The organism is Kribbella sp. NPDC050281, from assembly GCF_040655855.1.
Taxonomy (GTDB): Bacteria; Actinomycetota; Actinomycetes; order Propionibacteriales; family Kribbellaceae; genus Kribbella.
In genome coordinates this window covers 1-112386 of record NZ_JBFAKS010000016.1, presented here as the reverse complement: position 1 = coordinate 112386, position 112386 = coordinate 1, and the positions used below count along the sequence as shown (strand labels likewise).

Annotated in this window: 116 protein-coding genes and 1 pseudogene (1 of these 117 only partly in view); 92 read left to right on the top strand and 25 right to left on the bottom strand. The window is 67.8% G+C overall.

Features of this window, described 5'->3' with window-relative positions; translation table 11 throughout:
• From AB0I34_RS19365 to AB0I34_RS19185, 37 genes are all read left to right on the top strand, one after another.
• A protein-coding gene (locus AB0I34_RS19365) for a hypothetical protein (RefSeq protein ID WP_360446687.1) crosses the window boundary here: on the top strand, window positions 1-137 show its end. 364 nt of this gene lie to the left of the window's left edge; the window shows 137 of its 501 coding nt (coding positions 365-501); its start codon lies beyond the left edge, outside the window; its stop codon occupies window positions 135-137.
• A complete protein-coding gene (locus tag AB0I34_RS19360; protein WP_360446685.1) occupies window positions 137-910 on the top strand; it encodes a hypothetical protein in 774 nt (257 codons plus the stop codon). Before AB0I34_RS19365 ends, AB0I34_RS19360 begins: the two co-directional genes overlap by 1 nt.
• A 264-nt stretch (window positions 911-1174) precedes the next feature.
• The gene (gene rpoB, locus AB0I34_RS19355) at window positions 1175-4660 is read left to right on the top strand and encodes a DNA-directed RNA polymerase subunit beta (RefSeq protein WP_360446684.1); all 3486 of its coding nucleotides are present in this window, start codon (window positions 1175-1177) and stop codon (window positions 4658-4660) included.
• A gap of 68 nt (window positions 4661-4728) precedes the next feature.
• Window positions 4729-8589, top strand: coding sequence for a DNA-directed RNA polymerase subunit beta' (locus tag AB0I34_RS19350; protein WP_360446682.1), 3861 nt, complete (start codon window positions 4729-4731; stop codon window positions 8587-8589).
• Window positions 8590-8664: 75 nt separating this feature from the next.
• A complete protein-coding gene (locus AB0I34_RS19345) occupies window positions 8665-9075 on the top strand; it encodes a DUF1801 domain-containing protein (RefSeq protein WP_360446680.1) in 411 nt (136 codons plus the stop codon).
• A 31-nt stretch (window positions 9076-9106) separates the two neighbouring features.
• Window positions 9107-10369 carry a nuclear transport factor 2 family protein gene (locus AB0I34_RS19340; protein ID WP_360446678.1) on the top strand — a complete coding sequence of 421 codons (1263 nt, stop codon included), beginning with the start codon at window positions 9107-9109 and terminating at the stop codon, window positions 10367-10369.
• Window positions 10362-11123: a maleylpyruvate isomerase N-terminal domain-containing protein gene (locus tag AB0I34_RS19335; protein ID WP_360446676.1), complete on the top strand. Its 762-nt coding sequence runs from the start codon at window positions 10362-10364 to the stop codon at window positions 11121-11123. The genes AB0I34_RS19340 and AB0I34_RS19335 overlap by 8 nt, the downstream gene beginning before the upstream one ends.
• 277 nt (window positions 11124-11400) lie before the next feature.
• A complete protein-coding gene (rpsL, locus tag AB0I34_RS19330; protein ID WP_012923692.1) occupies window positions 11401-11775 on the top strand; it encodes a 30S ribosomal protein S12 in 375 nt (124 codons plus the stop codon).
• Window positions 11775-12245 carry a 30S ribosomal protein S7 gene (gene rpsG, locus AB0I34_RS19325; RefSeq protein WP_131361025.1) on the top strand — a complete coding sequence of 157 codons (471 nt, stop codon included), beginning with the start codon at window positions 11775-11777 and terminating at the stop codon, window positions 12243-12245. The genes rpsL and rpsG overlap by 1 nt, the downstream gene beginning before the upstream one ends.
• A 71-nt stretch (window positions 12246-12316) precedes the next feature.
• Window positions 12317-14428 carry an elongation factor G gene (gene fusA / locus AB0I34_RS19320; RefSeq protein WP_360446674.1) on the top strand — a complete coding sequence of 704 codons (2112 nt, stop codon included), beginning with the start codon at window positions 12317-12319 and terminating at the stop codon, window positions 14426-14428.
• A gap of 74 nt (window positions 14429-14502) precedes the next feature.
• Window positions 14503-15696 (top strand): elongation factor Tu, encoded by a 1194-nt coding sequence (gene tuf / locus AB0I34_RS19315; RefSeq protein WP_360446672.1) that lies wholly within the window; start codon window positions 14503-14505, stop codon window positions 15694-15696.
• 358 nt (window positions 15697-16054) lie between these two features.
• Window positions 16055-16363: a 30S ribosomal protein S10 gene (rpsJ, locus tag AB0I34_RS19310; protein WP_012923688.1), complete on the top strand. Its 309-nt coding sequence runs from the start codon at window positions 16055-16057 to the stop codon at window positions 16361-16363.
• Window positions 16364-16379: 16 nt separating this feature from the next.
• Window positions 16380-17054, top strand: coding sequence for a 50S ribosomal protein L3 (rplC, locus tag AB0I34_RS19305; RefSeq protein ID WP_360446670.1), 675 nt, complete (start codon window positions 16380-16382; stop codon window positions 17052-17054).
• Window positions 17051-17746, top strand: a complete 696-nt coding sequence (rplD, locus tag AB0I34_RS19300; protein WP_360446668.1) for a 50S ribosomal protein L4 — start codon at window positions 17051-17053, stop codon at window positions 17744-17746. The genes rplC and rplD overlap by 4 nt, the downstream gene beginning before the upstream one ends.
• The gene (gene rplW / locus AB0I34_RS19295; RefSeq protein WP_131512847.1) at window positions 17743-18048 is read left to right on the top strand and encodes a 50S ribosomal protein L23; all 306 of its coding nucleotides are present in this window, start codon (window positions 17743-17745) and stop codon (window positions 18046-18048) included. The genes rplD and rplW overlap by 4 nt, the downstream gene beginning before the upstream one ends.
• A complete protein-coding gene (gene rplB / locus AB0I34_RS19290; RefSeq protein ID WP_131361014.1) occupies window positions 18048-18881 on the top strand; it encodes a 50S ribosomal protein L2 in 834 nt (277 codons plus the stop codon). Before rplW ends, rplB begins: the two co-directional genes overlap by 1 nt.
• A gap of 15 nt (window positions 18882-18896) precedes the next feature.
• On the top strand, window positions 18897-19178 hold the full coding sequence (gene rpsS / locus AB0I34_RS19285; protein ID WP_131361012.1) for a 30S ribosomal protein S19: 282 nt from the start codon (window positions 18897-18899) through the stop codon (window positions 19176-19178).
• A gap of 49 nt (window positions 19179-19227) precedes the next feature.
• The gene (gene rplV / locus AB0I34_RS19280; protein WP_360446666.1) at window positions 19228-19797 is read left to right on the top strand and encodes a 50S ribosomal protein L22; all 570 of its coding nucleotides are present in this window, start codon (window positions 19228-19230) and stop codon (window positions 19795-19797) included.
• A gap of 1 nt (window position 19798) precedes the next feature.
• Window positions 19799-20647 carry a 30S ribosomal protein S3 gene (gene rpsC / locus AB0I34_RS19275; protein WP_131361009.1) on the top strand — a complete coding sequence of 283 codons (849 nt, stop codon included), beginning with the start codon at window positions 19799-19801 and terminating at the stop codon, window positions 20645-20647.
• A gap of 3 nt (window positions 20648-20650) precedes the next feature.
• Window positions 20651-21070 (top strand): 50S ribosomal protein L16, encoded by a 420-nt coding sequence (gene rplP / locus AB0I34_RS19270; protein ID WP_131361007.1) that lies wholly within the window; start codon window positions 20651-20653, stop codon window positions 21068-21070.
• Window positions 21070-21366, top strand: coding sequence for a 50S ribosomal protein L29 (gene rpmC, locus AB0I34_RS19265; protein WP_360446663.1), 297 nt, complete (start codon window positions 21070-21072; stop codon window positions 21364-21366). Before rplP ends, rpmC begins: the two co-directional genes overlap by 1 nt.
• Window positions 21363-21659 carry a 30S ribosomal protein S17 gene (rpsQ, locus tag AB0I34_RS19260; protein WP_131361003.1) on the top strand — a complete coding sequence of 99 codons (297 nt, stop codon included), beginning with the start codon at window positions 21363-21365 and terminating at the stop codon, window positions 21657-21659. Before rpmC ends, rpsQ begins: the two co-directional genes overlap by 4 nt.
• An 89-nt stretch (window positions 21660-21748) precedes the next feature.
• Window positions 21749-22117 (top strand): 50S ribosomal protein L14, encoded by a 369-nt coding sequence (rplN, locus tag AB0I34_RS19255; RefSeq protein WP_012923677.1) that lies wholly within the window; start codon window positions 21749-21751, stop codon window positions 22115-22117.
• A 1-nt stretch (window position 22118) separates the two neighbouring features.
• Window positions 22119-22505, top strand: a complete 387-nt coding sequence (rplX, locus tag AB0I34_RS19250) for a 50S ribosomal protein L24 (RefSeq protein ID WP_131361001.1) — start codon at window positions 22119-22121, stop codon at window positions 22503-22505.
• Window positions 22505-23077 (top strand): 50S ribosomal protein L5, encoded by a 573-nt coding sequence (gene rplE, locus AB0I34_RS19245; protein ID WP_131360999.1) that lies wholly within the window; start codon window positions 22505-22507, stop codon window positions 23075-23077. The genes rplX and rplE overlap by 1 nt, the downstream gene beginning before the upstream one ends.
• Window position 23078: 1 nt before the next feature.
• Window positions 23079-23264 carry a type Z 30S ribosomal protein S14 gene (locus tag AB0I34_RS19240; protein ID WP_012923674.1) on the top strand — a complete coding sequence of 62 codons (186 nt, stop codon included), beginning with the start codon at window positions 23079-23081 and terminating at the stop codon, window positions 23262-23264.
• A 91-nt stretch (window positions 23265-23355) separates the two neighbouring features.
• Complete coding sequence (gene rpsH, locus AB0I34_RS19235) at window positions 23356-23763, top strand: 30S ribosomal protein S8 (RefSeq protein ID WP_131512855.1); 408 nt, start codon at window positions 23356-23358, stop codon at window positions 23761-23763.
• A gap of 27 nt (window positions 23764-23790) precedes the next feature.
• A complete protein-coding gene (gene rplF / locus AB0I34_RS19230; protein WP_131360995.1) occupies window positions 23791-24333 on the top strand; it encodes a 50S ribosomal protein L6 in 543 nt (180 codons plus the stop codon).
• 2 nt (window positions 24334-24335) lie between these two features.
• Entirely contained in the window at window positions 24336-24719 is a 384-nt protein-coding gene (gene rplR / locus AB0I34_RS19225) for a 50S ribosomal protein L18 (RefSeq protein WP_131360993.1), read from the top strand.
• Window positions 24720-24755: 36 nt separating this feature from the next.
• Window positions 24756-25355: a 30S ribosomal protein S5 gene (gene rpsE / locus AB0I34_RS19220; protein WP_360446659.1), complete on the top strand. Its 600-nt coding sequence runs from the start codon at window positions 24756-24758 to the stop codon at window positions 25353-25355.
• Window positions 25355-25537, top strand: a complete 183-nt coding sequence (rpmD, locus tag AB0I34_RS19215; RefSeq protein WP_012923669.1) for a 50S ribosomal protein L30 — start codon at window positions 25355-25357, stop codon at window positions 25535-25537. The genes rpsE and rpmD overlap by 1 nt, the downstream gene beginning before the upstream one ends.
• A 1-nt stretch (window position 25538) precedes the next feature.
• Complete coding sequence (gene rplO / locus AB0I34_RS19210; protein WP_131512858.1) at window positions 25539-25979, top strand: 50S ribosomal protein L15; 441 nt, start codon at window positions 25539-25541, stop codon at window positions 25977-25979.
• A gap of 135 nt (window positions 25980-26114) precedes the next feature.
• Window positions 26115-27416, top strand: coding sequence for a preprotein translocase subunit SecY (gene secY, locus AB0I34_RS19205; protein ID WP_360446656.1), 1302 nt, complete (start codon window positions 26115-26117; stop codon window positions 27414-27416).
• The gene (locus tag AB0I34_RS19200; RefSeq protein ID WP_131360987.1) at window positions 27416-27988 is read left to right on the top strand and encodes an adenylate kinase; all 573 of its coding nucleotides are present in this window, start codon (window positions 27416-27418) and stop codon (window positions 27986-27988) included. The genes secY and AB0I34_RS19200 overlap by 1 nt, the downstream gene beginning before the upstream one ends.
• Window positions 27989-27998: 10 nt before the next feature.
• On the top strand, window positions 27999-28823 hold the full coding sequence (map, locus tag AB0I34_RS19195; RefSeq protein ID WP_360446654.1) for a type I methionyl aminopeptidase: 825 nt from the start codon (window positions 27999-28001) through the stop codon (window positions 28821-28823).
• A gap of 68 nt (window positions 28824-28891) precedes the next feature.
• Entirely contained in the window at window positions 28892-29335 is a 444-nt protein-coding gene (locus AB0I34_RS19190; protein ID WP_131512861.1) for a DUF1707 domain-containing protein, read from the top strand.
• A complete protein-coding gene (locus AB0I34_RS19185) occupies window positions 29332-30144 on the top strand; it encodes a hypothetical protein (protein WP_360446652.1) in 813 nt (270 codons plus the stop codon). Before AB0I34_RS19190 ends, AB0I34_RS19185 begins: the two co-directional genes overlap by 4 nt.
• Here AB0I34_RS19185 and AB0I34_RS19180 read toward each other — a convergent pair.
• Complete coding sequence (locus tag AB0I34_RS19180) at window positions 30128-30994, bottom strand: NAD(P)-binding domain-containing protein (RefSeq protein WP_360446650.1); 867 nt, start codon at window positions 30992-30994, stop codon at window positions 30128-30130. The genes AB0I34_RS19185 and AB0I34_RS19180 overlap by 17 nt on opposite strands.
• 77 nt (window positions 30995-31071) lie before the next feature.
• Between AB0I34_RS19180 and AB0I34_RS19175 the strand changes: the two genes are divergently transcribed.
• The 13 genes from AB0I34_RS19175 to AB0I34_RS19115 all read left to right on the top strand — a co-directional run bounded on the left by AB0I34_RS19175 (window position 31072) and on the right by AB0I34_RS19115 (window position 39834).
• Window positions 31072-31401, top strand: a complete 330-nt coding sequence (locus tag AB0I34_RS19175; protein ID WP_360446648.1) for a helix-turn-helix domain-containing protein — start codon at window positions 31072-31074, stop codon at window positions 31399-31401.
• 176 nt (window positions 31402-31577) lie between these two features.
• Complete coding sequence (infA, locus tag AB0I34_RS19170) at window positions 31578-31799, top strand: translation initiation factor IF-1 (protein WP_012923661.1); 222 nt, start codon at window positions 31578-31580, stop codon at window positions 31797-31799.
• A gap of 35 nt (window positions 31800-31834) precedes the next feature.
• The gene (gene rpmJ / locus AB0I34_RS19165) at window positions 31835-31948 is read left to right on the top strand and encodes a 50S ribosomal protein L36 (RefSeq protein ID WP_008361054.1); all 114 of its coding nucleotides are present in this window, start codon (window positions 31835-31837) and stop codon (window positions 31946-31948) included.
• A 187-nt stretch (window positions 31949-32135) separates the two neighbouring features.
• A complete protein-coding gene (rpsM, locus tag AB0I34_RS19160) occupies window positions 32136-32507 on the top strand; it encodes a 30S ribosomal protein S13 (RefSeq protein WP_131360979.1) in 372 nt (123 codons plus the stop codon).
• 41 nt (window positions 32508-32548) lie between these two features.
• Window positions 32549-32956 carry a 30S ribosomal protein S11 gene (gene rpsK / locus AB0I34_RS19155; protein ID WP_012923659.1) on the top strand — a complete coding sequence of 136 codons (408 nt, stop codon included), beginning with the start codon at window positions 32549-32551 and terminating at the stop codon, window positions 32954-32956.
• A gap of 22 nt (window positions 32957-32978) precedes the next feature.
• On the top strand, window positions 32979-33587 hold the full coding sequence (gene rpsD, locus AB0I34_RS19150) for a 30S ribosomal protein S4 (RefSeq protein ID WP_131360977.1): 609 nt from the start codon (window positions 32979-32981) through the stop codon (window positions 33585-33587).
• A gap of 104 nt (window positions 33588-33691) precedes the next feature.
• Entirely contained in the window at window positions 33692-34717 is a 1026-nt protein-coding gene (locus AB0I34_RS19145) for a DNA-directed RNA polymerase subunit alpha (protein ID WP_131360975.1), read from the top strand.
• Between the two features lie 57 nt (window positions 34718-34774).
• Entirely contained in the window at window positions 34775-35317 is a 543-nt protein-coding gene (gene rplQ, locus AB0I34_RS19140; protein ID WP_360446645.1) for a 50S ribosomal protein L17, read from the top strand.
• Window positions 35318-35381: 64 nt separating this feature from the next.
• Entirely contained in the window at window positions 35382-36194 is an 813-nt protein-coding gene (gene truA / locus AB0I34_RS19135) for a tRNA pseudouridine(38-40) synthase TruA (RefSeq protein ID WP_360446643.1), read from the top strand.
• The gene (locus tag AB0I34_RS19130) at window positions 36187-36801 is read left to right on the top strand and encodes a methyltransferase (RefSeq protein WP_360446641.1); all 615 of its coding nucleotides are present in this window, start codon (window positions 36187-36189) and stop codon (window positions 36799-36801) included. Before truA ends, AB0I34_RS19130 begins: the two co-directional genes overlap by 8 nt.
• A gap of 16 nt (window positions 36802-36817) precedes the next feature.
• On the top strand, window positions 36818-37339 hold the full coding sequence (locus AB0I34_RS19125) for a SigE family RNA polymerase sigma factor (RefSeq protein ID WP_360446639.1): 522 nt from the start codon (window positions 36818-36820) through the stop codon (window positions 37337-37339).
• Window positions 37332-38105, top strand: a complete 774-nt coding sequence (locus AB0I34_RS19120) for a hypothetical protein (protein WP_360446637.1) — start codon at window positions 37332-37334, stop codon at window positions 38103-38105. The genes AB0I34_RS19125 and AB0I34_RS19120 overlap by 8 nt, the downstream gene beginning before the upstream one ends.
• Before the next feature lie 46 nt (window positions 38106-38151).
• Window positions 38152-39834, top strand: coding sequence for an ATP-binding cassette domain-containing protein (locus AB0I34_RS19115; protein WP_360446635.1), 1683 nt, complete (start codon window positions 38152-38154; stop codon window positions 39832-39834).
• On the opposite strand, the gene AB0I34_RS19110 is transcribed toward AB0I34_RS19115, so the two are convergent.
• Window positions 39831-40781, bottom strand: coding sequence for a hypothetical protein (locus AB0I34_RS19110; protein ID WP_360446633.1), 951 nt, complete (start codon window positions 40779-40781; stop codon window positions 39831-39833). The two genes, AB0I34_RS19115 and AB0I34_RS19110, sit on opposite strands and share 4 nt — an antisense overlap.
• A gap of 29 nt (window positions 40782-40810) precedes the next feature.
• Window positions 40811-41359 (bottom strand): TetR/AcrR family transcriptional regulator, encoded by a 549-nt coding sequence (locus tag AB0I34_RS19105; protein ID WP_360446631.1) that lies wholly within the window; start codon window positions 41357-41359, stop codon window positions 40811-40813.
• Window positions 41360-41477: 118 nt separating this feature from the next.
• Between AB0I34_RS19105 and AB0I34_RS19100 the strand changes: the two genes are divergently transcribed.
• On the top strand, window positions 41478-41933 hold the full coding sequence (locus AB0I34_RS19100; protein ID WP_360446629.1) for a nuclear transport factor 2 family protein: 456 nt from the start codon (window positions 41478-41480) through the stop codon (window positions 41931-41933).
• A 77-nt stretch (window positions 41934-42010) separates the two neighbouring features.
• Here the strand turns inward: AB0I34_RS19100 and AB0I34_RS19095 are convergent, their stop codons facing one another.
• Both AB0I34_RS19095 and AB0I34_RS19090 read right to left on the bottom strand, forming a co-directional pair.
• Window positions 42011-42469: a DoxX family protein gene (locus tag AB0I34_RS19095; RefSeq protein ID WP_360446627.1), complete on the bottom strand. Its 459-nt coding sequence runs from the start codon at window positions 42467-42469 to the stop codon at window positions 42011-42013.
• 244 nt (window positions 42470-42713) lie between these two features.
• A pseudogene (locus tag AB0I34_RS19090) lies at window positions 42714-43435 on the bottom strand (SDR family NAD(P)-dependent oxidoreductase).
• 112 nt (window positions 43436-43547) lie between these two features.
• Here AB0I34_RS19090 and AB0I34_RS19085 point away from each other — a divergent pair.
• The 3 genes from AB0I34_RS19085 (at window position 43548) to AB0I34_RS19075 (ending at window position 46174) form a co-directional block, all read left to right on the top strand.
• A complete protein-coding gene (locus AB0I34_RS19085; protein ID WP_360446625.1) occupies window positions 43548-44177 on the top strand; it encodes a GNAT family N-acetyltransferase in 630 nt (209 codons plus the stop codon).
• Between the two features lie 112 nt (window positions 44178-44289).
• Window positions 44290-44898: an SLATT domain-containing protein gene (locus tag AB0I34_RS19080; protein WP_360446624.1), complete on the top strand. Its 609-nt coding sequence runs from the start codon at window positions 44290-44292 to the stop codon at window positions 44896-44898.
• Window positions 44885-46174 carry a nucleotidyltransferase gene (locus tag AB0I34_RS19075; RefSeq protein ID WP_360446623.1) on the top strand — a complete coding sequence of 430 codons (1290 nt, stop codon included), beginning with the start codon at window positions 44885-44887 and terminating at the stop codon, window positions 46172-46174. The genes AB0I34_RS19080 and AB0I34_RS19075 overlap by 14 nt, the downstream gene beginning before the upstream one ends.
• Window positions 46175-46657: 483 nt before the next feature.
• On the opposite strand, the gene AB0I34_RS19070 is transcribed toward AB0I34_RS19075, so the two are convergent.
• Complete coding sequence (locus AB0I34_RS19070; protein WP_238162916.1) at window positions 46658-47944, bottom strand: citrate synthase; 1287 nt, start codon at window positions 47942-47944, stop codon at window positions 46658-46660.
• Between the two features lie 277 nt (window positions 47945-48221).
• Here AB0I34_RS19070 and rplM point away from each other — a divergent pair, with 277 nt between their 5' ends.
• The 3 genes from rplM to glmM are packed head-to-tail and all read left to right on the top strand — an operon-like array spanning window position 48222 to window position 50576.
• Window positions 48222-48665, top strand: a complete 444-nt coding sequence (rplM, locus tag AB0I34_RS19065) for a 50S ribosomal protein L13 (protein ID WP_360446622.1) — start codon at window positions 48222-48224, stop codon at window positions 48663-48665.
• 44 nt (window positions 48666-48709) lie between these two features.
• Window positions 48710-49222, top strand: coding sequence for a 30S ribosomal protein S9 (gene rpsI, locus AB0I34_RS19060; protein ID WP_360446799.1), 513 nt, complete (start codon window positions 48710-48712; stop codon window positions 49220-49222).
• A gap of 7 nt (window positions 49223-49229) precedes the next feature.
• Complete coding sequence (gene glmM, locus AB0I34_RS19055) at window positions 49230-50576, top strand: phosphoglucosamine mutase (protein ID WP_360446621.1); 1347 nt, start codon at window positions 49230-49232, stop codon at window positions 50574-50576.
• Window positions 50577-50629: 53 nt separating this feature from the next.
• Here the strand turns inward: glmM and AB0I34_RS19050 are convergent, their stop codons facing one another.
• The 5 genes from AB0I34_RS19050 to AB0I34_RS19030 are packed head-to-tail and all read right to left on the bottom strand — an operon-like array spanning window position 50630 to window position 55544.
• Window positions 50630-51721: a Gfo/Idh/MocA family oxidoreductase gene (locus tag AB0I34_RS19050; protein ID WP_360446620.1), complete on the bottom strand. Its 1092-nt coding sequence runs from the start codon at window positions 51719-51721 to the stop codon at window positions 50630-50632.
• Entirely contained in the window at window positions 51714-52490 is a 777-nt protein-coding gene (locus AB0I34_RS19045) for a ThuA domain-containing protein (protein WP_360446619.1), read from the bottom strand. Before AB0I34_RS19045 ends, AB0I34_RS19050 begins: the two co-directional genes overlap by 8 nt.
• A 27-nt stretch (window positions 52491-52517) precedes the next feature.
• Entirely contained in the window at window positions 52518-53333 is an 816-nt protein-coding gene (locus AB0I34_RS19040; RefSeq protein ID WP_360446618.1) for a carbohydrate ABC transporter permease, read from the bottom strand.
• 13 nt (window positions 53334-53346) lie between these two features.
• A complete protein-coding gene (locus AB0I34_RS19035; protein ID WP_360446617.1) occupies window positions 53347-54306 on the bottom strand; it encodes a sugar ABC transporter permease in 960 nt (319 codons plus the stop codon).
• 5 nt (window positions 54307-54311) lie between these two features.
• Window positions 54312-55544, bottom strand: a complete 1233-nt coding sequence (locus AB0I34_RS19030; RefSeq protein WP_360446616.1) for an ABC transporter substrate-binding protein — start codon at window positions 55542-55544, stop codon at window positions 54312-54314.
• 154 nt (window positions 55545-55698) lie between these two features.
• On the opposite strand from AB0I34_RS19030, the gene AB0I34_RS19025 reads away from it, so the two are divergent.
• Window positions 55699-56715 carry a LacI family DNA-binding transcriptional regulator gene (locus AB0I34_RS19025; RefSeq protein ID WP_360446615.1) on the top strand — a complete coding sequence of 339 codons (1017 nt, stop codon included), beginning with the start codon at window positions 55699-55701 and terminating at the stop codon, window positions 56713-56715.
• Here AB0I34_RS19025 and AB0I34_RS19020 read toward each other — a convergent pair.
• Complete coding sequence (locus tag AB0I34_RS19020) at window positions 56687-57547, bottom strand: substrate-binding domain-containing protein (protein WP_360446614.1); 861 nt, start codon at window positions 57545-57547, stop codon at window positions 56687-56689. The genes AB0I34_RS19025 and AB0I34_RS19020 overlap by 29 nt on opposite strands.
• An 81-nt stretch (window positions 57548-57628) precedes the next feature.
• On the opposite strand from AB0I34_RS19020, the gene AB0I34_RS19015 reads away from it, so the two are divergent.
• The 6 genes from AB0I34_RS19015 to AB0I34_RS18990 all read left to right on the top strand — a co-directional run bounded on the left by AB0I34_RS19015 (window position 57629) and on the right by AB0I34_RS18990 (window position 64453).
• Window positions 57629-58837: an ROK family transcriptional regulator gene (locus AB0I34_RS19015; RefSeq protein WP_360446613.1), complete on the top strand. Its 1209-nt coding sequence runs from the start codon at window positions 57629-57631 to the stop codon at window positions 58835-58837.
• A 240-nt stretch (window positions 58838-59077) separates the two neighbouring features.
• On the top strand, window positions 59078-60727 hold the full coding sequence (locus AB0I34_RS19010; protein ID WP_360446612.1) for an ABC transporter substrate-binding protein: 1650 nt from the start codon (window positions 59078-59080) through the stop codon (window positions 60725-60727).
• A gap of 18 nt (window positions 60728-60745) precedes the next feature.
• A complete protein-coding gene (locus AB0I34_RS19005; RefSeq protein ID WP_360446611.1) occupies window positions 60746-61735 on the top strand; it encodes an ABC transporter permease in 990 nt (329 codons plus the stop codon).
• Between the two features lie 32 nt (window positions 61736-61767).
• A complete protein-coding gene (locus AB0I34_RS19000; protein ID WP_360446610.1) occupies window positions 61768-62712 on the top strand; it encodes an ABC transporter permease in 945 nt (314 codons plus the stop codon).
• On the top strand, window positions 62709-63620 hold the full coding sequence (locus AB0I34_RS18995; protein WP_360446609.1) for an ABC transporter ATP-binding protein: 912 nt from the start codon (window positions 62709-62711) through the stop codon (window positions 63618-63620). The genes AB0I34_RS19000 and AB0I34_RS18995 overlap by 4 nt, the downstream gene beginning before the upstream one ends.
• Window positions 63617-64453: an ATP-binding cassette domain-containing protein gene (locus AB0I34_RS18990; protein WP_360446608.1), complete on the top strand. Its 837-nt coding sequence runs from the start codon at window positions 63617-63619 to the stop codon at window positions 64451-64453. The genes AB0I34_RS18995 and AB0I34_RS18990 overlap by 4 nt, the downstream gene beginning before the upstream one ends.
• On the opposite strand, the gene ilvY is transcribed toward AB0I34_RS18990, so the two are convergent.
• Window positions 64425-65258 carry an HTH-type transcriptional activator IlvY gene (gene ilvY / locus AB0I34_RS18985; RefSeq protein ID WP_360446607.1) on the bottom strand — a complete coding sequence of 278 codons (834 nt, stop codon included), beginning with the start codon at window positions 65256-65258 and terminating at the stop codon, window positions 64425-64427. The genes AB0I34_RS18990 and ilvY overlap by 29 nt on opposite strands.
• Before the next feature lie 75 nt (window positions 65259-65333).
• Here ilvY and AB0I34_RS18980 point away from each other — a divergent pair, with 75 nt between their 5' ends.
• The 6 genes from AB0I34_RS18980 to murQ all read left to right on the top strand — a co-directional run bounded on the left by AB0I34_RS18980 (window position 65334) and on the right by murQ (window position 74488).
• On the top strand, window positions 65334-66788 hold the full coding sequence (locus AB0I34_RS18980; RefSeq protein WP_360446606.1) for a ketol-acid reductoisomerase: 1455 nt from the start codon (window positions 65334-65336) through the stop codon (window positions 66786-66788).
• Between the two features lie 226 nt (window positions 66789-67014).
• Entirely contained in the window at window positions 67015-69555 is a 2541-nt protein-coding gene (locus AB0I34_RS18975; RefSeq protein WP_360446605.1) for a glycoside hydrolase family 3 N-terminal domain-containing protein, read from the top strand.
• 24 nt (window positions 69556-69579) lie between these two features.
• Window positions 69580-70863: a DUF1343 domain-containing protein gene (locus AB0I34_RS18970; protein ID WP_360446604.1), complete on the top strand. Its 1284-nt coding sequence runs from the start codon at window positions 69580-69582 to the stop codon at window positions 70861-70863.
• 35 nt (window positions 70864-70898) lie between these two features.
• Window positions 70899-72584 (top strand): serine hydrolase domain-containing protein, encoded by a 1686-nt coding sequence (locus AB0I34_RS18965; protein ID WP_360446603.1) that lies wholly within the window; start codon window positions 70899-70901, stop codon window positions 72582-72584.
• A 36-nt stretch (window positions 72585-72620) separates the two neighbouring features.
• The gene (locus AB0I34_RS18960) at window positions 72621-73508 is read left to right on the top strand and encodes a MurR/RpiR family transcriptional regulator (RefSeq protein WP_131360913.1); all 888 of its coding nucleotides are present in this window, start codon (window positions 72621-72623) and stop codon (window positions 73506-73508) included.
• A gap of 68 nt (window positions 73509-73576) precedes the next feature.
• Window positions 73577-74488 carry an N-acetylmuramic acid 6-phosphate etherase gene (gene murQ, locus AB0I34_RS18955; RefSeq protein ID WP_360446602.1) on the top strand — a complete coding sequence of 304 codons (912 nt, stop codon included), beginning with the start codon at window positions 73577-73579 and terminating at the stop codon, window positions 74486-74488.
• Between the two features lie 18 nt (window positions 74489-74506).
• Here murQ and AB0I34_RS18950 read toward each other — a convergent pair whose 3' ends face one another.
• A complete protein-coding gene (locus AB0I34_RS18950; RefSeq protein ID WP_360446601.1) occupies window positions 74507-75667 on the bottom strand; it encodes a PrsW family intramembrane metalloprotease in 1161 nt (386 codons plus the stop codon).
• Entirely contained in the window at window positions 75664-76296 is a 633-nt protein-coding gene (locus AB0I34_RS18945; protein WP_360446600.1) for a hypothetical protein, read from the bottom strand. Before AB0I34_RS18945 ends, AB0I34_RS18950 begins: the two co-directional genes overlap by 4 nt.
• 358 nt (window positions 76297-76654) lie before the next feature.
• On the opposite strand from AB0I34_RS18945, the gene AB0I34_RS18940 reads away from it, so the two are divergent.
• A complete protein-coding gene (locus tag AB0I34_RS18940; protein WP_360446599.1) occupies window positions 76655-78055 on the top strand; it encodes an AMP-binding protein in 1401 nt (466 codons plus the stop codon).
• Here the strand turns inward: AB0I34_RS18940 and AB0I34_RS18935 are convergent.
• The gene (locus AB0I34_RS18935; protein WP_360446598.1) at window positions 77986-78585 is read right to left on the bottom strand and encodes a 4'-phosphopantetheinyl transferase superfamily protein; all 600 of its coding nucleotides are present in this window, start codon (window positions 78583-78585) and stop codon (window positions 77986-77988) included. The two genes, AB0I34_RS18940 and AB0I34_RS18935, sit on opposite strands and share 70 nt — an antisense overlap.
• 17 nt (window positions 78586-78602) lie before the next feature.
• Between AB0I34_RS18935 and AB0I34_RS18930 the strand changes: the two genes are divergently transcribed.
• Genes AB0I34_RS18930 through AB0I34_RS18875 form a run of 12 tightly spaced genes read left to right on the top strand, consistent with a single transcriptional unit; the run spans window position 78603 to window position 89451 of the window.
• Window positions 78603-78857: an acyl carrier protein gene (locus AB0I34_RS18930; RefSeq protein WP_360446597.1), complete on the top strand. Its 255-nt coding sequence runs from the start codon at window positions 78603-78605 to the stop codon at window positions 78855-78857.
• Complete coding sequence (locus tag AB0I34_RS18925; protein WP_360446596.1) at window positions 78857-79087, top strand: acyl carrier protein; 231 nt, start codon at window positions 78857-78859, stop codon at window positions 79085-79087. The genes AB0I34_RS18930 and AB0I34_RS18925 overlap by 1 nt, the downstream gene beginning before the upstream one ends.
• Entirely contained in the window at window positions 79080-80084 is a 1005-nt protein-coding gene (locus tag AB0I34_RS18920; protein ID WP_360446595.1) for a beta-ketoacyl synthase N-terminal-like domain-containing protein, read from the top strand. Before AB0I34_RS18925 ends, AB0I34_RS18920 begins: the two co-directional genes overlap by 8 nt.
• On the top strand, window positions 80081-80563 hold the full coding sequence (locus AB0I34_RS18915) for a hypothetical protein (RefSeq protein WP_360446594.1): 483 nt from the start codon (window positions 80081-80083) through the stop codon (window positions 80561-80563). Before AB0I34_RS18920 ends, AB0I34_RS18915 begins: the two co-directional genes overlap by 4 nt.
• Entirely contained in the window at window positions 80560-82155 is a 1596-nt protein-coding gene (locus AB0I34_RS18910; protein ID WP_360446593.1) for a class I adenylate-forming enzyme family protein, read from the top strand. Before AB0I34_RS18915 ends, AB0I34_RS18910 begins: the two co-directional genes overlap by 4 nt.
• Window positions 82152-83432, top strand: coding sequence for a beta-ketoacyl-[acyl-carrier-protein] synthase family protein (locus AB0I34_RS18905; protein ID WP_360446592.1), 1281 nt, complete (start codon window positions 82152-82154; stop codon window positions 83430-83432). Before AB0I34_RS18910 ends, AB0I34_RS18905 begins: the two co-directional genes overlap by 4 nt.
• On the top strand, window positions 83432-84505 hold the full coding sequence (hppD, locus tag AB0I34_RS18900) for a 4-hydroxyphenylpyruvate dioxygenase (RefSeq protein WP_360446591.1): 1074 nt from the start codon (window positions 83432-83434) through the stop codon (window positions 84503-84505). The genes AB0I34_RS18905 and hppD overlap by 1 nt, the downstream gene beginning before the upstream one ends.
• Entirely contained in the window at window positions 84502-85407 is a 906-nt protein-coding gene (locus AB0I34_RS18895; protein WP_360446590.1) for a phytanoyl-CoA dioxygenase family protein, read from the top strand. The genes hppD and AB0I34_RS18895 overlap by 4 nt, the downstream gene beginning before the upstream one ends.
• Before the next feature lie 11 nt (window positions 85408-85418).
• The gene (locus AB0I34_RS18890) at window positions 85419-86204 is read left to right on the top strand and encodes a DUF3050 domain-containing protein (protein WP_360446589.1); all 786 of its coding nucleotides are present in this window, start codon (window positions 85419-85421) and stop codon (window positions 86202-86204) included.
• 3 nt (window positions 86205-86207) lie between these two features.
• Window positions 86208-87152 carry a thiamine pyrophosphate-dependent dehydrogenase E1 component subunit alpha gene (locus AB0I34_RS18885; protein WP_360446588.1) on the top strand — a complete coding sequence of 315 codons (945 nt, stop codon included), beginning with the start codon at window positions 86208-86210 and terminating at the stop codon, window positions 87150-87152.
• Window positions 87152-88126 carry a transketolase C-terminal domain-containing protein gene (locus AB0I34_RS18880; protein ID WP_360446587.1) on the top strand — a complete coding sequence of 325 codons (975 nt, stop codon included), beginning with the start codon at window positions 87152-87154 and terminating at the stop codon, window positions 88124-88126. The genes AB0I34_RS18885 and AB0I34_RS18880 overlap by 1 nt, the downstream gene beginning before the upstream one ends.
• Window positions 88123-89451, top strand: coding sequence for a hypothetical protein (locus AB0I34_RS18875; RefSeq protein ID WP_360446586.1), 1329 nt, complete (start codon window positions 88123-88125; stop codon window positions 89449-89451). The genes AB0I34_RS18880 and AB0I34_RS18875 overlap by 4 nt, the downstream gene beginning before the upstream one ends.
• Here AB0I34_RS18875 and AB0I34_RS18870 read toward each other — a convergent pair.
• The 6 genes from AB0I34_RS18870 to AB0I34_RS18845 form a co-directional block, all read right to left on the bottom strand.
• The gene (locus AB0I34_RS18870) at window positions 89423-90604 is read right to left on the bottom strand and encodes an MFS transporter (protein ID WP_360446585.1); all 1182 of its coding nucleotides are present in this window, start codon (window positions 90602-90604) and stop codon (window positions 89423-89425) included. The two genes, AB0I34_RS18875 and AB0I34_RS18870, sit on opposite strands and share 29 nt — an antisense overlap.
• Window positions 90605-90670: 66 nt before the next feature.
• Window positions 90671-91936 (bottom strand): PLP-dependent aminotransferase family protein, encoded by a 1266-nt coding sequence (locus AB0I34_RS18865; protein WP_360446584.1) that lies wholly within the window; start codon window positions 91934-91936, stop codon window positions 90671-90673.
• Window positions 91918-93012: an alpha-hydroxy acid oxidase gene (locus tag AB0I34_RS18860; RefSeq protein WP_360446583.1), complete on the bottom strand. Its 1095-nt coding sequence runs from the start codon at window positions 93010-93012 to the stop codon at window positions 91918-91920. Before AB0I34_RS18860 ends, AB0I34_RS18865 begins: the two co-directional genes overlap by 19 nt.
• Window positions 93009-93935, bottom strand: a complete 927-nt coding sequence (locus AB0I34_RS18855; RefSeq protein ID WP_360446582.1) for an alpha/beta hydrolase — start codon at window positions 93933-93935, stop codon at window positions 93009-93011. Before AB0I34_RS18855 ends, AB0I34_RS18860 begins: the two co-directional genes overlap by 4 nt.
• Window positions 93936-93940: 5 nt before the next feature.
• The gene (locus AB0I34_RS18850; protein ID WP_360446581.1) at window positions 93941-95152 is read right to left on the bottom strand and encodes a cytochrome P450; all 1212 of its coding nucleotides are present in this window, start codon (window positions 95150-95152) and stop codon (window positions 93941-93943) included.
• A 3-nt stretch (window positions 95153-95155) separates the two neighbouring features.
• Entirely contained in the window at window positions 95156-96436 is a 1281-nt protein-coding gene (locus AB0I34_RS18845) for an SGNH/GDSL hydrolase family protein (protein WP_360446580.1), read from the bottom strand.
• A 292-nt stretch (window positions 96437-96728) separates the two neighbouring features.
• Between AB0I34_RS18845 and AB0I34_RS18840 the strand changes: the two genes are divergently transcribed.
• The 3 genes from AB0I34_RS18840 to AB0I34_RS18830 are packed head-to-tail and all read left to right on the top strand — an operon-like array spanning window position 96729 to window position 100161.
• A complete protein-coding gene (locus AB0I34_RS18840; protein WP_360446579.1) occupies window positions 96729-98276 on the top strand; it encodes an AMP-binding protein in 1548 nt (515 codons plus the stop codon).
• On the top strand, window positions 98273-99493 hold the full coding sequence (locus AB0I34_RS18835; RefSeq protein WP_360446578.1) for an MFS transporter: 1221 nt from the start codon (window positions 98273-98275) through the stop codon (window positions 99491-99493). Before AB0I34_RS18840 ends, AB0I34_RS18835 begins: the two co-directional genes overlap by 4 nt.
• Window positions 99490-100161, top strand: a complete 672-nt coding sequence (locus AB0I34_RS18830; protein ID WP_360446577.1) for an SGNH/GDSL hydrolase family protein — start codon at window positions 99490-99492, stop codon at window positions 100159-100161. The genes AB0I34_RS18835 and AB0I34_RS18830 overlap by 4 nt, the downstream gene beginning before the upstream one ends.
• Here AB0I34_RS18830 and coaA read toward each other — a convergent pair.
• Window positions 100158-101111 (bottom strand): type I pantothenate kinase, encoded by a 954-nt coding sequence (gene coaA, locus AB0I34_RS18825; protein ID WP_360446576.1) that lies wholly within the window; start codon window positions 101109-101111, stop codon window positions 100158-100160. The genes AB0I34_RS18830 and coaA overlap by 4 nt on opposite strands.
• Window positions 101112-101324: 213 nt before the next feature.
• On the opposite strand from coaA, the gene AB0I34_RS18820 reads away from it, so the two are divergent.
• The 4 genes from AB0I34_RS18820 (at window position 101325) to AB0I34_RS18805 (ending at window position 106120) form a co-directional block, all read left to right on the top strand.
• Window positions 101325-103280 (top strand): alpha-glucuronidase, encoded by a 1956-nt coding sequence (locus tag AB0I34_RS18820; protein ID WP_360446575.1) that lies wholly within the window; start codon window positions 101325-101327, stop codon window positions 103278-103280.
• Between the two features lie 72 nt (window positions 103281-103352).
• Window positions 103353-104357, top strand: a complete 1005-nt coding sequence (locus AB0I34_RS18815) for a LacI family DNA-binding transcriptional regulator (RefSeq protein WP_360446574.1) — start codon at window positions 103353-103355, stop codon at window positions 104355-104357.
• Window positions 104358-104367: 10 nt separating this feature from the next.
• Window positions 104368-104718 (top strand): holo-ACP synthase, encoded by a 351-nt coding sequence (locus AB0I34_RS18810; protein WP_131360863.1) that lies wholly within the window; start codon window positions 104368-104370, stop codon window positions 104716-104718.
• 4 nt (window positions 104719-104722) lie between these two features.
• The gene (locus AB0I34_RS18805; RefSeq protein WP_360446573.1) at window positions 104723-106120 is read left to right on the top strand and encodes an NAD(P)H-hydrate dehydratase; all 1398 of its coding nucleotides are present in this window, start codon (window positions 104723-104725) and stop codon (window positions 106118-106120) included.
• Between the two features lie 142 nt (window positions 106121-106262).
• On the opposite strand, the gene AB0I34_RS18800 is transcribed toward AB0I34_RS18805, so the two are convergent.
• Complete coding sequence (locus AB0I34_RS18800) at window positions 106263-106907, bottom strand: DUF6000 family protein (protein WP_360446797.1); 645 nt, start codon at window positions 106905-106907, stop codon at window positions 106263-106265.
• Between the two features lie 167 nt (window positions 106908-107074).
• Here AB0I34_RS18800 and AB0I34_RS18795 point away from each other — a divergent pair, with 167 nt between their 5' ends.
• Window positions 107075-110050 carry a PIG-L family deacetylase gene (locus tag AB0I34_RS18795; RefSeq protein WP_360446572.1) on the top strand — a complete coding sequence of 992 codons (2976 nt, stop codon included), beginning with the start codon at window positions 107075-107077 and terminating at the stop codon, window positions 110048-110050.
• Here the strand turns inward: AB0I34_RS18795 and AB0I34_RS18790 are convergent.
• Window positions 110034-110801: an META domain-containing protein gene (locus AB0I34_RS18790; RefSeq protein ID WP_360446571.1), complete on the bottom strand. Its 768-nt coding sequence runs from the start codon at window positions 110799-110801 to the stop codon at window positions 110034-110036. The two genes, AB0I34_RS18795 and AB0I34_RS18790, sit on opposite strands and share 17 nt — an antisense overlap.
• 279 nt (window positions 110802-111080) lie before the next feature.
• Between AB0I34_RS18790 and AB0I34_RS18785 the strand changes: the two genes are divergently transcribed.
• Window positions 111081-112262: a hypothetical protein gene (locus tag AB0I34_RS18785; protein WP_360446570.1), complete on the top strand. Its 1182-nt coding sequence runs from the start codon at window positions 111081-111083 to the stop codon at window positions 112260-112262.
• Window positions 112263-112386 lie beyond the last annotated feature (124 nt).

Below are 112386 nucleotides of genomic sequence, written 5' to 3'. Positions count from 1 at the left end.
AGGTGCTGGTGATCGTGAACGCGGTCGTCACCAACACCGCCTCCACCCAGGGAGTGGAGCGCCGCTACCGGATCAAGCTGGACATGGTGCGCGACAGCGACCACTGGCTGACCGCCGACCTCCAGGTGGTGGGCTGATGCCGGACCGTTCCCGCAACCGCCCCCGGATCGCGGGCCAGCGCCGTACCCCGGGTACGACGCCCGCCGCGGACGACCTGACAACGAACGACAGCGCAGCGGTCGCCGAGGGTGTGAGCCCCGCCACATCGGATCAGCCCGAGGTGACCGTCCGGGTCGTCGATGACGGCGAATTGGCTACCTGGAGTGACGACGAGGCCTTCAAGCTGTCCGTCCTGGACCCGGAAACGGGCGAGTCGGCCGAGCAGCACGGCCACCGGGTCGTCCAGGATCAGGTGGCCACCGGCAAGCGCGGCCTGGGCGTGGTGCTGTCCGTGGTGCTTGCGGTGGTCGTCGTACTCGTGCTGACCGTCGGGGCGGTGCTCGGGATCAAGGCGTGGCAAGGCAAGCAGGCCGAGGACGCCCGGGACCAGGCCGCCGCGGCCGGCCGGAAAGCGGCCGAGACCGCGCTCAGCTACGACTACCGCGACCTGGACAAGAGCTTCGCCGCGGCCCGGTCGACCATGACCCCGGACTTCGCCGCCAAGTTCGACGAGACCGCGAAGGTGGCCGGTGAGTTGGCCACCAAGACCAAGGCGACGGTCAAGGCCGACGTCCGCGAGGTCGGGGTCCGGGACGGGAACGCCGACCGGGTCACGCTGATCATCTTCGTGAACCAGACCACCACCAGCACGATCACGAAGGGTAGTCCCCGGGTCGACCTCAACCGGACGAGGTTCACGATGGTCCGAAAGGACGGCCGATGGCTGGTCCAGGAGATCGCCGGACTGTAGTCTCTTTGTGACTCCGCACCAGGAGGGCGCCGGAGGTCTCGCGGGTGATCTACTCGCTGGAGACACCGGGTCGGTCCTTGACGGAAAGGGTGGTCCGACGGCATAGTGTTGGACCCCATTGGACAGGCTTGCCTGGAACATGTAACCTTGTGCTTTGCGCTGCCTTTAACCTCCACCCTGGTTCGGGTCTCGACTTGACTAGGGCGGTTCGGCGTGCGCTCCCAGCACCGAAGTGATTTCTGCGAGCCCGTGGAAGGACGCCCCTTGGTCGCCTCGCGCAACCCCCAGTCCGACAGCATTTCCGACGTTTCCGGCTCACCACGCCGCATCTCCTTCGCAAAGATCTCCGAACCTCTCGAGGTTCCGGATCTGCTTGCGCTGCAGGTGGACAGTTTCGACTGGCTGGTCGGCAACGAAACGTGGCAGGCCCGTGTGGCCGCCGCCGAGGCCGAGGGACGGACCGAACTGTCCGGCCCCTCCGGCCTGGAAGAGATTTTCGAGGAGATCTCCCCGATCGAGGACTTCAGCGGCACCATGTCGCTGTCGTTCCGCGACCACCGCTTCGAGCCTCCGAAGAACACGGTGGACGAGTGCAAGGAGCGGGACGTCACGTACTCCGCTCCGCTGTTCGTCACCGCCGAGTTCATGAACAACGAGACCGGCGAGATCAAGAGCCAGACCGTCTTCATGGGTGACTTCCCGCTGATGACGCGCAAGGGCACCTTCGTCATCAACGGCACCGAGCGGGTCGTCGTGTCCCAGCTCGTCCGCTCGCCCGGTGTGTACTTCGAGCGCACCCCGGACAAGACGTCGGACAAGGACATCTTCACCGCCAAGATCATCCCGTCGCGCGGCGCGTGGCTGGAGTTCGAGGTCGACAAGCGCGACATGGTCGGTGTCCGGCTGGACCGCAAGCGCAAGCAGAACGTCACCGTGCTGCTGAAGGCGCTCGGCTGGACCGACGCACAGATCCTGGAGGAGTTCGGCGACTACGAGTCGATCCGGCTCACCCTGGAGAAGGACCACACCTCCGGGCAGGACGACGCGCTGCTGGACATCTACCGCAAGCTGCGGCCGGGTGAGCCGCCGACGCGGGAGGCCGCCCAGGCGCTGCTGGACAACTACTACTTCAACGGCAAGCGCTACGACCTGGCCAAGGTCGGCCGGTACAAGATCAACAAGAAGCTCGGCCGGGACGAGACGCACGACACCGCGGTGCTGACGATCAACGACATCGTCGCCACGATCAAGTACCTGGTGGCGCTGCACGAGGGCAAGACCGAGCTGCCCGCCCCGACCGGCGAGATCGTGGTCGAGGAAGACGACATCGACCACTTCGGCAACCGGCGGCTGCGTACCGTCGGCGAGCTGATCCAGAACCAGCTGCGCACCGGCCTGGCCCGGATGGAGCGCGTGGTCCGGGAGCGGATGACGACCCAGGACGTCGAGGCGATCACGCCGCAGACCCTGATCAACATCCGTCCGGTGGTCGCGGCGCTGAAGGAGTTCTTCGGCACCTCCCAGCTGTCGCAGTTCATGGACCAGACCAACCCGATCGCGGGCCTGACCCACAAGCGCCGGCTGAACGCACTCGGCCCGGGTGGTCTGAGCCGCGAGCGGGCCGGCTTCGAGGTCCGCGACGTACACCCGTCCCACTACGGCCGGATGTGCCCGATCGAGACTCCGGAAGGCCCGAACATCGGTCTGATCGGCTCGCTCGCGTCGTACGGCCGGGTGAACCCGTTCGGCTTCGTCGAGACGCCGTACCGCAAGGTCGTGTCCGGTCAGGTCACCGACCAGGTGGACTACCTGACCGCGGACGAGGAGGACCGGTTCGTCATCGCGCAGGCGAACGCCGCGCTGACCGACGACGACCGGCTCGCCGAGGACCGCGTGCTGGTTCGCCGGCGGCACGGTGAGGTCGAGCTCGCCCTGGTCGAGGACGTGGACTACATGGACGTCTCGCCGCGCCAGATGGTGTCGGTGGCGACCGCGATGATCCCGTTCCTCGAGCACGACGACGCCAACCGGGCGCTGATGGGCTCCAACATGCAGCGCCAGGCCGTGCCGCTGATCACCGCCGACGCTCCGCTGGTCGGCACCGGTATGGAGTACCGCGGTGCGGTCGACGCCGGTGACGTGGTCGTGGCCGACAAGGCCGGTGTGGTCAAGGAGGTCTCGGCCGACCTGATCGAGATCGCCGCCGACGACGGCACGTACCAGACCTACCGGCTGGCGAAGTTCCGCCGGTCGAACCAGGGCACCTGCATCAACCAGCGCCCGCTGGTCGACGCGGGGCAGCGTGTCGAGGTGAACTCCCCGCTCGCCGACGGTCCGTGCACCGACGAGGGCGAGATGGCGCTCGGCCGGAACATGCTGGTCGCGTTCATGCCGTGGGAGGGTCACAACTACGAGGACGCGATCATCCTGTCCCAGCGCGTCGTGCAGCAGGACCTGCTGACCTCGATCCACATCGAGGAGCACGAGGTCGACGCTCGCGACACCAAGCTGGGCCCGGAGGAGATCACCCGGGACATCCCGAACGTCTCCGACGAGATGCTGGCCGACCTGGACGAGCGGGGCATCATCCGGATCGGCGCCGAGGTCACCACCGGTGACATCCTGGTCGGCAAGGTCACCCCCAAGGGCGAGACCGAGCTGACCCCGGAGGAGCGGCTGCTGCGCGCGATCTTCGGCGAGAAGGCCCGTGAGGTCCGCGACACCTCGCTGAAGGTGCCGCACGGCGAGGAGGGCACCGTCATCGGTGTCCGCGTCTTCGACCGTGACAACGGCGACGAGCTGCCGCCGGGCGTCAACCAGCTGGTCCGGGTGTACGTCGCCCAGAAGCGGAAGATCTCGGTCGGCGACAAGCTGGCCGGCCGTCACGGCAACAAGGGCGTCATCTCCAAGATCCTGCCGGTCGAGGACATGCCGTTCCTCGAGGACGGCACCCAGGTCGACATCATCCTGAACCCGCTGGGCGTGCCCGGCCGGATGAACGTCGGTCAGGTGCTCGAGACCCACCTCGGCTGGATCGCCAGCCGCGGCTGGGAGATCGACCCGGAGAACCAGGAGGAGTGGGCGCAGCGGCTGATCAAGATCGGCGCCGGCTCGGCTGCTCCGATGACGAACGTCGCCACCCCGGTGTTCGACGGCGCCAAGGAGGAGGAGGTCACCGGCCTGCTCAGCTCGACGCTGCCGAACCGTGACGGCGTCCGGATGGTCGACGGATCGGGCAAGGCCCGGCTGTTCGACGGCCGTTCGGGTGAGCCGTTCCCGGAGCCGGTCGGTGTCGGCTACATGTACATGCTGAAGCTGCACCACCTGGTCGACGACAAGATCCACGCACGGTCGACCGGTCCGTACTCGATGATCACCCAGCAGCCGCTGGGCGGTAAGGCGCAGTTCGGTGGTCAGCGGTTCGGCGAGATGGAGGTGTGGGCCCTGGAGGCCTACGGTGCCGCCTTCGCGCTGCAGGAACTGCTGACGATCAAGTCCGACGATGTCGTCGGGCGGGTCAAGGTGTACGAGGCGATCGTCAAGGGCGAGAACATTCCGGAGCCGGGTATCCCGGAGTCCTTCAAGGTTCTGGTCAAGGAAATGCAGTCCCTGTGTCTGAACGTGGAGGTGCTCTCGTCCGACGGAAGCCGGGTCGAGATGCGCGACAGCGAAGAGGACGTCTTCCGCGCTGCGGAGGAACTGGGAATCGATCTGTCCCGGCGTGAGCCGAACAGTGTCGAAGAGGTCTGAGCGGGTTGCCGCTTGAGATCAACAACCAACTCACTCAGACCGCTTCAACAATCGGGAGATAACACATCGTGCTCGACGTGAACTTCTTCGACGAGCTTCGGATCGGCCTGGCCACCGCGGATGAGATCCGTCAGTGGTCGCACGGCGAGGTCAAGAAGCCCGAGACGATCAACTACCGGACGCTCAAGCCCGAGCGTGACGGCCTTTTCTGCGAGAAGATCTTCGGTCCCACCCGGGACTGGGAGTGCTACTGCGGCAAGTACAAGCGCGTTCGCTTCAAGGGCATCATCTGCGAGCGGTGTGGCGTCGAGGTCACCCGCTCCAAGGTGCGCCGTGAGCGGATGGGCCACATCGAGCTGGCCGCGCCGGTCACCCACATCTGGTACTTCAAGGGTGTCCCGTCGCGACTCGGCTACCTGCTCGACCTCGCCCCGAAGGACCTGGAGAAGGTCATCTACTTCGCGGCGTACATGATCACCGACGTCGACGACGAGGCGCGGCACCGCGACCTGTCGTCGTTGGAGGGCCGGACCGACGTCGAGCGCAAGCAGCTCGAGAACCGGCGCGACAACGACATCGAGACGCGGATGAAGAAGCTCGAGGAGGACCTGGCGCAGCTCGAGGCCGAGGGCGCCAAGGCCGACGTACGCCGCAAGGTCAAGGAAGGCGCCGAGCGTGAGGTCAAGCAGCTGCGCGACCGTGCGCAGCGCGAGATCGACCGCCTCGACGAGGTCTGGACCCGGTTCAAGAACCTGAAGGTCCAGGACCTGGAGGGCGACGAGATCCTCTACCGCGCCATGAAGGAGCGGTTCGGCAAGTACTTCGAGGGCGCCATGGGTGCCGCCGCGATCCAGCGCCGGCTGGAGACCTTCGACCTGAAGGCCGAGGCGGACAACCTGCGCGAGACGATCAAGACCGGTAAGGGCCAGCGCAAGACCCGCGCCCTGAAGCGGCTCAAGGTCGTGACCGCGTTCCTGGCCACCAACAACAGCCCGATGGGCATGGTGCTCGACTGCGTGCCGGTGATCCCGCCGGACCTGCGGCCGATGGTCCAGCTCGACGGTGGCCGGTTCGCCACCTCGGACCTGAACGACCTGTACCGCCGGGTGATCAACCGGAACAACCGGCTCAAGCGACTGCTCGACCTGGGCGCGCCGGAGATCATCGTCAACAACGAGAAGCGGATGCTGCAGGAGGCCGTCGACGCACTGTTCGACAACGGCCGTCGTGGCCGTCCGGTCACCGGCCCGGGCAACCGGCCGCTGAAGTCGCTGTCCGACATGCTCAAGGGCAAGCAGGGTCGCTTCCGTCAGAACCTGCTCGGCAAGCGGGTCGACTACTCGGGCCGTTCGGTCATCGTCGTCGGTCCGCAGCTGAAGCTGCACCAGTGCGGTCTGCCGAAGGCCATGGCGCTGGAGCTGTTCAAGCCGTTCGTCATGAAGCGGCTGGTCGACCTCAACCACGCGCAGAACATCAAGTCCGCCAAGCGGATGGTCGAGCGCCAGCGCGCCCAGGTCTGGGACGTGCTGGAAGAGGTCATCACCGAGCACCCGGTCCTGCTGAACCGTGCGCCTACGCTGCACCGGCTCGGCATCCAGGCGTTCGAGCCGCAGCTGATCGAGGGCAAGGCGATCCAGATCCACCCGCTCGTCTGCTCCGCGTTCAACGCGGACTTCGACGGTGACCAGATGGCGGTGCACCTGCCGCTGTCGGCCGAGGCCCAGGCCGAGGCGCGGATCCTGATGCTGTCGACCAACAACATCCTGAAGCCGGCCGACGGCCGTCCGGTCACGATGCCGACGCAGGACATGATCATCGGCATCTACTTCCTGACCATGCTGAAGGAAGGCGCCCTGGGTGAGGGCCGGGCGTTCAGCTCGGTGGCCGAGGCGCTGATGGCGTTCGACCGCAACGAGCTGTCGCTGCAGGCCAAGATCACGCTGCGTCTGGACGAGTCCGGCGTACCTGCCGGTGCGACCGAGCGGGCCGAGGGCGGGTTCTCCCTGGAGACCACGCTGGGCCGGGCGCTGTTCAACGAGGCGCTGCCGACGGACTACCCGTTCGTCGACGTCGAGGTCGGCAAGAAGCAGCTGGGCGGGATCGTCAACGACCTGGCCGAGCGGTACTCCAAGGTCGAGGTCGCCAACGCCCTCGACGCGCTGAAGGATCTCGGTTTCCGCTGGGCCACCCGGTCCGGTGTGACCGTGTCGATCGACGACTTCAGCACGCCGCCGTCCAAGCCGGAGATCATGGCCCGGTACGAGTCGCAGGCCGAGAAGGTCCAGAAGCAGTTCGAGCGGGGTCTGATCACCTCGTCCGAGCGGCGCCAGGAGCTGATCGAGATCTGGACCGGCGCCAACGCCGAGGTCGGCAAGGCGATGGAGGAGAACTTCGAGAAGGCCAACCCGATCTGGATGATGGTCCACTCGGGTGCCCGAGGCAACATGATGCAGATCCGGCAGATCGCCGGTATGCGTGGGCTGGTGGCCAACCCGAAGGGTGAGATCATCGCCCGGCCGATCAAGTCCAACTTCCGTGAGGGCCTGTCGGTGGTCGAGTACTTCATCGCCACCCACGGTGCGCGGAAGGGTCTGGCCGACACCGCGCTGCGGACCGCCGACTCGGGGTACCTGACCCGTCGTCTGGTGGACGTCTCGCAGGACGTGATCATCCGCGAGGAGGACTGCGGCACCGAGCGGGGCCTGCCGAAGAAGATCGGCGAGCCCGGTCCGGACGGCAAGGTCGTGCACGCCGAGAACGTCGAGACCAGCGCGTACGCACGGACGCTGGCCACCGACGTGTCCGACGCGAGCGGCAAGGTCGTGCTGACGGCCGGCAGCGATCTGGGCGACGTCTCGATCGCGAAGCTGGTCGAGGCCGGGATCGAGGAGGTCAAGGTCCGCTCCGTGCTGACCTGTGACGCCAAGACCGGTACCTGCGCGAAGTGCTACGGCCGTTCGCTGGCGACCGGCAAGCCGGTCGACATCGGCGAGGCGGTCGGCATCATCGCGGCCCAGTCCATCGGTGAGCCGGGGACGCAGCTGACGATGCGGACCTTCCACACCGGTGGTGTCGCGGGTGATGACATCACCCACGGTCTGCCGCGTGTGGTCGAGCTCTTCGAGGCCCGCCAGCCCAAGGGCAAGGCGCCGATCTCGGAGGCCGCGGGCCGGATCTCGATCGAGGACACCGACAAGACCCGGAAGCTGGTGCTCACCCCGGACGACGGTTCCGAGGAGGTCGCCTACCCGGTGTCGAAGCGTGGCCGCCTGCTGATCGAAGAGGGTCAGCACGTCGAGGTCGGTCAGCAGCTGACGCAGGGTACGCCGGACCCGCAGGAGGTTCTGCGGATCCTGGGTGTCCGCAAGGCGCAGGAGCACCTGGTGGACGAGGTCCAGGAGGTGTACCGGTCGCAGGGTGTGGCCATCCACGACAAGCACATCGAGATCATCGTCCGGCAGATGCTGCGCCGGGTCACGGTGATCGAGTCGGGCGACGCCCAGCTGCTGCCGGGTGAGCTCGCGGACCGGATCATGTTCGAGGCGGAGAACCGCCGCGTGGTCGCCGAGGGCGGTACGCCGGCCTCGGGTCGTCCGGTGCTGATGGGTATCACCAAGGCCTCGCTGGCCACCGAGTCGTGGCTGTCGGCCGCCTCCTTCCAGGAGACGACCCGCGTCCTCACCGAGGCCGCGATCCACGGCAAGTCCGACTCGCTGGTCGGTCTGAAGGAGAACGTCATCATCGGAAAGCTGATCCCGGCCGGTACGGGCATGGACCGGTACCGCAACATCCGGGTGGAGCCCACCGAGGAGGCGAAGGCCGCGATGTACTCGATGGTCGGCTACGAGTCGTACGACTACGACTTCGGCCCGTCCACCGGTCAGTCGGTCCCGCTCGACGACTTCGACCTCGGTTCCTACCAGAACTGAGCCGAGTCAATCCCGCCGAGGGCGGCACTCCCACCAGGGGGTGCCGCCCTCGCGGCGTTCCGGCCAGGATGAACCATGGCCGAGAACAAGACCCGGAAGACGGACGCGTCCGTCGACGACTACCTGGCCGGCATCGCCGGAGTCCGGGGCGACGACGCCCGCGAGCTCAACGCACTGATCACCAGGGCGACCGGTCTGGAGCCGGCCCTGTGGGGACCGTCGATCGTCGGTTTCGGCGACCGCCACCTGGTCTACGAGAGCGGTCGCGAGCTGGACTGGTTCGACGTCGGATTCGCGGTCCGGAAACAAGCACTGACGCTTTATCTGACCGCGGGTTTCGACGGGTACGACGAATTGCTCACCCGCCTCGGGCCGCATACGACCAGCGCCGGATGCCTGTACGTCAAACGCTTGGCAGACGTGGATTCCGGCGTTCTGACCGAGTTGGTACGCCGGTCTGCACAAGACACTCGGGGGCGGGGCTGAAAGTGTCCGGGTGATAGGCCAAGATTGGTCCATGACGGATCTCCCGGCCTATCTGCGGCCTTTCGTCCTGGGGGTACTGGACGGGCCCGACGTGCGGGTGGACAGGCTTGGAGAGATCGACATCTACCGTCCGGCCGGGACTGCCCGGACGGGCGCGATGCTGTTCGTGCACGGGGGACCGGGACCAGCCGAGCTCGTGGCCACACCACGGGACTGGCCGGTCTACAAGGGCTATGCGACCGCTGTCGCCAGGCGAGGCCTGGTGGCCGCAGTCGTCGACCACAGCCTGATTCGCGGCTTCGACCAGTTGGTCACCGCCGCGGACGAGGTGGAGGCTGCGATCGGCGTACTGCGTTCTGATCCACGGGTCGACCCCGATCGGGTCGGGTTGTGGTTCTTCTCCGGTGCGGGCCTGCTGGCCGGGGAGTGGCTGGACAGCCGCCCCGACTGGCTGCGCTGCATCGCCCTGACCTACCCCCTGCTCGCCACCCCGCCCGGTGTCGACGACCTGGTCACCGCCGCCGAAGTGATCGGGAAACACAAGGATCTGCCGGTGCTGCTGACCCGAGCCGGACGCGAGCGTGAGGAACTCGCCGGTCCGGTCGCGGAGTTCGTCTCCGCAGGTGGCAGCGCGCTGGACATCATCGACGTACCGAAAGGGCACCACGGGTTCGACATGCTCGACCACACCGAAGAATCACGCGCCGCCGTCACCAAGGCCCTGGACTGGGCGATCGCCCACCTGGGCGAGGACCCGGACGGCGTGACCACGGCATCCACCTCACCGACGACCACCACCAAGACCAGGGCCAAGAGCGCCCCGGCATCACGAAAGACCGCTGCGCGTACGCCGGCCGCGGCTGAACCGCTGATGGATCTCCCGACTCCGGCTGCGCCTGCCAGTCAGCCGGCGCCGACCGCTCCGGTTCCGACGCTCGATCCTCTTCCGACCACTCCCGCCGTTCCGGTGGACACTCCGGCCGCCCGGGTGGTGGGGCGCGAGCACGCGGCGTACGCGGCGCACGACCTGGAGGCGTTCCTGGCGACGTACTCGCCGACCGCCCGGATCCACCTCGCCGACAGCACCGAGCTGAAGGGCCGCCGGTTCCTGCGCGAGTACTACGGGTCACGGTTCGCTGCCGGACGGTGCAAGACCGAGGTCGTGCAGAAGCTGATGCTGGGCGATTGGGTCGTCGAGCATGTGCTGGCCTACGACACCGGCGAAGGGGTCCCGATGATCGCGTTGTACCGGGTCTCCGAGGGGCTGATCACCGACGTCGAGTTCCGTGCCTGACGGACCGATCGACTATCTGGCCGAGTTCGAGCGGACGGCCGCGGAATTCGCGGCCGTCCTCGACCAGGCCGACCCGGCGTCCGAGGTGCCCGCCTGCCCGGGCTGGACGCTGGCCGACCTGGCCCTGCACATCGGTTCCGGCCAGCGCTGGGCAGCGTCGATCCTGCTCAGCGGCACCTCCCAGAGGGTCCCGGAGGTCCTGCGTACGACGATCTCCTGGAGCGACTGGTATGCCGGTACGACCGCGGCGCTGGCCGCCGCGATCCGGGCCGTCGATCCGGACGAGCCGTGCTGGAACTTCGCGCCGGTCGCGCAGTACGCGGGGTTCTGGTCCCGGCGGCGCACGCATGAGACAGCCATCCACCTCGTGGACGCGGTCCAGGCCGGCGTCTCCGCCGGAGGGCGGGCCACCAGTGGTCTGGCCGTCGTACCTGCGGCCCTGGCGGCCGACGGGGTGGACGAAGTGTTCGGGGTCTTCCTGCCTCGGATGCTGGCCCGGCGGGTCGCCCCGGCGGTCACCCGGCGGATCGGCGTACGGGCGACCGACACGGGCGACGAGTGGACGCTGACGCCTGTGTCAGAAGGGGATCCGCCCCAGGTGGAGCGAGGTGCGGCAGCCGGTGAGGCGGTCGTCTCCGGCACTGCCGCGGAGCTGGATCTGTGCCTCTGGAAGCGGTTGCCGGGGAGCGTTCTGACGGTCGAGGGGGACCAGGCGGTGGCATCCGCTTTCCTGGCCGGCCGGGCCACTCCGTAGACCCTGTAAACTGGACGAGCGGACCAGCCTCAGGCCCGTGCGGTCAGTCATTTTGACCGTGCTTGAGGCAGCCGCTAGTCTTAACGATCGTGCCCGGGTCATCCTGGGCCGTCATGCGTGCCCCTGGTCGAACGGGTTGCGCGCGTGGCACGGGACTCCTGCCGACAGTCTGGAAGATTACGGCTTCGGTACGCCCGTGCGCACGCGACACACCCGACCGCGGGGGTCAGCAAAAGCAGAGCAGAAGAAAGCCGGACGACAGAAAGAGACCTACGCGGTGCCCACCATTCAGCAGCTGGTCCGCAAGGGCCGCCAGGACAAGGTGTCCAAGAACAAGACGCCCGCCCTGAAGGGTTCCCCTCAGCGTCGCGGTGTGTGCACGCGCGTCTACACGACCACGCCGAAGAAGCCGAACTCGGCCCTTCGCAAGGTCGCGCGTGTCCGCCTGACCAGCGGCATCGAGGTCACCGCGTACATCCCCGGCGTCGGCCACAACCTGCAGGAGCACTCGATCGTGCTCGTGCGTGGCGGTCGTGTGAAGGACCTGCCGGGTGTCCGGTACAAGATCATCCGCGGTTCGCTCGACACCCAGGGTGTGAAGAACCGCAAGCAGGCGCGCAGCCGTTACGGCGCGAAGAAGGAGAAGAGCTAATGCCGCGCAAGGGCCCCGCCCCGAAGCGTCCGGTCATCATCGACCCGGTCTACAGTTCGCCGCTCGTCACCCAGTTGATCTCCAAGATCCTGGTCGACGGCAAGAAGCAGATCGCGCAGAGCATCGTCTACACCGCGCTCGAGGGCACCCGGACCAAGACCGGCACCGACCCGGTGATCACGCTGAAGCGTGCGCTGGACAACGTGAAGCCGAGCATCGAGGTGAAGAGCCGGCGCGTCGGTGGTGCGACCTACCAGGTGCCGATCGAGGTCAAGCCGGGCCGGTCCACCACGCTGGCGCTGCGCTGGCTGACGACGTACTCCCGGGCGCGTCGCGAGAAGACCATGTCCGAGCGCCTGATGAACGAGATCCTGGACGCCTCCAACGGCCTGGGAGCCTCGGTCAAGCGCCGCGAGGACACGCACAAGATGGCCGAAGCCAACAAGGCTTTCGCCCACTACCGCTGGTGATCCGGGGTCCGATCCGGACCCCAGCGCTCACCCTTTGACAGCAGTACAGAATCGAGAGGTAGACCACCGAGGTGGCCGTACAAATCACCACCGACCTGGCCAAGGTCCGCAACATCGGGATCATGGCTCACATCGACGCCGGCAAGACGACGACGACCGAGCGGATCCTCTTCTACACCGGTATCACCTACAAGATCGGTGAGGTCCACGACGGCGCCGCCACGATGGACTGGATGGAGCAGGAGCAGGAGCGCGGCATCACGATCACGTCCGCCGCGACGACCTGCACCTGGAAAGACCACACCATCAACATCATCGACACCCCCGGGCACGTCGACTTCACCGTCGAGGTGGAGCGCTCGCTGCGCGTCCTGGACGGTGCCGTCGCGGTGTTCGACGGCGTTGCCGGCGTCGAGCCGCAGTCCGAGACCGTGTGGCGTCAGGCCGACCGGTACGGCGTACCGCGGATGTGCTTCGTCAACAAGCTCGACCGGACCGGCGCGGAGTTCATGCGCTGCGTCGACATGATCGTCGACCGGCTGGCCGCGGTGCCGCTGGTGCTGCAGCTGCCGATCGGTGCCGAGTCCGACTTCATCGGCGTCGTCGACCTGATCGGGATGCGTGCGCTGACCTGGCGCGGCGAGACGACGATGGGTGAGGACTACACGGTCGAGGAGATCCCGGCCAGCCACACCGAGATCGCCGCCGAGTGGCGCGACAAGCTGATCGAGACGCTGGCCGAGGCCGACGACGAGATCATGGAGATGTACCTCGAGGGCGAAGCGCCCACCGAGGAGCAGATCATGGCCGGCATCCGGCGCGCGACGATCGCGAGCAAGCTGACCCCGGTGCTGACCGGCACCGCGTTCAAGAACAAGGGCGTGCAGCCCCTGCTCGACGCGATCAACGCGTTCCTGCCGAGCCCGCTCGACGTTCCGGCCATCGAGGGCCACGACGTCAAGGACAGCGAGCAGGTCGTCCTGCGCAAGCCGGACGACAGCGAGCCGTTCTCGGCGCTGGCGTTCAAGATCGCGGCCGACCCGCACCTGGGCAAGCTGACCTTCATCCGGGTGTACTCGGGCAAGCTCGAGACCGGCACCCAGGTCCTGAACCCCACCAAGGGGCGCAAGGAGCGGATCGGCAAGATCTACCGGATGCACGCGAACAAGCGTGAGGAGATCGCGTCGATCGGCGCCGGCCACATCGTCGCCGTGATGGGTCTGAAGGACACCACCACCGGTGAGACGCTGGCCGACCCGGGCAAGCCGGTCGTGCTGGAGTCGATGCAGTTCCCGGCCCCGGTCATCTCGGTCGCCATCGAGCCGAAGTCGAAGGGCGACCAGGAGAAGCTGGGCGTCGCGATCCAGCGGCTGGCCGAGGAGGACCCGACCTTCCAGGTCCGGACCGACGAGGACACCGGCCAGACGATCATCGCCGGTATGGGCGAGCTGCACCTCGAGGTGCTGGTCGACCGGATGAAGCGCGAGTTCCGCGTCGAGGCCAACGTCGGCAAGCCGCAGGTCGCCTACCGCGAGACGATCAAGAAGAAGGTCGAGAAGGTCGACTACACGCACAAGAAGCAGACCGGTGGTTCGGGTCAGTTCGCGCGCGTGATCATCAACATCGAGCCGACCTCGGTCGAGGCCGGCGGCGAAGGCGGCTACGAGTTCGTCAACTCCGTCACCGGTGGCCGGATCCCGCGGGAGTACATCCCGTCGGTGGACGAGGGCGCGCAGGAAGCGATGGAGTTCGGCGTACTGGCCGGCTACCCGATGGTGGACGTCAAGGTCACGCTGACCGACGGTGCCTACCACGATGTCGACTCCTCCGAGCTCGCGTTCAAGATCGCCGGTTCGATGGCCTTCAAGGACGCTGCCCGGCGGGCGACCCCGGTCATCCTCGAGCCGATGTTCTCGGTCGAGGTCACCACCCCTGAGGACTACATGGGTGAAGTGATCGGCGACCTCAACTCCCGCCGTGGCCAGATCCAGTCGATGGACGAGGGTCCCGGTGGCAGCCGGGTCGTCAAGGCCCTGGTGCCGCTGTCGGAGATGTTCGGGTATGTCGGTGACCTGCGTTCCAAGACGCAGGGCCGCGCGTCGTACTCGATGCAGTTCGATTCCTACGCCGAGGTTCCGAAGAACGTGGCGGAAGAGATCATCAAGAAGGCCCGGGGCGAGTAGTCTCTCGCTCCTGACCACCACACCCCAAGCGCGTCGGCGTACGGCGTAGTCAACATTTAACTAGGAGGGCCCCAGTGGCGAAGGCGAAGTTCGAGCGGACTAAGCCGCACGTCAACATCGGCACCATCGGTCACATCGACCACGGTAAGACCACTCTTACCGCGGCGATCACCAAGGTGCTGCACGACAAGTACCCGACGCTCAACGAGGCATCGGCCTTCGATCAGATCGACAAGGCGCCCGAAGAGCGTCAGCGCGGTATCACCATCTCGATCGCGCACGTCGAGTACCAGACCGAGGCCCGGCACTACGCCCACGTCGACTGCCCGGGTCACGCGGACTACATCAAGAACATGATCACCGGCGCGGCTCAGATGGACGGCGCGATCCTGGTCGTCGCCGCCACCGACGGCCCGATGCCGCAGACGCGTGAGCACGTTCTGCTCGCCCGCCAGGTCGGCGTGCCGGCCATGGTCGTGGCGCTGAACAAGTGCGACATGGTCGACGACGAGGAGATCCTGGAGCTCGTCGAGCTCGAGGTCCGCGAGCTGCTCTCGGAGCAGGAGTTCGACGGCGACAACGCGCCGATCGTCCGCGTCGCCGCTCACCCGGCGCTCCAGGGCGACGCCAAGTGGGGCGAGTCGATCATCGAGCTGATGAACGCGGTGGACTCCTACATCCCGCAGCCGGTGCGTGAGATCGACAAGCCGTTCCTGATGCCGGTGGAGGACGTCTTCACCATCACGGGTCGCGGTACGGTCATCACCGGCCGGATCGAGCGCGGTGTCGTCAAGATCAACGAGACCGTCGACATCGTCGGCATCCGTCCGGAGAAGCAGACCACCACGGTCACCGGTATCGAGATGTTCCGCAAGCTGCTGGACGAGGGCCAGGCCGGTGAGAACGTCGGTCTGCTGCTTCGTGGCACCAAGCGCGAGGACGTCGAGCGCGGCATGGTCGTCATCAAGCCGGGCACCACGACCCCGCACACCAACTTCGACGCGTCGGTCTACATCCTGTCGAAGGAGGAGGGCGGCCGTCACACGCCGTTCTTCCAGAACTACCGGCCCCAGTTCTACTTCCGCACCACGGACGTCACCGGCGTCGTCACGCTGCCCGAGGGCACCGAGATGGTCATGCCGGGCGACAACACCGACATGTCGGTCGAGCTGATCCAGCCGATCGCCATGGAAGAGGGTCTGAAGTTCGCGATCCGCGAAGGTGGCCGCACCGTCGGCGCCGGCCGGGTCACCAAGATCATCAAGTGATCTCACGAGGTCCGCGAGGGCTCGCATCCTGAGCCCCGCGGACCTCTGCTTTGCGCCTCGATCCGGCGCTCAGGTGGGCCGGATCGGGCGTGAAGCCACCCGATTGGCGTTTCGGCGCCGATCTCTGGCACAATATTCAGGTTGCTCAGGCGAGGCCGCCGGGGCGCGCCCCAGACCATGCGTCTGGCGAGTGCGCCGGACCGGAGACCATGCCGAGGTTCCGGTCCGAGACCGGGCCCCGATCACCATTCCAGGTCGATGAAGCGGTGAGTCACGTGCGTGCCGCGCACGCGACACACCCGACCGCGGGGGTCGGAGCAACACAGACGTTGACGATAGAGAAGGACGAAGCGAAGCGATGGCGGGACAGAAGATCCGCATCCGGCTGAAGGCCTACGACCACGAGGTCATCGACAGCTCGGCACGCAAGATTGTCGACACGGTGACGCGTACTGGTGCGAAGGTTGCTGGCCCGGTGCCGTTGCCGACGGAAAAGAACGTGTTCTGCGTCATCCGCTCGCCGCACAAGTACAAGGACAGCCGCGAGCACTTCGAGATGCGCACCCACAAGCGGCTCATCGACATCATCGACCCCACGCCGAAGACCGTCGACTCGCTGATGCGGCTCGACCTGCCGGCCGGTGTCGACATCGAGATCAAGCTCTGAGGGACGCGAACAACCAATGAGCACTTCTACCAAGAACACGCGCGGTCTGCTGGGCACCAAGCTCGGCATGACCCAGACCTGGGACGAGAACAACCGTGTCGTCCCCGTCACCGTGATCCAGGCCGGCCCGTGCGTCGTGACCGAGGTTCGCACCTCGGACAGCCACGGGTACGACGGCGTCCAGATCGCCTTCGGCGACATCGACCCCCGCAAGGTCACCAGCCCGATGCGCGGCCACTTCGACAAGGCCGGCGTGACGCCGCGGCGCCACCTGCTGGAGCTGCGCACCGCCGACGCCAGCGAGTACACGCTGGGTCAGGAGATCAAGGCCGAGGCCTTCGAGGCCGGTGAGCGGGTCGACGTGTCCGCCACCAGCAAGGGCAAGGGCTTCGCCGGTGTGATGAAGCGGCACGGCTTCCACGGCCTCCGCGCCACCCACGGTGTCCACAAGAAGCACCGCTCGCCGGGTTCCATCGGCGGCTGCGCCACCCCGGGCCGGGTCTTCAAGGGCCTGCGGATGGCGGGCCGGATGGGCGCCGAGCAGGTCACCACGCAGAACATCACCGTGCACGCGATCGACACCGACCGCGGCCTGATCCTGCTGAAGGGTGCGGTGCCCGGTCCCAAGGGCGGCCTCGTGCTGATCCGCAACGCCGCTAAGGGCGCAGCTGTGAAAGGAGCCCAGAAATGAGCTCGGTCGACGTCGTCGTCGTGAAGGGCGACAAGGTCAGTAAGAAGGGCTCCGCCGAGCTTCCGGCCGAGCTGTTCGACGTCCAGGTCAACATCCCGCTGATCCACCAGGTCGTGGTGGCCCAGCTGGCCGCGGCCCGCCAGGGCACGGCCAAGGCCAAGACCCGCGGCGAGGTCTCCGGCGGTGGCACCAAGCCGTACCGGCAGAAGGGCACCGGTCGCGCCCGCCAGGGTTCGATCCGCGCGCCGCAGTTCACCGGCGGTGGCGTCGTCCACGGCCCGGTGCCGCGCGACTACAGCCAGCGGACCCCGAAGAAGATGATCGCCGCCGCGCTCCGCGGTGCGCTCTCGGACCGGGCCCGTGACGGCCGCGTGCACGTGGTCGAGAAGTTCGTCGACGGTGACAAGCCGTCCACCAAGGCCGCGCTGAACGTGCTGGCCGCGGCGACCGAGCCGGGCAAGGTCCTGGTCGTGGTCGAGCGGGCCGACGAGCTCACCTGGCTGAGCCTGCGCAACGTCCAGCACGTGCACCTGATCGCGGCCGACCAGCTGAACGCGTACGACGTGCTGTGCAGCGACGCGGTCGTGTTCACCCAGGGTGCCCTCGACGCTTTCGTCGCCGGCGCGCCCCAGGGCAAGTCCGTCAAGGCCGTCGCCACGTCGACCGAGGCCGAGCAGGAGGTTGAGGCATGAGCCACGGAGTCAACAAGGATCCGCGGGACGTGCTGCTGCGGCCGGTCGTGAGCGAGAAGAGCTACGGCCTGCTGGACGAGCAGAAGTACACGTTCGAGGTGGACCCGAACGCCAACAAGACCGAGATCAAGCTCGCGGTCGAGAAGGTGTTCAAGGTCAAGGTCAGCGACGTCAACACCATCAACCGCAAGGGCAAGCGCCGCCGGACCCGTGCCGGCTGGGGCAAGCGCCCGGACACCAAGCGAGCGATTGTGACCCTCAAGGGTGACGACCGCATCGACATCTTCGGAGGCCAGTCGTAATGGGTATCCGCAAATACAAGCCGACAACGCCGGGCCGCCGTGGCTCGAGCGTGGCCGACTTCGTCGAGCTCACCCGTTCGACCCCCGAGAAGTCGCTGCTGCGTCCGCTGCCCAAGAAGGGCGGCCGGAACAACACCGGCAAGATCACCACCCGGCACCACGGTGGCGGTCACAAGCGGGCGTACCGGCTGATCGACTTCAAGCGGTACGACAAGGACGGCGTGCCGGCCAAGGTCGCCGAGATCGAGTACGACCCGAACCGCACCGCGCGGATCGCGCTGCTGCACTACGTCGACGGCGAGAAGCGCTACATCCTCGCCCCGTCGAACCTGAAGCAGGGCACGATCGTCGAGAACGGCCCGGCCGCCGATATCAAGATCGGCAACAACCTGCCGCTGCGCAACATCCCGGTCGGCTCCACGGTGCACGCCGTCGAGCTGCGCCCGGGCGGCGGCGCCAAGATGGGCCGCTCGGCCGGTGCCAGCATCCAGCTGGTCGCGAAGGAAGGCCGGATGGCCACCCTGCGGATGCCGTCCGGCGAGGTCCGGATGGTCGACGTACGCTGCCGCGCCACCCTCGGTGAGGTCGGCAACGGCGAGCAGTCGAACATCAACTGGGGCAAGGCGGGCCGGATGCGCTGGAAGGGCAAGCGCCCGACCGTCCGCGGTGTCGCGATGAACCCGGTCGACCACCCGCACGGTGGTGGTGAGGGCAAGACCTCGGGTGGACGCCACCCGGTGTCCCCGTGGGGCAAGCCCGAGGGGCGTACCCGCACCCGCAAGGAAAGCGACCGCATGATCGTCCGGCGCCGCAAGGCCGGCAAGAAGCGCTGATAGGAGCCGGCCAGAATGCCACGCAGCTTGAAGAAGGGCCCGTTCGTCGACCACCACCTGATGAAGAAGGTGGAGGTGCAGAACGAGAAGGGCACCAAGAACGTCATCAAGACCTGGTCCCGCCGATCGATGATCGTGCCGGACATGATCGGCCACACGCTGGCGGTGCACGACGGCCGCAAGCACGTGCCGGTGTTCGTGACGGACGCGATGGTCGGGCACAAGCTCGGCGAGTTCGCCCCGACCCGCACGTTCAAGGGTCACGAGAAGGACGACCGGAAGTCACGGCGTCGCTGACCTCGGTCAGTGATGAAGCGATAGCAACCTACGGAGAGATTCGAACATCATGAGCGTTCAAGAGCGTAGGGCCGTCAGTGCCCGTCGCGAGGGCCTGCTGGGCGACGAGCCCGGGGCCTTCGCGGTCGCGCGCTTCGTCCGCGTGACGCCGATGAAGGCGCGCCGCGTGGTCGATCTGGTGCGCGGTCTGGGCGTCGACGACGCACTCGCCACTCTGAAGTTCGCCCCGCAGGCCGCTGCCGCGACCGTGTACAAGGTCGTCGACAGCGCCGCGGCGAACGCCGAGGGCACCGAGCACCTGAGCCGGGCCGACCTGGTCGTGGCGAAGGCCTATGTGGACGAGGGCCCGACGCTGAAGCGTCACCGCCCGCGTGCCCAGGGCCGGGCCACCCGGATCGACAAGCGGACCAGCCACATCACTGTGGTCGTGGCGCCGCGGGTCGAGGAAGAGCCGGCCGAGAAGCCGGCGAAGAAGTCTGCCAAGAAGGCGGACACGGCCAAGAAGGCTCCGGCCAAGAAGGCCGCCGCCGACAAGGCCGAGGCCGCCGACAAGCCGGCCAAGAAGGCGACCGCCAAGAAGACGGCTGCCAAGAAGACCGCTGAGAAGAAGGAGTCCTGACGTGGGCCAGAAGGTTAACCCGCACGGGTTCCGTCTCGGCATCAGCACCGATCACAAGAGCCGTTGGTACGCCGACAAGCTGTACAAGGACTACGTGGGCGAGGACGTCAAGATCCGCCGCCTGCTGAGCAAGGGCATGGAGCGCGCCGGCATCTCCCGCGTGGAGATCGAGCGCACCCGTGACCGGGTCCGGGTCGACATCCACACCGCCCGTCCGGGCATCGTCATCGGTCGCCGTGGCGCCGAGGCGGACCGGATCCGGGGCAGCCTGGAGGAGCTCACCGGCAAGCAGGTGCAGCTGAACATCCTCGAGGTGAAGAACTCCGAGGTCGACGCCCAGCTGGTCGCGCAGGGCGTTGCCGAGCAGCTGTCCGGCCGCGTGGCGTTCCGCCGTGCGATGCGCAAGGCGATGCAGACCACCATGCGTGGCGGCGCCCTGGGCATCCGGATCCAGTGCTCCGGCCGCCTCGGTGGCGCGGAGATGTCGCGGTCGGAGTTCTACCGTGAGGGCCGGGTGCCACTGCACACGCTCCGCGCGGACATCGACTACGGCTTCTACGAGGCCCGTACGACCTTCGGCCGGATCGGCGTGAAGGTCTGGATCTACAAGGGTGACGTGGCCGGCTCCCGGGCCGAGCGCGAGGCGCAGGCCGCGGCCCGTGCCGCCACTCAGCAGCGCCGCCCGGCCCGTCGCGACGACCGTGGTGGCCGTGGTGGCCGCCGCGACGACCGTCGGGACGACCGTGGTGACCGCGGTGGCCGTGGTGGCGACCGCGCCGAGGCCCCGCGGGCCGAGGCGACCGCCCCCGCTGCCGACAAGCCCGCTGAGACGACCGGAACGGAGAGCTGAACCATGCTCATCCCCCGCAAGGTCAAGCACCGCAAGCAGCACCACCCGAAGCGCTCCGGCGCTGCCAAGGGTGGTACGACGCTGGCCTTCGGTGACTTCGGCATCCAGGCGCTGGAGAACCACTACGTCACCAACCGGCAGATCGAGGCCGCGCGTATCGCGATGACCCGGCACATCAAGCGTGGCGGCAAGGTGTGGATCAACATCTACCCCGACCGCCCGCTGACCAAGAAGCCGGCCGAGACCCGGATGGGTTCCGGTAAGGGTTCGCCGGAGTGGTGGATCGCCAACGTCAAGGCCGGCCGGGTCCTGTTCGAGCTGTCCGGCGTACCGGAGGACATCGCTCGCGAGGCCCTGCGTCGCGCGATCCACAAGTTGCCGATGAAGTGCCGCTTCATCGCCCGAGAGGCAGGTGAGAACTGATGGCTATCCAGACTGCCGCCGAGCTGCGGAACCTGGGCCGGGACGAGCTGATGAGCAAGCTCGGCGAAGCCAAGGAGGAGCTGTTCAACCTCCGGTTCCAGGCTGCCACGGGCCAGCTGGAGTCCCACGGCCGGCTGCGCGCCGTCCGCAAGGACATCGCCCGCATCTACACGGTGCTGACCGAGCGGGCGCTCGGCATCACCGACGAGGTCGACGCCCCGGTCGCTGAGGCCGAGGCCGAGGCTGACGTCGAGGAGACCGCGGACGACAGCGAGAAGGCTGGGAGCAAGGCATGACCGAGAACGCGAAGGACGAGACCGTGAGCACGACCACCCAGACGCGAGGCCGCCGCAAGACCCGTGAGGGCCTGGTGCTGAGCGACAAGATGGACAAGACCGTCGTGGTCCAGGTCGAGGACCGGGTCAAGCACGCGCTGTACGGCAAGGTCATCCGTCGCACCAGCAAGCTGAAGGCGCACGACGAGCAGAACGCCGCCGGTACCGGCGACCGCGTCCTCCTGATGGAGACCCGGCCGCTGTCGGCGACCAAGCGCTGGCGCGTCGTGGAGATCCTCGAGAAGGCCAAGTAGTTGCCCGCACGTCGGGCGACCCATCGAATTTATTCGTTCCGCAAGGCTCACGTGAGTGAGAACCAGCGAGACAACCAGGAGATCAACAGATGATCCAGCAGGAGTCGCGACTGAAGGTCGCCGACAACACGGGTGCGAAGGAGATCCTTTGCATCCGGGTGCTCGGTGGCTCCGGTCGGCGCTACGCCGGTGTCGGTGACACGATCGTCGCCACCGTCAAGGACGCGATCCCGGGCGGCGGTGTGAAGAAGGGTGACGTCGTCAAGGCGGTCGTCGTGCGGACCGTGAAGGAGCGCCGGCGTCCGGACGGCTCCTACATCCGCTTCGACGAGAACGCCGCGGTGATCCTCAAGGCCGACGGCGAGCCCCGCGGTACCCGCATCTTCGGGCCGGTCGGCCGGGAGCTGCGGGAGAAGCGCTTCATGAAGATCATCTCGCTCGCCCCGGAGGTGCTCTGAGATGGCGCAGAGGAAACTGCACGTGAAGAAGGGTGATCTCGTCCGCGTGATCGCCGGCAAGTCCAAGGGCCTCGAGGGCAAGATCATCCAGGTCCTGCCCGACGCCGAGAAGGTCATCGTCGAGGGCGTGAACCGGGTCAAGAAGCACACCAAGGTGCAGCAGGCCCAGCGCGGCGGCACCACGGGTGGCATCGTCACCCAGGAAGCCCCGATCCACGTCTCGAACGTGATGCTCGTCGTCGAGGTCGAGAAGGACGGCAAGAAGCAGAAGGTGACCACCCGCGTCGGCTACAACCGCGTCGAGGTGCAGAAGCGGCGCCCCGACGGCTCGACGTACACCGGTTTCCGGAGCGTCCGGGTCGCGCGGCGTACCGGCGAGGAGATCTGATGACCACCGCAGTGACCGAAACCAGGGTCCAGCCGCGGCTGAAGACGAAGTACCGCGAGGAGATCGTAGGCAAGCTGCAGGAGCAGTTCCAGTTCGAGAACGTCATGCAGGTGCCCGGCCTCACCAAGATCGTGGTGAACATGGGCGTCGGCGAGGCGGCTCGCGACTCGAAGCTGATCGAGGGCGCGGTGAAGGACCTGGCCGCGATCACCGGGCAGAAGCCGCAGGTGACCAAGGCCCGCAAGTCGATCGCGCAGTTCAAGCTGCGTGAGGGCATGCCGATCGGTGCGCACGTGACGCTGCGCGGCGACCGGATGTGGGAGTTCCTGGACCGGCTGCTGGCGCTCGCGCTGCCCCGGATCCGTGACTTCCGCGGTCTGTCGCCGAAGCAGTTCGACGGCACCGGGAACTACACCTTCGGCCTGACCGAGCAGGTGATGTTCCACGAGATCAACCAGGACCGCATCGACCGGGTCCGGGGCATGGACATCACCGTGGTGACCACCGCGAAGAACGACGACGAGGGCCGGGCCCTGCTTCGGCAGCTCGGTTTCCCGTTCAAGGAGAACTGACGTGGCGAAGACAGCACTCAAGGTCAAGCAGGCCCGGAAGCCGAAGTTCGCGGTGCGCGGTTACACCCGCTGCCAGCGCTGCGGCCGGCCGAAGGCGGTCTTCCGCAAGTTCGGCCTGTGCCGGATCTGCCTGCGGGAGATGGCGCACCGGGGCGAGCTGCCCGGTGTGACCAAGTCCAGCTGGTGACCGTCTCCACCCCCGATCTTTTCTCCACTCACCATCTAGTCACCGTAGGTCGCCGGCCGGCGAAACCACGGCGGGAAAGAGGCCCCAGGCCATGACGATGACCGACCCGATCGCAGACATGCTGACGCGTCTGCGCAACGCCAACCAGGCGTACCACGAGTCGACCTCGATGCCGTACAGCAAGATCAAGCAGGGCATCGCCGACATCCTCCAGCAGGAGGGCTACATCTCCTCCTACAAGGTGGAGGAGCCCAAGGAGGGCGCCGTCGGCAAGACCCTGGTCGTCGACCTCAAGTTCGGCCCGAGCCGGGAGCGCTCCATCGCGGGCGTCCGCCGGATCAGCAAGCCGGGTCTGCGGGTCTACGCGAAGTCGACCAGCCTGCCCAAGGTCCTCGGTGGCCTGGGCGTCGCGATCATCTCGACGTCCCAGGGACTGCTGACCGACCGACAGGCCAAGAACAAGGGCGTTGGCGGGGAAGTCCTCGCCTACGTCTGGTGACGAAGAACCGGAAGGAGGACCACAGAAATGTCTCGCATCGGTAAGCTCCCGGTCTCGGTCCCGTCCGGCGTCGACGTCACGATCGACGGCCAGACGGTCACCGTGAAGGGTCCCAAGGGTCAGCTCTCGCACGTTGTGGCTGAGCCCATCGCGGTCAACCGGGACGAGGACGGCGCCATCGCCGTGACCCGCCCGGACGACCAGCGCAAGAGCAAGGAACTGCACGGCCTGTCCCGCACCCTGATCGCCAACCTGGTGACCGGAGTGACGGAGGGCTACGAGAAGAAGCTCGAGATCGTCGGCGTGGGGTACCGCGTCATCTCCAAGGGCCCGGCCCAGCTGGAGTTCTCGCTCGGGTACAGCCACACCATCACGGTGGACGCGCCGGAAGGCATCACGTTCACGGTGGAGGCGCCGACCCGTTTCTCGGTGCAGGGAATCGACAAGCAGTCCGTCGGCGAGGTTGCCGCCAACATCCGCAAGCTGCGCAAGCCCGAGCCGTACAAGGGCAAGGGTGTGCGGTACGCCGGCGAGCAGGTGCGCCGCAAGGTCGGAAAGGCTGGTAAGTAACCATGGCGATCGGACTGCGTCCGCACAAGCACTCCGCCAAGAAGACGGCGTCGCGACTGCGTCGCCAGATCCGGGTCCGGAAGAAGATCAACGGCACGGCCGACCGGCCGCGGCTGGTGGTCACCAAGTCGTCGAGGCACCTGTTCGTACAGGTCATCGACGACGTGGCCGGCAAGACGCTGGCGTCCGCCTCCACCATGGAGGCCGACCTGCGTGGCGCGGAGGCGAACAAGACCGACAAGGCCAAGACCGTCGGCGGCCTGATCGCCGACCGGGCCAAGGCAGCCGGCATCGACTCGGTCGTGTTCGACCGGGCCGGGAACAAGTACCACGGCCGCATCGCGGCCCTGGCCGACGCCGCCCGTGAGGGCGGGCTCGGCTTCTGACATGGCGACACAAAACACAGGAAGAGGTAGTTCGAAATGAGCGGAGGCCAGCAGCGTCGCGGAGGCGGCGCCGGTGGTGAGCGCCGTGGTCGCGACGGTGGTCGCGGTCAGGCAGCTGACAAGACCGCCTACATCGAGCGCGTGGTAGCCATCAACCGTGTCGCCAAGGTCGTGAAGGGTGGTCGTCGCTTCAGCTTCACCGCCCTCGTGGTCGTCGGCGACGGTGAAGGCACCGTCGGTGTGGGTTACGGCAAGGCCAAGGAGGTGCCCGCGGCGATCGCCAAGGGTGTCGAGGAGGCCAAGAAGGCGTTCTTCAAGGTGCCGCGGATCCAGGGCACCATCCCGCACCCGGTCCAGGGCGAGAAGGCCGCAGGCGTTGTCATGCTGCGTCCGGCCGCTCCCGGTACCGGTGTGATCGCGGGTGGCTCGGCACGCGCCGTACTGGAGTGCGCCGGGATCCACGACATCCTCAGCAAGTCGCTGGGCTCGTCCAACGCCATCAACGTCGTGCACGCGACGGTGGCGGCGCTGCGCAGCCTGGAGACCCCGGAGGCCGTGGCCGCGCGCCGTGGCCTGCCGGTCGAGCACGTCGCCCCGGCGGCACTGCTGAAGGCGCGGGCGGAGGCGGCTTCCTGATGGCACGCTTGAAGGTGACCCAGACCCGTTCCGGCATCGGTGGCAAGCAGAACCAGCGCGACACCCTGCGCACGCTGGGCGTGAAGCGGATCGGCGACGTCGCCGTTCACGACGACCGCCCGGAGATCCGTGGCATGGTCCGCACTGTTCGCCACCTCATCACCGTCGAGGAGGTCGACTGACATGGCGCTGAAGGTTCACCACCTGCGTCCGGCGCCCGGTGCCAAGACCGCCAAGACCCGCGTGGGTCGTGGCGAGGGCAGCAAGGGCAAGACGGCCGGCCGCGGTACCAAGGGCAGCAAGGCGCGCAACAACATCCCCGAGTGGTTCGAGGGTGGCCAGATGCCGCTGCACATGCGGCTGCCGAAGCTGAAGGGTTTCAAGAGCAGGAACCGGGTGGAGTTCCAGGTCGTTAACCTGGACAAGCTCGGACAACTGTTCCCCGAAGGTGGCGAGGTCGGCGTGGCCGACCTGGTCGCCAAGGGCGCGGTCCGCAGCGGTCAGCCGGTGAAGGTACTGGGTGACGGCGAACTGACCGTGGCACTGCAGGTTTCGGTGCACAAGTTCTCGAAGTCCGCCCTGGAGAAGATCCAGGCGGCCGGAGGAACCACCACCGAGGTGTAACGAGGTCCAGGGCTCGTGCGAGCCGGCGCTTGATATCGTGCGCTGGAGTTCGGACGAGCCCTGGTTCGTCTCTTGCCCAGCTGCTTTGCTAGGCCCCTGCCCTGAGCGGGCAGAGGAAACATGTGGGAGGACAGGGTGTTAGGCGCCTTTGCCAACGCGTTCAAGACTCCGGACCTGCGCCGGAAGATCTTGTTCGTGCTCTTCATCGTCGTGATCTTCCGGCTCGGTTCGGTCGTGCCGGCGCCTGGCGTGAACGTCCAGTCGCTGAACACCTGCCTCAAGCAGGCGCAGGGTGGCGCCAACGCCAACCTGTACAACCTGATCAACCTGTTCTCCGGCGGCGCGCTGCTGCAGCTCGCGATCTTCGCGCTCGGCATCATGCCGTACATCACCGCCAGCATCATCCTGCAGCTGCTCACCGTGGTCATCCCGCGGCTGGAGTCGCTGAAGAAGGAAGGCCAGGCGGGCCAGGCCAAGATCACCCAGTACACCCGGTTCCTCACCGTTGGTCTGGCGATCCTGCAGTCCACCGCCTTCGTGGCGCTGGCCCGCACCCCGGGCCGGCTGTTCCAGGGCTGCCAGGAGCCACTGCTGCACCGTGACGACTGGTTCACGATCACCGTCATCGTGCTCACCATGACCGCCGGCACCGGCGTGATCATGTGGCTGGGCGAGCTGATCACCGACCGCGGCGTCGGCAACGGCATGTCGATCCTGATCTTCACCCAGATCGTCGCCACCTTCCCGACCCAGCTGTGGAACATCCGCAAGGAGAAGGGCATCCCCACCTTCGTGGTGGTGGTCGCGATCGGACTCGTGATCATGGCCGCGGTCATCTTCATCGAGCAGGCGCAGCGCCGGATCCCGGTGCAGTACGCCAAGCGCATGGTCGGCCGCAGGATGTTCGGCGGCACCTCGACGTACATCCCACTGAAGGTGAACCAGGCCGGTGTCATCCCGGTCATCTTCGCCTCGAGCCTGCTCTACCTACCGGTGCTGGTGAGTCAGTTCCAGCAGGACAAGAAATGGGCCCAGTGGATCCAGGGGAACCTGGTCAAGGGCGACCACCCGATCTACATGGTGACGTACGTCGCGCTGATCATCTTCTTCACCTACTTCTACGTCTCGATTACCTTCAATCCGAAGGAAGTTGCAGACAACATGAAGAAGTACGGCGGCTTCATCCCCGGGATCCGGGCGGGACGGCCGACCGAGGAGTACCTGGGCTACGTGCTGTCCCGCATCACGCTGCCGGGCGCGCTCTACCTGGCGGCGATCTCGATGATCCCGCTGGTGGCGCTCGTCCTGCTGAACGCGAGCCAGAACTTCCCGTTCGGTGGTACGTCGATCCTGATCATGGTCGGCGTCGGACTGGACACGGTGAAGCAGATCGAGAGTCAGCTGCAGCAGCGTAACTACGAAGGGTTCCTGCGCTGATGAGAATGTTGCTGATGGGTCCGCCCGGGGCGGGCAAGGGCACGCAGGCAAAGGTGCTTGCGGAACGCCTGAATATCCCGGCCGTGTCCACCGGCGACATCTTCCGTGCGAACGTCAAGGACGAGACGCCGCTCGGGCTCGAAGCGAAGCGCTACATGGACGCCGGTGACTACGTCCCGGACGAGGTCACCAACGCGATGGTCCGCGACCGGCTGTCCGAGGCGGACGCCGGTGAAGGGTTCCTGCTGGACGGGTACCCGCGGACCCTGGCCCAGGTGGGCACGCTGGACGACATCCTGGCCGAGCACGGCCACAAGCTGGACGCGGTGGTGGCGCTGATCGCCGACATCGACGTACTGGTCGACCGGATGATGAAGCGGTCCCACACCGAGGGCCGCACGGACGACTCCGAAGAGGTCGTCCGGCACCGGCAGGACGTCTACACGGCCGAGACCAAGCCATTGCTGCGCGTGTACGCGCAGCGTGGCCTGCTGTGCGAGGTCGACGGCGTCGGCGAGATCGACGAGGTGAGCGAGCGCGTGCTCGTCGCGCTGAAGTCGATCACGGAGTAAGACACGGGGTGTGATGTTCAGGGACCGCGGCATCGAGATCAAGACCCGCGAGCAGATCCTGTCCATGCGTGCCGCCGGCCTGGTGGTCGGCCGCACGCTGGAGCTGCTCCGCGGTGAGGTCAAGGCCGGAATCAGTACCGGTGAGCTGGACGCGATCGCCGAGGACCACATCCGGTCCTCCGGTGCGGTCCCGTCGTTCAAGGGCTACCACGGCTTCACCGGTTCGATCTGCGCGTCGGTGAACGACGAGATCGTGCACGGCATCCCCGGCGAGCGGGTGCTGGCCGACGGCGACCTGATCTCGATCGACTGCGGTGCGATCGTGGACGGCTGGCACGGTGACGCGGCGATCACGGTCGGTGTCGGCGAGGTCGGTGCCGAGCTGCTCGAGCTGGCCCGGATCTGCGAGGAGTCGATGTGGCGTGGGTTCGCCGCCGCGAAGCTCGGCGGCCGGCTCACCGACATCTCGGCCGCCGTCGAGGCGTATGTCCGAGCCAATTCGTCGTACGGCATCGTCGAGGACTTCGTCGGGCACGGGATCGGTTCGGCGATGCACCAGCCGCCGAACGTTCCGAACTTCGGCCGCCCGGGACGCGGGCCGAAGCTGGTCGAGGGGATGGCACTCGCCGTCGAGCCGATGCTCACGCTCGGCAAGCAGGACAATCACACGCTCGAGGACGACTGGACCGTCGTCACCGACGACGGCCGGTCCGCGGCACACACCGAGCACACCTTCACGCTCACTCCGAAGGGCCCGTGGATCCTCACCGCCCTGGACGGGGGCGAGGCCAAGCTCGCGGAGCTCGGGATCGCCTGCGGCGCCCTCGCCGACTAGAAGAACTACATCCGGGGTCAGCCCATCGGGGGACGCCGCCGAACCCCGGGCTGAGGCACACTTGAGACATGCCTCAGTACCAGCCGCACCAGCGTTTCACCGAAGCCGACCGGGACAAGATCGCCGGGCGGCTGCGGGACGCGTTCGCGGACGGCCGGCTGGACCAGCCCGAGTTCTCCTCCCGTCTGGACCAGCTGTACGCCGTCCAGACCTACGGCGAACTCGAGCCACTGGTGCGTGACCTGCCGCCGGTGCGGACGTACCAGACTCCGGCGGTGGTGCAGGACAGCAAGCCGGCGCCGGCTCCGGGCGAGTTCCCGGAGCGCAAGAAGGACGCGCAGCCGGACCGGCGTGGGGCGATCGGTGGCTTCACCGGTGTCGTGATGGTCAACGTGGTGATCTGGTTCGTGATCGGGCTCGCCAACGGCGGGCACTGGCCGCACTTCTGGCCGGTCTGGCTGCTGATCCCGTGGGCCCTGATCGCGATGGGTAGCCTCGGCAGGCGCCGTTGACAGCCGCCCCGGTCACCCGTCGCCCCGCGGGTCCGCGTCTGCGCCCCGACCTGGCGTGGCAGCTGCGGCGGGGCTCGGCCCTCGTGTACGTGATCTGGTTCGCCGTGGCGATCCCGCTGGTGGTGGCCGGGCTGCTGCTCGAGCCGCGCTGGGTCGGCTGGATGATGCTCGGCTGGTTTCTGGTGCTGATGCTGTTCACATTGGCCATGCGGGTCGCAGACGGCCGGTTGCGGAAGTCCTGGGCCGACGCGGTGACCCAGCTCGGCTGGCGGATCAAGGCCACCGAGCCCGAACTGCGGGAGCGCTGGCCGTTCCCGCCGTTCGACATCGACCCGAACGCCGAGGTGTCCGATGTGACGACGGGCCGGCATCGCGGCCGAGAGTTCTGGACCGGGCGCTTCCGGCACAAGGTAGGGCGCCGTGAGCTCGGCTTCGACTTCCTCGATCTGCAGGTGGATCGGCCGCTCCCGCCACTCCAGGTGCTGCCCGCACCGCTGTCGCAGGTCGCGGCGGCCAGCCTGCTGCCGCTGGACCTGACGGTCGACCGCCTGCCCGGTCGTTACTGCCTGTTCAACGGTCGCGAGGACCACGCGCAGGCGGTGCTGCACCCGCGTGCGGTCGAGGCGCTCGCCCAGGTCCCGCCGTTCGGCTTCAGCTGCGAGGGGCGGCGCTTCGTCGCGATCCTCCCGGCGTACCGCGATTCCGTCACCGCACTTGCCCAACTCGATGCAGCCTGTGACCTTCTGGACCTGATGCCCCAGCAAATCTGGCGCGAAGGCGAACAGTGGGCCGCTACGCACTCCTCCTGAGCAACGGGACCAGGGCGGCCAGGTCCTCGTCGCCGTGGCCGGTCGCGACGGCTCGCCGGAGCAGTTCGCCCATCGGGGCGAGCAGGCCGGGATCGATGCCCTGGGCAACCGATGCGTCGGTCAGGTTGTCGTAGGCCGCCGCCTGCATCGCCAGGTTCGACCCTGCTGCACCGGGCTCCGGGCCTTCGTCCAGCTCCTTGGCGATCCTGGGCAGGCTCCCGAGCATGGCCGTCATCCAGGGAACCAGGAAGTCCTCGGTGAACCGCGTGTACGGGATCTTCTCGCTGCCGACCAGGGCCAGCGCATGCTGGGCACCCCCGAACATCCCGTACATGGCGCTGAGCAGGGCGATGTCGTGCAACGCGGCCAGCCCGGCGTCACTGCCGACGTACTCGGGCCGGCCCAGTACGGCGAGATCCGCGGTGTGCCGTTCGAAGGCAACCGGCGAGCCGCTGTAGAAGACGAAAGCGCCGGGTCCGCCGATCATCGCGGGGACGGCCATGATGCCGCCGTCCAGGTACTCCGCTCCCGCCGCGGCGACTCCTGCCGCGGTGTCCCGGGCCTGGGTGGGAGTGCCGTTGGTCAAGTTGACGATCGCCTTGCCGGAGAGGTCGAGTCCATCGAGCGTGCTCCGAACCGTGGCGTCGACCAGCAGGCAGACGACCACGAGCGGACTGGCGGCGACGGCCTCGGCCGGACTGGTGGCGCGGACGGTGCCGAGGGTGTCCAGCTCGGGAGAGCGTCCAGGGGTTCGGTTCCAGACGGTGGTCGGGTGGCCGGCGGCCAGGAAGGCGTGGGCGAGCGCGGTCCCCATCGCACCCAGCCCGAGCACGGTGACAGGTGTCTTCATGGCGTCAACCCTGGCCCGGAGACTTTAGGATGGACAAGTACCCACTAATTTGTGAGGTACTGACCGAAAGGTAAGTGATGATCCCCTACACCTGCGGGCTGGACGCCGCGGCCGACGTGATCGGCGGGAAGTGGAAGCCGCGGATCCTGTGGGCGCTGCACCACGGGCCGATGCGGTTCGGGGAGTTGCGCCGGGCGATCGCCGGCGTGACGGAGAAGATGCTGATCCAGCAGTTGCGCGAACTGGAGAGCCGCGACATCGTTCACCGCGAGGTGTTCCACCAGGTACCGCCGAAGGTCGAGTACTCACTGACCGACCTCGGCCGGTCACTCAACGTCGCACTGGCCCCTCTGGACGCCTGGGGTGCCGACCACTTGGCCGAGCTGGAGACCTCGCGAGCGGGGTGACCGGGTCTCGATTGGGTTTCGTGTGGGGGAGTGGCGTACACTCTTTCCTTGGCTCTTTGTAGCCTCTGTCTCGTGCTGCCCGCGGCTGCCTGACCTGGTCAGGAGGGCGCCTTGAGCCCGGGCTGGAGCCATGTGTTAACCATCATTCAGTACGACGTCTACAGAAGTGCGAGGACATGCCCAAAAAAGAGGGAGTCATCGAACTCGAGGGCACCATCGTTGAGGCCCTGCCGAACGCGATGTTCCGTGTTGAGCTGTCCAACGGGCACAAGGTGCTCGCGCACATCAGCGGCAAGATGAGGCAGCACTACATCCGGATCCTCCCCGAGGACCGGGTCGTCGTGGAGCTGTCGCCGTACGACCTCACCCGAGGTCGCATCGTCTACCGGTACAAGTAAGACCACCACCAACACCTGTCGAAGAAAGAAGCTCGATGAAGGTCAATCCGAGCGTCAAGAAGATCTGCGACAAGTGCAAGGTGATCCGCCGTCACGGCCGGGTCATGGTGATCTGCGAGAACCCGCGGCACAAGCAGCGGCAGGGCTGACAGCCCCCAGTCGAGCAGCACACAGCACTTTCGCACCACAGCGCGCATGCTCGTCCGGCCAGGAAACTCAGGCCGGACGTCGCCCCCGGAACAGAGGCCGGGGCCTTGCCGGTGACAACAAACTCACCGAGGCGGGCAAGGACGCGGCGCGCCACCACACCTCTGCCGACGAAAGGAACACCGCCACATGGCACGCCTCGTAGGAGTCGACCTTCCGCGCGACAAGCGCATCGAGGTCGCTCTGACCTACATCTTCGGTGTAGGCCGTACTCGCGCCCTGGAGACGCTGCAGAACACCGGGGTTTCCGGTGACAAGCGCGTCCACGAACTGGGCGACGACGAACTGGTGAAGCTCCGGGACTGGATCGAAGCCAACTACAAGATCGAAGGTGACCTCCGCCGTGAGGTGACCGCGGACATCCGCCGCAAGATCGAGATCGGGTCGTACCAGGGTCGCCGGCACCGCAGCGGCCTGCCGGTGCGTGGTCAGCGCACGCGGACCAACGCCCGCAGCCGCAAGGGTCGTCGCAAGGCGATCGCCGGTAAGAAGAAGAAGTGATGACCCGGATGACTTTCGACCACCCCAGGAGCAACTGACCTATGCCTCCCAAGAGCCGCACAGCGGCCGGCGCGAAGAAGGTGCGCCGCAAGGAGAAGAAGAACGTGGCCGCCGGCCACGCGCACATCAAGAGCACGTTCAACAACACGATCGTGACGATCACCGACCCGACCGGCGCGGTCATCTCGTGGGCTTCCGCGGGCACCGTCGGCTTCAAGGGTTCGCGCAAGTCCACCCCGTTCGCCGCGCAGATGGCAGCCGAGGCTGCCGGCCGTCGCGCGATGGAGCACGGCATGCGCAAGATCGACGTCTTCGTCAAGGGTCCCGGCTCCGGCCGGGAGACCGCGATCCGTTCCCTGGGTGCGGTCGGCCTCGAGGTCGGCACCATCCAGGACGTCACCCCGACCGCCCACAACGGCTGCCGCCCGCCGAAGCGGCGCCGGGTCTGATCCAGAGAGGTAGGTAGCGAACATGGCCCGTTACACCGGACCGATGACCAAGAAGTCGCGCCGTCTCGGGGTCGACCTCGTCGGTGGCGACAAGGCGTTCGAGCGCCGTCCGTACCCGCCGGGTATGCACGGCCGCGGCCGTCCCAAGGAGAGCGAGTACCTGCTCCAGCTGCGCGAGAAGCAGAAGGCCCGCTTCTCGTACGGCGTCCTGGAGAAGCAGTTCCGCCGGTACTACGAGGAGGCCTCGCGGCGCTCCGGCAAGACCGGTGACAACCTGCTGATCATCCTGGAATCCCGGCTGGACAACGTGGTCTACCGTTCCGGCCTGGCCCGGACCCGGCGGCAGGCCCGTCAGCTCGTCGTCCACGGTCACTTCACCGTGAACGGCGTCAAGGTGAACATCCCGTCGTACCGGGTGGCTGCCCACGACATCATCGATGTCAAGGCGAAGTCGGCCGAGACGACCCCGTTCATCATCGCCCGGGAGACGCACTCCGAGCGCGTCGTCCCGGCGTGGCTCGAGGTGATGCCCGAGAGGCTGCGGATCCTCGTCCACCAGCTGCCGACCCGGCAGCAGATCGACACCCAGGTCGCCGAGCACCTGATCGTCGAGCTCTACTCGAAGAACTGATCTCAGTCCCGCCGGCGGTCTGGTGGCCGCCGGCGGGACCGGTTCTGTGCTTCACCCATCGCGACCTCAAATAGTGGTCGTCGCGACAGACAAGGAAAACCACAGTGCTTATCGCACAACGCCCCACCCTGACCGAAGAGGTCGTCGGCGAGCACCGCTCGCGGTTCGTGATCGAGCCGCTCGAGCCGGGCTTCGGCTACACCCTCGGCAACTCGATCCGCCGGACCCTGCTGTCCTCCATCCCCGGTGCCGCCGTGACCAGCATCAAGGTCGACGGTGTCCTGCACGAGTTCTCGACCGTTGCCGGGGTCAAGGAAGACGCCACCCAGCTGATCTTGAACCTCAAGGACCTGGTCGTGTCCTCCGAGCACGACGAGCCGGTCACCATGTACCTGCGCAAGCAGGGCCCCGGTGACGTCACCGCCGCCGACATCGCGCCGCCGGCCGGTGTCGAGGTGCACAACCCGGACCTGAAGATCGCCACCCTGAACGAGAAGGGCCGGCTCGAGATGGAGCTGGTCGTCGAGCGGGGCCGCGGTTACGTCTCCGCGATCCAGAACAAGTCCGCCGACGCCGAGATCGGCCGCATGCCGGTCGACTCGATCTACTCGCCGGTGCTCAAGGTCACCTACAAGGTCGAGGCGACCCGTGTCGAGCAGCGCACCGACTTCGACCGGCTGGTCGTCGACGTCGAGACCAAGCCGTCGATGCTGCCCCGCGACGCCGTCGCGTCGGCCGGTAAGACGCTGGTCGAGCTGTTCGGCCTGGCCCGCGAGCTCAACGTCGAGGCCGAGGGCATCGACATCGGCCCGTCGCCGGTGGACGAGCAGATGGCCGCCGACCTGGCGCTGCCGGTCGAGGACCTGCAGCTGACCGTCCGGTCGTACAACTGCCTCAAGCGCGAGGGCATCCACACCGTGGGTGAGCTGATCTCGCGCAGCGAGCAGGACCTGCTGGACATCCGCAACTTCGGCTCGAAGTCGATCGACGAGGTCAAGCTGAAGCTGGCCGAGATGGGCCTGTCGCTGAAGGACTCGCCTCCTGGCTTCGACCTGCGTGCGGCCGCCGAGGCCTACGGCACCGAGGCCGAGGACGAGGACGAGAGCTTCGCCGAGACCGAGCAGTACTGAGCTACCGAGCCCAACCCACCCCGGGTCCGAGCGGGCCTGAGATTCCTGGAGTAAGAGATGCCAACCCCCACCAAGGGTGCCCGGCTGGGCGGCAGCCCGGCGCACGAGAAGCTGATCCTCAGCAACCTCGCGACGTCGCTGTTCGAGCACGGCGCCATCACCACCACCGCGGCCAAGGCCAAGCGCCTGCAGCCGCTGGCGGAGTCGATGATCACCAAGGCGAAGCGTGGTGACCTGAACTCGCGCCGGCAGGTGATGAAGCGGATCAAGGACAAGAGCGTCGTGCACGTGCTCTTCACCGAGATCGGCGAGCGGTACGCCGACCGTCCGGGCGGCTACACCCGGATCACCAAGCTCGGGCCGCGCAAGGGCGACAATGCCCCGATGGTGAAGATCGAGCTGGTCGAGGCGCTGGCGGACTCGCCGAAGGCCAAGAAGACCGCGAAGAAAGCCCCGGCCAAGAAGGCGGCGGCGAAGAAGGCTGACGCCGAGGACAAGGCCGACGACAAGGTCGAGGACAATGTCGAGGACGAGGCCAAGGTCCAGGACGTCGTGGACGAGAAGGTCCAGGACGAGACTCCGGAGACCGAGGACAAGTAACACCCAGCTCTCCACAGCGCCCCTCACCGCACGGTGAGGGGCGCTGTTTGCGTTAGATTGCCGTGTGCGCTGGCGGATCGACCTCAAGTACGACGGAACAGCCTTCCACGGCTGGGCCCGGCAGGAGGGTCTCCGGACCGTGCAAGGAGCCCTGGAAGAGGCGATCCGGGTCGTCCTCCGGCTGCCCGAGCCGCTGACGGTCACCTGCGCCGGCCGGACGGACACCGGCGTCCACGCCCGCGGTCAGGTCGCTCATGTGGACGTCGAAGGCGCTGTAGAGCCGCTCAGGCTCCTCAGAGGCCTCAATGGCGTCCTACCCGAGGATGTAGCTGTCGCGGCCGTCACAGCCGCTCCAGACGGCTTTGACGCCCGTTTCTCCGCGCTGGCCCGTCGCTACGTGTATCGGCTCTGTGACGATCCGGCCGGGTGGGACCCGCTGACCCGCGGGCATGTACTGCGGGTCGGCCGCCCGATGGACGTGGGCCGGATGAACGCCGCCGCGGCCGGTCTGCTCGGCGAGCACGACTTCGCCGCCTTCTGCAAGAAGCGCGAAGGCGCCAGCACAGTGCGCGCCTTGCTGGAGTTCTCCTGGCAACGCACCGCCGTGGGACAGCTGGAAGGCACGGTGATCGCTGACGCCTTCTGCCACTCGATGGTCCGGGCTCTGGTCGGCTCCATGGTCCCCGTTGGTGACGGACGCCGTGACGTCGAGTGGCCGGCCGCTGTACTGGCCGGCAAGGTCCGGGACTCGGCCGTGTCGGTGCTGCCCGCGCACGGCCTCACACTGGAGGAAGTGCGCTACCCGGCGGATGACGAGTTGGCCGCACGGGCGCTGCAGGCCCGCCAAGTGAGGGGAGAGGTGCACCAGCGTGGCTGACCACTACTTCTCGGCAGAGCCCGGTTCCGCGGACGTACGACGTACTGTCGAGGCGCGGATCTGGGGTCGCGAGTACACCTTCACGACCGCGACCGGGGTGTTCTCCCGGGATCGCTTGGACATCGGTACGGCGGTATTGCTGCGCGAGGTGGACCCTCCGACCGGTTCCGGGACGTTCCTCGACCTGGGGACCGGCTACGGCCCGATCGCCTGTGCCATCGCGGTGGAGGCACCCGAGGCGCAGGTGTGGGCGGTCGACGTGAACACCCGGGCGCTGGAGCTGACCGCGGAGAACGCCAAGGCCGCAGGGGTTGCGGACCGCGTGCACCCGGTGCTGCCGGACGGCGTACCAGCGGAGGTTCGGTTCGACGAGATCTGGTCGAATCCGGCGATCCACATCGGCAAGGCGGAGTTGCACAAGATGCTGCTGCTCTGGCTGGGCCGTCTTGCCCCCGGTGGCGTGGCACGCTTCGTTGTCGGCAAGAACCTGGGCGGTGACTCGTTGCAGCGCTGGCTGACCGAGCAGGGCTATCCCTGCGACCGGACCGGCAGCGCGAAGGGGTTCCGGGTACTGCGTGCAACGAACGCGGGCCCGTCGCCGTCCTGAGGGTATGGAGGCAGCCTTGGCGGCAGCAGAGGCACGGACGAGCCCGATCGAGTTCGAGCTCTGGGTCACCGAGAAGGCAGACGCGCTGCTGCGGTTCGCGTACGTCCTGACCGGGGACAAGGCCCTGGCCGAGGACGCCGTCCAGGATGCCCTGACGACAGCCTGCGCCCGGTGGAGCCGGGTCAGCAGGGCCGACGACCCCGAGGCGTACGTGAAGCGAATGGTGGTGAACGCACACATCTCCTGGTGGCGCCGGTTCCGCCGCCGCGAGGCACCGTCGCCCGACCCGATCCGGGCCGCGCCGTCCGCCTCGGACGGTGCGACTGCGCGCGCCGAGTCCGATGCGGTCTGGGCACTGTGCGCGACGCTGCCGGACAAGCAGCGGGCAGCCGTCGTACTGCGCTTCTACGAGGAGCTCTCGTACGCCGAGATCGGTGCGCTGCTGCACTGCGCGGAGGCGACCGCCCGATCGCACGTACACCGAGCACTGGCCGCACTGAAAACCACGCTGAGCAAGGAAGGAGCCGAGGATGCCTGAGCACGACCCTGAGCAGGAGCTCGGCCCCAAAATCTCCTCGGCGTTCCAGAACAAGGCCGACGCCAGTGAGCTGACTGGCAGCGGGATGGCGAGGGAAGCGCGCCGGCGCGTCCGGAAAAGGCGCCAGACACTCACCATGGCCGCGGCGGCGGCCGTGGTGGCAATAGCCATCGGCGGTGTGTGGAACGCGGTGGGCAACGAGGTGCCGACCGCATCGAACGCCAGCGACACTGGCGCGAAGGAGGCGGCCGGATCCGGCTCCGCTGCAGGCCCGTCGAACCCAGGCATCCTGCCGAACAAGGAGGATGCGCCCTGTCCGCCCGACCACCCGATCCTGAAGGCCGGCGGTCACAACACGGTCCCGGCCGGGACCGGACTGGACCTGGCGACGCCAGTGACCGGACTGCAGGCGTGCCGCTATCGCCTCACGCCCGGCGCGACCGGACTGCTGGGGCAGCAGCGGTTCAACGCGGACGTAGCGCAGCAGGTGGTCGACGCGATCAAGGTGCTGCCGGAGCGCAACCCGTCCTTGCCGGTCTTCAAGTGCACCCCACAGTCGGCTCAGCCGTCCGAGGCGGTTGTGCTGCGTTTCGACACCGCTGACGGCGTCCGTGAGGTGTGGGTCGAGTACGACGGCTGTGACTCGGCCGGCTTCTTCACCGGCACCCACACCTACGGCCTGTTCGCCGCTCCCCTCAAGCTGTTCATGGTCGATTCGGTCAGACCGACCGGAGGCACATTCCTGAGCGCTCTCGGGGACTGGTGACGATAAGGGTTCGCCTGTCGGTGGGTACGACGGTCAGACTGGTGGGATGGGCCACGTAGATGTCGCCGGGATCGGTTACGAGCTGCCGGACGGGCGGGTGTTGCTGGACGACATCACGTTCCGGGTGGCCGACGGGGCCAAGGTCGCGCTGGTCGGGGCGAACGGTTCCGGCAAGACCACGCTGACCAGGATCATCGCGGGCGACCTGAAGCCGCACTCCGGCAGCATCGCGCGGTCCGGCGGGCTCGGCGTGATGCGCCAGTTCGTCGGCTCGGTGCGCGATTCGTCGACCGTGCGCGACCTGCTGCTCGGTGTCGCACCGCAGGCGATCCAGGACGCCGCGGCCAAGCTGGACAAGGCCGAGCTGACGATGATGGACGCCGACGACGAGAAGACCCAGCTGAAGTACGCGCAGGCGGTGTCCGACTGGGGTGAGGTCGGCGGCTACGACGCCGAGGTTCTGTGGGACGTCTGTACGACGGCCGCCCTCGGCGTACCGTTCGACCGCTGTCGCTGGCGTGAGGTGAAGACGCTGTCCGGCGGTGAGCAGAAGCGCCTGGTGCTGGAGGCCCTGCTGCGCGGTCCGGACCAGGTCCTGATGCTCGACGAGCCGGACAACTACCTCGACGTACCGGGTAAGCGCTGGCTGGAGGAGCAGCTCCGCAGCACCGACAAGACCGTGCTCTACATCAGCCACGACCGTGAGCTGCTGGCCAACACCGCCACCCAGATCGTCACCGTCGAGCTGGGAGCCGCGGGCAACACCGCCTGGACACACGGCGGCGGGTTCCGGACGTACCACGAGGCCCGGCAGCACCGGTTCGAACGGTTCGAGGAGCTGCGCAAGCGGTGGGACGAGGAGCACGCGAAGCTCCGCGCGCTGATGCTCATGTACAAGCAGAAGGCGGCGTACAACTCCGACATGGCGTCGCGCTACCGGGCCGCACAGACCCGGCTGCGCAAGTTCGAGGAGGCCGGTCCGCCGCAGGCGCTGCCGCGCGAGCAGAAGGTCAGCATGCGCCTCACCGGTGGCCGCACCGGCAAGCGTGCGGTGGTGTGCAGCGCGCTGGAGCTCACGGGACTGATGAAGCCCTTCGACCTGGAGGTCTGGTACGGCGAACGCGTCGCCGTACTGGGGTCCAACGGGTCCGGGAAGTCACACTTCCTTCGGCTGCTCGCCAACGGTGGCTCCGACCCGGACATCGAGCACCAGCCGATCGGCGACGTGCAGATCGCTCCGGTCGCGCACACCGGCAAGGCCAAGCTCGGTGCCCGCGTCCGGCCGGGATGGTTCGCGCAGACGCACGAGCACCCGGAGCTGGTCGGCCGGACGTTGCTGGAGATCCTGCACCGGGGCGACGAGCACCGGGAGGGGATGGGCCGCGAGCTGGCGTCGCGGAAGCTGGACCGGTACGAGCTGGCGCACGCGGCCGAGCAGACGTTCGACAGTCTGTCCGGCGGACAGCAGGCGCGGTTCCAGATCCTGCTGCTCGAGCTGTCCGGTGCGACGCTGCTCCTGCTCGACGAGCCGACCGACAACCTGGACGTCGAGTCCGCCGAGGCGCTGGAGGAAGGCCTGGACTCCTTCGATGGCACGGTGCTGGCGGTCACCCACGACCGCTGGTTCGCCCGCGGCTTCGACCGCCACCTCGTCTTCGGTGCCGACGGCACCGTCTACGAGTCCGACGAACCGGTCTGGGACGAGGGCCGAGTAGAACGCGCCCGCTAAGGCGCGGTGCACCAGCCGTCGCGGTAGGCGGCCCAGTTGGCCGGGGTGGCGGTGAAGTCGACGTACAGGGCCAGACCGAAGTTCTGACGGTCCGAGGTGCCCAGCCCTAGCCGGGCGCCTCGGACTGCGGCCTCGACGGTCTCCGCATGGCCCCAGTGCGACGGCTTGCTCTCCCAGTACGCCGGCAGCCCCATGAGCAGGTCGGTGGACGCGGGAGCCACCTCCAGCGCGAGCTTGGTCTGCTTGGCGACATAGCCGCCGTACAGAGACTCCAGTGGCATGGCAGTGTCGTAGGACATCACGGCGATCTGCTCGACCCGGCGCGCGACCTCACCGAAGTACTCCTGCGACCACCACTTGTCGATCGGGATCCTATGGAGCTGCCAGAGCGGGTCGATCTGGGCAGCCGCGACGGACAGAGGTACTCCGAGGGCACGGGTTGCATCCAGCACCGCGAGAAAACCCTGAGAGCCGGACTTCACCGGCTCGAAGTCGTAGTGGATGCCCTGAAAGCCCTGGTCCAGAACAGCTTTCGCCGACGCGACCACTCGGGTGCGCACCGCAGGGTCGTCCAGATCCATCCCCGGGTCCTTCCCCGGCTGTACGACGTCCCCGAGCCAGGCCTGCACGCGTACGTCGGGAGCCGCCGTTCGCATCGCCTCCGTGAACCAGCGGGCCTTCGGTGAGATCTTGGCCAACGGCAAAGAACCGTCGTGCTCCAGCGGACCGGTGTGGACGTACAGATCCCGGATGCCAGTGCCCTTCAGTTGCTGGGCCAATGCGGTGACATCGGCCGCCGTCTTGCGTCCGTCGACCCAGGCGTGGCCGAGCCACAGCGCGTCGTGGTTCCGCGTCCGCGTGTCGGCTGCGGGCTCGCCGACGTACTGCAGGCGCAACGACACCGGGTACGCCGACAGCAGTAGGACCAGCGCCAGCGCGATGACCACAAGGACGCGGCGCCTCCGCGACCAGCGCCTCACGAACGAGGCTTCAGGCCGTCATAGACCAGGACAAGCATCCGATCCCGCACCTCCGGCGTCAGCCCGACCGCCGTCGCACCGCGCGAGGCCCCGATCAGCAGGGCATACACCTCGGCGAACTGCGCGTCGGCCCGCACTGCGCCGCTGCTCTGAGCCCGGGCGAGCAGCTTGTCGAAGGCCTCGCGCATGCCGGCCCCCGCCTCCCGCACACCCGTGCCGAGGGCCGGTCCGGCGGCGATCAGCGCCTCGCCGATCGCCAGCTTCGTCGCCGACTCCGCCACGACCTGGCTGAAGAACCCGAAGAACGCAGGCCCGGGATCGTCGCTCGCGGCCAGCTCCAGCGCCCGGTCGCGCAGCCGCTCCAGCCGCAACGTCAGCACCGCCTCGAGCAGATCGACCTTGGTCGGGAAGTGCCGGAACACGGTCGCGATGCCGACGCCGGCCAGTTTCGCGACGTCGTCGGTGGACGCGTTCGGCGACCGGCCGAACACCTCGTCCGCCGCGGTCATGATCCGGGCCCGGTTGTCCCGCGCGTCTGCTCGCACTCTTGTCCCTTCCCTCGCCTCTCAGCCTAGGAGACGCCGCCCGACGACCGGGGGTTGTAAACGAAGTCGTCACTTCGTATATTCGGAGTCAACACTCCATTTAAGCGTGAGGACAGTGATGACACCCGAAGAGGTTTTCCTGAAGCTGGTGCACGGCGTCGCCGACCGGGACTTCGCCGCGCTCCCCGAGCTGTACGCCGAGCAGACCGACGTACGCCATCCGATGAACCCGTTCGGTGACCACCCGCTGCGGTCCCGGGACGAGCTGCGGCAGCACTTCGGCGGCCTCGGTCCGAAGGTGATGGAGGCGGTGCGGTTCCAGCCGGAGAACATCCGGGTCCACCAGACCACCGACCCCGAGGTGATCGTCGCCGAGTTCGACTACGCCGGCACGGTGCTGGCGACCGGGGAGCCGTACCGCACGCCGTGCATCTTCGTACTGCGGATCCGCGACGGCCTGATCGTCGAGTCCCGCGACTACATCGACCATGTCACGAACATCCGGGCCCGCGGCCAGTCCGAAGCACTGATAGCAACTCTGCGGGAACCGGCCGGCGCCCCCGCCGCGTCGTAGTCCGCAGAGGCGCCGGATGGCCCCGGACCGAGGCAACCGAGCCCGCCCGGGGCCATCTCCAACTCTCAGACGCCCTCTCACACCCGCAGCCGTACCGGCGAGGCGGCCAGAGCTTTCGCGGCGATCACCAGGCCGGCGGCCGCCAGCACGATGTCCTTCAGTACGTACTGCGCCTCCAGCGTCGGAGCACCCGGGAACAGGTCGCTGAAGAACAGCACCAGCGGCGACATGATCCCGACCAGCGAGAACCCGAGCACCAGCAGTCCGGTGCGCAGGAACCGGCCGGAGACCAGCGTCAGTCCGATGAAGCACTCCATCACCGCGGTCAGCAGCACCGCGGAGCGGCCGTGGATGACGCCGAGAGTCAGCGTGTCGATGGTCCGCATCACCAGCGCCTCCGCCGGGCTCGCACCCGGGAAGAACTTCAGTACGCCGAAGATGAGAAAGATCAGTCCGAGACTGACCCGCAGGATGTCGACACTCTGCCGGCCGAGCCAGTCGGCCAGTCGATTTCCCTTGTACAGCAAGGCATTCATGGTGGTCTCCCTGTCCTGTTCGATGTCACGAACAGACTCCCGAAAACCACCCGCCTACCGCGTCGGGCAGCCGAGGGCACTTCTGCTACCCCAGCCGCGGTAGGCCTCAGGGTGACCCTGAGGCCTGAGGGAGTAGGTCACTCGAGCCGGCGCGCACCGCCACGTGAGCATCTGTAGAGCACGCCCCGCAGGACCCGCCCGCAGGTGCCGGGGGCGTGAACACCTTCTGGGTGGCTCGGACAGCTCACGTCATGTCCAAGCCCACCAGAAGGTGTTCAAGCCGGCAGCTCGCGGGGTCGGCGGCGAGGGCTGCAACCGCGCGGCCGACGAACTGTGGGGACTCCGAGTCGGTGAGGTCGATGTACTCCGCCGCACGCAGAACCGATTCGGTGCGTACCAGGCCTGGGTACAACGACACCGCGGCCACGCCGTGGTCGCGGAGTTCGTGGGCCATGCAGGCGACCATGTGGTCGGTCGCTGCCTTCGCTGCGCCGTACGCGACGCCGGTGTCGTCTTCTCAGCGTCCTCCGAGGAGACGTTGACGATCAGCCCCGACCCCTGGGAGACCATCGTCGGGACCGCCGCCACGCCCGTCACGTAGTGCGCGCGCACCCCGGCCTGGAACGCCGAGTCCCAGCGCTCGAGCGGCTGGGTCCAGAAGCCGGCTTCCTCCCAGAACGGCGTACCGTCCCAGAAGTACTCGTAGCCTCCCCAGACGTTGTTCACCAGTACGTCGAGACGCCCGGCATCGGTCACGACCTGCCGCACCGCCTGCATGGTCTGCTCGTCGTCGCGGTGATCTCACGCGATGGCCACCCCGCGCCCACCGACGGCCGTCACCTCCTCGGCCGTCTCCTGCACGGTGCCGGGCAGCGGCGTCGGGTGCTCCTCGCCGCTCTCCGTCCGTCCAGTCACATAGACCGTCGCCCCCTGCTCAGCGAGCCCGAGCGCGATCCCCTTCCCCACCCCACGACTGGCCCCAGTCACCAGCGCAACCTTCCCCACCAACCTGTCCAGCAGCCGAAGCTGCCTCTGCCAACCAGTTGACGCAGTGGCCCGCGGAGAAGCAATTGTTAGCTTGCGTGGGTGGAAGATCTGGGACTCGTGGCTTTGGCCACCGGAGCCGATCAGGACCGAGCGGCTCGTGCTCCGTGAGCCCGAGGCGCGGGACTGGGCGGCGTTCATCGAACTGCACGCCTCGCCCGAGGTGAACGCCTACCTCGGCGGTCCCCGCCCGCGGGACGAGCTCGAGCGCGAGCTGCCCGAGGTGCCCGCGCGCCGGCCCGGGAATTTCGTCGTCGAGCTCGACGGGGCGATGATCGGCCAGATCCTGCTCAGGAGAGCAACCGGGCACAGTCGCCCGGCTGCGGTGGGGAAGGCCGACCTCGGCGACCTGCTCCTGCCGCGGGCGTGGGGATTCGGGTACGTCGCCGAGGCGTGCGCGGCGGCACTCGACTGGTTCGACGGCGTCCTGCCCGGCGAGCCGGTGGTGCTCTCCACCCTGTCCGCCAACGCCGGCTCGATGCGCCTCGCCGCGAAGCTGGGTTCACCGAGGTCGAGCGCTTCGAAGCCTGGGACGCCGAACAGTGGCTCGGCCTACGCTCGGCCCCGCCGCCCGGCTGAGCTCGTGACGGAATCGCCACCCCGGCTGCTGGATGCCGGCTGGCAGAGCCGGCCGTCGCGGCTTTCTGTCTGTGGCCACGGCTAGCATGGACGACCAGTGGTAGCAGTGCGTGGTTTGTGACGCCGAAGTTGCCCAAAGACAGGTATTCGGGCCCCGGACGATCCGACGAGCGGCCTGAGCATCGGGGGAGGCCCAGGTGAGTGGAGCGGTGGATCACGGCGAGGCGCGCCGGTTGTTGCTGGCACAGGTGCGGGAAGCCTACGGACGCGCCGCGTACACCCACAAGACCCACGAGAAGCAGGCCGACCTCTGCTTCGAGAGTCACAAGCGGCAGCAGCGACTCCTCCTAACCCTTGCCGTGATCAGCTCAGGTTCTTTTCTGGCGTCGTTGCTCGGCTTGCTCGTGAACGAGTCCTGGGCCGCGCTTGGCACCTCCTTCATCGCCCTGCTCGTCACCGGCATCAATCTCGGCACCAAGACGTTCAAGTATGGCGAGGATACGCAGAAGCACCGTGACGTCGCGGCGAAGGTCTGGAACCTTCGCGAGTCCTACCAGTCGCTGATCGTCGATCTGCAGTCGAACACCATCACCGTCGACGAGGGCCGTGCGCGGCGAGACAGCCTCCAGCGGGAGGCGCTGGCGACTTATGGTGAGGCGCCCAGGTCTACCGCCAAGGCGTATCACCGCGCCCAGGAAGCCCTGCAGCGTAAGGAAGATCTGACGTTCTCAACCGAGGAGCTCGACCTCCTGTTGCCGGCGGGGCTTCGGAGCACCGCGGAGCGAGGACGCGATGAAGGTAAGTGAGATCTTCGACGGCATGCTGGACAATCTCAAGGTCGACAACCGGCCCGCGATCGCCAGACGTCGCGACGAGATTGCGAAGGCACTGAACAAGGAGTTTCGCTCCCTCGTTGGCTCAACCAACAACCAGCTAATGGTCGGCTCCTACGGCCGGGGGTCTGCCATCCGCGGAATCTCGGACCTTGACATGCTGTACATCCTCCCACCGGCCATCCGCGACAACTACAAAGGGGACACAGGACCGCAGCGGGTCCTCGTCCGCACGCGTGACGCAATACGGAGCCGATACCCGAGCACCGAGGTGAGCGTCGACCAGTGCGTCATCGTGGTGCAGTTCCAGAACTTTAAGTTCGAGGTCCAGCCCGTGTTCGAGAACGACGACGATTCGTTCTCCTATCCAGATACGTACTCCCAATCGTGGAAGATCACGAAGCCTCGCGCGGAGATCGATGCCATCCGCACGCGGGATTCCATCACCAGCGGGAACCTGCGGAATCTTTGCAAGATGGCACGCGCGTGGAAGAACGCGCACGGGGTCGTCATGGGCAGGCTGCTGATCGACACGCTGGCCTACAACTTCTTCCAGACGAGCACCGACTACGATGACGCGTCGACGTCCGACTACGACGTCATGGCCCGCGACTTCTTCAAGTTTCTCTCCGAAGAGGACGACCACCAGCACTACGCCGCGCTCGGCAGCGGTCAGCGGGTCAAGGTCAAGAAGCCGTTCCAGCGCAGGGCGAAGCGGGCCTACAACCTGTGCCTCGAGGCCATCGAGGCGGAGGGTAAGTCGAGTATGAGCAAGCAGTGGCGAGCGGTGTTCGGCAAGCAAGTCCCGGCTTCCCTGGCCGCGGCGCTCTCGCACGAGGCGTACTCGTTCGACAACACCGAGGAGTTCATCGAGGACCGGTACCCGATCGACGTTCGGTACGGGCTCACGATCGACTGCAAGGTCACGCAGGATGGGTTCAGGACGCTTTGGCTCGGGGACTTGCTGGCCAAGCGGTTGCCGCTGCGGACGAAGAAGGACCTGGTCTTCACAATCTCCGAATGTGAGGTGCCGCAGCCGTACAGCATCAAGTGGAAAGTCCTCAACCGAGGCGACGAAGCTGAGCGACGCAACAACATTCGGGGCCAGATCACCGATCCGAACCGCCGCGCAGGCGGACGTCAGGAGATCACGAGCTTCCGGGGTGACCACTACGTCGAGTGCTACGTGATCAAGGCCGGGGTGGTCGTTGCGCGGGATCGAATTGAGGTCCCGATTCAACCAGCCTGAGGCCTGGAGACGTCTCCGGGCCTCAGGGAGTGACGCATGGTCTGGACGTTCGGACTGCGGAAGCCGAATCTGCTCTTGGTCACCACCTCTGTCGCGCCAACCACGCGACTCCGGAGGAGATGGCCGGGTTCGGCGACCGGCTCCGGTCTGGGCTAACCCGGCGATCGCGATCTGCGCCGTCGGTGAGGTGGCGACAGATAGCTGAGGCGGAGCGGTTTCTCGCCCAGGTGACCTAGTTCTTTGCCCCGACCGTATCCCGGCGTGTCAGGGGTTCACGCCGCCGGAGGCCGCCAGGACGTCCTTCGTCGCGGAACGGTGTTCGCTCCCCGTCATCAGATCTGTTGCACCGACCACGTCGCTCCGGATCCAGGTGTGCGCACCCGCCGGAGGCGGCAAAAGGCTGCCGCCGCGAAGCGGTGACCTTTTCGGGGTGTCTCCGGGCAGCGAAACGGCCCCTCCGGGGAGGGGCCGTTTCGGGTGCGCTCAGCGGTCGCCGATGGGGACGTACTGGACGCCTCGTTCGCCGGTGTAGATCTGCTTGGGCCGGGCGATCTTCTGGTCGCCGTCGCCGAGCATCTCCAGCCACTGGGCCAGCCAGCCCGACGTCCGCGGGATGGCGAACAGGACGGTGAACATCTCCGGCGGGAACTGCAGGGCCTCGTAGATCAGGCCGGAGTAGAAGTCGACGTTCGGGTAGAGCTTGCGGGAGACGAAGTACTCGTCCTCCAGCGCGATCTTCTCCAGTTCGACGGCGATCTTCAGCAACGGGTTGATCCCGGTCACCTCGAACACGTCGTCGGCGGCCTTCTTGATGATCTTGGCCCGCGGGTCGTAGTTCTTGTAGACCCGGTGACCGAAGCCCATCAGCCGCTCGTCGCCGTTCTTGACGCCCTCGATGAACGACGGGACGTGATCGACCGAGCCGATCCGACGGAGCATCTTCAGCACCGCCTCGTTGGCGCCGCCGTGCAGCGGGCCGTAGAGCGCACCGATGCCGCCGGCAACGGCCGTGTACGGGTCGACCTGGGTGGAGCCGATCGCCCGGACCGCGTTGGTGGAGGCGTTCTGCTCGTGGTCGGCGTGCAGGATGAAGAGGATCTCCAGCGCCCGCACCAGCCGGTCGTCGGCGGCGTACTTGGGCTCGCTCATCTTGAACAGCATGGACAGGAAGTTCGCCGTGTAGCTCAGCTCGTTGTCCGGGTACACATACGGCTTGCCCTGGGCGTGCCGGAACGCGAACGCGCCCAGCGTCGGCATCTTCGCGATCAGCCGCCGGATCTGCAGCGCCCGCGACTCCTCGTCGAAGATGTTGCGCGACTCGGGGTAGAAGGTGGACAGCGCACCGACCGAGGCCAGCAGCATGCCCATCGGGTGGGCGTCGTACCGGAACCCCTGCATGAAGGTCTTCAGGTTCTCGTGCACGAACGTGTGATACGTCACGTCGTGCGCCCAGGCCTCGTACTCCGCCTTGTTCGGCAGCTTGCCGTTCACCAGCAGGTAGGCCACCTCGAGGTAGTTCGACTGCTCGGCGAGCTGCTCGATCGGGTAGCCGCGGTACTCGAGGATGCCCTTGTCGCCGTCGATGAAGGTCACGGAGGAGCGGCAGGAGGCGGTGTTGACGAATCCCGGGTCGTAGGTGGCCAGGCCACCGTCGCCGTCGGTGGCGCTGATCTTCTTCAGGTCGGCGGCACGGATTGTGCCATCGGTGATGGCAAGGTCGAAGTCCTTGCCGGTCCGGTTGTCCCGGACGGTGAGCGACTGTTCGGTCACAATGCCCTCTTCGGAAGCTGGCGTCATCGCCTGGTGAGTGAGGGTTATCGTCAGCCGGCGGGACGCGGGTTCGGACTTGATTCTTCACGGCTAAACTAGTGCTGTCCTCGACTCCTTCCAAGCCGGGGTCTCCGGCGGGTCTGGGCTCGCTTTGACCCCAGGGTGCCGACGCCGGTATTCTGGGCTGCTGTTGTGCGTTCCAGGTCCTTGCCACGTCGGCGGACCGCTCGCCGACGTCCCAGTTTTGTCAACCTCTGAGAAACGAAGGTCAACGACCGTGCGCACGTACAGCCCGAAGCCTGCTGACGTCATCCGTGAGTGGCACGTGATCGACGCCACCGACGTCACGCTCGGTCGGCTCGCCGTCCAGATCGCCACCCTGCTGCGCGGCAAGCACAAGCCGACGTTCGCGCCGCACGTGGACGGCGGCGACTTCGTCGTCGTCATCAACGCCTCCAAGGTCGCCCTGTCCGGCACCAAGCGAACGGACAAGCTGGCCTACCGCCACTCGGGTCACCCGGGTGGTCTGACGGCCACGCCGATCGGCGAGATCCTCGACAAGGACCCTCGCAAGGCCGTCGAGAAGGCTGTCTGGGGCATGCTGCCGAAGAACCGCCTGAGCCGGAAGCTGCTCACCAAGCTGAAGGTGTACGCCGGTCCGGAGCACCCGCACACCGCCCAGCAGCCGAAGCCGTTCGAGATCACCCAGATCGCCCAGTAAGCGATCGACGAGCCAGGTAAACGAGGAATTTCAGCGTGAGCGACATCACCACCGAGACCGAAGAGTTCGACCCCGAGGTCCCCATCGACAACGAGGGCCCGGTCGCCTACACCTCCGAGACGAACCCGACTCCGGAGCAGCGCGCCGAGACGGGTCGCGTCGCGGTGATCAACCCGGCCGCGGCCACCGGTCGCCGCAAGGAGGCTGTCGCCCGCGTCCGTCTGGTGCCCGGCACCGGACAGTGGACCGTCAACGGCAAGCCGCTGGACGTCTACTTCCCGAACAAGGTGCACCAGCAGCACGTGAACGAGCCGTTCGTCGTGGCGGGCCTGGAGGGCTCGTACGACGTGATCGCCCGGATCAACGGCGGCGGCATCACCGGCCAGGCCGGTGCGCTGCAGCTCGGCGTGGCCCGCTGCCTGAACGCGGCGGACCTCGAGGCCAACCGCCCGGGGCTGAAGAAGGCCGGCCTGCTGACCCGCGACGCGCGGATCAAGGAGCGCAAGAAGGCCGGACTCAAGAAGGCCCGTAAGGCGCCTCAGTACAGCAAGCGCTGATCACCTGATGGGGCGTTTGTTCGGCACGGACGGAGTCCGTGGCCTGGCGAACGTGGACCTGACCGCGGAGCTGGCGCTCGACCTCTCGGTCGCGGCAGCTCACGTACTCGGCGAGGCCGGTGCCTTCGAAGGGCACCGGCCACGCGCCGTTGTGGGGCGGGATCCACGTGCCAGCGGTGAGTTCCTGGAAGCCGCGGTGGTGGCTGGTCTGGCCAGCGCCGGTGTCGACGTGGTCAAGCTCGGCGTACTGCCGACTCCGGCCGTGGCGTACCTGACCGGCTCGACCGGTGCCGACCTCGGCGTGATGCTGTCCGCCAGCCACAACCCGATGCCGGACAACGGCATCAAGTTCCTGGCCCGCGGCGGGATCAAGCTCGACGACGTGATCGAGGACGCGATCGAGGCCCGGATGAACGAGCAGTGGCAGCGCCCGACCGGCGCGGCCGTCGGCCGGGTGCTCGAGGACGGCCAGGGCTTCGAGACCTATGTCTCGCATCTGGTCCGCTCCGCGCCGAACCGGTTCGACGGCATCAAGGTCGTCATCGACTGTGCCAACGGTGCCGCGTCGCAGACCGCGCCGGAGGCACTGCGCCGGCTCGGCGCCGAGGTGATCACGTACGCCGCCGCACCCGACGGCCTGAACATCAACCTGGACTGCGGATCCACCCACCTGGAGGGTCTGCAGCGCGAGGTGCTCGGTCACCGTGCCGACCTCGGCATCGCCCTCGACGGTGACGCCGACCGGTGCCTGGCCGTGGACGCCAACGGCGAGCTCGTGGACGGCGACCAGATCCTCGCGATCCTGGCCCTGGCCATGCGCGACAGCGGCCGGTTGTCCAACGACACCGTGGTCGCCACCGTGATGAGCAACCTGGGCTTCGTCCAGGCGATGGTCCGGGAGCAGATCGCGGTCGAGCAGACCAAGGTCGGCGACCGGTACGTGCTCGAGGCAATGAAAGCGGGCGGTCACAAGCTCGGCGGCGAGCAGTCCGGGCATGTGATCCTGTCCGACCACGCCACCACCGGCGACGGCACGCTGACCGCGGTCATGCTGCTCGCCCGGCTCGCCCAGACCGGCAAGTCCCTGAGCGACCTGGCCGGCGCGATGACGCGCCTGCCGCAGGTCCTGGTCAACGTGAAGAACGTCGACAAGACCCGCGCCGGCACGGACCCGGCTGTCCAGACGGCGGTGGCCGAAGCCACCAACCGCCTGGGCGACACCGGCCGCGTGCTGCTCCGCCCGTCCGGCACCGAGCCCCTGGTCCGCGTCATGGTCGAGGCCGAGTCCTCCGACGCGGCCCACGAGATCGCCCACTCCCTGGCCGACGTGGTCGCCACTTCCCTGAAGCTCTGAGAAGAACACAGCAACGCCGGAGAAACCCCCGCAGTTTCTCCGGCGTTCTGCTGTCAGGAGTGCAGGCCGACCGCCTTCAGCACGTTGGGCCAGGCCTGCAGAGCTGCTTGCAGGGCAGGGTCCTGGACCGTTGCGAGCGCCTCGGTGTGAGCTTCCGTGATGACGTCGGCGACGCGGACCGGCGTACCCAGGGACGCTGAGCGTACGGCGGCCTCCACCATGGCGACGCTGATTACGTTGGAGTGCACCTCGGACTGCGGGATCGTGGAGCTTCGGACCGCGTCGACGAACTCGAACAGGGATCCGGCGATCTGCTCCGGGTCGTCCACGAGGACGGCCGGCAGCGATTCGCCGGAGGCGAGTTCGGCGACCGGTGGGTTGTCGCCGTCCCAGGTCGCCGTACCGTCGCGGCCGCTCGCCCGCCAGCGACCGTTCCACGACGTCTCCAGACCGGGCGCGCACCAGCTGCCGGTGAAGGCGAAGCGGGTTCCGTTGGCGAAGGCAAACACAGCGCTCGCGGCCGCGTTTCCGTCGAACCAGCTCCACTCCGGGTTGTACGACTCGCAGTACACCGTCACAGGCTCGGAGCCGATCAGCTTGCGGGCCAGGTCGAACTGGTGGATCGCCATGTCGACCAGCAGCGGTTCGGCCATCCGCTCCCGGAAGCCGCTGAAGTGCGGGGCCTTGAAGAACTCGCACGACAGTGAACCGATGGTGCCGAGCTCGCCGATCTGCCGGCCGAACGCGGACCCGGCCCGGAAGTAGCGGCGGGACTGCGAAACCATCAGCAGCTTCCCGCTGACCTCCGACGCCGCGACCATCGCCAGGCATTCGCGGACCGACTCGGCCAGCGGCTTCTCGCACAGCACGGGAAGCCCACGCAGCAAGGCATCCACGCTGACCTTCGGATGCGCGAGCGGCACGGTCACGTCGATGACCGCGTCGGCCCCGTCGGCCAGCTCGCCGATCGAGGTCGCCACCGGAAGGTCGCCGTACCCGTGCTCGTCCGCGGCCGCCCGGGCAACGTCGACGTCCAGGTCGACCAGGCCGATCAGTACGACGTCAGGGTTCTCCGAGATCGTGCGCAGCCAGGCCCGGCCCATGCCGCCGGCGCCGACCTGAAGCAGTCGCAGGGGTTCAGGCATCCGCGGGCTCCTCGATCGGGCCCTTGTAGCCCTGGCCGTTGAAGAAGTCGCCGGTCTCGTAGCGCAGCAGCGTCGGGACCGCCCGCTCCGGCCGGTCGGTCATCGCCCAGGCGACGCCGTTCGCGATCACCTTGCGGACGTCCTTGTGATGGTAGACCGGGAAGTCCTGGTCGCCGGGAGAGAAGTAGAAGATCTTGCCGTGGCCGCGGCGGAACGTGCAGCCGGACCGGAACACCTCACCGCCGGAGAACGACGAGACGAAGATCAGTTCGTCCGGCACCGGGATGTCGAAGAACTCGCCGTACATCTCCTGCTGCTCGATCTCGATCGGGTGCGGCACGCCCTGCGCGATCGGGTGCGTCGGGTTCACCGTCCAGACCAGTTCGCGGTCCCGCTCGCTGCGCCAGCGCAACGTGCACGAGGTCCCCATCAGTTTGCCGAAGATCTTCGACCAGTGCCCGGAGTGCAGCACGACCAGGCCCATCCCCGACAGCACGTGCTGGTAGACGCGCTCGACCACCTTGTCGTCGACCTCGCCGTGGGCCGCGTGACCCCACCAGACAAGTACGTCGGTGTCGGCCAGCACCTCCTCGGTCAGTCCGTGCTCGGGTTCGTCCAGCGTGGTCGTGCCGACCTTGGCGGCGTCGCCGAGGTTCTCCGCGATGCCGGCCGCGATCGTGCTGTGCATGCCGTCGGGGTAGATCTCGGCGACGTGCGGCTCGACCTGCTCGTGCCGGTTCTCGCCCCAGACGAGTACGCGAATCGTCATAGTGTGAAAGTCCTTGTCCGTAAGGGGTTATTTGACGGCTCCGCCGATGGCGCCGGCGGCGATGTACTTCTGCGCGGCGACCAGCAGCACGATGGCCGGGATCGCCGAGAGCACCGCGGTCGCCATCACCGCGTTCCAGTTCTGCACCTGGGTGCCGAGGTACTGGTAGATCCCGAGCGTCACCGGCCGCACGCCGCCCTTGGTGGTCAGCGTCAGCGCGAAGAGGAAATCGCTCCAGGAGAAGAGGAAACTGAACAGTCCCGCGGTGATCAGGGAGTTCTTGCTGATCGGCAGCACGATCGCGACGAACGCCCGGAACAGCCCGGCGCCGTCCACCCGCGCGGCCTCCACCAGCGACGGCGGCAGCGACAGCATGAACGAGCGCAGGATCAGGATCGCGAACGGGATACCGCTGGCGCAGTTCGCCACGATCAGGCCCGGGATCGAGTTCAGCAGCCCGATCCGTTCGTACGCCGTGTAGAGCGCATTGGCGATCACGATGCCCGGGATCATCTGGGAGATCAGGATCGCCAGCAGCCCGACCGACACCCAGCGGGACCGGAACTGCGAGAGCGCGTAGGCGCACGGGGTGGCGATGGCCAGGCTGAGTACGACGGTCCCGGCCGCGATGATCAGACTGGTGACGAGGTTGCCGCCCTGCTCGCTGAGCGCCCGCTTGTAGCCGGTGAAGGTCGGGTGCAACGGCAGGAAGCCGGCTGTCAGTGTGTTCCCGGACGGTTGCAGCGACGCGTTCAGCATCCAGTAGACCGGGAACAGCATCACGATCAGGATCAGTACGCCGATCACGCTGTAGATCACGCGACGGACAGTGGAGTCGGTCATCGTCGTACCCCTCCTATTCGTCGACAGCGCGGCGGGTGCTGCGCAGGTAGAAGATCGCGAACAGGAACGAGATCGCGATCAGGATGTTGCTCAGCGCGGCGCCCTCGCCGAACTTGAAGTCGATGAACGACCGCTCGTACGACTGGGTCGCCAGCGTCTGGGTGGCGTTGGCCGGACCGCCGCCGGTGAGGCCGAGGATGATGTCCAGCACCTTGATCGTGTAGACGACGCCGAGCATCAGCAGCACGCTCGCCACCGCCCGCAGGTTCGGCCAGGTGATGTAGCGGAACGCGAGCCAGCCGGTCGCGCCGTCCAGTTGGCCGGCCTCGTACAACTCGTCGGGGATCTCGGCCAGGCCGGAGTACAGCAGAGTCACGTTGAACGGGATGCCGATCCAGATGTTCACGCCGATCACCGCGATCAGCGCGACCGACGGCGAGTTCAGCCACGGCACCGGATCGTCGATCAGGTGCAGCCCGGTCAAGGTCCGGTTGAGGATGCCGCTGTCCTGCTCGAGGATCGAGCGCCAGGTCGCACTCGACACGATCAGTGGCAGCAACCACGGCAGCAGAAGCAGCGACCGTAGTACGCCGCTGAGCGGGAAGCGCCGATGGAAGAACAGCGCCAGCGCCAGACCGATGGCGAACTGGAAGGCGATCGAGCCGATGGTGAACAGCGCGGTGTTCACCATCGCCTGCGAGAACAGGTTGTCGTTCACCACCGTGCTGTAGTTCTTCAGCCCGACCCAGGGGGCGTCCCCGGTGAAGAACGTCCGCAGGCCGTAGTCCTGCAGGCTCATCAGCAGGTTCTTCACCACGGGATAGCCGAACAGCGCGATCATCGCGACCGCGGCCGGCAGGACGAAGAGGATCCTGGTCAGATCCTCACCCCGGTGGCGCCGGCCACGAGGCCTGCGAGCAGGCTTCGGGCCGGCCACCTTGGTGTCGTCCTGCAGCACTGTCGATGCCGCCATCGCGATCAGCCGCCGGACGCCTGCTTGAAGGCGTCCTGGGGTGCGGCCTTACCGGTGAGCGCCAGCTGGATCGCCTGGTAGATCACCTTCGCGGCATCCGGCCACTTGTCGCCCAGCTTGCCGGTCCGCGACCGGGCGGTCTTGACCTGCTCGGTGAAGGCCTTCATCGACGGCACGTCCTTGACGTACTGGTCGAGCAGCGCGGTCTTGGTCGGCACCGTGAACCGGGCCTTCGCCCAGGCCAGCTCGTTCTCGTCCGAGTTCAGGCACTTCACGAAGTCGGCGGCCTTCTGCTGCTTGGCCTGGTCCTTGTTCAGCGGGACCGTCCAGGCCTCACCACCGAGCGGTGCGACCGGCGTCTGGTCCGGCTTGTTCACCGGGAACTTGACCACGTCCCACTTGATGTTCGGGAACTTGTCCAGCGCCGGGATCTGCCACGGCCCGTTCACCATCATCGCGGCCTTGCCGGCCACGAACTGGTCCTTCGCGTCACCCTGGGTCCAGTTGATCACGCTCTTCGACGCCGACCCCGACTTCACCAGATCCGTCCACAACTGCAGGGCTTCGGTCACCTGCGGGGTGTTCAGGTCGGTCTCGTCGCCGCCGTTGGTCCACATCGCCGGCAGGAACTGCCAGGAGCCTTCGTACGTCGCGTTGGCGTTGAACGCGATCCCGTACCGGCCGGGTTTGGTCAGCTTCGTGGCCGCTGCCTTCAGCTCGTCCCACGTCTTCGGCGGCTGTACGCCGGCCTCCTGCAACATCTGCGTGTTGTAGAACAGCGCGATCGTGTTCGTCACCGGCGCCAGTCCGTAGAGCTTGCCCTGGTACGACGTCGCGTCGACCATGCCCTGGATGACTCCGTCCCCATTCAGACCCATGTCGTTCAAGGGCGCCAGCGCGCCGGTCGCGGCGATCTGCTGTACGTCGGGGTTGTCGAGCATCAAGACGTCGGGCAGGGTCTTGGACGACGCCTGCTGCAGCACCTTCTGGATCAAGGTGTCACCAGGCACCGTCTCCCGCTGGATGGTGATGCCGAGCTGGCTCGCGCAGGTGTCGAGACCCTTCTGCACCAGCGACTTGTCCGGGTCGTTGTTGTAGTAGTCCAGGATCGTGAGGCTCTTGACGCTGTCCCCGGACGAGGACGACGAGGAGTCCTCGCCGTTGCTGCCGCAGGCGGCCAGCACGAGCGACACGGTCGTCGCACCGGCCAGCACGGCGGCGATCCGCTTGCTGATCATGACATCGGGCTCCTTCGATCAAAGCGTTTAACCACGGGCTGTGGATAATTTCCGGTCGCTTGCTCTAGGGGGAGTAAACCGCTTAACTGAGATGTCACAGGACTATGTTCCTTGGGTCACACTGCTGTCAAGGGCTCAGACGTGGAGGAATTCGATGGTCACCATGCGGGACGTCGCGGACCGTGCGGGCGTGTCGATCGCGACCGTGTCGTTCCTGCTGAACGACACCAAGCCGGTGACCGCGGCGACCCGGGCGCGGGTCGAGCAGGCGATGGCCGAGCTCGGCTACCGCCGCAACGCGGTGGCCCGCGCGCTGGCCAGCCGGCGGACGCACATCATCGCGATGGCCTATCCGGCGCTCGACCACAAGTTCGGTTTCTCCGCCGCCGAGTTCTTCACGAGTGCCGCCGACGCGGCCCGCAAACAGGACTACCACCTGGTCCTCTGGCCGGTCGGCAACGACGGCGGCGAACTGACCGAGCTGGTCGGCCAAGGTCTGGCCGACGGTGTCGTCCTGATGGAGGTCCAGCTGGACGACCCCCGCGTCACCGTTCTGCAGGAAACGGGTACGCCGTTCGCCCTGATCGGGCGGACCAGCTCGCTGGAGGGCCTGGCGCATGTGGACATCGACTTCGACCGGACCGTCGAGGATGCGGTCGGCTACCTGCACGGGCTCGGCCATCGACGGCTGGCGCTGATCTCGGGCAACCTCAACGATCCCCTCTTCAGCACCTACGGTCCGTACGTGCGCTCCGAAGCCGCGTTTCGCCGGGTGGCCCCGGAGTACGGCCTGGAGACCGTCGTACTGGAATGCGCCGGATCGACCCTCGCCGGTCAGGACGCCATGGGCCGATTGCTGCGAGACCACCCGGACACCACCGCAGTCCTGATCGTCAACGAGTTCGCCGCGCTCGGTGCGGTCGCCGGCCTGAATCGCCTCGGCTATCAGGTTCCCGACGACATCTCGGTCCTGCCGTTGCTGATGGCACCGGAAATGGCGGCCCTCACGAACCCGGCGCTCACCATCATGCGAACCCCCGGGCCGGAGCTCGGCCAGCTGGGCACCGAGGCCCTGATTCGCCAACTGGAAGGCGCCGATCCACTGCCGCCGCAACTGGTCCCGGCGAAGCTCTACCCAGGCGCTACGACGGCCGGGCCTCGCCGGTCCTGAGCGCGGTCGACTGTGCGAGGCGGATGGTTGGTTTCGGGACCTGGTACGTCGTCGCCTCGCCGCCGTCCATGACCGCAAGGATCGCCTCGCCGACGATGGTGCCGAGGCCATGGACGTCGACGGTGACCACGCTCAAGGGCGGGTGCGCCAACCGGGCGACCGCGGTGTCGTCCCAGGCGATGACGGACAGTTGGTCGGGGACCGCGACGCCGAGCTCCTTCGCCACGGCCAGGCCGCCGATCGCCATCAGGTCGTTGTCGTAGACAACGGCCGTCGGGACCTCGCTGCCGGTGAGCAGTTGCCGGGTCGCGTCGCGGCCGGAGTCCTCGGAGTAGTCCCCCTCGACGACCCGGCCGTGCACGTCTCGCTGTGCGCACGTCTCCATGAACGCCGTGTCGCGGGCCTGGCAGTGCAGCATGTCGCGCGGACCGCTGACCCGGGCGACGTCGCGGTGGCCGAGATCCGCGAGTGCCCGAACGGCCGCGCGAGCTCCCTCGGCGTTGTCGACCAGCACGTTGGTGATCGGCACCTGCAGCTCGGGACCGCCGAGCAGGACGGCGGGCACCTGCAGGCGCTGGAGCTCGGCGAGCCGCGGATCCGCCGTTCGGAGGTCCACCATCACGATGCCGTCGACGTGGTTGTTGGCCACCCACCGGCGCCAGATCTCGATCTCGTCGGCGATGTCGGCGGCGAACTGGATCAGCAGGCTGCAGCGCCGCCCTGCGAAGACCTCCTCGACCCCCTGGGCGACGTCGGCCATGAACGGCTCCATCCCGAGCAGCCGTCTGGGACGCTCCAGCACCAGCCCGGCGATGCGCTCCCTCGGCGTCATGTCCTGCATACACTGCCCTCCAAGGCCACCGTAACCACTATATTCACAGACCTAACTAACTGGCAGAAAGCGGACGTTCCGATGCAGCAGGTCAGCGACTCGTCGCGATCACCGGGCTACGACCCGGCACCGACGAACAGCCGCGCCCTCATTGTGGACAGCATCCGCTCCGCGGGCACGCTCAGCCGGGTCGAACTCACCCAGATCACCGGCCTCACCGCGCCGTCGGTCACCACACTGGTCCGTCGGCTCATCGACGACGGCCTGGTCGACGAGGCCGGTCGCGGCACGTCCACCGGCGGCAAGCCCCGCACGATGCTCCGGATCCGGGCAACGGCACGGTACGTCGTCGGCGTCCACCTCAGCAACGACAGCCTGACGTACGTGCTGGTCGACTACGCCGGCGGTGTGGTGGCCCGCTGGCGACGGGACGGGCCGGGCGACGAGAGTGATCCGGAGCAGGTCGTGGAGCGGATCGCGCAGGAGACCGGCGAACTGATCGAGCGTGCCGGAGTCGACCTGTCCCTCGTCCTCGGACTCGGCTTCGTCTGTCCCGGGCCGCTGATCCGCAACCGTGGTGTGGCCTCGGCCCCGCCGTCGATGGCGAACTGGGTCGGCTTCCCGATACACCGCCGCCTGGAGGAACGCCTCGGTCTGCCGGCGCTGCTCGAGAACGACGCGACCGCGGCCGCCGCAGGCACCCGGCTCACCACCAGCCACGACGTGTCGGTGATGGCCGCGCTGTTCATGAGCGAAGGCATCGGTTCGGGCCTGCGGTTGAACGGCAACGTCTACCAGGGAGCGCACGGCAACGCCGGCGAGGTCGGGCACGTCTGTGTCCAGATCGGCGGCCCGCAGTGCTGGTGCGGAAGCACCGGCTGCCTCGAGGCGGTCGCCGGTCCCGCCACGGTCGTCGCCAAGGCCCGCGCGGCGGGGCTCGACCTCGGCTCGCACCGGCGTACCGGGGTCGCGGCCTTCGCCGCCATCGCGCGCCTCGCGCTGACCGGCGACTCCCGGGCCGAGGCCATCATCCGGGACTCCGCGTCGTGGCTGGCGCTCGGCGCCCAGGTGATCACCAACATGTACGACGTACAACTCCTGGTGCTGACCGGTCCGGCCTTCGCCGTCGCCGGCACGATCTACCTGCCCATCCTGCAGGAGCGGATCATGAGTTCCGCCTTCGGGCGCAGCGTGGCCACCGAGGTCGTTCTGGACGAGCGCGGTCACGACGCGGCCGCGATCGGCGCCGCGCTGATGATGCTCAGGTCCGGCCTCGCCATCTCCGCCTAGGGCGGCCACTTCCGCGGCGCCGGGCCCGGACTCGGCCCGTCCTTTCCACGCTCCGCTGCCGAATCGTTACGGATACAACCCCTTGCGCGGAGTTTATTAGGCCAACTAAGTTACGGCCAGCTTCCCTGGCCGGGTGCCGGGTGACGCGTTCCGAGGACCGCGTTTGGTGCGGACCATGGCCCGGAAAGGAATCGATCGATGCTCCGGAATCCGACGAACCGTACGAGGACGCGACGCCTGGTGAGCGCCGCGGCCGTGACCGCCACAGCACTCCTGCTCGGCGCCTGTTCCGGCGCCGCCAACAGCGGCCAGCCGGCCGCCAAGGACGCCTCCATCACCGTCGCGGCCGGTGACATCACCACCAAGAACTTCAATCCGTTCAGCAGCACGGCCCTCCAGTCGACGCTGGGCGTCATCTACGAGCCGCTGTACTGGTACAACTTCGCGAAGCAGTCCGACCCGACGCCGGTCCTCGCCACCGGCTACTCCTGGAACGCGGCCGGAACCGAGCTCACCATCAAGCTCCGCCACGACGTCAAGTGGAACGACGGCCAGCCGTTCACCGCGAAGGACGTGGCCTTCACCTTCAACCTGGTCGCGAAGACCCCCGCGCTGAACCCGTCGGGACTCGCCGCCACGGCCAGCGCCGCCTCGGACGACACCGCCGTCCTCACCTTCAAGTCGAAGTCCTTCATGCAGGAGCCCGCCGTCCTCGCCAACCAGGCGATCGTGCCCGAGCACATCTGGAAGGACATCAAGGACCCGACGACGAACCTGAACGACAATCCGGTCGGCACCGGCCCGTTCAAGCTGAAGTCGTTCACGCCCCAGAGCTACGTGCTGACGAAGAACGACCAGTACTGGGAGGAGGGCAAACCCACCGTCAAGGAGGTCCGCTACATCCCGCTGCAGTCGGCGGACGCCGCCAGCGCGGCACTGGTCGCCGGCAAGGTCGACTGGGCGAGCGCCTACCTGCCCGGGATCGACAACATCATGAAGTCCGGCAAGAACCTGACCTACGTCAACACCCCCGTGATGACGACGGTGATCGTGACCTGCGCCAACTCGGGCCTCGGGTGCACCGGACCGCAGACCGACCCGGCGGTACGCAAGGCGGTCTACCTGGCGATGAACCGCGAACAGCTCGCCAAGCTGGCCGGCGGCGGAGTCGCGGGCGTCGGATCGCCGACCCTGCTGCTCCCGGGCCGCGACGACGACTGGATCGCCGACGCCGGTTCCGCCAAGCTTCCGCAGAGCGCCGACGCCGACGAGGCGAACAAGCTCCTCGACGCGGCCGGCTGGACCAAGGGCAGTGACGGCGTACGGACCAAGGCAGGCAAGCGCCTCTCGCTGACCATCCAGACCGTGACGGGCTGGAGCGACTACATCCTGATCAACGACACCCTCAAGCAGCAGCTGTCCGCGATCGGCATCGAGCTGAAGCCGAGCCAGGTCTCGTGGAACGAGTGGAACGCCGCGCAGACGAACGGCAAGTTCCAGCTGTCGCTGGACTCCGTCGGCCTGGGCGCGTCCACGAACCCGTACTTCACGTACGACAGCAAGCTCGCGACCCCGAACACGGCACCGGTCGGCAAGTCCGCCAGCGCCGGCAACCAGTCCCGGTTCTCCGACCCGGCGGTCGATGCGGCTCTCACGACCGCGGCCGGTACGACGGACAAGGCTGTCCAGAAGGCGGAGTACGGGAAGATCCAGGCCGTCATCGAGGACCAGTTGCCCTACATCCCGGTCTACGTGAACTCGATGCTCACCGAGTTCAACACCTCCCGGGCGACCGGCTGGCCGACCAAGGACAACCCCTACGTCCTGCCCGCGGCCTGGAAGGCCTGGGACGCCGGGATCGTCCTCAAGACGATCACCCCCGCCCAGTAACCGCGGGCCGGGCCGACCGTGCATTACCTGCTGCGAAAGCTCGCCTTCTACGTCGTCGCCCTCTGGGCGGCGCTGACCCTGAACTTCCTGATTCCCCGGCTGATGCCGGGGAACCCGGTCGACCTGATGCTGTCGAAGCTGGCGACCAAGGGCCCGGTCACCCCGACGACCCGGGCAGCGATCGAGGCGCTGCTCGGGACGGATGCGAACGGGTCGTTGTGGGTCCAGTACGGGAAGTACCTGCACCAACTGGTCTCCGGCGATCTCGGCACGTCGGTCGCGTACTTCCCGGCGCCGGTCTCGCAGATCATCGGCCAGACACTGCCCTGGACCGTCGGCCTGATCGGCATCGCGACAGTGATCTCGTTCCTCGTCGGGATCCTGCTGGGCCGCGCGGCCGGCTGGCGGCGTGGATCCTGGATCGACAACCTGATCCCGGTCACCACGATGCTGCAGTCGGTGCCGTACTTCTGGCTCGCGCTGCTGCTGCTGTTCCTGCTCGGCAGCACCTGGCCGCTCTTCCCGCTCAACGGCGGGTACGACGTGTACTCGGTGACGCCGGGTTGGAACCTGCCGTTCGCCCGGTCGGTCCTGTACCACGGCACACTCCCGGCGCTGACCATCGTCGTGTCGTCGATCGGCGGCTGGATGCTCGGGATGCGCAACATGATGGTGTCGACGCTGTCCGAGGACTTCGTCGTCACCGCCGAGGCGAAGGGACTCACCCCGCGCCGGATCCGCTCGCGCTACGTGGCCCGGAACGCGGTCCTGCCGTCCATCTCGGGGTTCGCGATCTCGCTCGGTTTCGTGGTCGCCGGTTCGATCGTCACCGAGGCGGTCTTCTCCTATCCCGGCATCGGCTCCGCGCTGCTGCTTGCCGTCGGCAACAACGACTACGCGCTGATGCAGGGAGTCTTCCTGATCATCACGCTGGCCGTCCTCGGCGCGAACCTGCTCGTCGACCTCCTGTACGGCGTCATCGACCCCCGCACCCGTGCCCGCTCCTAGCTCTGCACTCAGAGGAATTGAGGTGAACACGATTGGCCATCACCACTGAAGGGGCGGCGCAAGCGGCCACCGCGCAAGGACCGTCGCCGGTCACGACGGCCCGGCGCCGGCTGCCGCCGATGACCCTGAAGCTGGCCGTCGGTCTGACGATCGCCGGCCTGATCGTCCTGTTCGGAGTCCTCGCCCCACTGCTCGTCGGCGACCCGTCGACCGTGCGAGACATCGGGCTGACCGGTCCGGGCAACGGCTTCGTCCTCGGCACCACGCAGAACGGTCAGGACATCTTCGCCCAGCTCGCCTACGCGACGCGCGGCTCACTGATCATCGGCGCCGTGGTCGGTGCGCTCACGCTCCTGCTGTCGTCGTTCTTCGGCATCGTCGGTGCGTTCGTCGGCGGCTGGACCGACGAGGCGTTCTCGCTGCTCACCAACATCATGCTGGTGATCCCCGGCCTGCCGCTGGTGATCGTGATCTCCAGCTATGTACCGAACAAGTCGATCTGGCTGGTCGCCGCCGTCCTCGCGATCACCAGTTGGGCCGGCTCCGCGCGGGTACTGCGGGGCTTCACACTCAGCGTGCGCGGTCGCGACTACGTGCTCGCCGTGCGGATCAGCGGCGAGAAGCGCTGGCGGATCCTGCTCGTCGAGATCCTGCCGAACCTGATCCCGCTGCTCGCGTCGCAGGTGGTGTTCGCGGTGATCTTCGCGATCCTCGGCGAGGCGGGCCTGTCGTTCCTGGGTCTCGGCGCGTCCGGGTCCTTCACCTGGGGAACGATGTTGTTCTACGCCCAGAACGGGCTCGCGCTCCGGCTCGGCGCCTGGTGGTGGTTCGCACCTCCGGGACTGGCGATCGCGCTCTTCGGCGCGGCGCTGTCCCTGATCAACTTCTCGATCGACGAGATCATCAACCCGAAGCTGCGCTCCCAGACGCGCGCCGAACGCACCAAGTGGACCATGAGCCGCGAGGTGAAACCATGAAGGCTGCTGAGGTTCTCCGGATCGAGAACCTCAGCATCGACTACCTGGCCGAGACGACCGTGCATGCCGTCCGCGAGGTCTCGCTCACCCTGCGACGCGGCGAGATCCTCGGCCTGGCGGGTGAGAGCGGCTGCGGCAAGTCGACGCTTGCCTACGGCATCACCCGGCTGCTGAAGCCGCCGGCGACGATCACCTCCGGACGCGTCCTGTTCGCAGCCGACGACGGCGACGACATCGACCTGTCGGCGCTGGCCGGTGAGGAGCTGCGCACGTTCCGCTGGGACAAGATCGCGATGGTGTTCCAGGGCGCGATGAACTCGCTCAACCCGGTACTGCGGATCTCCGAGCAGCTCGAGGACGTGTTCATCACGCACCGGCCCGAGGTGGGCAAGACGGAGCGCCGCCAACGCTGCGCCGGGCTGCTCGAACGCGTAGGCGTCGACCGCAACCGGCTCCGCGCGTATCCGCACGAACTGTCCGGTGGCATGCGGCAACGCGTGATGATCGCGATGGCGCTGGCTCTCGAGCCGGAGGTGCTCATCATGGACGAGCCGACCACCGCGCTGGACGTGGTCGTCCAGCGAGAGATCCTCCAGGAGATCACCAGGCTGCGGTCCGAACTCGGGTTCGCGGTCGTCTTCATCACCCACGACCTGCCGCTGCTCCTCGAGATCAGCGACCGGATCGCGGTCATGCGGGCTGGGCTGATCGTCGAACTGGACGACGCGCTGACGCTCTACACGCGACCCAAGCATCCCTACACCCGGCGTCTGCTGTCGTCGTTCCCCAGCCTGACCGGCGAGCGGGGTGGGTTCGTGCGGAACGGCAGCCTCGGTGACGATGTCGCGCTGGACGAGACCGAGCAGACCGTGGATGCCGCCATGGCAGAAGAGCTGGAGGCCCGATGACCGTCCTGGAGATGCGCGACGTGGTCAAGGAGTACCGGCTGCGCGACGGTCTGCAGATCACCAGGCTTCGCGCCGTCGACAAGGTGAGCTTCGAGCTGAAGCCGGGCCGTACGGTCGCACTGGTCGGGCAGTCCGGGTCGGGCAAGTCGACGATCGCCAAGTTGCTGATGCAGCTCGAGCGGCCGACCTCCGGAGCGATCCTCGTGGACGGCGAACCCATGCGGTATCGCGGATCGCACGCGGCGGCGTACCGCAAGGCCGTGCAGATGGTGTTCCAGGACCCGTTCTCGTCGTTGAACCCGTACCACACGATCGGCCATCACCTCGCCCGTCCCGTGCGGATCCATCACCCCGACTTCACCCGTGAACAGGTCGCCGAGCGCGTGCTGGACCTGTTGCGCCGGGTCCGGCTGGAACCGACCGAGGACTTCGCCCGGCGCAAACCGCACGAGCTGTCCGGCGGCCAGCGCCAGCGCGTCGCGATCGCCCGCGCGCTCGCACCCGAGCCTGCGATCCTGGTCGCCGACGAGCCCGTCTCGATGCTCGACGTCTCGATCAGACTCGGTGTTCTCAACCTGCTCGCAACCCTGCAGCGCGAGGAGAACCTCGGGGTCCTCTACATCACCCACGACCTCGCGACCGCGCGGCACTTCAGCGACGAGATCATGGTGCTGTACCGCGGTGAGGTGGTCGAACACGGCCCGGCCGACGACGTGATCCTCAATCCCCAGCACGAGTACACCCAGCTGCTCGCCGACGCGGCGCCCGCCCCGGAACGGCGGCTGGCCGAGCTCGGCCCCGGAGCTACGGTCGCACGCCCCAGAGGGCGCTGATCAAAGGGCGGTGGAGATCAGCGCGGCGCGCGCACAGCCCGATCGTGAGGGGGTCGAGCGGCGGGTCCGAGGGCCGCTCGACCAGGCGGTCGCGGACCGCCGACGACTCGAGCACCAGGCGAGGTACGACGCCTGTGCCACAACCGAGTGCCACCAGCGCCAGCAGGGCCTCGTGACCGTCCGGCTCAGCCGCGATGACCGGCTTCACGCCGGCCTTCCGGAACCAGCGGAACGCCGCGTCCCGCACCAGCCCGCGCGCCGGCACGACATACGATCCGTCCGCCTTCCTGCCACGGGCGGTGACGAGCACAAGGTCGGTGACGGCAACGGTGCGCATCACCATGGACTGCGGCAACCGCTTCGGGATGCCCGCCACGGCAACGTCCACCTCGCCCTCGTCGAGCCTCGCCAGCGCGGCGGCCGCGTCGCCGGTCCGGACATCGAGCCGGATCTGGGGATGCGCTGCGCGCAACGGAGCGAGCAGGTCGGGCAGTATGGCCTGGCAGGCGGTGACCGTGGCGAAGATCCGCAGCTCGCCAGTGAGATCCGCGGCCTCACCCGCGCCCGCGCGATAGTCGTCCCACAGTGCCAGGGCCTGTTCGGCGTACGCCGTGAACCGGCGACCGTCAGCGGTCAGTACGACGCCACGCGGTCCACGGTCGAGAAGGCGGGCACCGGCTCGCGTCTCCAGTCGCTGGATCGTCCGGGTCAGGGTCGCGGCGCTGACGTGGCACTCGAGGCTGGTGCGTCCGTAGTTCAGCGTGCGGGCGAGATGCAGGAACAGCTCCAGCTCGCGATGCTCCATGTTTCATCTCCTGCAACGGCCCGGTGCAGATGTTGCGCTTGCTGCAACGCCTCTGATCGACCTTAACTGAAGGTCATGAGCACCCTCACCTCGTCGGTCTTCCGGACCGAGACCATGACGGTTCCGGGCGGGACGGAAACGATCGTCCGTGGCGGCCGTGACCTGTTCCCGTTGCTGCCGCGGGCCCTGCGCGGCGTACGGCGGATCGGTGTCCTGGGCTGGGGGCCGCAAGGCAGCGCCCAGGCCCAGAACCTGCGGGACTCGCTGGCCGGGACCGAGGTGGTCGTGTCCGTCGGGCTGCGGCCGGGTTCGCGATCGGCGGACGATGCCCGCGCGCACGGCTTCACCGAGGAGAACGGCACGCTCGGGGATTGGCTGGCGGTCGCCGCGGACTCGGACCTCGTGATCCTGCTCATCGCCGACGCAGCGCTGGCCGCCGAGCACGAGAGGATCTTCGCGGTGCTCAAGCCCGGTGCCACGATCGGGCTCTCGCACGGCTTCCTGCTGGGTCATCTGCAGTCGATCGGCAGCGACTTCCCCGCGGGTCATCCGGTGATCGCCGTGTGCCCGAAGGGAATGGGCGACTCGGTACGCCGCCTGTACCAGCAGGGCGCGACGGTCAACGGCGCCGGCATCAACGCGAGCATCGCCGTCCATGCGGACCCGGACGGCCACGCGACGGACCGTGCCTTGGCCTGGTCGATCGGCCTGGGATCGCCGTACACGTTCGCCACCACGCTGGCCGACGAGTACCGGTCCGACATCGTCGGCGAGCGTGCCATCCTGCTCGGCGCGGTCCACGGTCTGGTGGAGGCGCTCTATCGCCACTTCGTCATCGCGGGCGCCGATCCGGTGACGGCGTACGAGCGATCCACCGAGTCGATCACCGGCCCGATCGCCCGCACCATCTCGGACTCGGGCCTGGCGGCGGTACGGGGCGCCACGGGTGACGAGGACTTGTTCGACCGGGCCTACTCCGTCGCCTACCGGCCGGCTCGCGACCTGGTCGCCGAGATCTACGACGAAGTTGCCGAGGGCACCGAACTACGCAGCGTGATCCTGGCCGAGCAGCGCCTCGCCACCCGCCCGATGTCCCCGATCGCCGGCAGCCCGATGTGGTCGCACAGTACGGCGGTGCACGCCCGCCGTACGTCGGTGCGGACCGGGATCGACCCGCTCACCGCCGGACTGTTCGTGGCCACGATGGTCGCCCAACTCGACGAGTTCGCGGCCCGCGGCCACGCCTGGTCCGAGATCGTGAACGAATCCGTCATCGAGGCGGTCGACTCGCTGCTGCCCTACATGCACGCCCGCGACGTCGCCTACATGGTCGACAACTGCTCACGGACCGCCCGGCTCGGCACCCGTCACTGGGGTCCGCGCTTCCAGGCGGCGTACGAGCAGATCGCCCTGCCCCGTGTCCACGAGCCGGCCGACCAGGCCCTGATCGAGCAGTTCCTCGGCAACCCCGCTCACGAGGCCCTCGCCGCGGCCGCCAAGCTCCGCCCCTCGGTGGCCATCTCCGTCTGACCAGTGGCGATGGCGTGCAGACGGACAGGTAGTGCACCCCCGATACGCCGTACACGCCGCACCCCTAAGCGCGGGTGCACTACCCCCTCACTCAGTACTACCTGTTCATCTGTACGTAGGAGCAGCGTCAGTTTCGTAGTCAAGTCTTGACCCACCGTGGGCATGTGGGTAACTTTCGCGTCGCGGGGGAGCGCCTGTAATTCAATTACTTGTGGGGGTTTTCGCCTTGCACCTGACCCGACGTCAGACCCTCGGACTCGCGGCGGCAGCAGTCGCCGGTACGACGGTTGCCGGAACAACCACCGCCCAAGCAGGTACCGACCGATGGGTCCGCGAGACCCTGCGCCGGATGACGCTGGAGCAGAAGGTCGGCCAGCTGTTCGTCTGCTACGCCTACGGACCGACCGCGGACACGGCCGATGCCCGCAATACGAGCCTGTACGGCGTCGCGACGCCGGCCGAAGTGGTGCGCAAGTTCCACCTCGGCGGGGTGATCTACTTCGCCTGGACCGACTCGGTGAAGGACCCGCAGCAGATCGCCCGGCTGTCCAACGGACTGCAGAGCGCTGCGCTGGACGACACCGGCGTACCGCTGCAGATCAGCACCGACCAGGAACACGGCGTCGTGTTCCGGGTCGGACCACCGGCCATCCAGTTCCCGGGCGCGATGGCGCTCGGCGCGACCCGGTCGGCGGAGTATGCTCGCCAGGCAGCCGGAATCGGCGGCCGGGAACTGAAGGCAGTCGGGATCAGCACCGACTTCGCCCCGGTCGCGGACGTCAACGTCAACCCGCTGAACCCCGTGATCGGCGTCCGGTCCTTCTCATCTGATCCTGCGGTGGTCGCCGCCCTGACCGCCGAGCAGGTGAAGGGGTACCAGCGGGACGGGCGGATCGTGTCCACCGCCAAACACTTCCCCGGCCACGGTGACACCGCGACCGACAGCCACACCGGCATCCCGGTGATCAGCCACACGCTGGAGGAGTGGACGCGGATCGACCGGCCGCCGTTCGAGGCGGCGATCCGGGCCGGGATCGAATCGATCATGACCGCGCACATCGTCGTGCCTGCCCTCGACCCGGCCGAGGACCCGGCGACGCTGAGCAAGCCGATCCTGACCGGGATCCTGCGCGAGCAGCTCCGGTTCGACGGAGTCGTGATCACCGACTCGCTGGGCATGAAGGGCGTGCGGGACAAGTACGGCGACGCCGAGATCCCGCTCCGGGCGATCGAGGCCGGTGTCGACCAGTTGCTGATGCCGGTCGACCCGGGGCTCGCGTACAACTCGGTGCTGGACGCGGTGCGTGGTGGGCGGATCAGCGAGGCCCGGATCGACCAGAGCGTCGAGCGGATCCTGAAGCTGAAGCTCCGGACCGGCGTCGTCGACCAGCCGTACGTCGACCTCGCCCGCGTCGCGAAGGTGGTCGGCACATCGGCGAACTACGCCGCCGCCCAGCGGATCGCGGATCGCAGTACGACTCTGCTGAAGAACGACGCCGGCCTGCTCCCACTGTCTCCGGCGCCGCGGAAGATCCTTGTCGCCGGCTACAGCCCGGCAGCGCTCGGGACCGCACTGCAGGACCGCGGAGCGACGGCGGTCGTGAAGGACACGGGAGCGACGCCGACCGACGCCAAGATCGACGATGCCGTCGCCGCATCGGCGGACGCGGACCTCACCGTCGTACTCACGATGAAGGCCTGGGACACCGAGGTCACTGACAAGTTGGCTAAGCAGCAGAAGCTGGTCAACGCCCTGCTCGCCACCGGCCGGCCGGTGATCCTGGTCGCCGTCCGCGATCCGTACGACGTCGCCTACTTCCCGTCCGCGTCGACCACGCTCGCGACCTACGGCTACGCGGCGGTCTCGATGGAGGCGCTGGCCAAGGTGCTGTACGGCGAGCTGGCGCCCACCGGCAAACTGCCGGTGGCGATCCCGGCGCAGCCCGATCCGTCCGTGACCCTGCACCCGTTCGGTCACGGCCTCGGCCTCGACCCGCGGCAGACCCGGTTGACTGTTGCCTCGTACAACATTCATGCCGGGGCCGGCGAGGACAACGTGTTCGACCTCGACCGGACCGCCCGGGCCCTGAAGGCGCTGAACGCCGACGTGATCGGGCTGCAGGAAGTCGACGTTCACTGGGACGCGCGCAGCCAGTGGCGCGACACCATCGCCGAGCTGGCCGCCACGCTCGGGATGCACGCCGGGTTCGCGCCGATCTACGACCTCGACCCGCCCACGCCCGGTCAGCCGCGTCGCCAGTACGGCGTCGGCGTGCTGTCCCGGTTCCCGCTGGTGCGGACCGAGAACCACCCGATCACCCGGCTGTCCACCCAGGACCCGAACCCGGTGCCGGCCCCGGCGCCCGGATTCCTCGAGGCCGAGATCGACGTCCGTGGCCGCCGCGTGCACGTCTACTGCACACACCTGGACTACCGGGCGGATCCGTCGGTCCGGGAGGCCCAGGTCCGCGACACGATGAAGATCCTGGCCGGCGACCGCCGCAAGGATCTGCAGATCCTCACCGGTGACTTCAACGCCGAGGCGACCGCTCCGGAGCTCGCGGGACTGTGGACCCGGCTCACCGACAGCTGGACCGCCGGCACGACCTCCGGCGGCCCGAACACCTATCCTGCGGTCGATCCGGTCAAGCGGATCGACTTCGTCACCGTCGGCACGGGACTGCACGTCCTCCGGGTCGCGGTGCCTCCTGAGCAAGCGGCCAGCGACCATCGCCCCGTGGTAGCCGACCTGTCGTTCCGTCCCTGACGCCCTGCCCGAAGGAGAGATCTGATGAAGCGACGCAGTTTGCTGGCGGGCGCTGGTGCACTCGCCGCCGCCCCGCTGATGGACGTACCCGCTGCTCACGCCGGCGGTTCACAAGGGGGCAAGGCGGTGATGACCGGCGCGGAGGTGCTGGCCAAGGACGACTGGCGGGCGCTGGCCGGTCAGAAGGTCGGGGTGATCAGCAACCCGACCGGCATCCTGCCCGACTTCAACCACATCGTCGACACCATGCACGCCTCCGGGAAGGTCAACATCGTCGCGGTCTTCGGCCCGGAGCACGGCTTCCGCGGGTCGGCGCAGGCCGGCGGATCCGAGGGCGACCACGTCGATCCCCGCACCGGGATCATGGTGTACGACGCGTACGGCGCGACCGTGGACAAGCTGATCGATCTCTACACCAAGTCGGGGGTGGAGACGGTCGTCTTCGACATCCAGGACGTCGGCGCGCGGTTCTACACCTACATCTGGACCATGTACTCGGCGATGCAGGCGGCCATCACCACGGGCGCCCGGTTCGTCGTCCTGGACCGGCCGAACCCGGTCGGCGGGTACGCCCGCGGCCCGATGATGAAGCCCGGGTTCACCTCTGGGGTCGGCAAGGAGGAGATCATCCAGCAGCACGGCATGACGGTGGGCGAGCTCGCCCGGCTCTTCAACGCCGAGTACCTGCCGCTCGACGCAGGAGGCGCACGGCTCAAGGAACTCAAGGTCATCCCGGTGCAGAACTGGACGCGGGACCAGTTGTACGACGACACCGGGCTGCCCTGGGTGATGCCGAGCCCGAACATGCCCACCCCGGACACCGCGCTGGTCTACCCGGGCCTGTGCCTGTTCGAGGCGACCAACATGTCCGAGGGACGCGGTACGACCCGGCCGTTCGAGCTGATCGGTGCGCCGTACGTCGACTACAAGTGGGCGCAGGCGTTGCAGCAGAAGACCATCCCGGGCGTGGAGTTCCGGGAGGCGTACTTCACCCCGACGATCAGCAAGAACGCGAACCTGCTCTGCGGCGGCGTCCAGGTGCAGATCACCGATCCGTCCCGGGTCGAGGCGATCACCGCGGCGACGCACATGATCGTCGAGGCCCGCAAGCTCTACCCGGACTTCACCTGGCGGGCCGAGAACCCGCCAGGCCGGTGGATCGACCTGCTGACCGGGTCGGACCGGTTCCGCACCATGCTGATGGCCGACGCGACCGCGGAGCAGATCGTCGCGGCGTGGAAGTCCGAGACCGACGCATGGACCGCGCGCCGCGCCAAGTACCTGCTCTACAAGGGAGCCCACCGGTGAACCGCGCGGTGGCGCTCACGATAGCCTCTGCGGTGATGCTGACGATGGCAAGCCCTGCAGTTGCCAATGGCAACAGATCTGGCCGGTTCGACCAGCCGTACGACGGCTACGCACCGAAGGGAACGCTGTTGCGTGACTCGACCCCGGCGAAGGCCGGCCTGGACCCGGCACCGATCGACGCGGCGCTCGCCCAGGTCGACGGCTGGACCCGCCCGAACGGTGCGGCGAAGCCCCTGTACGCCGGCGCGGTCACGCTGCTCGGCCACGACGGGAAGGTCGTGACCCGGACCGCCACCGGGATGGCGCTGAAGTACGCCGACGGCAATGGCACCGAGTTGCCGGCCGACCAGCAGATCCCGATGCGCACCGACACGATCTTCGACATGGCCTCGGTGTCCAAGCTGTTCACCTCGATCGTGGTGATGCAGTTGGTCGAGAAGGGCAAGGTCGACCTCGACACCCCGATCGCGACGTACGTGCCGGAGTTCGCCGCGAACGGGAAGGCAGCCATCACGGTCCGGCAGGCGCTCACGCACACCACCGGGTTCCCGGCCTGGCTGCCGTTGTGGAGCACCGGCAAGACGCCGGAGGAACGGCTCCAACTGGCGCTCACCGCGAAGCTGCAGAATCCGCCCGGCAGCACCTACCTCTACAGCGACCTGAACCTGATCACGCTCGGCGAGGTGGCGCACCGGGTGACCGGCAAGACGCTGGACAAGTTGGTTGCCGACGGCATCACCAAGCCGCTGCAGATGCGCGACACCGGATACAACCCGGACCCGAAGAAGAAGCCGCGCATCGCCGCGACGGAGTATCAGACCGCGCCGCCGCGGGGCATGGTGTGGGGTGAGGTGCACGACGAGAACGCCTGGTCGCTGGACGGCGTGGCCGGTCACGCCGGCGTCTTCAGCACCGCCGACGACCTCGCCGTTCTGGCCCAGACCTTTCTGAACGGCGGCAGCTACCGTGGTGCCCGGATCCTGAAGGAATCCTCGGTGACCGCGATGATCACCAACTTCAACCAGGCCTTCCCGGGCAACGACCACGGCCTCGGCTTCGAGCTGAACCAGCGCTGGTACATGGGCGGCCTGTCCGGGCCGCGGACGGCCGGCCACACCGGCTACACCGGGACGTCGATCGTGATCGACTTCGACTCGCGCTCATTCGCCATCCTGCTGACCAACCGGGTCCACCCGAGCCGCAACTGGGGCAGCAACAACCCGGCTCGCCGGGCTGTCGTGCAAGGGCTTGCCCTGGCGCTCGGCGTCGGTCCGCAGCACGGCAAGGACGCCTGGTTCTCCGGTACGACGGACAACGCGACGACAACCCTGGCCACGCAGGTCGCCGTACCGGCCGGGGGAGCGAAGCTGGCGTTCGACCTGTTCGTCGACACCGAGGACACGGATCTGCTCTACCTGGAGACGTCCACGGACGGGACCACCTGGACGAAGCTGCCGTTCACCGTGCGGGACCGCGGAACCGTGATCGACACCGACGGGTCGATCAGCGGCTCCGGCGACCGGCATTGGCACCAAGTGTCGGCCGAACTCGGCGAGGGTGCGCAGACGATCCGGTGGCGGTACGCCTCCGATCCGCTGTATCAGGGCCGCGGTGTGTACGTCGACGGTGTGAAGATCACGCACGGACGCGATGTTCTTCTCGACGGAGAGCGAACGCCTGAATCATTTGTCGCCTCAGGTTGGAGACTTTCGCGTCGGTGACCCCACTTCGTGCATAGGCGCCGTACCGTGGCTGTCATGAATTCAACGACCTCTCCAGAACCCACGGGGCCGCTGCTGGTCCGGGTCCGCGCGGTGATGCCCGCGCTGGCCCCGGCCGAGCAGCGGGTGGCGAACGCGGTCCTCGCGGACCCGGGCGGAGTGGCCGCGATGACGATCTCCGAACTGGCCGAGGTGGCATCCACCTCGGAGACCACGGTCATCCGGTTCTGCAAGCAGATCGGCGTCCCGGGCTATCCGCAGCTCCGCCTGCAGTTGGCGGCCCAGTCGGCGCAGGAGAGTGCGCGACCCGAGGTGGGCGGCGACATCGAGCCCGGCGACTCGCTGGCCGACGTTGTCAGCAAGGTCGCGTTCGCCGACGAGCGGGCGGTCCGTGAGACCGCCCAGCAGGTCGACGTGGACGCCCTGGCCAAGGTCGTGACCGCGGTCGTGAACGCGCCTCGCGTCGACCTGTACGGCTTCGGTGCGAGCGCGTTCGTGGCGCTCGACCTGCAGCAGAAGCTGCACCGGATCCGGCGGGTCGCGTTCGCCTGGTCCGACGTCCACGTCGCGCTGCCCAGCGCCGCCCTGCTCGGGGACGGCGACGTGGCGATCGGCATCTCCCACACCGGTACGACGGTCGAGGTCGTCGAGGCGCTCGAGGAGGCGGCCAAGCACGGCGCCACCACGGTCGCGGTGACGAACTTCCCCCGCTCGCCGCTGGCCAAGACGGCGGATCTGGTGCTGACCACGGCCGCCCGGGAGACGACGTACCGGTCCGGGGCCATGTCCAGCCGGATCGCGCAACTGACCGTGATCGACTGCCTGTTCATCGGGGTCGCGCAGCAGGTGCTGCCGGACGCGCGCAAGGCGCTGGAGGAGACGGCCACCTCGGTCCGTGGTCACCGGCTCAAGGGCTCTGAGTGACGCCAACGGTTTCCTGTCAAGGATGAACGGAATTGAAAATCCTTCAGTAGGAAACTAACATCGAAGCTGTGACCTCACCGACAGAGCAGCGCAACCCGAGGACGCTCGCCATCGATGCGGTGGGGACGTCCGAGATCCTGCAGTTGGTGAACAACGAGGATGCACGGGTCGCGGGCGCCGTCGGACTGGTCATTCCCGAGCTGACCAAGGCCGTGGATGCCGCCGTCGAGGCGGTCCGTGGCGGCGGTCGGGTGCACTACTTCGGCGCCGGGACGTCGGGACGCCTCGCCGTACTGGACGCCGCCGAGTTGCTGCCTACTTTCCACACGCCCGAGGACCTGGTGGTCGCGCACCACGCCGGCGGGATGGACGCGCTGTTCCGCGCGGTTGAGAACGTCGAGGACTCCGAGGACGGCGGTGCCGCGGACGCGGCCACTGTGACCGGCCAGGACATCGTCATCGGGCTCGCTGCCTCCGGGAGTACGCCGTACGTCGCTGGGGCCCTCAAGGCGGCCCGGGCGGCCGGTGCGACCACCGTGCTGGTGACGTCGAACCCGAACGCTCCGCTGGCGCCGCTGGCCGACATCGTGATCGCCGCGGACACCGGGCCTGAGGTCATCGCCGGATCGACGCGACTGAAGGCCGGCACGGCGCAGAAGCTGATCCTCAATTCCTTCTCCACCACGCTGATGATCAAGCTCGGCCGGACCTGGTCGAACCTGATGGTCGACCTGGTCGCCACCAACAAGAAGCTCCGCGGCCGGATGCTGCGCATCCTCGCCGAGGCAACCGGCGCCGACGAGCAGGCGTGCGAAGCCGCGCTGGCCGCGGCCGAAGGCGAACTGAAGCCGGCCCTCGTCCACCTACTCACCGGCGCCACCATCCCGGCGGCCCGGGCTGCGCTCGAGGATGCCCACGGTCGAGTAGCCGACGCCCTGGCCACCCTCGGCGCCCCGCCCCAGCGCACCGCGTCCGCCTGAGCACAGCCACACTGCCACTTAGGCGGGGGAGCGAAGGCGGAGGAGTTCGGACCGGGCGTGGGTTACACCGGGAGTTTCGGCGCCGTGGGCCCGGGCCAGCTCGCGGGACAGGTCGGTGGCGGCTTCCAGCAGGTGCCGGGCCTTGCGGCGGCTGTGGAGGTGCTTGCGGTACGCCTTGCGATCTCTTCTCAGGCCGCTGACCGCGTCCAGCAGAGCCGGGTCGAGGGCGCCGGTTGCGAGTTCGGGGGCGAGCAGGGCGCGGGTCCAGACGCGTTCCTGCCGGGCGGCGTGCCGCAGGACGTAGAACAGCGCCGTCAGTTCGATGGCCGCGATCACGAACGGCAACCCGGCCGCGGCGACACCACCGCCGCTGAGACCGGCCATGTCGTCCCAGGCGAAGTGGAACAGCATGGCCATCAGCATGGTGAGTACGCCTCTGACCACGCTGCGCTCGCCGCGGGTCCGGCCGAGAACCCACATCAGGCCGGCGCAGAAGATCGCACTGAACAGGGCGTGGGACACGATCCCGGCCGCGCCCCGAAGCAGGAACACCCGCACTGACGCGCCGAGCTGGTCGACGCCGAACAACTGCGTCGCGCCGTTGTAGACGTAGAGCACGTCCTCGAACACCTGGAAGCCGAGACCGATGTACGCGCCGATGATGAACCCGTCGTACGCGCTGCGGACCAGGCGTGGCGCGAGGCCGATGAGCAGCACCAACCCGAGTGCCTTGCCCCACTCCTCGTTGATCGGCGCGGTGAGTCCGGCGCCCCAGTCCCCGCCGAAGGAGCTGCCGCCGGCCTTCGCCCAGATCTCCAGCAACGCCTGGTTGGCCGGCAGTGCGATCCAGAACGTCGCGGCGACGCCACCCCAGACGAAGCCGGTCGCCAGCAGCCCGGCAGGCTGGGCGGTGAAACGGTTGTGATGGCGCAGAAGCAGCAGCCACGGCACGAGGTAGAGCGCGAAGAGGAGGATGCCTCCGGCCAGGGCCGGCGTGTAGAACGAGGCTCGCGGCCCGAAGTACCGAAGCATCGTCAGGGCGCCGCCGCCGACGCCCAGGACGTAGACCCAGAACGCCAGGTTGTGCGGTTGCAGGAACCGGAACGGTTGCCCCCAGCCCGATTCCTCGATCGCGCTGAGCTGAGCGGCCTTGCCTTCGGGCACTGCGGTGTCGGTCATCGGGCCGGCCCCGGGGTGATGCTGCGCAGCAGGGCTGCCACCTCGTCCTGGTACTGCTCGAACTGGCCGGGCGCGGTGCGGACGCTGACGAGCAGCGCAGGCGCAGCCTCCACCGCCTCGGGTGCGCCGGTGGCCATCTTGAAGGCAGCATCGATGCCGTCACCGCCGGTCGAGGTTCGGCTCTCCACGACTCCGACCAGGCCGCCTCCGGTCGTCAGCGTTCCGCGCCGCCCACTCACGCCCGGGGTGTCGCTTTCCGACCGATCCACCTGATCCAGGAACGCCGTCGCGGTGCCGTCGTACGACGTACCGGTCAGCTCGATCGTGGCGCCTCCGCTGGCCAGCTTCACCTGCAGGCTCGTCGCGCTCCCGCCAGTCAGGCTCCCGCTCTCCAGTTGCCAACCGACCGGTGGCACCGCGGTCGCACCGTTGCCGAGCTCGAGCACCTGACCGGCCTTGATCTGGTTGTGCCACGGAATCGCCGCGTTCAGCGCCGGCAAGCCGTAGATCAGCACCAGCGCTATGGCGAGGCTGGTCAGCGCGGCCGGGAAGGTCCGTCGGTCGAGTCCGAACCACCTGTGCTCGACCGGAACCCAGTCCCTTGGCGTCTCCTCCGTACCTGCTGTCATCGGCCCCTCCGCACGCCAGTTTCAACGCCATCACTGTAGCGGCGTCAGCTCGGCGTACCTGCGTGCCACAATCTCTGCGGCATAGTCCGGTGCGGTCTGCCGGACTGTTTCTTTGTCCGTGGGGTAAACCCTCACTGCGACTGAGCCTGGACGGAAATCCTAACCTCTCGATGTATTGTTTCCGGTGTCTTTTCGGCGGTTGGATTAGCCTCCGCAAGAGGTTGCGAACGGTAGTTGGATCATCACTTCTGGTCCATAGCGCAGTTGCGTGATCGTGTCGTATCGTCGCGTCATCGCCAGACCTTGGTGGAGGTCCTGGTCTTCGAATCCTTTGTGTGCAACGAACTTCGGAGCTCGGATGACCAATCACGGTACTGTCGTGGTGCCCGGAACCACCCAGGGCGCGCAGTGGGTCGACGACGTCCTGCTCGCCGGTCCGGCCACCGATATCTGCTTTCGTCTTCCGGAACCTGTTGATCGCGCGAAACTGCGCCGATTGGTCCGGGATCGTCAATCGGAACTCCGCAACGCGGGTTTTCGTGCCGGTGGTGCCGCGGCTTTACGATTACCGCCCTCGTTGGCTTTCGTGACGCATTTGCTGGCGGTCTGGCGCAGTGGCGGGCAGGCGATCCTGCTGGATCACCGGCTGACCGACTACGAGGTCCGGCGGGCGATCGAGCGGCTGGTTCCGCAGGTCGTGGTGTCGCCGGAGCGGCCGGTGCAGTCGGGGCTGCGGACGTTCGTCGAGGTGCACACCGATGTGGCCAGCTACTCGGGTCATCCGGCCGGGACCGCACACGCCGTCGTCCAGCTGAGCTCCGGGTCGACGGGGCCGTCGAAGGTGATCGGCCGGACGGCGGAGGATCTCGTCGAGGAGGTACTGCGGTACACGCGGATCGACGGGGTGCCGGTGCGGGGTGAGCGGTTGATTCTGCTGCCGTCGATGGTGCATGTGCTCGGACTGGTCGGAGGTCTGCTCTACGGCTTGCATGCCGGGGTCGAGTTGGTGCCGCCGGCGCGGTTGACGGGTGACGCGATCGTGCAGGCGATCGCTACGGGGACGTCGCCGGCGACGGTTCTCGGGGTGCCCTTCCATATCGGGCTGCTCGCGTCGGTCCAGGAGCCGCCGAAGTTGCCGCAGTTCAAGCGGATGACGACGGGTGGCGAGTTGGTGCCGGCCGCGGTCTCACAGTCGTTCGAGGACAAGTACGGCGTACCGCTCGGGAACATGTACGGGATGACCGAGGTCGGAGTCATCGGCACCGACCTGTACGGCGACCATCGCCCGGCGATCCGGCCGGCTCCGGGGATCGAGGTCCGTGCCGTCGACGGCGAACTTCAGGTCCGGCGGGCTGAATCGCCGTACCTCGGGCTGTCCGATCCGGCGCGATGGTCCGACGGCTGGCTCCGTACCCGTGACGCCGCTGTGGTCGATCCCGAAACCGGTCTGGTCAGCATCAAGGGGCGCCTCGACTCGCAGGTCTCGGTCGGCGGCCTGAAGGTCGACCTGACGGAGGTCGAGTACACCCTGGGCACCCTCCGCGGTGTCGAGGCAGCCGTCGTCGTGTTCGACGGCGCGATCACCGCCTACCTGCAACTCAACCGCCCGCGCGACGCAGCCCACCTGGAAGTCGAACTAGCCCAACTCCTCGCTTCCTACAAACGCCCCCGCACCCTCCGCATCCTCGATCAACTGCCCCGAACCACCACCGGAAAACTAGTCCGAGACGTCACAGTCCTCCGCAGGGCCACCCCGTGATGCGCGGTCAGCACGATTTCCGTGAGACCGGCACCGGCAGCAAGCGCGACCACCGCCCCCTCCCACGGCACGTACGTCACCACCAGCCCGGGCTCCGAGTCGACCGCGCCACCACCGAGTGGCATGCGGCGGCGGAGCCCGGAGTTTCTGAGGCCCTGGCCGAGGGCTTTGCCTACTGCTTCTTTGGCGGTCCAGAGGTGGAGGAAGGCGATCAGGTGGTCGGGCTGCTCCGACATCCACTGGAGTTCGGCGGGGTCGAACCAGCGGTGCGCGAGGGCGGTGACCTCGCGGGGGTGGACGTCCTCGACGTCCACGCCGAGCGGACCCGACAGGGACGCGGCAACCACCACGAGATCGCGGCTGTGGCTGACGCTCACGGCCAGCCCGTCGACGTACGGCTGCCCGTTGTCCGCGTGATGAAGCGACGGCGACCTGACCAGGGTGCCCGCGAGGTCGAGCAGCAGCGCGTGGGCCGTGGCGCGCGACTCGGCACCGGCCGGCGCCACCCAGACATGTACCGAATCACCCACCGAAAGAAGGTAACAAGATGAAGGACGAGGTTCGCGCTTTCGTCATCGCGCAACTGCAGGACATGAACTACGACACCGAGGGCATCGACGACGAGACCACGCTCGGCCCGGCCGGCGTGGACCTGGAGTCGCTGGCGCTGGCGGATCTGTCGGTGCGGGTCGAGGATCGGTTCGGGGTCAGGTTCTCCGACGACGAGTCCGAGCAGCTCGCGCTGATGACGGTCGGCGAGTTCACCACCGAGGTGGCCGGCCGGGTAGCTCAGCAGGTCTGATGAACTCGAACCCACCACCGCCCGGGCGGGACGAGATCATCAGCTGGCTCGCCGGCCTCGGCGAGCGGCCACCCGGCACGGACCGGATCGACTCGATGGAGCTGGCCTGGCTGGTCCATCAGGTCGAGCAGCGGTACGGCGTACAGCTCGAAGACGACCAACTCGAGCGGATGACCACCGTCGACGACGCAGTTACCGTGATCGCCGAGGTGCTGACCAGCCATGTCTGAAGCGCGACCGGTCTCCGTCACCGGCCTCTCGATCCTGACCGCGCTCGGCCGCGGTCCGGAGGCGCAGCTCACCGGCGCCCCGGCGTTCACCGAGGTACGGCGCTTCGACACGAGCAAGCGCCGAGTCCGGTACGCCGCGGTGGCCGCCGAAACCGGCACGCTGGAAGAAGAACTGGACCTGGCGATCGCCACCGCCTGCGCACAAGCCGGCGTCGACCGCAGTACGACGCCACTCCTGCTCGCACTCCACTCCGCGCCGGCCTGCGACTTCGGGCAACGTCGCATCTACACCAGCGCCTGCGTCTCAGCCAGTACGGCGCTCGCCGACGCCGGAACCCTCATCAGCACCGGCCGCGTCGATCGCGTCGTCGTAGCGGCCGCGTATCTGGTCGAACCACACCAGTTCGCCCTCTTCGACGCCGGGCGGGCGTTGGCCGACGACAACACAGTCCGCCCGTTCAGCCTCAATCGCCGCGGCCTGCTCCTGGGCGACGGCGTAGCCGCAGTAGTCCTCCAAGCCGGCGATGGCCTGGCCGAACTCCTCGGCTGGTCTCGCGCCGGCGACGCCTACCACCCCTGCCAGCCATCCCCGGACGGCCGAGGCCTGGCCACCGCGATCCGATCAGCCTTGGCGAAGGCCGGCGTACCAGCGGACGCGATCAGCTACCTCAACGCCAACGCCACCGGCACTCCCTTCGCCGACGCAGCCGAGGCCGCTGCCATCAACACAGTGTTCGGCAGTAGCCCATCAGTGAGTTCGACGAAGGGGCTGCATGGGCATGCGTTGGAGGCTTCGGGGTTGGTGGAGTTCGTGGTGACTGTGCAGGCCTTGCGGGAGGGGAAGTTGCCCGTGAACGCCGGGTTCCTCGAGCCGGATCCCGCGTGTTCGGTGGATCTGATTCTGGATGCGCCTCGGTCGGCCGCGTCGGCGTACGGGATGACGGTGAACTCGGCGTTCGGGGGCGCCAATACCGCGTTGGTGGTGCGGGCGGGATGAGCGAGTTGCTGGAAGTTCATGACCTCGTCGTGCGCGGTGAGGGCTACTGGCCGGAGCCGGGTGATGACATCGCGGCAGGGCCGCCGGTGGTGCCGGGGTTCGTGGTGTCGGTGTTCAACCCGTTGGCCGCGGTGGTGGCTGAGCGATGCATGAGCCGGCTGACGGAGCCACGCGAAACCCGGACGGGGATCGTGCTGGTGAGTGACGGGGACAGCGTGAGTGCGGAGCACGTACGCCAGGCGGTTGCTGAGGGCAAGCGCATCGGTCCGTTGTTCTTCTTCCAGTCGGTGCCGAACAGCATCGCCGGCTGGATCGCGGCGAAGTGGGACCTGCGCGGTCCGGTCGTGTGTGTGACCGACGGTGGCGAGGACGAGGCCGCGTTGCTGATCGGCGATGGGGACGCCGACCAGGTCCTGATCGTGGAGGTGGGTGCCGACCAGGCGTCCGCCCGGATCGTGAGTGGGGGAGACCCGATATGAAGAGCCTGAGAGCCCGGCTCGCCGCGGACCCGGCGATCGGAACCGGCAACGTCCTGGCGAGGGTCATCGCCCACGGTGCCGACCTGAACGGCCCCGGCCTGACGTTCGACACACCCGTCGACCACTACCCGGCCGAGCGCCCACTGACCCTCGGCGAGCTGGACGAGCGGGTCCAGGCCCGTACGGCGTGGCTGCACGAGCACGGCATCGGACGCCGGGACGTGGTCGCGATCTGGGCGACCGAGGCGCAGGACATCGTGCTGAGCTTCCTCGCGCTGACCCGGGTCGGCGCGATCCCCGCACTGATGAACGGCAAGATGAGCCCACTCATCGCCGAGGAGTTCATCCGCCGCCTCCGCGCAACCGGCGTACTCGCGGACGCGGCGCACCGCGAGTTGTTGCACGAGGCACCGATCCTCGGCGAGCCGCGCGACCTGGGGACGGCGGACCCGGCCAGGGCGCCGGAGCACTACCGGCACCACGCCGACGACCCTGTCGTGATCACCCACACCAGCGGCACGACCGGCGTACCGAAGGCGGTGATGCACACCCACACCACTCTGTACGCCGCTCTGAAGCACCTGCTCACGATGCCGCAGGCGCAAGGCACCGACAGGATCCTGAACGCCCTCCCGATCCCGCACACCGCCACGGTCCTGATGGTGAACCAGGTCCTCGGCAACCGGGCCGAGATGCTGCTGCTGTCCAGCCAGGATGCCCCGAACGTCCTCCACCACATCGAAGGCTGGAAACCGCACTCCGTCTATGGATTCGCCGTCACCTGGGCCGGCCTGGCCCGCGAGGACCTGAATCGCCATGACCTCGACTCGGTCCGGATGTGGTTCAACACCGGCGACTGTGCCCACGAACCACACATCCGCAAACTCGTTGCCGTCGGCACCCGGGAGACCGTCAGCCGCGCCGGTCGCGTGACCGTCAAGGGGTCGCACTTCATCGACGGCCTCGGGTCCAGCGAGATGGGCCACAACGGCTTCCACATCACGCACACAAGCGACAGCGACCAGTACGGCCGGTGCATCGGCAAGCCGTACGAGTTCGCCGAGGCGGCCGTGCTCACGCAGACCGGCGAGGAACTGCCACCAGGCAAGCCCGGCCTGCTCGGCTTCAGGTCGCCGAGCGTCTCACCCGGCTACTGGAACGACTCGGTCAACACGTACCGCTTCCGCCTGAACGGCTGGTTCCTCACCGGCGACCTCGCCTACTGCGACGACACCGGCCACTACTTCCACCTCGATCGCATCCCCGATGCGGTCGCCGGCTTCGACGGCCCGCAACTGTTCACCTCGCTGTCCGAGGAACGCATCCTCGCCGCCCTCCCCGAGGTCCTCGACTGCACGGTGATCATCACGCCGGGCGACGGTGAGTACGTCGCCGACATCCTCCTCGAACTCACGCCGGACGCGGCCGAGGAAGACCGCTTGGACGCGGTGAAGGCAGCGGTCGGTGAGGAAGTCGCAACGATCATCCGCACGGTGACCGTGGTGGGCGCGGAGGAGGTCCCGGTCACGGTGACAGGCAAGGTCCGCAAGGTCGCACTCCGCGAAGCGCGCCTGACCGGGGCAGAGGCATGACCGCGCCGGGCAGCGGCGTGACGATCACCGGGATCGGGCTGATCACGCCCGTCGGCCGAGGCATGGAGACGGTGTACGACGCCTTGCTGCACGGACGATCGGGCATCGTCAGACCACCGGCGGACCACCCGATCGCGAACTCCGTCGAGCTCGCCGGCATCCTCCCGCCGATCGACACGGGCAAGATCGCCTCCGGCCCTGACGGCAAGGTGATGGATCGGACGGTCGTCCTTGCACAGCTGGCGGCCGAGGACGCACTGAACGACGCCGGCCTGGTCGTCGGCGACAACGTCGATCCCGACCGCATCGGCGTGATCATCGGCGGCGTCGGCGGTATGGCGACGCTCGAGCAACAGGTCCTGGCCCGGGCCGAACGCGGTCGTGCCGCCGTCAGCCCCTACCTCCTGACCGGCATCCTCCCCAACATGCCGGCCGCCCGGATCGCCATCCGCTTCGGCCTCCGCGGCTACACCTCAGCAGTCGGTACGGCGTGCGCCTCGGGTGCTCAGGCGATCGCGGACGCGGTGCGGCTGATCCGATCCGGCGAAGCGGACGTGGTGCTGTGCGGCGCAAGCGAAGCCCCACTGTTCCCGACCTTCGCCGAAACCTTCGCCAACGCGCGAGCGCTGGCGCGGGGCTGGGACGATCCGGCCGAGGCGAGCCGCCCGTTCGACCTACGCCGCAACGGGTTCGTGCTGTCCGAAGGTGCCGGTCTGCTCGTCCTCGAAAGCACAGCGCATGCGGCAGCCCGAGGCGCCGGCGGCTACGCCGATGTGGCCGGGTACGGCGTGAACTCCGACGCACACCACCCGACCGCTCCCCGGCCCGACGGGATGGGCGCCGCCGAGTGCATGCGGCGAGCCCTGGCGAGCGGCGGAGTAGAACCAGGCCGAGTCGGCTACGTGAACGCACACGGGACCAGCACGAAGCTCGGCGACGTGGCCGAGTCGGTCGCGATCGGGCTCGCGTTCGGCGACCACACCCCGGCAGTCAGCTCGACCAAAGCGCTGACCGGCCACATGCTCGGCACCTCCGGAGTGGTCGAGGCAGCAGCAGCGGCCCTCGCGATCACGACCGGCCTGGTGCCGCCGACGTACCACCTGGACGATCCGGATCCGGCCTGCCCGCTGGACCACGTCCGCAAGGAACCCCGCGACCTGCGGCCGGAGTACACACTGTCGAACTCGTTCGGGTTCGGCGGCCAGAACGTGAGCCTGCTCCTCGGCACCGCCACCACGCCGGAGCGGCGACAGATGAACAGTGAGGTGAGGGTGTGATGGAGATCTACGGGATCGACCACGTGGAGTTGTACGTGGGCGACGCTCGGCAGGCCGCGTTCTACCTGGGGCACGCGTTCGGCCTGCAGATTCACGGCCAGGGCGGACCGGAGACCGGTCTGCCGGATCAGCGGTCGCTGCTGCTGCGCGAGGACGCCGTACAGATCGTGCTGACCTCGGGGCTGGCCGCGGACCACCCGGCGGCGGAGTACGTGCAGCGCCACGGTGATGGGGTCGCCGTGATCGGTCTGGAAGTGGACAACGCGTCGGTCGCCTACACAGAGCTGCTGGCGCGCGGTGCCGAGCCGGTGAGCGAGCCGGTGACGTACACCGACGGCCGGGAGACCACCGTCGTGATCGCCGAGGTGGCCGGATTCGGCGATGTGATCCATCGGTTGATCGAGCGGCACGGCCCACGGCGGGAGTTCGCACCGGGCGCGTTCCAGATCACCGAGCCCGCGAGTGGTCCGGACGAGAAGCTGTTCAGCGAGATCGACCACCTGGCGATCTGCGTGCCGTCCGGTGAGCTCGAGCCGACGGCGAGGTTCTACGAGGAGGTGTTCGGGTTCGCACGGATCTTCGAGGAGTACATCGAGGTGGCCGGCCAGGGGATGGACTCGAAGGTCGTCCAGAGCCCGTCGAAGCACGTCACGTTCACGCTGATCGAGCCCGACGCGAACCGCCGTCCCGGCCAGATCAACGACTTCCTCAGCTGGCATGCCGGCGCCGGAGTGCAGCACATCGCCTTGCGTACCGGCAACATCGTCGAGGCGGTCAGCACGCTGGCGGGCCGCGGCGTCAACTTCCTCGGTACGCCGTCGACGTACTACCAGGCCCTGCCGGAGCGCGTCGGCGAGGTGGAGACACCGATCGAGGAACTCGAGGAACTCGGGATCCTGGTCGACCGGGACCACTGGGGTCAGCTGCTGCAGATCTTCACCGAGTCGATGCACGTCCGCCGCACGCTGTTCCTGGAGATCATCGAGCGGCGCGGCGCGATGACGTTCGGCAGCGGCAACATCAAGGCCCTCTACGAAGCCAAGGAACGCGAGCTGGCGGGAGCTGACGCATGAGCCTGGAGTTCAAGCTGTCGGAGGAAGAGCTGGACCTGCTCCCGACCGACGAGGACGTTGCCTTCTACAACGAGCACGGCTGGTACCTGTCCAAGAAGCTGCTGACCGACGACGAGACCGAGGAGCTCGTCAACGCCAGCGAGCGGTACTACGCCGGCGAACGCGACCGGACCCTGCCGGCGGCCCCGCCGAAGCTGGCGTACTGGGATCCGTCGAAGGGTGACGTGCAGCGGCACAACGACTACGTGCACTACGAGCACGACGGCCTGGCGAAGATCCTGCGCAAGCCGCTGATCGGCGCGGTCGCGGCCCGGCTGGCACAGGCCGACGCGATCCGGATCTTCCAGTCCACGCTGATCTACAAGCCGCCGATCGAGGGCGAGCCGTCGAACATCGTGCCCTGGCACTTCGACAAGCACTACTGGTCGTCCTCGGCGTCGGACCGGATGCTGACCGCGTTCATCCCGTTCCACGACTGCCCGCCGGAGATGGGCACGATCACGATGGTCGACGGCAGCCACCGCTGGCGGGAGATCGGCTCGGACGACACGGTCGTACGCCACTTCGCCGAGCGGGATCGGTCTCAGCTGGACCAGATGCTGGCCGAGAACGCGGCGTACAACAGCGCGGAAGTGGTGAAGGTCCCGATCACGATCCCTCGCGGTCACATGAACTTCCACCACTGCCGGACCTACCACGGCAGCGGCGCGAACGTCAGCGACCGCCCGCGCCGCGCGGTCTCCCTGCACCTGCAGGACGGCGCCAACCACTACCGCGAGTTTCCCCTTTCCGACGGCACCCTGGCGGCGTACAACCACGACGTCCTGGTACGCCGAACCGCCGACGGCCACCCCGACTACGCCGACCCCGACTACTGCCCGACCCTGTGGGCCGACCGCTGAGAGGAACCGCCATGTCCCGTTACGACTGGGGTCAGACCCATCCCGGCATCGAACGGCTCGAGAAGGCCGTCACCGAGGCCCGCGACAAGGTCGTGCAGCATCCGCTCTACGCCAACCTGGACACGCACGAGGCTCTGGTCACCTTCATGGAGCACCACGTGTTCGCCGTGTGGGACTTCATGTCCTTGCTGAAGTCGTTGCAGCGTGAGCTCACCTGTGTCACCGTGCCGTGGATCCCGACCGCGCACACCGGCAGTCGCCGGCTGATCAACGACATCGTGATGGTCGAGGAGAGCGACGAACTCGGCGACGGGTTCATCAGCCACTTCGAGCTGTACGTGAACGGCATGGAGGAGGCCGGAGCCGACACCACGGCGATCTCGGCCCTGATCGACCTCCTGCGCCAGGGCGGCTCGGTGATCGAGTCGCTGCGGGAGGCCGGCGTACCGCAGGCGTCGGTCGACTTCGCCGGCACCACGTGGGGCATCATCGAGAACGCGCCGGTCCACTGCCAGGCGGCCGCATTCGCGTTCGGCCGGGAGGACCTGATCCCGGACATGTTCACCCAGGTGGTCGCGGTGAACGAGCGCTCCAACAAGCTCAACACCTTCGTCGACTACCTCGAGCGGCACATCGAGGTCGACGGTGAGCAGCACACGCCGATGGCGATGCAGATGGTCAGCGACCTGTGTGGCGACGACGAGGCGAAGTGGGAGGCCTGTGCCGACACCATCAACACCGCGCTGGCCGCGCGTGCTCGCCTGTGGGACGCCATCCTGGCCGCGGTGAAGGGCTGACCGATGAGCGATCTCTACCGGACTGTGCGCCTGATCCGCCGCTTCGAGGAGCGGGCGATCGAGTTCGTCCGGTCCGGGGAGATCGTCGGTGGCATCCATCCGTACATCGGCCAGGAGGCGATCGCGGCCGGGGTCTGCGCGGCGTTGACGGACACCGACGTCATCACCAGCACTCATCGCGGTCACGGGCACGTGCTGGCCCGGGGCGTCGACCCGGCCCGGCTGCTCGCGGAACTGATGGGCCGGGAAAGTGGGCTGAACAGGGGTCGCGGCGGTTCTATGCACGCGGCCGACTTCGGCCTGGGCATCCTTGGCGCCAACGCGATCGTCGGCGCGGCCGGCTCGATCGCGACCGGTGCCGCCTGGGCGCATCGCCGCCTCGGCCGGGACACCGTCGCCGCGACGTTCTTCGGCGACGGAGCGATGAACGAGGGCATGTTGCTGGAGGCATTCAACCTGGCCGCTCTGTGGCAGGTGCCGGTGGTCTTCGTCTGCGAGAACAACGGATACGCGACCACGATGCCGGTCGCGTCCGCGGTCGCCGGCAGCATCACGGCCCGTGCCGAAGCTTTCGGGATCCCAGCCGTCACGGTCGACGGCCAGGATCCGGAAAAGGTGCTGGAGGCATCCAGAGTCGCGGTCGAGCGGGCCCGGTCCGGTCAGGGCCCGACCTTCCTCGAATGCACCACGTACCGGTTCGACGCGCACCACACGTTCGAGCACCGAGCCCGGCTCACCTACCGCTCGATCGAGGAGATCTCCGCTGGGCGGTCGCGGGACCCAGTAGAGATTCAGGGCGCACGACTGGCGGCCGAGGACCGGGCCACAGTCGATGCCGAGGTCGAGGCTTTGCTCGATGCGGCCGCCGTGATCGCTCTGGGGAGCGCCCACCCAGATCCGGCGGCCGCTCTCGAGTACCTGTACGCCTCGCCGGAGGTGCTGCGCTGATGCCCAAACTGTCGTATCTGAAGGCACTCAACCGCGCGCTCGGCGACGAACTGGAGCGCGATCCGTCGGTCTTCCTGCTCGGCGAGGACATCCGGGCCGCCGCGTCCAACGTGACGGCCGGGCTGTTCGCGCGCTTCGGTCCCGACCGGGTACTGGACACTCCATTGTCCGAGCAGGCGTTCACCAACTTCGCCACCGGTGCGGCGCTGGCCGGGATGCGACCGGTGATCGAGTTCCAGATCCCGTCGTTGCTGTTCCTGGTCTTCGAGCAGATCGCCAACCAGGCCCACAAGTTCTCGCTGATGACCGGCGGTCAATGCAAGGTCCCGGTCACGTACGTCGTCCCGGGCTCGGGCTCGCGGACCGGGTGGGCCGGCCAGCACTCCGACCATCCGTACACCCTGTTCGCGCACGTCGGTGTGAAGACCGCGGTCCCGGCCACTCCGGCCGATGCGTACGGTCTGCTGGTCTCGGCGATCCGGGACGACGACCCGGTCGTCTTCTTCGCGCCGTCCGGTGCCCTGGGCGTCCGCGACGACCTCGACTTCAGCACCCTCGCACCCGTGCCGCTAGGCGTCGGACGGATCGCTCGCAGCGGCGCCGACGTCACAGTCGTTGCCCTCGGCCACCTCGTGCAGGACGCGCTGGTGGTCGCCGACGAGCTGGCCGGCCTCGGGATCTCCGTCGAGGTGTTCGACCCGCGTACGGTCTATCCCCTCGATGTGGAGGGCCTGACCGCATCGGTCGCCAAGACCCGCCGGCTCGTGGTGATCGACGACTCGAATCGGACCAGCGGGTTCGCCGCCGAGCTCCTCGCGATCGCCGCCGAACGCTTCGACCTCGCCGCACCACCTCGCCGCGTGACCCGGCCGGATGGCGCCGTGCTCCCCTTCGCTCTCGCGCTGGACCGGGCCGTGCAACCCGGCCGGGACCAGTTGGTCACCGCGATCCACGCCGTACTGGAGGAACAATGACGGACAGGTGGCACGAGTTGCCCCCGGCGGTGCGTTCGGCGCTGGTCGCGCGCGGACTCGACGCGTGGCAGCAGGTGTACGACGGCGTGGCGACGCACAACAAGGAGTGGCGGCCGCTGCGGCCGCCGATCATGTCCGCGGTCGCGTATTGCCGGTTCACTGACATCTCGGCGACCGTCGCCCGGCTGATCCTGTCCGCGTGCCTGCAGCGTGCCTCGACCGCGGGGGAGTTGCGGCAGGCACTCGGCATGCCGGCCGGTTACATCGACTTGCTCGACGAGGATCTCCCGCTGACCGAGGACCTGCTCGGCGGTGTCCGGGCGGACATCCTGCTCGCGGAGGGAACGCCGTACGTGGTCGAGGCCAACATCGACAGCGCACTCGGTGGTGCGCACGACTCCGATGGGGTCGCCCAGCGATTCCTGGCGGCGTACGACGGGGATCCGGTGCTGGACGGGATCGGGCTGGCAGCGCCGCCGTCCGCGGTCGATGCGCGGTACGAGGCGGTCCGGTCGGCGCTCGAGCTGACCGGGACGGACCGGCTGGCGATGATCTTCACCACCGGCGGCACGTATCCGGGCTCCCAGGACGGGCTGGCGATGATCAAGCTCCTCGAGCCGTTCAGCGAGCGCGGTCGCGAACTCGGGCTGGACATGCGAGTGTTCCCGGTCGAGTGGCTGACGTTGGACGACGCCGGCCGGCTGCTCGTCGACGACGGGCCGATCGACGCGGTACTGCGGATGTTCGTCCCGCAGGGCACGACGCCGAGCGCCGGCCTCGACGCCCTAGGCACCGCCATACGGACCAAGACGGTCCGGGTCTTCACCCCGACCGCGAGCTGGCTGCTGGCGAGCAAGTCCATCTTCGCCTGGCTCTGGACGGATCTGGACTCGATGTCCGCCGACGATGCCGAGGTCGTACGTCGGCATGTCCCGCGAACGGACGTGTTGTCGCGGGACCTGCGCGACCGGGCGATCGCGGACCAGGACGAACTTGTGCTGAAACCGTCCGGTTCCTACGGCGGTGTCGGTGTCGTCGTCGGGCCGGAGGTGTCCGTGCAGACCTGGCAGGAGGCCTTGGACGCCGCGCTGTTCGAGGGTGGATACATCCTGCAGCGGTACGTCCCGGTCGACCGGCTCACCATGCAGTTCGTCGAGATCGCCACCGGTGAGGTCCATGAGGACGCCGTACCGTTCTGCATCGCGCCTTATCTGTTCGGTGGTACTCCGGCCGGCGCCTACGTCCGGTTCGCCGTACCGGGGGCCGGGCCGGTGGTCAACGTTGCGCAGGGAGCGCTCACGAGCGGGCTGCTACTGACGCCTTGACCGCCGGGACGATCGCGAGCGCGACGATGGCGGCGGTCAGACCGAAGGCGACGGAGTAGCCGGTGCCCGCGACCACGGCGCCGAAGACGATGGCGCCGACGCCCCAGCCGCCGTCGTACGCGAGGTTCCACAGGGCGCTGACCTGGCCGTAGCGGGACTTCGGCACGCGGTCGTACATCATCGTCAGCGTGAGGTTCTGAGCTGCGCCGAAGCCGAGACCGAAGAGCGTCGAACCGACGACGATCGCAGTTGTGCTGCCGATCAGGACGAGGGCGCCCGCACCCGAGGCTGCCAGGATCAGCGCCGGTGCCAGTAACTTGGCCGGGCCGACGCGATCGGCGTACCGACCGGCCAGCCAGCGTGCGGCGGGAGCGGTGATCGCCTGCATCAGCAGGGCGGTCGCGACAAGGGAGTGCTTGTCCTCGGCAACGGCCAGCGGCAGGAAGGTCACGCTGATGCCCGCGGCGACGGTCACCGCGGCGAAGACGAAGGTCGGCATCATCAGGCCGCTACCGCGTAGTCCGCCCAGCACCTTGACGTGCTGCTCGTCCTCGCTGGTCGCCTTGGGCATCCCGGCCAGCATGCCGAGGACCAGAAGGGAGCTGGCCGCGGCGAGCACGAACAGAGCGCCGAAGCCGACCAGGTTGGTGAGGTAGACACCGAGGGGCAGTCCGATCACTGCCGGCACTCCGACGGCCAGTCCGTAGATCCCGAACGCTTCACCGCGCCGGCCGTCGGGGGTTACGTCGGCGACCAGTGCGACCGCACCGACGACCATGATCGCCAGGCCGGCTCCGCGCACCACGCAGATCGTGAGGACGACGGGCAGCGATGCGGTGACCAGCAGGAGCAGTGAAGGCGCACCCAGCAGGATCAGCCCGAGACCCAGGACGACCTGGTAGCCCCAGCGCGCCAGCATCCGCGGGACCAGCAGCTCGGTCCCGACCGCGGCCAGCATCATCGCGCCGGTCGACAGCCCGGCGCCGATCCCGCCGGACCCGTTCGCGGCGAGGTAGAGCGGGACCACCGAGGTGAGCAGGTACATGCTCAGCCCGGACCCGAACACCATCACCAGCAACCGTCCGAACTGGCCGGTCACCAGTCGGGGCGCAGTGGTCACCTGGACTGTGGGGAACTCGCATGCCGTGGTCATACCTTCACGCTAGGGCCGGACCGGTATCCCCTACAGATCCAGTTTCAGCCCGCGCGAGAGGACCAGTTATGGCAGTTGATCGGTGATCAACGCCGCCAACCGGTTCAGAGCCGCCTCGATCTGTGCCGGGGTGACCGCACTGCAGGACAGCCGCAGCGCGTGGATCGGGGTGTCGCCGTCGTAGAAATGACTCATCGGGGTCCACAGCACGCCGTACTCGTGGGCGGACCTCTCCAGCAGTACGTCGTCGACCGGGAACGGCACCGTGACGACGACGAAGAACCCACCGGACGGCACGGTCCAGCTGATCTCGCCGGCCGGGAACCGCGCCGCCAGGCCGTCGGTGATCGCGCGCAGGTTGGCGGCGTACAGCTCCCGCTCGCGCCGGTTCGCCGCGACCAGGCTGAAGTCGTTCGCGATCAGCTTGCCACCGATCATCGCCTGGGCGACCGGGGAGGTGTTCACGGTGACCATGCTCTTGAGCTTCGACAGTTCGTCGGCCAGCAGCCCGGTGGTCCCGTCCGGAGCCTCGACCGTCTGGTCGGCGACGACGTACCCGACTCGGGCGCCCGGCAGCCCTGTCTTGGCGTACGAGCCGAGATAGACGACCCGGCGTTCGGTGTCGAGCGCCTTGAGCGTCGGCAGCCGGTCGACGCCCTCGGCCGGAAACAGGCCGTACGGGTTGTCCTCGATCAGCAGCAGGTCCTGCTCGGCGGCGACCGCGAGCAGGTGCCGCCGGGCGTCCAGGTCCAGGCTGAGGCCGGACGGATTGGCGAAGTCCGGCATCACATAGCACGCCCGCGGTCGCAGGCCGTCCGCCCGGGCCGCCTTCACCACGGCGGCGAGATCGTCGTCCTGGGCGACAGGCAGCACGGGGAAGTCGACGAGGCGAGCAGCGCCGGTGATTCCGACGTACGTCGGAGAGACGGCCAGCAGTACGTCGGACGGGTCGGCGCGGAGTGCGCGAAGGGTGAGGACCATCGCCTCCTGACAGCCGACCGTGACAACGATCGCCTCGGCGTCGACGTGGATGTCCTCGTCGACCGCGAGGTTGCGGGCGACCAGGTCGTGGACGATGCCTTTGGTGCGGCCGTACTGGAAGATGGTCCGCCGCACCGACGGCTCGTCGTACCCCTGCGAGCGCAGGTGATCGGCGAACAGGTCCAGGTAGCGGTGCAGGTCCTCGAGCGCGAAGAACTCCTCGGTCGGGCGGCCGGCGGCGAGCGAGATCGCCTCCGGGTAGTGGTGCGAGACCTCGTTGAGGAAGTTCATCGAGTTCAGCGCCCGGTCGGTCAGTGAACTGTGCAGCTGGGTCAACCTGAGATCTGCCACGGCGTTCTCCCCGTCGTCAACTCCGTCACCGCAGTCAGATCAGCGCATCCGGCCAGCAGCATCGCATCCCGCAGTTCATGTCTCAACAGGCCCAGTGCCTCATCCGCAGCTTCCACAGCCAGTGCCCACAGCAACGGTCTCCCGACGAGTACGGCGGACGCGCCCAACGCCAATGCCTTGACCACATCGGTGCCACTGCGGACGCCGCTGTCCAGCAGTACGGTGCAGTCGTCGCCGACCGCATCGACAATCGGGCCGAGCGCATCGATCGACGCCGGCGCACCGTCGAACTGGCGGCCACCGTGATTCGAAACGACCAGGCCGTCCGCGCCGGCCGCGACAGCTCGGGAGGCGTCGCGGGGATCGAGAATCCCTTTCACCAGCAGGGGAAGCGGGCATCGCGCCCGTAGCCACGCCAGGTCTCGCCAACTCAACGTCGGATCGAAGGCCGAGGCAGTGTGCGTCGCGACGGCCGACAGACCGGGCACCTCAGAGTGTGCCTCTGTCGCCATGTCGACAAGATTCGCCGCGACCACGCTGGGCGGGAGTGTGAACGAGTTCCGTACGTCGCGGAGGCGACGGCCCATCACTGGTACGTCGACTGTGACCATGAGCGCTCGGCAGCCGGATGTGGCGGCGCGTTCGACCAGGGACTCGACCAGCCCGCGATCGCGCAGCCAGTACAGCTGGAACCACGACGGTGCGATCGCCGCGATCTTCTCCAGCGGGTAGCTGCTCAGGGTGCTGATGACGTAGGGGATCCCGGCCTCGGCGGCGGCCTGCGCGAGGAGGAGTTCGCCGTCCTGGTGGACGAGGCGCTGGTACGCCATCGGGGCCACGGCGACCGGCATCGTGAGCTCGGTGCCGAGGAGCGTGGTGGAGGTGTCGGGTTCGTCGACGCCGGCGAGGACGCGCGGCGTCAGGGTCAGCGCCTCCAGTGCGGCGCGGTTGCGCCGGAGGGTGGTTTCGGCGCCGCTGCCTCCGGCGACGAAGTCGTGGACCGAGCGGGACAGAGCGGTTGCCGCGAGCTGCTCGTAGTCGGCCAGCGACTCAGCCATCGTGTCGCCGGGGGTCATGCATCGCGGAAGATCCCGCCGAGCCAGGTCGCCGCTTCGGCCATCGCGCTCTTGCCGCCGTCGAGGATGCCGGACATCGCGAAGAAGCCGTGCACCATCCCGTCGTACCGGCTGAGGGTGGTCGGTACGCCGGCGGCGTGCAGTTTCTCGGCGTAGTACTCACCCTCGTCACGCAGCGGGTCGTACTCCGCGGTGATCACCAGCGCGGGCGGGAGATCGGCGTGCGACTCGGCCAGCAGCGGTGAGGCGAGCGGGTCGAGACCGTCGGCCGAGTCGGTCAGGTAGTGGTCCCAGTACCAACCCACTGACGTCTTGTTGAACAGGTACGGGTCGTTGCCGTTCCGCATCGAGATCGTGTCCGAGCCGTAGAGCGTGTTCGGGTACACGAGCAGCTGCCCGGCCAGCGCCGGACCGTTGTCACGGGCAAGCAAGGTGGCCGCGATCGCGAGGTTGCCGCCGGCACTGTCCCCGCCGACCGCAATCCGCTCCGGATCGACCTGCAGCTTGTCGGCGTTCGCGGCGATCCACTGGGTGGCGTCGCGGCAGTCGTGCACCGCGGCCGGGAACGGGTGCTCCGGTGCCAGTCGGTAGCCGACCGTGATCACCTGACAGGGAACGGCGTTGGCGAGCCGGCGGCAGATGCCGTCGGCGGTCTCGATGCTGCCGAGCGTCCAGCCGCCGCCGAAGAAGTAGACCAGTGTCGGCAGCGGACCCGTCAGGTCAGGCCGATAGACCCGTAGCGGCAGCCCGGCATCGGTGCTGAGGTCCTCGACATGGTGGACCGATTCGGCCTCACCCCCCGCCGCCTGGATCGAGGCAAGGTCGGCGGCGCGCGCCTCGGCCAGGGTCTGGGTGTAGAGCTGCGGCACGTTGGCGGCCTCGCGCTCGGCACGCATTGCCTCGACCTGCGGGTCCAACGGCATCCGGATCACCCCATTCGGATCGGCATGGATTGATGCCCACGCAGCAGCAGGCTGCGGCTGCGCACCGGCTCCCCGGCGAGTTGCAGACCGGGGAACCGCTGGAACAGCTGGGCGAACGCCGCGCGTCCTTCCATCCGGGCGAGTGCGGCGCCGACACAGTAGAACGGTCCGGCGCCGAAGGATAGATGTTGGAGGTCGTCGCGCCGCGGATCGAAGGTGTCCGCGTCGGGGTGCTTGGCCGGATCGCGGTTCGCCGCGCCGGGCAGGATGAGGACCAGACTGCCCTCGGTGATCGTCTCGCCGGCCAGTTCGATGTCGGTCGACGCCTTCCGGCTGATCAGCTGGACCGAGCTCTGGTGCCTGAGGATCTCCTCGACGTAGTCCGATGCCAGCCCGGGATCGTCACGCAGCGCCTCGACGAGCTGTGGCTTGTTCAGCAACAGCTCGAGCCCGTTGGTGAGCAGGTTCATCGTGGTGACGAAACTCGCGTTCACCAGCACCAGCAGGTTGTCGATCAGCTCCTGCTCGTCGATCCCCGACGTACCGGAATCCAGTGCGTGCACAAGGGATCCGACCAGATCATCGCGCGGCCGGATCCGGCGTTCGGCGATCATCCGGGCGTAGTAGTCGTTCAGCTCGCCGGCGGCCTGGTTCGCGGCCGCCAGCTTCTCCGGTGCCTTGCCGCCGAGGTCGAGGTACTCGTCGATGCGCTGCGTCCGGTCCCGGAACCAGCCGAGGTCGGAGCGCGGGATGCCGAGGAACGTCCCGATCACCGTGATCGGCAGCCGGTAGGCGAAGTCGACGAAGTCCACCACCTTCCGGTCCGCGCCGGCCTTGCCCAGGTCGTCGAGCAACTCCTCGGCCAGGGCGTCCACCACCGGTTCGAACCCGGTCAGCCGGCGCGGGGTCAGCACGGCCTGGAACACCTTGCGCATGCGCAGGTGGTCCGGCTCGTTGCGGAACATCATCGAGCCACCGAGCCGGCGCAGTACCAGCTCCTTCGGGTTCGGATCCGCCGACAGCAGCCGGTGGAACCTGGTGTCCTTCAGTGCCTCCTGGGCGGCGTCGTACCCATTCACCACCACGGCGTACGGCGAACTGCCGGGGGCGAGCCGGCAGACCGGGCCGATCCGATGCAGCTCCGCGAAGAGCGGCATCGGATCGCGGCGACCGTCCTCGGATCCCAGTGCGGCAAGGATCTCGTTGGCGGTGCGCACGAGTCAGCGCACCAGGTTCAGCGGCACCGAGGCGGCCATCGCCTGGTAGCCGGCCTCGTTCGGGTGGATGTGGTCGCCGGAATCGAGCGCCGGGTTCAGCCGGCTCGGCTGGACCGGGTCGCGCACGACCTTGTCGAAGTCGAGGACGCCGTCGAACTCGTGGCTCGAACGCAGGTAGCTGTTCACCGCCTGCCGAGTGGCCTCCTTGGCCGGGGTCCAGCTGTCCGTGCCACTGAGTCCCTCGAACGGCGTGATCGTGCTGACCAGGCTGCGCAGCCCCCGCTCCTTCACCTGTGCGTTGACCTGTCGCAGCGCGCCGATGATCTCGGCCGCGGAGTCGTCCGACATCCAGATGTCGTTGACGCCCAGTTCGGTGATCACGGTCCGTACGCCGGTCTGGGCGAACACGTCCTCGTTCAGCCGGGCCAGTGAGTTGACCCCGACCTCGTTGAACCCGGGGAACGCACCGTTGTCGGACGGCTCGCTGCCCTCGTGGTTGAGCCGGCTGCCGGCCAGTCCGGCGTTCAGCACGCTCGGGAACGGGTTGTGCCCGGCGCTCGCGGCGAGCCGTTCTGCCAGTTGGTCCGGCCAACGGTTGTTGGCGTTCGGCGTGCTGTTGGTGCCGTCGGTGATCGAGTCGCCGAGGACGACGATCGAGCCGTCCGACTCGTCGGTCTGCACGTCCACGCCGGACAGGAAGAACCAGCAGCAGCGCCGGGTCAGGGTGTACGCCGCGCCGCCGGACTCGGTGACGAGGTTGGACGGGCCAACGAAGTTGTCCTGGATCGACGAGCCGTGGAACGTCGTCGGGCCGGTGTTTTCCGGGAAGTACAGGCTGACCACGAGGTCGTCGAGAGTACCCAGCCGCAGGTTGACCGGGTCGCTCAGCAGTTCGCTGCCCTTCACCATCGACGCGCTCCCCGAACCGCCGAACGTCAACGTCCGCAGGGTGTTCGGATCGATGTCGGACAACTCGGGCGTCGCTTTGTTGGGCTTGGCAACGGTCGCGGCCCCGACGGTCACGGTCTTCTCGCCGTAGATGTTCGACAGCCGGATCCGGATCCGGTCGCCGCCGACGGTCGGGCGCACCACCAGCCGGACGCTCTGGTCGGTCAGCCCGAGGTTGGTCGAGCCGGTGGCGTTGCCGTGAGTGACCGCGGTCGCCCAGGTGCCGACCCACTCGCTGTCGCGGTCGCCCCCGTAGCTCGCGCCGGCCAGAGTCGAACCTGCGAGAGTGAGAGCGGCGGTCACCGCAACTGTGCGCCAACTGCTGGAAATGTGCATGGACGGACCTCCCGGCGGAATGGATGCGGACGGAACGTAATACGCCGCGAGGAATCCGGTCAATGCACCGGAATTGCATTTTCAGAAATTCATGGGCAGCGGTTAGCAGCGATCTCGCACCCCGGTTTCGCAGGGGTATTCCTTCACCTGGCGGACGGAGTGAGCGACCGACTCCGGAGAGCGACGGATCCGCCGCGGTTGTGCGGATTCCAGGCTCTTTGCAGCCGTCCGCGGCTCCGGTAGAGTCGCCGCCACGGCTGGGGGTGGCCGGAGTCGAGGGAAAGCAGACGAAATGCCGCCTGAATTCGCCGTGCCCGAAAACAGCAGCAATTATGTGCTGCGGGTATTCACGCTGTTCCACCGATTCGCCGACCGGCTCGCGCTGGTTCGCGGTGCCCGGTTGGCGACGTACGGCGAATTGATCGCCGACGTACTGCGGATCGCGGCGGGGCTGCGCGACGCCGGGATCCGGCCGGGCGGCAAGGTGCTGGTGATGGCGGCGAACTGCTTCGACGCCCCGGCGCTGCAACTGGCTCTGCACCTGCACGGGTGCCGCGTGCTCTGGAGTGCGCCGATCACGTCCCGGCGCGAGATCGACCGGTTCGCGACGCTCGCCGATGCGGACGCGTTCGTGTACGACCCTGATGGCACGGGGCATCTGGGTCGTGAGCTTGCGGCGTCGCTGGCACCGATGCCGGTGTTCCGCATCGCCGAGTTGTCCGGCGACGGAGCGTCGTACGTGATCGATGCCTCCGTGCCTGCGCCGGACTCGGTGCTGCAGACGAGTGGTACGACGGGCGATCCCAAGCTGGTGCATCACACGCAGGGGTTCTACGAGCAAATCCTCGAACTGGCAGGCGCGTTCGTCGATGGCGGCTTTCCGTTGCTGCGGCACTACTCGGGATCGCCACTGTGGCTGGCGAGTGGGCAGATCACCAGCTTCTTCAACCTGTTCACCGGTGGCGTGCTGTTCCTCACCGACAGCTGGTCACCGGAGGAGTTCTACCGGATGGTGTCGACCGAGCGGATCACGTCGACGTACGTGACGCCGCCGATGCTGTACGAGGTCCTCGATCATCCCGGTGGTGAGGAGTTCGACTGCAGCAGTCTGTTCATGCTGAACGTCGGCGCCGGGCCGGCTACGCCCGCGCGGCTGCGGCAGGGGATCGCGCGGTTCGGGCCTGTGCTACGGATCGTTTACGGGTTGAGCGAGGCCGTGGTCGTCACCGCGCAGCCGGGGCTCACCGAGGATCCGCTGCATCCCGAGCGGCTGGCTTCGGCGGGTACGGCGTACGGCGACGTGCAGCTCGAGATCCGGGATGACGACGGCAAGGTGCTGTCGCCGGAACAGACCGGAGAGGTGTGGGTGCGGAGCAACCTCACGTTCGCCGGGTATCTCGGCAAGCCCGAGCTGACCGCGGAGACGCTGGTCGACGGCTGGCTGCGGACGCGCGATCTCGGGTACGTCGACGAGGACGGCTATCTGTTCCTGGTCGATCGCGTGCACGACATGATCGTCACCACCCGCCGCAACTGGGCCATCTTCTGCCGCCCGATCGAGGATGTCCTCGGGAGCCACCCCGCCGTCCGGACCACTGCCGTCATCGGCGTACCCGATCCTGTTGTCGGCGAGGCCGTGCACGCGTTCGTCGTCGCCCGTACGCCGGTCTCCGCGGAGGAACTGCAGGACCTCGTCACCACCACCCTCAACGAGATGTGGACGCCCGCCACGATCGACTTCGTCGACGAACTTCCCCTGACCCGCATTGCGAAGGTCGACAAGGTTGCCCTCCGCAAGCTCCACGCGGAACTGCACCCGGAGGGAATGGCGGTGCGATGACGCCACGTCGTGGGCTGGTGGTGTTGTTCACCGCGGATGTTCTGTCCGCCGTGGGCAGCCGGATCTCGATGGTGGCGATCCCATGGCTGGTCTTGGTGACCACGGGCAGTGCCGCCCGGATGGGCGTGGTCGCGGCGGTCGAGATGATCCCGTACATCGTGGCCAGCATCATGGCCGGTCCGGTGATCGACAACCTCGGAGCACGGCGTACGTCGGTCCTCGCCAACCTCGCGAGTGCGGTCGCGGTGGCCGCGATCGCGGCCACCACCGGACTCGGGTTCGCCGCCTTGCTCGTCCTCGTCGCGATCGCGGGCGGCCTGCGCGGCGCCGCGGATCGCGCCAAGGACCTGCTCGTGCGGCCGATGGCCGAGGCTGCCGAGGTCGAGCTGATCCGGATCACCTCACTCCACGAGGCCTTCGCGCGGGGCGCGACGTTGCTTGCCGCACCGCTCGCCGGCCTGTTGATCTACTGGACCGACGCCGCATCGGTGCTGTGGATCGATGCGGTGACATTCCTTGTCTGCGGCCTGCTGGTCGCCGGATTCGTCAACCCGCCGGTGGTGCCGGCGTCCGCCGTACGCGAGAAGTACTTCCGCTCGCTCCGCGTGGGTTTCTCGTTCGTGCGCACGGACGCGTTGCTCGCGACGATGTTGATCACCACCTTCACGTTGAACGTCTTCAGCAGCGCGAGTACGGCGGTGTTCATCCCGTTGTGGGTGAAGGAGCAACTCGGCACGGCTGCCGGTCTCGGTCTGACGCTGGGCGCGTTCTCGGCCGGCGCCCTGCTCGGCAGCATCGGATTCGCCGTCCTCGCGACCAGGTTGCCGCGCTACCTCACCTTCGCCGTCGGCGCGCTCATCGGCGGCAGCCCGCGGCTACTGGTGCTGGGACTGAGCGACGACCTGCTGCTGGTGATGGCGGTGACGTTCCTGTCAGGGATCGGGATGGCCGCCATCAACCCGGTCTTCGGCGCCGCGCTGTACGAACACGTCCCAAAGGACTTGCAGGCGCGGGTGATCGGAGTGGTCGCGGCCACGTCGTTCGCCGGGCTCCCGCTCGGCGCACTGCTCGCCGGTGAGCTGGTCAGCTGGTTCGGGTTGATGCCGTCGCTGGTCCTGTCCGGGATCGTGTGCCTGCTCGTCAGTGTCTTCCCGCTCGTACGCCGAGGGCCGGGCCGCGTCCTCGATGCACCGACCACCGCGGTGGAGGCGAGATGAACGAGGAGGCTGATCCCTACTGTCTAGCGCCCGGCGAGAGCGCTGAGCTGCTCGCCGGTCACCCGTGGCGGCGCTTCGTCGTACTCGGCGACAGTGTCGCCGAAGGGCTGTGCGAACCGGTCGAGGGCTACAGCGAACTCCAGTGGGCCGACCGAATCGCCCACGAGCTGAAGCAGAGCCGCCCTGAACTGGAGTATCTCAACCTCGGCGCCAGCGGTCTGCGCACTCGCGAGATTCTCAGCACCCAGTTGGAGCGCGCGCTGGTGTTCGGTCCGGATCTCGCGCTGGTCGTTGGCGGTGGCAACGATGCCTTCCCGGCGACGTACGACCCGGAGCGGGTCGACCGCGAGCTGACTTTGATGATCACGGCACTGCAGGACTCGGGCGCTGACGTGATGACACTCGGCATGTTCGACGTCTCCTACAGCCCCGCGGTGGTCGAGTGGTTGCGGCCGGGGCTGAGGCAACGGATGCGGACGCTCTCCGACCGGACCGCAGTACTCGCGGAGAAGCTCGCCACGATCCACGTCCACCTGACGGACCACCCGTTGTCGACCGATCCGAGCCTCTACAGCTCAGACGGCCGCCACGGCAACGCCCGCAGCGACGCCATCGCCACCGCCGAGACCATCCGCATCCTCGCCCGGCACCTCTCCCGCGGCTGTTAGAGCTTGCGGAGGCGGACCCAGCGGACGGCGTGGTCCGCGCCCTTGCGGAGGACGAGGGTCGCGCGGGAGCGGGTCGGCAGGATGTTCTCGCGCAGGTTGGGGCCGTTGATGCCGTCCCAGAGCGACTCGGCCTTCTTGATCGCTTCCTCGCGGCTCAGCTCGCCGTACCGGACGAAGTAGGACTCGGGGTTACGGAAGGCCGTCTCCCACAGCTTGAGGAAGCGGTGTACGTACCAGCTGCGGATGTCGTCGGCGGCCCCGTCGACGTACACGGAGAAGTCGAAGAAGTCGCTGACCGCCAGGCCGCTCTTGCCATCGGCGTGCCGCGGCGCGGGCTGCAGGACGTTCAGGCCCTCGAGCAGCAGGATGTCGGGCTGCTCGACGGTGGTCCGGACGCCGGGCATCCGGTCGTAGTGCAGGTGGGAGTAGACCGGCGCCTCGACCGCGTCCATCCCGGACTTCACCTCGACGACGAAGCGCAGTAGTGACTTGCGGTCGTACGACTCCGGGAAGCCCTTGCGCATCATCAGGTTCCGGCGCTCGAGCTCGGCGTTCGGCCAGAGGAAGCCGTCGGTGGTGACGAGCGCGACTCGCGGGTGCTCCGGCCAGCGGGCCAGCAGTTCGCGCAGCAACCGGGCGGTGGTCGACTTGCCGACGGCAACCGAGCCGCCGATGCCGATCACGAACGGCGTCCGCGTCTCGGCCGGCTTGCCGAGGAAGCTCTCGGTGTCCGCGTGCAGCGCACGGGCGTGCCGGACGTACAGCGACAAGATCCTGGACAGCGGGAGGTAGACCTCGCGTACTTCGTCCATGTCGATCTCGTCGCCGAGACCGCGCAGCCGCTCGATCTCCTCGACGGTGAGTGGGGACACGGTGGTCTCGGCCAGTTGCGCCCAGGCGGCCCGGTCCAGCTCGGTATAGGGAGTCACCTCCCGCGACGGCTGCAGCATGAGCCCCATTCTTCCCATCCGCGCACGGTGCACCCACACCGGGCCGGAGTGGGCTTCGTCTCAACCAGGCATCCGGCGGGGCGCCAGGAAACCGCTTACTCGGCCCTTGACGGTCCGTGGCCGGATGCGTACGGTGTGTTCGCAGTCCAGCACCGGAAGTGACATCGAAACTTTCGGGATGAGTGAGGGGTCGCTCGGGAGCGTGGTCGAGGCATGACAGTTGACCCCTGCTGGCTCGGCACCCAGCGGCTGCCCGAGGTCACCATCCATGCGTCCGGCGCGCTGGCGCAGACGATCCGCGCCGAGCTCCGGCAGACCCGGCGGATCCGCAACGACGTGGAAGTTGCCCTGTGCACCCTTGGCCGGGTGCGCGAGACGCCTTTGTGGCAAGAGGTCGAGGCCGCGCTCCCCGATGAGGGGTTAGGAGCCGAGGGCTTCGTAGTGGCGCGACGCGGCAACAATCTCGTCGTGGCCGCCGAGGCCGGGCGCGGCCTGCTGTACGGCTACTTCTACGTGCTGCGGTACTTCGAGTGGATGACCAGCGAGTTCGTCGTGGTCGAACGGCCCGCCATCGCGATCCGGATGCTGGACCACTGGGACAACCTGGTGCCGCATCCGCGGATGGGCGCGGTCGAGCGCGGGTACTCCGGTGGATCGATCTTCTTCCGCGACGGCCGGGTCGTGGCGGATCTCACCCGGGTCCGCGGGTACGCGCGGTTGCTGGCCTCGATCGGCATCAACGCGGTGGCGATCAACAACGTCAACGTGCACGCGGCCGAGACCCGGCTGATCACCGACCACCTGCCGGACGTGTCCCGGCTGGCCGCGGTGTTCCGTGAGTACGGGATCGCGGTGTACCTCTCGGTGAACTTCGCGGCGCCGATGGAGCTCAGCGACCTCGACACCGCCGACCCACTCGACCCGCGAGTGATCCGGTGGTGGTCGGCCGCGGTCAGCCGGGTGTACGACGCCGTACCGGATCTGGGCGGGTTCGTGGTCAAGGCGGACTCGGAGAACCGGCCGGGACCGCACGTCTACGAGCGGACCCACGCCGATGGTGCGAACCTGCTCGCCCGGGCCCTGGCGCCGTACGGAGGGACCGTCTTCTGGCGGTGTTTCGTGTACGACTCCCATCAGGACTGGCGTGATCGCAGTACCGACCGGGCGCGGGCGGCGTACGACCATTTCATTCCGCTGGACGGGCGGTTCGGGGACAACGTCGTACTGCAGGTCAAGCACGGGCCGCTGGACTTCCAGGCGCGCGAGCCGGTGTCGCCGTTGCTGGGCGAGTTGCAGGAGACGCGGTTCGCGCTCGAGTTGCAGGTGACGCAGGAGTACACCGGGCAGCAGAAGGACCTGTGTTACCTCGGTCCGTGGTGGCGGGAGATCCTGCAGTTCGACACGACCGGTGCCGGTGGGGCGACTGTTGCCGGCCGCACCAAGGCGATCGTTGCTGTGTCCAACGTTGGCGACGATGCGAACTGGACCGGGCATAAACTTGCCCAGAGCAATCTGTATGCGTACGGCCGGCTCGCGTGGGATCCGTCGGCGGATCCGGTCAGCCTGTTGCACGAGTGGGCGGCGGCGACGTTCGCGATGGACGACCGGACCCGGTCGGAGCTGGTGTCGATCATGGCCGACTCGTGGCGGACGTACGAGCGGTACACCGCGCCGCTCGGTGTCGGCTTCATGGTGTCGCCGGGGTCGCATTACGGGCCGAGCGTGAACGGGTACGAGTACTCCGAATGGGGGACGTACCACTTCGCGGACCGCAACGGTGTCGGCGTCGATCGGACGGTCGCCACGGGGTCGGGGTTCACCGGGCAGTATCCGGAACCGTTGGCCGGTCGCTACGAGAGCGCCTACACCTGCCCAGACGAGTTGCTGCTGTTCTTCCACCACGTTCCCTACGACCACGTGCTGCAGAACGGGCGGACGGTTCTCCAGCAGATCTACGACACCCACTTCCAGGGGTACGACGAGGTCGAGACCATGCTGACCCGCTGGAAGGCGATCGCCGACCGGTTCGAGCCCGTCATTCGGGAGAACATCAGCACTCGCCTCGAGGGGCAGCTTGCCAACGCGCGCGAGTGGCGCGACCAGGTGAACACGTACTTCTTCCGCCTGAGCGGGATCCCCGACTCGGAGGGCCGCACGATCTATCGCTAGATCTGTCGCCGGATCTGCCGCTGGATCTACCGCTGGATCGAAAGTTTCGGGTCGAGTTGTATCGTGCTCGTTGTGGGCGAGCGGGTGACGATTGCGCAGATTGCTGAGCAGGCCGGGGTCTCCGTACCCACCGTGTCCAAGGTGCTGAACGGTCGTGCCGACGTGTCCGCGGAGACCCGGGCCAAGGTCGAGAGCCTGATCCAGGAGCACGGGTATCGACGGCGTACCAGCGGTACGGCGAGCAGTCCGATGATCGATCTCGTCTTCCACCAGATCGGTGGCGACTGGGCGGTCGAGCTGATCCACGGTGTCGAGGGAGTGGTTCGCGCCGAGGGTGTCGAGCTGGTGCTGTCCGAGTGCGGCGCCTCCCGGCGGCCGCGGCAGGAGTGGATCGAGTCGGTGCTGAGCCGGCGGCCGCTCGGCGTGATCATGGTGTTCTCCGATCTCGACCCCGACCAGCGGGCGCAGTTGGAGGCGCGGCGGATCCCGTTCGTGGTCGTCGATCCGGTCGGCGACGAGGGGGACGACGTACCGTCCATCGGTTCGGCGAACTGGAACGGCGGGCGGATGGCGACGATGCATCTGCTGAAGCTCGTGCACCGGCGGATCGGGATGATCGGTGGGCCGGTGGAGACGCTCTGCTCGCGCCAGCGGGTCGACGGGTACACGGACGCGCTGCGGTCGACCGGCGTGCCGGTTGATCCGGAGCTGATTCGCTCGGGGGACTTCGGGGTCGAGAGCGGGCATCGGGAAGCCACAGTTCTGCTGGGTCTGAAGGACCGGCCGACCGCGATCTTCGCCGGCAGCGACATGCAGGCCCTCGGCGTCTACCAGGCCGCTCGTGAACTCGGTCTCGACATCCCCCGCGACCTCTCGGTCGTCGGCTACGACGACCTCCCGGTGGCGCAATGGGTAGGCCCCACCCTCACCACCGTCCACCAACCCCTCCGCCAAATGGCCGAACTGGCCACCCGCCTGGTCCTGGACCTGGCCCGAGGCATAACCCCCGCCGCCCTCCGAATGGACCTGGCCGTACAAATGCGAGTCCGGCAATCCACGTCCCCACCTTCCAGTTAGGGTGAGGAACATGATCGTCGGCGTGGGTATTGATGTGGTCGACGTGGAGCGGTTCATGAAGACGCTGGATCGCACGCCCGGTCTGCGGGACCGTGTGTTCACGGCGACCGAGGCAGTGAAACCGCCGGCATCACTGGCAGCCCGGTTCGCAGCGAAGGAAGCTCTGGCGAAAGCTCTCGGCGCCCCAGCCGGAATGCATTGGCACGACGCCGAAGTACAGACCGACGAGACCGGCCGCCCCTGGCTCGAGATCAGCGGAACAGTCGCCGCCCAGGCCAGCCGTCTCGGCGTCCAAAGCCTGCATCTCTCCCTGAGCCACGACGCCGGCATCGCCTCAGCGGTCGTCGTCCTGGAGGGCTGAACGCATGCGTCGCGCACACACAGTCGAGCAGGTCCGCGCCGCCGAGGCCGAGCTGATGGCGCGCCTCCCCGAAGGCACCCTGATGCAACGCGCCGCCACCGGCCTCGCCGTTGCCATCAGCAACTTCCTCGGCCGCACGTACGGCGCCCGCGTCGTACTCCTGATCGGCTCCGGCGACAACGGCGGCGACGCCCTGTACGCCGGTGTCCGCCTGGCGCGTCGCGGCGCGCAGGTGACCGCCGTACTGCTCTCCTCCACAGCTCACGAAGCCGGCCTCGACGGACTGCTGACAGCCGGCGGACGCATCGGCTCGACCGACGACATCCCCGACGCGGACGTGGTGGTCGACGGCATCGTCGGCATCGGCGGCCGGCCAGGTCTCCGCCCCGACGCGCTCGCCGCGGTCGAGCTGGCAGACGAGTACGGCGTACCGATCGTTGCCGTCGACACCCCCTCAGGCGTCGACGTCGACACCGGCGAGACTCCCGAGCCGCACGTTCGCGCCGCCCTCACCGTCACCTTCGGCACGCACAAGATCTGCCACTTCATCGACCCCGCCGCCAGCGCCTGCGGCCCGGTCCACCTGGTCGACATCGGCCTCGACCTCCCACCCGCCGCCGTCGCAGCCATCCAACCCGCCGACATCCGCGCCCTCTACCCCGTCCCCACCGGCGAGTCCGACAAGTACTCCCGCGGCGTCCTCGGCCTCATCGCCGGCTCCACCCAGTACCCCGGCGCCGCGGTGATCGCCACGTCCGGCGCCCTCTCCGGCCCCCTCGGCATGGTCCGGTACGTCGGCCCCGACGAGGTCGCGGTCGAGGTCCGGTCGGCGCATCCGGAGGTGGTGGCCGGGGACGGCCGGGTCCAGGCGTGGGCGATCGGGTCCGGCCTCGGCGACGATTTCGACGTCGCGCGCGTACGCGACCTGCTCGACGCCGAGGAGCCGGTGGTCCTCGACGCGGACGGTCTGAAGGCACTCGACGACTCCGGCGACCACACCGGCGTACTCGCGACTCCGCACGCCGGTGAACTGGCCCGGATGCTCGGCGTCGAACGCCCGAAGGTGGAGGCCCGACGCCTCGAGCACGCCCGCCTGGCGGCTGAGCGCTTCGACGCGACGATCCTGCTCAAGGGCTCGACCACCGTCATCGCCGCCCCCGACGGCCAGGTCCGCGTCAACACCAACGCCACCCCGTGGCTCGCCACGGCCGGCGCCGGCGACGTCCTGGCCGGCCTGTGCGGCGCCCTCCTTGCCGGCGGCCTCAACCCCCTCGACGCAGCCTCCGTAGGCGCCTACCTCCACGCGGCCGCAGCCACCCTCGCCTCCGCCTCCGGCCCCATCACAGCCCTCGCAGTGGCCGCAGCCCTCCCCGAAGCCACCCGCCAGATCCTCCAGGGGTAGTAGCTCCCACCTCGACGATGTACGGATCAACAGGTAGTGCACCTGCGAGACGCCGTACACGAGGAGGTGCTCACGCTCAGGTGCACCATGATCCGCCCGACACCTCCTGTCGAGCTGCACGCCGCCGCGTGATGAGACCTGCTTATCCGCGCTGGAGTTTCACCATCCGGCGGATGCCTGGGTTGCCGCCCGCCGCGAAGACGACCCCACGCCGGACGCCGTCCTGGAGGTCCGCCAACGAGACGTTCACGGAACCCGGCCAGCGTTCCCAGGGCCCGCCGTCGGCGAGGAAACGCTGGGCATGGTCGGTGCCGAGCTGCTGGTCGAGGTACATGAGTGTCGCGAGGGCCTCGGGCTGGCACTGGGTGACGAAACCTTCGTCCTCGGGCGGCAGGGAGAGCGCCCGGACCAGGTAGGTGACGAGGATCCGGGCGTCGTCCTCGGTACCCAGGCTGGCGAACGCCGGACAGTAGCTCCAGCGGTCCCCGGAGGGTTCGTCGCCGAGGATGCCCCCTTCCATCACCGGCCGCAGATCCGCTCGCCGGCCGGCGGCAATGAGCCAGGTCGCGGTCAGCCGCTCACGCCACCCGGCTCGCAGCAGCAGAGCAAGATCTTCGGCCGGTGCCCGGCGGCCTGCCCGCCGTAACCGCCACTGGAACCAGCGTTGCCGAAACCGCGGCATCACGAACGCCCCGATCATGAGGTGTCGATAGCGCCGCCCCCGATGGACCCAGCGCTTTGCCGCTCTCCGGAGCCGGCGCTCGTCCTCGCCGGACCTCTCGATCATCCCCACTTGCCCTCCGCAACAGGAGCTCCACGCTCCCACAGATCATCGGGCACGAGATCACCCGGCACGAAGCGCGAGAACGTGCAAGCCACGAAGCGGGGTGGGATTGGCTGGTTGTGGGTAGGAAGGGGTTGCTGGTGAACTCCGCCGCCCTTGGAGTGTGCGCTGTGAAGCGAATTGTTGTGGTTGCTGCTCTTGCTCTGATCGCCGCGTTGCCGCTGCCGGCCCAGGCGCGAACCTCGGCCGAGGACTCGGCGGGCACGCCGTATGTGGCTGATCGGAACACGAAGATCGACGTGATGGGGGAGTGGGCCCATCCGGACGACGACACGAGCATCATCGGGCCGTGTGGTGTCTGGCATCAGCAGTACGGCGTGAAGTGTGGCGTGATCATGGTGACGCGCGGTGAGGGCGGCGGGAACGCGGCCGGTACCGAGCTCGGCCCGGACCTGGGGCTTCGGCGCGAGAACGAGGACCGGGTCGCGCACTACCGCTCCGGCACGGTGGACATCTTCAACCTGGACCGGATCGACTTCTTCTACAACCAGAGTGCGCCGTTGACGCAGTACTTCTGGGACGAGGAGGAGACGCTGCGCCGGGTGACTCGGGTGATCCGGGAGACGCAGCCTGAGGTCTACATCGGGTTCACGCCGACGCTCGCCGCGGGACACGGCAACCACCAGCAGGCCGGGCGGCTGATCTGGGAGGGCGTGCTCGCGGCCGCCGATCCGACCAAGTTCCCCGAGCAGCTGAAGGGCCCGCACGCGCTGAGCACGTGGCAGGTGAAGAAGGTCTTCTCCGGCGGCACCACAGCGGGCACTGGCGGTACGACGACCGCCGCGAACTGCACCACCGGGTTCACGCCGACCGGCCTGGACACCGTCGCGGGCGTGTGGACCGGGTACGACTCGCCGTACAAGTGGCCGGCCGGGAACGTCCAAGGCAAACCGGTCGGGACACCCAAGATCTGGCAGCAGGTGGCCGACGAGGGACGGGCCGCCTACCCGACGCAGAGCCGGGTGATGTTCAAGGACAGTTCGGTGCCGGCCTGTCCACGGTTCGGGATGACCCAGTCGTTCGTCCCGTTCCAGCCGAACGCCAGTCCAGCCGCAGGCCGCGATGACGCGATCCTGTTCGGCGCGACCAAACCTGATCCGGGCGGACTCCCACTGGGCACCTTGGAGTACCTGACGTTCGATCGCTTCTACAACGTCGCCGGTGAACCCTTCCACGCGACCGTCCACCTCAAGGCACCCAAGGGCAAGCTTGCCAAAGGCAACGTAGGCCTCCAGGTTCCGGCCGGCTGGACGGTCGACGCCCCGAAGCCGGTGCCGGCGAATGCCAGTGCCGACATCACCTTCACGGTGACCCCGTCGGCCACCGCAACAGTCGACCAGAACGCGAAGGTCGCCGCCATCTACACCACCGCGAAGGCAACCGGCTACACGGACAACGTCGTACGGATCGTGTCCGCAGCCGAGGGCCGGTTCCAGCGCTGGGGCAACTGGCAGGAGTACGACGAATGGCTGTCGACGACCGCACCGCAGGCCAACCGGCTCGGTCGGTCCCCGGCGATCCAGTCGATGGGGATCGGTCAGACGATCGACGTACCGGTCGTCGTGCACAACTGGTCCGCCGAGCCGCAGAGTGGCGCGGTGTCGCTCGAGCTCCCAGCGAACTTCACTGTCGACGCGGCCTCGAAACCCTACGATGCTCAGCCAGGCGCTGACACGACAGTCACGTTCAAGGTCACCAACACCGACACCTCCCTGCCCGCTCAGCAGAACGTGTCGATCCCGATCAAGACGACGTACGCCGGTGGTGCCGGCGGCGAGACGTTGACGCTGACGCTGGTCCCGACCACCGTGATCCCGCAGGCGACCCCAGTCGTCGACGGCAAGGCGGACCCAGGCGAGTACCCCGGTCCGACGCTCGACCTCGGCCGGATCTGGCAGGGCGCGTCCACCTGCACCGGTGTCGACGACTGTGGCGTTTCCCCAACGGGTGAAGGCAGTACGGCCAAGGTGAGCTGGTCGGACGACGCGCTGTACTTCTTCATCCACGTCCGCGACGACTACCAGTCGTACGCCGTCACGCCGGCCGAGTGCGTCGGCCACTGGCAGGCGGATTCGGTGGAGATCCTGCTCGACCCGCGCGGCAACGCGTCGGAGGCGCTGATGGACACCGCGAACACGTTCAAGCTCGGCATCTTCCCGTTCAGTCAGAGCGGCGGCCCGTGCTGGGAACGCGACGCCGACAACCACCAGGGCTACTCCAGCGGTTCGCTCGACACCGGCAACGCACCCGGCGTACAGGTCGCGTCGACCGCACAGTGGGTCGGCAGCAACGAGACGACCGTGCCGCACGCGTACGCCGGTGGCGGCTACGACCTCGAGGTCAAGATCCCGCTGGCGGACCTGCCCGCGGCGGTCGACCCGTCGCGCCTCGGTCTGAACATCACGCCGTACGACAACGACAACACGTCAGCAGCCGGCACGACGACGCTCAGGCACATCGACATGAGCACGCGACTCGGTTGGTCGGCGCTTGGGTCGGTCCAGTCCGACCCGTACCGCTGGGGTCTCGCGACTATGCCGGGCTACACGCCTCCGGCCGACCGCCCGACCACACCGGCGCCGCCCAACGTCTCCAACCCCAACCTCAACGGCGCCCTGTCACCGCAGACCATCGCGCAGTCCGCGCGGAACGGCGTACCGATCTCCGGCCGTGTTCCCACGACCGACCTCACGATCCTGTCCGCCGCACTCCGCGGGAGCAGCGTGGACGTGGTGACGAGCTCCCGCGGTAGCGGTACGGCGCGTGCGTTCCTGACCACCGGTGAGCTCGGGGCGATCCCGTTGTGGACGACGAGTTGCACACTCGCCGCGGACCCGCCACCCGACTACGGCCTGACACCATGCGCGGTCACCGACGGTGGCATCCCGCCATGGTCACCGGACATGAGCGGTCACCTGGTGAAGCAGGCGACGCAGAATGTCGTCCACGGTGTCCAGCACTGGTCGATCCCGCTGACCGCTGCGCAGCGGGCGACGCTCGCCAAGGACGGCCGACTGCTGGTCTCGTACGAGACGCCACAGAACGAGGTCCAGGCCTTCGACCTCGAACTCAGCGGACGGCGGTGAAGTCCAAGCCGCCGGCGGCGTTGCGAAGCTCGAGTCTGCTGGAGTCGATCTCGTAGGAGACCTCGCCCTTCAGACCATTCAGGAGACTGGACTCGAGCTTCGCCGCGTCACCGGCACAGGCGCGGCGAGTGGTCGCGAGCTCCCCGAAGGTCAGCGTGCCGGGAGCCTGCGCCACCATGCCCTGGAACTCGTTGCAGCCGGTCGATCCGGTGACACGCTCGCCGTTCAGCGTCATCCACGCCTTCTCCGAGCCGGCCTGGTGGGAGGCGACCTCGCCGGTGATCACGGTGTTCAACGCCCACTTGGTGCCATCGAGGGCCAGGTCCGGTTCCGCGGTCTCGCGGTCCTGCAGGGCGATCGTCGTACCGCCGGACGTCACGTTGAGAGTGTCGCCGTCGACCTTCCAGGACGGCTTGCTGGTCAGGATGCCGGACAGCCAGCCGTCCTGGTCCTGCCGGCCGGGGCAGCCCATGTCCGTCATCACCAGGCCGTCCTCCAGCGTCAGCTTGCCGTCACTGGTCGACACCTTCGACTGCATGGAGTTACAGCCCGCGTCGGCAATCAAACGTCCGTCATCGGTGAATTGGAGCCGGACCCGGGTGTTCTGGGCGAGCTGTTTCGGGGCGCCGTTCTCGGTCACGGCGGTCGACAGCCACGACTTGCCGGTGAGCGTTCCAGCGGCGGTCGACTCGTTCCCACAGGCGGTCAGGGCGAGCAGCAGACCGGCGCCGGCCACTGCGATCATCCGCATCTTCACACTCTACGGACGCGCTGGTGGGTCCGCCTGTTGCACGCTAACTGCGCGTAAAGTCGGGACGCCGGGGTTGGCTTTTCACATCACGGTTGGATAACGTCAGGCGCGTCTTACCCGCGAGAGCGAATGTGAACGCCAAGGCCGGCAGTGCCGGCCCCACTGGGGATTCAATCGAACAGTCGTGGACCACGCTGGAGTTCTGGGGCAGTCAGTGCAGGTCCGTCGAGCAACGAAGGAACCTTTTCCATGCCCCCCACCCGAACTGCCCGGAGCCGCGTGGTCATTCCAGCGGTATTCCTTGCCATCGGCGCACTCATCGCAGCGCCGATCGCCGTACAAGCGGCCAAGGGATCCCCTGAAGCAGTGACCACGGCCAGCGCCGCGGACAGCACGGTCACCGACCTCCCGAGCGTCGGACGCATCGAAACCTGCGTCCTGGACGCGAACTCCGGCTGTACGGTGCTGCACGGCTTCGGCAAGAAGCCCGTCGCCATCACCGCCACGGCCTCCGGACCGGCAATCCTCTCGATCGACCCGAGCCGGACCGATGACAAGTCCTACCGGCTGCGTGCCCTGCGCTACGACGGCAACAGGTACCGCGCCGGCACCAAGCTCACCTATACCGCGCACTACGACTTCGTCGCGGCACCGGCACAGCCGACCACCCCGACGCCGACCCAGACCACCACCCCGACGAAGCCGCCGACCAGCACGCCGACGACCACGTCGACCCCGACGAAGCCGCCGACGTCGACCCCCACGACGACGGCTCCGACGACCACAGCGCCCAGTACGGCGACACCGACCTCGTCTCCGGCGGGCACCTGCACCAAGCCGTCGTTCCTCACCACCTCGACGAACAACCAGGGTGACGGGCGGACCTTCGGCGCGTACTACGTCCACAACAACATGTGGAACAACGACAACGGCACCTACACGCTGGGCGCCTGCAACTACAACAGCTGGTACGTCGAGGTCACCCAGCCGCTGCCCGGCGACAAGGGTGTTCAGGCCTACCCGAACGTGCACAAGGACTACAACGACGTCGCGTTGTCGAAGATCCAGTCGGCCAAGTTCGCGGCGACGACCCCGGCCAGCTGCGACGGCTGCATCTACAACGTCGCGTTCGACGCGTGGATCGGCGACGGCCTGAACAACGAGCTGATGATCTGGACCGAGAACAAGGGCCAGGTCCCGGCCGGCCGCAAGGTGGGCACCGTGAACTTCGGTGGCTTCACCTACGACGTGTGGCACGAGAGTGGCTACACCGCCTACGTGTCGCAGGTGACGCAGAAGTCCGGCACGATGCCGCTGGCGAGCTTCTTCACCGACATGGTCAACCGTGGCTGGGCGCCGAAGGCGACGACCTGGCAGGTCGACTACGGCATCGAGGTCGTGTCCACCGCCAACGCCAAGAAGCGGTTCGACTTCACGGACTTCTCCATCCAGGAGAACTGAGCCGCAGGACCGGATTCGCCCTCGCACGACAGCACGTGGCCGCCCCGCCCCGCCCCGGGGCGGCGGCCGCCGTGGGGAGGGTGGGGGGGGGTTCGGGGTGGTGATGATAGACAACGACAAGAAC

What these genes read in the sequence shown, in the direction of transcription:
- rpsJ (WP_012923688.1), top strand. Translation starts at nt 16,055, where the DNA reads ATGGCGGGACAGAAGATCCGCATCCGGCTGAAGGCCTACGACCACGAG.
- AB0I34_RS18920 (WP_360446595.1), top strand. Translation starts at nt 79,080, where the DNA reads ATGTCTGAAGCGCGACCGGTCTCCGTCACCGGCCTCTCGATCCTGACC.
- AB0I34_RS18930 (WP_360446597.1), top strand. Translation starts at nt 78,603, where the DNA reads ATGAAGGACGAGGTTCGCGCTTTCGTCATCGCGCAACTGCAGGACATG.
- hppD (WP_360446591.1), top strand. Translation starts at nt 83,432, where the DNA reads ATGGAGATCTACGGGATCGACCACGTGGAGTTGTACGTGGGCGACGCT.
- rplP (WP_131361007.1), top strand. Translation starts at nt 20,651, where the DNA reads ATGCTCATCCCCCGCAAGGTCAAGCACCGCAAGCAGCACCACCCGAAG.
- AB0I34_RS18845 (WP_360446580.1), bottom strand. Translation starts at nt 96,436, where the DNA reads ATGCACATTTCCAGCAGTTGGCGCACAGTTGCGGTGACCGCCGCTCTC.
- rpsK (WP_012923659.1), top strand. Translation starts at nt 32,549, where the DNA reads ATGCCTCCCAAGAGCCGCACAGCGGCCGGCGCGAAGAAGGTGCGCCGC.
- glmM (WP_360446621.1), top strand. Translation starts at nt 49,230, where the DNA reads ATGGGGCGTTTGTTCGGCACGGACGGAGTCCGTGGCCTGGCGAACGTG.
- rplX (WP_131361001.1), top strand. Translation starts at nt 22,119, where the DNA reads ATGGCGCAGAGGAAACTGCACGTGAAGAAGGGTGATCTCGTCCGCGTG.
- AB0I34_RS18810 (WP_131360863.1), top strand. Translation starts at nt 104,368, where the DNA reads ATGATCGTCGGCGTGGGTATTGATGTGGTCGACGTGGAGCGGTTCATG.
- AB0I34_RS19050 (WP_360446620.1), bottom strand. Translation starts at nt 51,721, where the DNA reads ATGCCTGAACCCCTGCGACTGCTTCAGGTCGGCGCCGGCGGCATGGGC.
- rpsM (WP_131360979.1), top strand. Translation starts at nt 32,136, where the DNA reads ATGGCACGCCTCGTAGGAGTCGACCTTCCGCGCGACAAGCGCATCGAG.
- rplD (WP_360446668.1), top strand. Translation starts at nt 17,051, where the DNA reads ATGAGCTCGGTCGACGTCGTCGTCGTGAAGGGCGACAAGGTCAGTAAG.
- AB0I34_RS18860 (WP_360446583.1), bottom strand. Translation starts at nt 93,012, where the DNA reads ATGACCCCCGGCGACACGATGGCTGAGTCGCTGGCCGACTACGAGCAG.
- AB0I34_RS19040 (WP_360446618.1), bottom strand. Translation starts at nt 53,333, where the DNA reads ATGACCGACTCCACTGTCCGTCGCGTGATCTACAGCGTGATCGGCGTA.
- rpmD (WP_012923669.1), top strand. Translation starts at nt 25,355, where the DNA reads ATGGCACGCTTGAAGGTGACCCAGACCCGTTCCGGCATCGGTGGCAAG.
- AB0I34_RS18830 (WP_360446577.1), top strand. Translation starts at nt 99,490, where the DNA reads ATGAACGAGGAGGCTGATCCCTACTGTCTAGCGCCCGGCGAGAGCGCT.
- AB0I34_RS19200 (WP_131360987.1), top strand. Translation starts at nt 27,416, where the DNA reads ATGAGAATGTTGCTGATGGGTCCGCCCGGGGCGGGCAAGGGCACGCAG.
- AB0I34_RS18895 (WP_360446590.1), top strand. Translation starts at nt 84,502, where the DNA reads ATGAGCCTGGAGTTCAAGCTGTCGGAGGAAGAGCTGGACCTGCTCCCG.
- coaA (WP_360446576.1), bottom strand. Translation starts at nt 101,111, where the DNA reads ATGCTGCAGCCGTCGCGGGAGGTGACTCCCTATACCGAGCTGGACCGG.
- rplV (WP_360446666.1), top strand. Translation starts at nt 19,228, where the DNA reads ATGAGCGTTCAAGAGCGTAGGGCCGTCAGTGCCCGTCGCGAGGGCCTG.
- AB0I34_RS19100 (WP_360446629.1), top strand. Translation starts at nt 41,478, where the DNA reads ATGACACCCGAAGAGGTTTTCCTGAAGCTGGTGCACGGCGTCGCCGAC.
- AB0I34_RS19115 (WP_360446635.1), top strand. Translation starts at nt 38,152, where the DNA reads ATGGGCCACGTAGATGTCGCCGGGATCGGTTACGAGCTGCCGGACGGG.
- rplQ (WP_360446645.1), top strand. Translation starts at nt 34,775, where the DNA reads ATGCCAACCCCCACCAAGGGTGCCCGGCTGGGCGGCAGCCCGGCGCAC.
- AB0I34_RS18925 (WP_360446596.1), top strand. Translation starts at nt 78,857, where the DNA reads ATGAACTCGAACCCACCACCGCCCGGGCGGGACGAGATCATCAGCTGG.
- rplC (WP_360446670.1), top strand. Translation starts at nt 16,380, where the DNA reads ATGAGCACTTCTACCAAGAACACGCGCGGTCTGCTGGGCACCAAGCTC.
- AB0I34_RS19015 (WP_360446613.1), top strand. Translation starts at nt 57,629, where the DNA reads ATGCAGCAGGTCAGCGACTCGTCGCGATCACCGGGCTACGACCCGGCA.
- AB0I34_RS18940 (WP_360446599.1), top strand. Translation starts at nt 76,655, where the DNA reads ATGACCAATCACGGTACTGTCGTGGTGCCCGGAACCACCCAGGGCGCG.
- AB0I34_RS18880 (WP_360446587.1), top strand. Translation starts at nt 87,152, where the DNA reads ATGCCCAAACTGTCGTATCTGAAGGCACTCAACCGCGCGCTCGGCGAC.
- AB0I34_RS19095 (WP_360446627.1), bottom strand. Translation starts at nt 42,469, where the DNA reads ATGAATGCCTTGCTGTACAAGGGAAATCGACTGGCCGACTGGCTCGGC.
- AB0I34_RS18890 (WP_360446589.1), top strand. Translation starts at nt 85,419, where the DNA reads ATGTCCCGTTACGACTGGGGTCAGACCCATCCCGGCATCGAACGGCTC.
- rplR (WP_131360993.1), top strand. Translation starts at nt 24,336, where the DNA reads ATGGCGATCGGACTGCGTCCGCACAAGCACTCCGCCAAGAAGACGGCG.
- rpmC (WP_360446663.1), top strand. Translation starts at nt 21,070, where the DNA reads ATGGCTATCCAGACTGCCGCCGAGCTGCGGAACCTGGGCCGGGACGAG.
- AB0I34_RS18790 (WP_360446571.1), bottom strand. Translation starts at nt 110,801, where the DNA reads ATGCGGATGATCGCAGTGGCCGGCGCCGGTCTGCTGCTCGCCCTGACC.
- AB0I34_RS18855 (WP_360446582.1), bottom strand. Translation starts at nt 93,935, where the DNA reads ATGCCGTTGGACCCGCAGGTCGAGGCAATGCGTGCCGAGCGCGAGGCC.
- AB0I34_RS19075 (WP_360446623.1), top strand. Translation starts at nt 44,885, where the DNA reads ATGAAGGTAAGTGAGATCTTCGACGGCATGCTGGACAATCTCAAGGTC.
- AB0I34_RS19120 (WP_360446637.1), top strand. Translation starts at nt 37,332, where the DNA reads ATGCCTGAGCACGACCCTGAGCAGGAGCTCGGCCCCAAAATCTCCTCG.
- rpmJ (WP_008361054.1), top strand. Translation starts at nt 31,835, where the DNA reads ATGAAGGTCAATCCGAGCGTCAAGAAGATCTGCGACAAGTGCAAGGTG.
- AB0I34_RS18805 (WP_360446573.1), top strand. Translation starts at nt 104,723, where the DNA reads ATGCGTCGCGCACACACAGTCGAGCAGGTCCGCGCCGCCGAGGCCGAG.
- AB0I34_RS19025 (WP_360446615.1), top strand. Translation starts at nt 55,699, where the DNA reads ATGGTCACCATGCGGGACGTCGCGGACCGTGCGGGCGTGTCGATCGCG.
- rplN (WP_012923677.1), top strand. Translation starts at nt 21,749, where the DNA reads ATGATCCAGCAGGAGTCGCGACTGAAGGTCGCCGACAACACGGGTGCG.
- AB0I34_RS19340 (WP_360446678.1), top strand. Translation starts at nt 9,107, where the DNA reads ATGACGGATCTCCCGGCCTATCTGCGGCCTTTCGTCCTGGGGGTACTG.
- AB0I34_RS19190 (WP_131512861.1), top strand. Translation starts at nt 28,892, where the DNA reads ATGCCTCAGTACCAGCCGCACCAGCGTTTCACCGAAGCCGACCGGGAC.
- rpsQ (WP_131361003.1), top strand. Translation starts at nt 21,363, where the DNA reads ATGACCGAGAACGCGAAGGACGAGACCGTGAGCACGACCACCCAGACG.
- AB0I34_RS18870 (WP_360446585.1), bottom strand. Translation starts at nt 90,604, where the DNA reads ATGACCACGGCATGCGAGTTCCCCACAGTCCAGGTGACCACTGCGCCC.
- rplO (WP_131512858.1), top strand. Translation starts at nt 25,539, where the DNA reads ATGGCGCTGAAGGTTCACCACCTGCGTCCGGCGCCCGGTGCCAAGACC.
- AB0I34_RS18960 (WP_131360913.1), top strand. Translation starts at nt 72,621, where the DNA reads ATGAATTCAACGACCTCTCCAGAACCCACGGGGCCGCTGCTGGTCCGG.
- AB0I34_RS18915 (WP_360446594.1), top strand. Translation starts at nt 80,081, where the DNA reads ATGAGCGAGTTGCTGGAAGTTCATGACCTCGTCGTGCGCGGTGAGGGC.
- AB0I34_RS19035 (WP_360446617.1), bottom strand. Translation starts at nt 54,306, where the DNA reads ATGGCGGCATCGACAGTGCTGCAGGACGACACCAAGGTGGCCGGCCCG.
- AB0I34_RS18950 (WP_360446601.1), bottom strand. Translation starts at nt 75,667, where the DNA reads ATGACCGACACCGCAGTGCCCGAAGGCAAGGCCGCTCAGCTCAGCGCG.
- rplW (WP_131512847.1), top strand. Translation starts at nt 17,743, where the DNA reads ATGAGCCACGGAGTCAACAAGGATCCGCGGGACGTGCTGCTGCGGCCG.
- AB0I34_RS18970 (WP_360446604.1), top strand. Translation starts at nt 69,580, where the DNA reads ATGAAGCGACGCAGTTTGCTGGCGGGCGCTGGTGCACTCGCCGCCGCC.
- AB0I34_RS18820 (WP_360446575.1), top strand. Translation starts at nt 101,325, where the DNA reads ATGACAGTTGACCCCTGCTGGCTCGGCACCCAGCGGCTGCCCGAGGTC.
- AB0I34_RS18800 (WP_360446797.1), bottom strand. Translation starts at nt 106,907, where the DNA reads ATGATCGAGAGGTCCGGCGAGGACGAGCGCCGGCTCCGGAGAGCGGCA.
- ilvY (WP_360446607.1), bottom strand. Translation starts at nt 65,258, where the DNA reads ATGGAGCATCGCGAGCTGGAGCTGTTCCTGCATCTCGCCCGCACGCTG.
- AB0I34_RS18980 (WP_360446606.1), top strand. Translation starts at nt 65,334, where the DNA reads ATGAGCACCCTCACCTCGTCGGTCTTCCGGACCGAGACCATGACGGTT.
- AB0I34_RS18835 (WP_360446578.1), top strand. Translation starts at nt 98,273, where the DNA reads ATGACGCCACGTCGTGGGCTGGTGGTGTTGTTCACCGCGGATGTTCTG.
- AB0I34_RS19360 (WP_360446685.1), top strand. Translation starts at nt 137, where the DNA reads ATGCCGGACCGTTCCCGCAACCGCCCCCGGATCGCGGGCCAGCGCCGT.
- AB0I34_RS19175 (WP_360446648.1), top strand. Translation starts at nt 31,072, where the DNA reads ATGATCCCCTACACCTGCGGGCTGGACGCCGCGGCCGACGTGATCGGC.
- AB0I34_RS18995 (WP_360446609.1), top strand. Translation starts at nt 62,709, where the DNA reads ATGAAGGCTGCTGAGGTTCTCCGGATCGAGAACCTCAGCATCGACTAC.
- AB0I34_RS18875 (WP_360446586.1), top strand. Translation starts at nt 88,123, where the DNA reads ATGACGGACAGGTGGCACGAGTTGCCCCCGGCGGTGCGTTCGGCGCTG.
- AB0I34_RS19020 (WP_360446614.1), bottom strand. Translation starts at nt 57,547, where the DNA reads ATGACGCCGAGGGAGCGCATCGCCGGGCTGGTGCTGGAGCGTCCCAGA.
- rplF (WP_131360995.1), top strand. Translation starts at nt 23,791, where the DNA reads ATGTCTCGCATCGGTAAGCTCCCGGTCTCGGTCCCGTCCGGCGTCGAC.
- AB0I34_RS18905 (WP_360446592.1), top strand. Translation starts at nt 82,152, where the DNA reads ATGACCGCGCCGGGCAGCGGCGTGACGATCACCGGGATCGGGCTGATC.
- rpsE (WP_360446659.1), top strand. Translation starts at nt 24,756, where the DNA reads ATGAGCGGAGGCCAGCAGCGTCGCGGAGGCGGCGCCGGTGGTGAGCGC.
- rplE (WP_131360999.1), top strand. Translation starts at nt 22,505, where the DNA reads ATGACCACCGCAGTGACCGAAACCAGGGTCCAGCCGCGGCTGAAGACG.
- AB0I34_RS19045 (WP_360446619.1), bottom strand. Translation starts at nt 52,490, where the DNA reads ATGACGATTCGCGTACTCGTCTGGGGCGAGAACCGGCACGAGCAGGTC.
- AB0I34_RS18990 (WP_360446608.1), top strand. Translation starts at nt 63,617, where the DNA reads ATGACCGTCCTGGAGATGCGCGACGTGGTCAAGGAGTACCGGCTGCGC.
- rpsG (WP_131361025.1), top strand. Translation starts at nt 11,775, where the DNA reads ATGCCGCGCAAGGGCCCCGCCCCGAAGCGTCCGGTCATCATCGACCCG.
- rpsS (WP_131361012.1), top strand. Translation starts at nt 18,897, where the DNA reads ATGCCACGCAGCTTGAAGAAGGGCCCGTTCGTCGACCACCACCTGATG.
- AB0I34_RS19345 (WP_360446680.1), top strand. Translation starts at nt 8,665, where the DNA reads ATGGCCGAGAACAAGACCCGGAAGACGGACGCGTCCGTCGACGACTAC.
- rplB (WP_131361014.1), top strand. Translation starts at nt 18,048, where the DNA reads ATGGGTATCCGCAAATACAAGCCGACAACGCCGGGCCGCCGTGGCTCG.
- AB0I34_RS18885 (WP_360446588.1), top strand. Translation starts at nt 86,208, where the DNA reads ATGAGCGATCTCTACCGGACTGTGCGCCTGATCCGCCGCTTCGAGGAG.
- infA (WP_012923661.1), top strand. Translation starts at nt 31,578, where the DNA reads ATGCCCAAAAAAGAGGGAGTCATCGAACTCGAGGGCACCATCGTTGAG.
- AB0I34_RS18910 (WP_360446593.1), top strand. Translation starts at nt 80,560, where the DNA reads ATGAAGAGCCTGAGAGCCCGGCTCGCCGCGGACCCGGCGATCGGAACC.
- rpsH (WP_131512855.1), top strand. Translation starts at nt 23,356, where the DNA reads ATGACGATGACCGACCCGATCGCAGACATGCTGACGCGTCTGCGCAAC.
- AB0I34_RS18840 (WP_360446579.1), top strand. Translation starts at nt 96,729, where the DNA reads ATGCCGCCTGAATTCGCCGTGCCCGAAAACAGCAGCAATTATGTGCTG.
- AB0I34_RS19030 (WP_360446616.1), bottom strand. Translation starts at nt 55,544, where the DNA reads ATGATCAGCAAGCGGATCGCCGCCGTGCTGGCCGGTGCGACGACCGTG.
- AB0I34_RS18965 (WP_360446603.1), top strand. Translation starts at nt 70,899, where the DNA reads ATGCTGACGATGGCAAGCCCTGCAGTTGCCAATGGCAACAGATCTGGC.
- AB0I34_RS18945 (WP_360446600.1), bottom strand. Translation starts at nt 76,296, where the DNA reads ATGACAGCAGGTACGGAGGAGACGCCAAGGGACTGGGTTCCGGTCGAG.
- AB0I34_RS19180 (WP_360446650.1), bottom strand. Translation starts at nt 30,994, where the DNA reads ATGAAGACACCTGTCACCGTGCTCGGGCTGGGTGCGATGGGGACCGCG.
- rpsD (WP_131360977.1), top strand. Translation starts at nt 32,979, where the DNA reads ATGGCCCGTTACACCGGACCGATGACCAAGAAGTCGCGCCGTCTCGGG.